Here is a 113816-nt window from a genome sequence, read left to right on the forward strand (position 1 = left end):
GCTGGCGCTGGGCCAGAAGCTGCGCGTCAACGGTACGCCCGCCATCTTCTTCGCCGACGGCAGCCGCATTCCAGGCGCCATCGACCTGAAGGGCCTGGAAGCGAAGTTTGCAACCATCAAGCAGTAAGCCAATGACCAAGGCGGGCGCTCAGACCCGCCGTGCAAGGGCGCGCCTGCCGGTGCGCCGCATCTCCCTTCACGCAGCAATCGCCAAAACTGAGGAGTTCTCATGGTAATCCTGAACATCAACGGCCGCGACACGCAAGTCGATGCCGATCCAAGCACGCCTATCCTGTGGGCGCTGCGCGATAACCTGAATATGACCGGCACCAAATTCGGCTGCGGCGCTGCCCTGTGCGGCGCCTGCACCGTGCATCTCGGCGGGCAGCCGATCCGTTCCTGCGTGACCCCCATCTCCGCCGCCGTGGGCCAGAAGATCACCACCATCGAAGCCATGGAGTCGGACAAGGTGGGCAAGGCCGTGCAGGACGCCTGGGTCAAGCACGATGTGCCGCAGTGCGGCTACTGCCAGAGCGGGCAGGTGATGAGCGCCACCGCGCTCCTCAAGTCGAACAAGGCGCCGAGCGACGCAGATATCGACAGCGCCATGGCGGGCAATATCTGCCGCTGCGGCACCTACCAACGCATCCGCGCCGCCATCAAGGACGCGGCCAAGACCCTGGCCTGAGGAGAGCACCATGCGTAAAGAATGGTTGAACGAAGGCGCAGTGCTGAGCGCCGAAGCCCTGACGGCCGCACCGCTTGAGCGTGAAGGCCGCGTCTCGCGCCGCGATTTCATGAAGGTGGCGGGCGGCGGCCTGGTGCTGAGCTTCTTCGTGGCAGGCGGCGGCCGCTTTGCCAAGGCACAGGGTCCGCAGAAGCCGGACTACAAGCCGAACGCCTTCCTGCAGATCGCGCCGGACAATACGGTGACCGTGCAGGTGAACCGCCTCGAATTCGGCCAGGGCGTGCAGACCGCGCTGCCCATGCTGATCGCCGAGGAGCTGGACGCGGACTGGTCGCAGATGCGCGGCTCCCTGGCGCCTGCGGGCGATCAGTACAAGGACCCCATGTTCGGCATGCAGATGACGGGCGGCTCCGGCACCGTGGCCCATTCCTGGGGCCAGTACCGCGAGATCGGCGCCAAGGCGCGCGCCATGCTGATCGCCGCGGCGGCCGAGAAATGGAATGTGCCCGCGAACCAGGTCAAGACCTCGAAGGGCACGCTGATCGGCCCGAACGGCCAGAAGGCCACATACGGCGAGTTCGCGGAAGCGGCGGCGAAGCAGCCGGCGCCCGCGAACGTGGTGCTGAAGAATACCGAAGACTTCCGCATCATCGGCAAGCCCACGCCGCGCCTGGACGCGCGCGACAAGTCGAGCGGCAAGCAGCAGTTCGGCATGGACTTCAAGCCCGCCGGGACCAAGGTGGCCGTGATCGCCCATCCTCCCGTGTTCGGCGCCAAGGTGAAGAAGTTCGACGCCGCCAAGGCGAAGAAGATGCGCGGCGTGGTTGCCGTGCTGCCCGTGGCCACTGACCGTGGCGGCAGCGGCGTTGCCGTGGTCGCGGACGGCTATTGGCAGGCGAAGCAGGCGCGCGACGCGCTGAAGATCGACTGGGATACCAGCGGCGTCGAGAAGGTATCGACGGCAAAGCAGTTCGACGAATACCGCAAGCTGGCCGCAACGCCGGGCCTCCCTGCGAAGAAGTCGGACACGTCGAAGATTGCCGGCGCGGCGAAGAAGATCTCCGCCGTCTACGAGTTCCCCTATCTGGCGCACGCGCCGATGGAGCCGCTGAACTGCGTGGTGGACCTGAAGGCCGACTCCTGCACCATCTGGGCGGGCAGCCAGTTCCAGACCATGGACCAGGCGGCGGCCGCGCGCACCGCAGGCCTGAAACCCGAGCAGGTCACCCTGAACACGATGATGGCGGGCGGCGGTTTCGGCCGCCGCGCCGTGCCCACTTCGGACTACATCGTTGAAGCAGTGGAAGTGGCGAAGGCTTACAAGGCAGCAGGCAAGAGCGGTCCGGTGAAAGTGATCTGGAGCCGCGAGGACGACATCAAGGGCGGCTACTACCGTCCGGCCCATGTGCACCGCGCCGAGATCGGCCTGGACGACAAGGGCAATATCGTCGGCTGGGACCATGCCATCGTCGGGCAGTCCATCCTGGCGGGTACGCCTTTCGAACCCTTCATGGTGAAGAACGGCGTGGACGGCACCATGGTGGAAGGCATGGGCGAACCGTACAAGGTGCCGCTCAACCTCACCGTGCACAACACGAAGCAGAATGTGCCCGTGCTGTGGTGGCGCTCCGTGGGCTCGACCCACACGGCCTTCGTGATGGAGACCCTGATCGATGAAGCTGCCGCGCTGGCAGGCGTCGATCCTGTCGAATACCGCCGCAAGCTGATCCCGGCCGATCACAAGCGCCATCACGCCGCGCTGGACCTCGCAGTGGGCAAGTCCGGCTACGGCGTGAAGCAGCTGCCGGAAGGCCATGCCTGGGGCGTCGCGCTGCACGAGTCCTTCAACACGGTGGTGGCCTATGTGGTGACGGCCTCCGTGGAGAACGGCACGCCCAAGCTGCATACCGTTACCGCCGGCATCCACTGCAATCAGGCCGTGAACCCCATGACCATCGAAGCCCAGGCGCAGGGGGCGATCCTCATGGCGGTGGGCACCACGCTGCCGGGCGCCGCCATCACGCTCAAGGATGGTAAGGTGGAACAGTCGCAGCTGAGCGATTACGTCGTCGCCCGCATGCCGGACATGCCGGTGGTGGACGTGCACCTCGTGGCCTCGACCGAGCCGCCGACCGGCATGGGCGAGCCGGGCTTCCCGCCGCTGGCGCCGGCCTACGCGAATGCGGTGGCCAAGCTGACGGGCAAACGGCTGCGCAAGCTGCCGTTCGACCTCGCCAGCGCCTGACGTGGCATCGCTGCGCATCGCAGGCATTCTGCTGGCCGCTGGCCGGGGAAGCAGGTTCTCTCCGGACGGCGGCTGCAACAAGCTGCTGCAGCCGCTGGCAACCGGCGCTTCGGTGCTGGCCGCGAGCGCCCGGCATATGCTGGCGGCGCTGCCCGAAGTGGTGGCCGTGGTGCGCAGCGGAGACGAAGCCACGGCGGCCGAGCTCTCGGCCCTGGGGTGCATGGTGACCGAGTGTCCCGATGCCCACCAGGGCATGGCCTGTTCGCTGGTGCATGGCCTGCGCCAGGCTGGCTATGCGGACGGCTGGGTGCTGGCGCTGGGCGACATGCCCCATGTGCAGCCAGCCACCATCGCCGCGCTGGCGCGGGCATTGGAAGAGGGCGCGGATATCGCCGCGCCGGTACATGATGGAAAGCGGGGCAATCCGGTGGCGTTCAGCCGCCTGCATCTGCCCGCGCTGCTGGCGCTGCAAGGAGACGAAGGCGCCCGCGGCATCGTGAGGAACAGCGCCGTGCAGGAAGTCCCTGTCGACGACCCGGGCATTTTCCGCGATATCGATACACCAGCCGATCTACGATGAAAAAGACAAATAAGACCATCGCCTACACCATTGCCGCCAGGGACCTGGCGGCCCACCTGTTCGAGGTGAGCGTCACCGTCGCCGCGCCTGCCGCGGAAGGGCAGGTGTTTGCCTTGCCTGCCTGGATTCCGGGCAGCTACATGATCCGTGAATTCTCGCGCAACATCGTCCGCATACGCGCCGAAGCGGGCGGGCAGGCGGTAGAGCTCACGAAGCTGGACAAGCACTCGTGGCAGGCGGCGCCCGTCAAAGGCCCGCTCACTGTGCACTACGAAGTCTATGCATGGGACCTTTCCGTGCGCGCCGCCCATCTGGACCAGACGCACGGCTTCTTCAACGGCACCAGCGTTTTCCTGCGAGTGGCCGGGCAGGAGGACGTGCAGCACGTGGTCGACATCCAGCGTCCGGCCGACGAGCTTGCGCGCAACTGGCGCGTGGCAACGGCGCTGCCCGAACTGAAGGCGAAGCGCTACGGCTTCGGCACCTACGCCGCCGCCAGCTACGATGAGCTGATCGACAGTCCCGTCGAGATGGGCGACTTCGCGCTGGCCACTTTCAAGGCGCACGGCGTGCCGCACGATATCGTGATCACCGGCCGCGTGCCTAATCTGGACATGGCGCGCCTGGCCGCCGACCTGAAAACCATCTGCGAAACGCAGATCGCCTTCTTCGAGCCCAAGACCAGGAAGGCGCCGATGGACCGCTACGTCTTCATGACGCTGGCGGTAGGCGATGGCTACGGCGGCCTGGAGCACCGCGCTTCCACGGCACTGATCTGCGCCCGCGCCGACCTGCCGAGCCTTGCGGCGCCTGCCAAGGAACGCAGCGAAGGCTATATCCGCTTCCTCGGCCTGTGCAGCCACGAGTACTTCCACACCTGGAATGTGAAGCGCATCAAGCCTTCCGCGTTCGCGCCGTACGACCTGCAGGTGGAGAACTACACGCCGCTGCTGTGGCTCTTCGAAGGCTTCACCAGCTACTACGACGACCTGTTCCTCGTCCGCTCGGGCATGATCGACGAAGCCACTTACTACAAGATGGTGGCGAAAGGTATTGGCGGGGTGCTGCGCAATGCAGGCCGCACCAAGCAGAGCGTGGCCGACTCCAGCTTCGACGCCTGGGGCAAGTACTACCGCCAGGACGAGAACGCGCCGAACGCCATCGTGAGCTACTACGCCAAGGGTTCGCTGATCGGCATGGGGCTCGACCTGAGCATCCGCGCCAAGTCGGCGGGCAGGCGCTCGCTGGACGACATCATGCTCGCCCTGTGGCAGCGCTACGGCCGCGATTTCCATACGAACGGGCGGGGCATTACGCCAGCCGAAGTGGAAAGCCTGTTCGACGAAGTAAGCGGCATGAAGCTGAGGCCCTTCTTCGAAAAATATATCCGCGGCACGGAGGACGTGCCGCTGGCGAAGCTGCTGGCGCCCTTCGGCGTCAAATACAGCGACGAGCGCAAGCCGGGCAAGCCGAGCCTGGACGTGAACCTGGGCCGCGACGGCGCGGACTGCAAGCTGTCCAGCGTTCATGAAGGCGGCGCGGCGCACCGCGCGGGCCTGTCCGCGGGCGACCTGCTGGTCGCCATCGACGGCCTGCGCGTCACCGGTAACCCGGCGAATGTGGATACCCTGCTGGCGCGTTACAGCGTTGGGGACACGGTCGAAGTGCACGCCTTCCGGCGCGATGAACTCATGTGCTTCAAGGCGACGTTGCAGGGCGACCGCGTCCCCGGCATCAAGCTCACTCTCGATCCCGCGCGCAAATCGGGCGCGCTGCCGCGCCCGACCACGATCCGCTAGGCGGCTTAGGCGAAAAGGCGCCGCAGCTCGGCGCCGGGATCGGCGGCGCGCATGAAGGCTTCGCCGATAAGGAAGGCGTGGACATCCGCATCGCGCATGCGCTTGACGTCGTCCGTGGAGAGGATGCCGGATTCGGTGATCACCATGCGCTCGGCCGGAATGCGCGGCAGCAGGCCGAGCGTGGTCTCCAGCGAGGTCTCGAAGGTGCGCAGGTTGCGGTTGTTGATGCCGATCAGGCGGCTCTTCAGCTTCAGCGCCGCATCCAGCTCCGCGCCGTCGTGCGATTCGATCAGCACGTCCATGCCCAGCTCCATCGCGCAGGCTTCCATTTCGGCCATCAGGCCGTGATCCAGCGCGGCCACGATCAGCAGGATGCAGTCGGCGCCCATCGCGCGCGCTTCATAGATCTGGTACATATCGACCATGAAGTCCTTGCGCAGCACGGGGATCGCGCAGGCGGCGCGCGCCTGCTGCAGGTACTCGGTGGAGCCCTGGAAGAACTGCTTGTCCGTTAGCACGGAGAGGCAGGATGCGCCGTTGGCCGCATAGCTCTGCGCAATCTCGGCAGGACGGAAGTCTTCGCGCAGCACGCCTTTCGACGGCGATGCTTTCTTCACTTCGGCGATGATGCCGGCCGCGCCAGCCGCCATGTGCTTGCGCAGGCTGGCTTCGAAACCGCGCAGGTCTGCGCGCAGCGCCTTGTCGCCTTCGACCTCGCCGCGCAGGCTGGCCAGGCTGCGGTATTTTTTTGCCGCGGCCACTTCGTCGGCCTTGACGGCCAGGATCTTGTTCAGGATGTCGGACATATCGATGCTCAGTGCTGCTCGGAGAGCGCAAGCCGCGCGCCCAGGGCCAGGAAGAGGGAGCCGGTAATGCGGTTCAGCCACAGCGCCACCAGCGGCTTGACCTTCAGCTTCGCGCTGGCGAGAGCGGTGAACAGGGCCAGCCCGTTACACCACAGCATGCCGTTGAAATTGAAGATGCAGCCCAGGACGATAAAGGCGAGCGGCTTGTTCGGCGCATCGGCGTCGATGAATTGCGGCACAAAGGCGAGGAAGAAGAGCGCCACCTTCGGGTTCAGCACATTGGTGAGGAAGCCTTGCGCGAAGATGCGGCGGAAGGGCAGGGGCGCCGGTGCGGCAGGCTTTGCGTCCGCCTCGGGTTCCTGCTTCAGGCGTGCGCGCAGCATGCCGATGCCGCAGTAGACGATGTAGGCCGCGCCCACCCACTTCACCACATTGAACGCAGTGGCGGAGGTGGCCAGCAGGGCGGAGAGCCCGAGGGCCGCCGCCAGCACGTGCACCATCGTGCCGGTGCCGATGCCCAGGGCCGCGGCGCAGCCCGCGCGCCAGCCCTGGGTCGCGCTGCGCGCCATGATCAGCAGCGAGTCCGGCCCCGGCATGATGTTGAGCAGGAGGCCGGAAATGATGAACAGGGTGAGGTCGTGGATTCCGTGCATCGCCGTCCCCTCAGTTGCTGGCGCCGAGCGCCTGGGTCACCTGCACGAACTGGTTCAGCTTCGCCAGCGCCGCGCCGGAAGAGATAGCCTTGCGCGCCCGCGCCAGGCCGTCGCCGATGGATTCCGCAACGCCAGCCGCATACAGGGCCGTGCCTGCGTTCAGCGCCACGATGTCGGTCGCCGGTCCCGGCACGCCGTGCAGCGCGTCCAGCACCTTGCGTTTGGACTCGGCGGAATCAGCCACCTTGAGGTTGCGGCTTGCCGTCATCTGCAGGCCGAAGTCTTCCGGGTGGATTTCGTACTCGCGGATTTCGCCGTTGACGAGTTCACCGACCATGGTGCCCGCACCCAGCGACACTTCGTCCATATTGTCGCGGCCATAGACCACCATGGCATGCTGCGCGCCCAGGCGCTGCAGCACGCGCACCTGGATGCCGACCAGGTCCGGGTGGAACACGCCCATCAGGATGTTCGGCGCGCCCGCCGGATTGGTGAGCGGGCCCAGAATATTGAAGATGGAGCGCACACCCAGCTCCTTGCGCACCGGCGCCACGTGCTTCATGGCGGAGTGGTGGTTGGGAGCGAACATGAAGCCGATGCCGCTCTGGGCGATGGACTGCGCGATCTGCTCCGGCTTGAGATTGATATTGGCGCCCAGCGATTCGATCAGGTCCGCGCTGCCGGAGGAGGAGGACACGCTGCGGCCTCCATGCTTGGCCACGCGCGCGCCCGCCGCCGCCGCCACGAACATGGAGGCGGTGGAGATATTGAAGCTGTGCGCGCCGTCGCCGCCTGTGCCCACGATGTCGAGCAGGTTGGTGGTATCGGCCATCGGCACCTTGGTCGAGAACTCGCGCATCACTTGCGCGGCGGCCGTGATCTCGCCGATGGTTTCCTTCTTGACGCGCAGGCCCATGGTCAGCGCCGCGACCATCACGGGCGACATCTCTCCGCTCATGATCTGGCGGAACAGGTGCAGCATCTCGTCGTGGAAAATTTCGCGGTGTTCGATACAGCGCAGCAGGGCTTCCTGGTGGGTGATTGGCATGATGCGTTCCTTCTCTTAGCGTTCGAGGAAATTCTTCAGCAGGGCGTGGCCGTGCTCGGACAGGATGGACTCGGGGTGGAACTGCACGCCCTCGATGTCGAAGTCCTTGTGCCGCACGCCCATGATTTCGCCGTCGTCGGTCCACGCGGTGACTTCCAGGCAGGAAGGCAGCGAGGAACGCTCGATCGCCAGAGAGTGGTAACGGATTACGGTAAATGGGCTGGGCAGCCCTTTGAAAACGCCCACACCGGTGTGCGCGATCAGCGAGGTCTTGCCGTGCATGACCTGCTTGGCGCGGATCACCTTGCCGCCGAAGGCTTCGCCGATGGCCTGGTGGCCAAGGCACACGCCGAGAATCGGCTTCTTGCCCGCGAAATGCTTCAGCACCTCGACCGAAATGCCTGCCTGCGCAGGCGCTTTCGGGCCGGGGGAGATGCAGATGCGGTCCGGATTCAGCGCCTCGATCTCCGCGATGGTGATTTCGTCGTTGCGGAAGGTGCGCACGTCCTCGCCCAGCTCACCGAAGTACTGCACGATGTTGTAGGTGAAGGAGTCGTAGTTGTCGATCATCAGCAGCATTTCAGAACTCCCCGTCCAGGCCATCTTGCACTTGCTCGGCCGCGCGCAGCACGGCGCGCGCCTTGTTCTCGGTTTCCTGCCATTCCATCTCGGCGATGGAGTCGGCCACGATGCCGGCGGCAGCCTGCACGTACAGCATGCCGTCCTTGATCACGCCGGTGCGGATCGCAATCGCCACGTCCATCTCGCCGCCGAAGGAGAGGTAGCCGCAGGCGCCGCCGTAGATGCCGCGCTTGGAGATCTCCAGTTCGTCGATCACTTCCATGGCGCGCACTTTCGGCGCTCCCGTCAGCGTACCGGCCGGGAAGGTCGCGCGCAGCACGTCCAGGTTGGACATGCCGGACTTCAGCCTGCCTTCCACGTTCGAAACGATATGCTGCACATGCGAATACTTTTCGATCACCATCTTGTCGGTGACCTTCACGCTGCCGGTTTCGGAAATGCGGCCCAGGTCATTGCGCGCCAGGTCGATCAGCATCACGTGTTCGGCGATTTCCTTCGGATCGTTCAGCAGCTCCTTCGCCAGCTCCGCGTCGCGCTCGGGCGTATTGCCGCGCGGGCGGGTGCCTGCGATGGGGCGCAGCGTGACCTTTTTCTCGCCGTCCGGCAGGGTCTCGTTGCGCACCAGGATCTCGGGCGAAGCGCCCACGATCTGCATGTCGCCGAAGTTATAGAAGTACATGTACGGCGAGGGGTTCAGGGAACGCAGCGCGCGGTAGAGGGTCAAAGGCGAATCGACATACGGCTTGCGGATGCGCTGGCCGATCTGCACCTGCATCAGGTCGCCGGCCATCACGTATTCGTGCGCCTTGGCCACTGCGGCCAGATAGTCTTCCTTCTTGAAGTCGCGAATGATGTCGGTGCGCACCGAGGCGCTGGTCACCGGCGCATCCACGCCGCGGCGCAGCAGGGCGCGCAGGTCCTTCAGGCGCTGGCGCGCCTTCGAGAAGGACTCTGGCTGCGCGGTGTCCGCGTACACGATCAGATAGAGCTTGCCGGAGAGGTTGTCGATCACCGCCAGCTCTTCCGTCACCATGAGCTGGATGTCGGGCAGGCCCAGGTCGTCCTTCGGCTGCGTGTTGGCCAGCTTCTTCTCGATATGGCGCACCGTGTCGTAGCCGAAGTAGCCCGCCAGGCCGCCGCAGAAGCGCGGCATGCCGGGGCGCAGCGCCACCTTGAAGCGCGCCTGGTACTGCTCGATGAATTCGAGGGGATTGCCTTCGTGGGTCTCGATCACTTCGCCGTGCTTCACGATCTCCGTGCGGCTGCCGAAGGTGCGCAGCACGGTGCTGGCGGGCAGGCCGATGAAGGAGTAGCGCCCGAAACGTTCGCCGCCCACCACGGACTCCAGCAGGAAGGTGTTCTTGCCGGTGTTCTGGGTCTGGGCCAGCTTGAGGTAGAGCGTGAGCGGGGTTTCGAGATCGGCGAAAGCTTCCGCGATCAGGGGAATACGGTTGTAGCCTTGCGTGGCCAGCGATTTGAATTCGAGTTCGGTCATGCTTCTCTCCAATCCGCCAGCTTCGATGTGGTGGTGGCGGTGAGGTTCAAAAAACCTGCCGGGGAGGCGTACAGACGAACTCCGGCGGCAGCAATCAATAGGGGTTAGTTAGCCCAGGATTGCCAGCGTCGCCATAGCCAGGCCTCAATCGAGCCCCGGTGGGTGACATTGTGTCTTTTGTTGAGAAACATCGTTAAGAAGGCGGTCAGTTTGCTGTGTTGTTGTGCAAGCCAATCAGGTTCGCCGCATGGAGCAGCGTGTCAACTATACCATCGGAATCGGTGTCGTGTATAGACTCCCCGTGATTGTACCCATAGGGCACCGTCAGCACCGGGCAGCCTGCCGCGCGCGCCGCCGCCGCGTCGTTGGAGGAGTCGCCGATGGCCACCACCTGGGCAGGCGGCAGGCCGAAGTCCTCGCAGACCGTCAGCAGGGGCAGGGGATCGGGCTTCTTCTTCGGCAGCGAGTCGCCGCCGTAGATCACCTCGAAGAAGCCGTCCAGGCCCTTCGCCTTCAGCAGCGGCAGGGCAAAGGCGATAGGCTTATTGGTCACGCAGGCCAGGCGCAGGCCTGCGTCCTTCAGCGCCTGCAGGCCTTCCGCCACGTCGGGATAGTGCACGCTGTGCAGGCCGTTGATGCTCAGGTAGTGGCGCTGGTATGCGTCCATCGCCTTGGGGAGGTGCAGCTCGATCTGATCGGCCGGGTGGTCCAGCGCGAGCACGCTGCGGATCAGGTTCTCCGAACCCTTGCCCACCATGAGGCGGATCTGGTCGGAGCTGATGGGCGCGAGCGCCAGTTCTTCGCGCATGCGGTTGATCGCCACATGGAAGTCCGGTATCGTGTCCAGCATCGTCCCGTCGAGGTCAACGATGGCGGCCCGTACGCCGCGCAGGGGATGGGCCGCCGCCATGCTTACACCGCCGCCAGCTGGCCGCGCATGGCGTCGATCACGGCCTTGTAGTCGGGCTGGCCGAAGATGGCGGAACCGGCGACGAAGGTGTCCGCGCCCGCTTTCGCGGCAGCGGCGATGTTCTCCACCTTGATGCCGCCGTCCACTTCCAGCAGGATGTCGCGGCCCGATTCGTCGATCAGGCGGCGCGCCTCGGCGATTTTCTTCAGCGCCTGGGGAATGAAGGACTGGCCGCCGAAGCCGGGGTTCACGGACATGATGAGGATCATGTCGACCTTGTCCATCACGTGTTCCAGATAGCTGAGCGGCGTGGCCGGGTTGAACACCAGCCCGGCCTTGCAGCCGTTATCGCGGATCAGCTGCAGCGAGCGGTCGATATGGTCCGAGGCTTCCGGGTGGAAGGTAATGATGTTGGCGCCAGCCTTGGCGAAGTCGGGAATGATGCGGTCCACCGGTTTCACCATGAGATGCACGTCGATCGGCACCTGCACATGCGGACGGATGGCCTGGCACACGAGGGGGCCGATGGTCAGGTTCGGCACATAGTGGTTGTCCATTACGTCGAAGTGGATGATGTCGGCGCCGGCGGCGACGACATTGCGCACCTCTTCGCCCAGTTTGGCGAAGTCGGCGGACAGGATGCTGGGAGCGATGCGGTAAGTAGTCATGGTAGGGCTTGCATAAAAAAGATGCGCTATTTTACGCGCACCTTGCGCGCGCGGCGGAATTGGAGTGCAATGCTAAACTGCCAATGCTTACTGAATACTAAGGAAAGTCGATGTCGCGATACGAATTCACTGTGTCCGTGAGGACGCAGTACCTGCCCGAACAGTCCGATCCCGAACGCACCAATTTCGTGTTCACCTATTCGATCACGATCAAGAACACGGGCACGGTGGCGGCGCAGCTGATCTCGCGGCACTGGGTCATCGTGGACGCCAACAACCACAAGGAAGAGGTGCGCGGACTTGGCGTGGTGGGACATCAGCCCCTGCTGCAGCCGGGCGAAGCCTTCGAATACACCAGCGGCACTGCCCTGCAGACGCCTCAGGGCTCCATGGTCGGCGAATACTTCTGCGTGGCCGAGGATGGCCATCAGTTCGAAGCGAAGATTCCGGAGTTTGTGCTGTCCCTGCCGCGCACGCTACACTGAGGCGAACGCTTACTCGGCACTGTCCTTCTGTTTGGGCGGGGATTTTTTCTTGCCCGGCATTGTCCACCAGACGATGAATACCAGCAGGAACAGCGCGACCAGCGCCTCGATCATCAGATACCACATAGTCCAGCCCTCATGTCATTCGAACGCCGTAGTTTACCGCTTTCGCCCGGCGCCGTCGCCGCCGCCTGCCTCGCCCTGCTGCTGAGCGCCTGCGGCACCCAGCCGCCCGCGCCCCAGCCCCTTCCCGTGCCGCCCCCCAAGCCTGCTCCCGCCCCGGCGCCCGTTCCCGCCCCGGCTCCCGCGCCGGCGCCGGTCCCCGCGCCGCCAGCGAAAACGGAATTCGTGCCCGTACCGTTCAGCGCCTTGCCCGGCTGGGACCGCGACGACCTGCGCGCCGCCTGGCCCGCGTTCACCGCCTCCTGCCGCGCGCTGGGCAAGCGGCCGGACTGGCAGGAAGCCTGCAGCGTGGCGCGCACCGTCGACGCCAGCGACGAGCAGGCCATCCGCCAGTATTTCGAAACCTTCTTCGAGCCGCAGCGGGTGATCGCGCCCGACGGTTCGGACAGCGGCCTGGTCACCGGCTACTACGAGCCGCTCCTGCACGGCGCCCGCAAGAAGGGCGGCCCTTACCAGACGCCCCTCTACAAGGTGCCGGACGACCTGCTGATCGTGGACCTGGGCAGCGTCTATCCCGAGCTGAAGGGCAAGCGCCTGCGCGGCCGCCTCCAGGGCCGCAAGGTCATTCCCTACCAGAGCCGGGCCGACATCGCACAGGCGGACTTCAAAGGCAAGGAACTGCTGTGGGTGGACGATCCCGTGGAAGCCTTCTTCCTCGAAGTGCAGGGCTCCGGCCGTGTGCAGCTGGCGGATACGAAGGAGACCGTGCGCGTGGCCTACGCGGACCAGAACGGCCATCCCTACAAGGCCATCGGCAAGTGGCTGATCGAGCAGGGCGAACTCACGCCGGAGCAGGCCACGGCGCAAGGCATCAAGGGCTGGATCGCGGGCCATCCCACGCGCATGCAGGAGTTGTTCAACGCCAATCCGAGCTATGTCTTCTTCCGCGAAGAGAAACTGCCCGATCCTTCCGTGGGGCCGAAGGGCACGCTGGGCGTGCCGCTCACGCCGCAGCGTTCCGTCGCCATCGATCCCGCCCAGCTTCCGCTGGGCGCGCCGCTTTACCTGTCCACCACGCAGGCGGCCAGCGATGTGCCGATGCAGCGCCTGGTCATGGCGCAGGACACGGGCGGCGCCATCAAGGGCGCCATCCGGGTCGACTTCTTCTTTGGATTCGCCACGGAGGCCGCGGAGAACGCCGGCCGCATGAAGCAGCGCGGCCAGGTATGGGTGCTCCTGCCGAAGGCGGCGCGCTAGCGCAGCACCAGCACAGGCAGGTGGGTGTGGGCCAGCACCTTCTGCGTTTCGCTGCCGAGGAACAGCTTGTTCAGGCCCTTGCGGCCGTGCGAAGCCATCACGATCAGGTCGCAGTTGTGCCGTTCGGCGGCGGTCACGATTTCATCGTAGGGATTGTGCGAAGTCGCGACGATGCCCTCGAAAGGCACGCCTGCACTGCCCGCGGCGGCCGCCACCTTGTCCAGGCTGGACTTCGCCGCCTGGTGGATCTGGGTTTCATACACCTCCGCATCCGGCACTACCGCGCCATCGGAAAGAGGCACAAAAGGGAAGGGCTGGGCGACCGAGATCGACACGATCCGCGCACCATGCAGCTGGGCCAGCTGCACGACCGTGGCGGTCACTTTTTCCGAAAGCGGCGAGCCGTCGGTGGGAAACAAAATGTTCTTGAACATGACGCATCCCCTTGCATTGTTGGCAATGCCCCAGTGTAGAACGCTGTCTTCTTCAAGGGCGCACGCTTCGGATGGGGCGCGAGGCCAGCATATATAGGAGGAGGGCCAGCCCGCCCACGGCCACACAGGCCATGCTGGTGCGGATGCTGAAATGGTCTGCCACGTAGCCCGCACAGAGGGCGCCCAGGGGCGCAATGGCCACCGTGAGGAAGCGCATCGTCGAGATCATGCGGCCCATCATGTGATCCGGCGTGACCTTCTGTCGCAGCGCCTGGTAGGGAATAAAGAAGAGCATCACGCCGCAGTCGTGAGTAAAGATCAGGCAGGCGAATGCGATCTTGGAGGCGTCCGTGCTGCCGAACAGGGAGGCCGGGATCAGCGGCATCAGCACGAAGCCGAAGACGGTAGCCGCCGTACCCACCAGGATGGGAATGCCTTCGCCATAGCGCCGGTTCAGCGGGCGCAGGACCATCGAGCTCACAAAGACGCCCAGCCCGCCCACCATGTGCGCCGTGCCGATCTGGCCGGCGGACATGCCCAGTTCGCGCGTGGCGAAGAGCACCAGCAGGGCAGTGTACCCATAGTAGAGCAGGTGCCAGCTCCCGGCGCCAAAAGCCAGCGCCCGCAGCAACGGATGCTTCCAGATGAAGGCGAAGCCCTGGGCGATATCGTGCAGCGGGTGCTTGTCCGAAGGCCTGGGTTCGGGTTCGTCCACGTGCACGCGGCGCAGCTTCCACACCGAGGCCACGAAGCCCATGGAATTGACCATGATCGCCACCGGGGCGGTCAGCCACTGGATCAGCAGGCCCGCAATGCCGGGCGTGAACAGGCGCAGGATGGAGTCGGTGGCCGCAAAGCGCGACTGCGCTTCCACCATGCGATCGCGCCCCACCAGCATGTTCAGGAAAATCTGCTCGGCGCCGCCGCCCACCACCGAACAGGTGCCCAGGGTCGCGGCCACGGCGTAAAGCCAGGGCATCGAGAGTACGCCGCACCAGTAGGCCACCGGGATCACTGCCAGCGCGATCGCCTGCGCCACCTTGCTGCCCAACAGGATAGGCACCTTTCGCCGCCGGTCGAGCCATACGCCCGCGGGCAGGGCGAAGAAGGCGAAGGGAATGGCCTGGCAGGCCGTGAGAATGCCCATCTGGGCGGGCGTCGCGTGGAGCACGAGCGCGCCGCACAGCGGCAGGGCCAATCCGCCCACCAGCGAGCCGAAATTCGACAGCATGGCGCTCAGCCAGTAGCGCCGGAAGTCCACGCTGGACAACAGCTCGTCGCCGGAGAGTTTCTTCGACAGGTAGGATCGGAACACGGTATACATCTGTGAACAGATGATAGCAGCCGCCCGCCCGGAGGCGCTACAATCGCCGGATACTTTTCCCATAAGGAGACACTGATGGAGTACCAGGAACTGATCGTCGAAGTTCACGGCAAAGTGGCGCTGATCCGCCTGAACCGCCCGAAATCGCTCAACTCCCTGAACGACAGCATGATGAATGAGCTGGGCGAAGCCTTCGCCCGCTTCGACAAGGACCCGCAGATCGGCTGCATCGTCCTCACCGGCAGCGAAAAGGCCTTCGCCGCAGGCGCCGACATTGCCGCCATGGCCGACTACACTTATCAGGACACCTATCGCGACAACTACATCACCCGCAACTGGGAACATATCCTTAAGGTCCGCAAGCCCGTGATCGGCGCCGTGGCAGGCTACGCCCTGGGCGGCGGCTGCGAGCTGGCCATGATGTGCGACTTCCTGATCGCGGCCGACAGCGCCAAGTTCGGCCAGCCCGAAATCAAGGTCGGCGTCACGCCTGGCGCGGGCGGCACCCAGCGCCTGCCGCGCGCCATCGGCAAATCGAAGGCCATGGACCTGCTGCTGACGGCCCGCACCATCGACGCGGCGGAAGCGGAACGCATCGGCCTCGTGTCGCGCGTGATCCCGGCGGACAAGCTGATGGAAGAAGCACTGGCCATCGCCACGCAGATCGCCTCCATGCCGCTGTCGGTGGCCATGCAGATCAAGGATGCCGTGAACCGCTCCTTCGAAACCACGCTGACGGAAGGCGTGAACTACGAGCGCCGCCTGTTCCACGCGGCCTTTGGCACGCCGGCCCAGCGCGAAGGCATGCACGCCTTCCTCGAAAAAAGACCCGCGAACTTCGAGGGTCTTTGAAGAGAGGGCCTTGACGGCTTAGCGGTGCTCCCGCATAATCTCGTTTCTCTGCTTCACGAACACAACGCTTCGTGAGACACAGCAGGATCTTTAAAAATTAACAGTCGATAAGTGTGGGCGTTTGAAGAAGTGCGCGGAGCTTAGGCTTCGATGCTCAAATAATAGATTCAAACGTTCACAAGAAATATGTCAGTATTTTGAGTGAATGGCCCGGCAGAAATGCCGAAAACAGAGATTGAACTGAAGAGTTTGATCCTGGCTCAGATTGAACGCTGGCGGCATGCTTTACACATGCAAGTCGAACGGCAGCGCGGGCTTCGGCCTGGCGGCGAGTGGCGAACGGGTGAGTAATGTATCGGAACGTACCCAAGAGTGGGGGATAACGTAGCGAAAGTTACGCTAATACCGCATACGATCCAAGGATGAAAGCGGGGGACCTTCGGGCCTCGTGCTCCTGGAGCGGCCGATATCTGATTAGCTAGTTGGTGAGGTAAAGGCTCACCAAGGCGACGATCAGTAGCTGGTCTGAGAGGACGACCAGCCACACTGGGACTGAGACACGGCCCAGACTCCTACGGGAGGCAGCAGTGGGGAATTTTGGACAATGGGGGCAACCCTGATCCAGCAATGCCGCGTGAGTGAAGAAGGCCTTCGGGTTGTAAAGCTCTTTTGTCAGGGAAGAAACGGCTGTGGCTAATATCCACGGCTAATGACGGTACCTGAAGAATAAGCACCGGCTAACTACGTGCCAGCAGCCGCGGTAATACGTAGGGTGCGAGCGTTAATCGGAATTACTGGGCGTAAAGCGTGCGCAGGCGGTTTTGTAAGTCTGTTGTGAAATCCCCGGGCTTAACCTGGGAATGGCAATGGAGACTGCAAGGCTGGAATCTGGCAGAGGGGGGTAGAATTCCACGTGTAGCAGTGAAATGCGTAGAGATGTGGAGGAACACCGATGGCGAAGGCAGCCCCCTGGGCTAAGATTGACGCTCATGCACGAAAGCGTGGGGAGCAAACAGGATTAGATACCCTGGTAGTCCACGCCCTAAACGATGTCTACTAGTTGTCGGGTCTTAATTGACTTGGTAACGCAGCTAACGCGTGAAGTAGACCGCCTGGGGAGTACGGTCGCAAGATTAAAACTCAAAGGAATTGACGGGGACCCGCACAAGCGGTGGATGATGTGGATTAATTCGATGCAACGCGAAAAACCTTACCTACCCTTGACATGGCAGGAACCCTGGAGAGATCCGGGGGTGCTCGAAAGAGAACCTGCACACAGGTGCTGCATGGCTGTCGTCAGCTCGTGTCGTGAGATGTTGGGTTAAGTCCCGCAACGAGCGCAACCCTTGTCATTAGTTGCTACGAAAGGGCACTCTAATGAGACTGCCGGTGACAAACCGGAGGAAGGTGGGGATGACGTCAAGTCCTCATGGCCCTTATGGGTAGGGCTTCACACGTCATACAATGGTACATACAGAGGGCCGCCAACCCGCGAGGGGGAGCAAATCCCAGAAAGTGTATCGTAGTCCGGATTGTAGTCTGCAACTCGACTGCATGAAGTTGGAATCGCTAGTAATCGCGGATCAGCATGTCGCGGTGAATACGTTCCCGGGTCTTGTACACACCGCCCGTCACACCATGGGAGCGGGTTTTACCAGAAGTAGGTAGCTTAACCGTAAGGGGGGCGCTTACCACGGTAGGATTCGTGACTGGGGTGAAGTCGTAACAAGGTAGCCGTATCGGAAGGTGCGGCTGGATCACCTCCTTTCTAGAGTCGCACGGACTCAAACGTTCACACTTATCGGCTGTTAGTAGAAGAAGAAACGAGCGCGGGTCTGTAGCTCAGCTGGTTAGAGCACCGTGTTGATAACGCGGGGGTCGTTGGTTCGAGCCCAACCAGACCCACCAAGTACATACGGGGGATTAGCTCAGCTGGGAGAGCACCTGCTTTGCAAGCAGGGGGTCGTCGGTTCGATCCCGTCATCCTCCACCACTGCTTTTATGTAAGGTCCGAACCTTAGATAAAAGTAGTACTCGTTCTTTAAAAATCTGGAAGCAAAGTAGTAAATTAGGGTAATTGATTGCAAATTAGAATACTGCAACAAACGTAGTAACTCTCTTAGACTTATAGCCGTCAAGGTTATAGGGACAAGTGAATAAGTGCACATGGCGGATGCCTTGGCGATTACAGGCGATGAAGGACGTAGAAGTCTGCGATAAGCTTCGGGGAGCTGACAAACAAGCATTGATCCGAAGATTTCCGAATGGGGAAACCCGGCCTTTTAGGTCATCTCACACTGAATACATAGGTGTGTGAAGCGAACGCGGCGAACTGAAACATCTAAGTAGCTGCAGGAAAAGAAATCAACCGAGATTCCCAAAGTAGTGGCGAGCGAAATGGGAAGAGCCTGTACGTGATAATCGAGCTGATAGTGGAACCACCTGGAAATGTGGGCCATAGCGGGTGATAGCCCCGTACACGAAATCAGAACGGTGGTACTAAGCGTACGACAAGTAGGGCGGGACACGAGAAATCCTGTCTGAAGATGGGGGGACCATCCTCCAAGGCTAAATACTCGTAATCGACCGATAGTGAACCAGTACCGTGAGGGAAAGGCGAAAAGAACCCCGGGAGGGGAGTGAAATAGATCCTGAAACCGTGTGCATACAAACAGTCGGAGCCTCTTCGTGGGGTGACGGCGTACCTTTTGTATAATGGGTCAGCGACTTACATTCAGTGGCGAGGTTAACCAGATAGGGGAGCCGTAGAGAAATCGAGTCCGAACAGGGCGCCAGTCGCTGGGTGTAGACCCGAAACCAAGTGATCTACCCATGGCCAGGTTGAAGGTGCGGTAACACGCACTGGAGGACCGAACCCACTAATGTTGAAAAATTAGGGGATGAGCTGTGGGTAGGGGTGAAAGGCTAAACAAACTTGGAAATAGCTGGTTCTCTCCGAAAACTATTTAGGTAGTGCCTCAAGTATCACCACCGGGGGTAGAGCACTGTTATGGCTAGGGGGTCATCGCGACTTACCAAACCATTGCAAACTCCGAATACCGGTGAGTGCGAGCTTGGGAGACAGACGTCGGGTGCTAACGTCCGGCGTCAAGAGGGAAACAACCCAGACCGCCAGCTAAGGTCCCAAAGATTGGCTAAGTGGAAAACGAAGTGGGAAGGCTAAAACAGTCAGGATGTTGGCTTAGAAGCAGCCATCATTTAAAGAAAGCGTAATAGCTCACTGATCGAGTCGTCCTGCGCGGAAGATGTAACGGGGCTAAGCCAGTCACCGAAGCTGCGGATATGCGTAAGCATATGGTAGGAGAGCGTTCTGTAAGCCTGCGAAGGTGTCTTGTAAAGGATGCTGGAGGTATCAGAAGTGCGAATGCTGACATGAGTAGCGATAATGCGGGTGAAAAGCCCGCACGCCGTAAGCCCAAGGTTTCCTGTTCAACGTTCATCGGAGCAGGGTGAGTCGGCCCCTAAGGCGAGGCAGAGATGCGTAGCTGATGGGAAGCAGGTTAATATTCCTGCACCGTCGTATGATGCGATGGGGGGACGGATCGCGGAAGGTTGTCTGCCTGTTGGAATAGGCAGTTTCTGGTTCATAGAAGGCGCTTAGGCAAATCCGGGCGCGGAATTCAAGGGACTGGGACGAGCGAGCTTGTCTCGCGAAGCAATCGGAAGTGGTTCCAAGAAAAGCCTCTAAGCTTCAGTCATACGAGACCGTACCGCAAACCGACACAGGTGGGCGAGATGAGTATTCTAAGGCGCTTGAGAGAACTCGGGAGAAGGAACTCGGCAAATTGGTACCGTAACTTCGGGAAAAGGTACGCCTCGGTAGCTTGACCACTTTACTGTGGAAGGGCGAAAAGGTTGCAATAAACTGGTGGCTGCGACTGTTTAATAAAAACACAGCACTCTGCAAACACGAAAGTGGACGTATAGGGTGTGACGCCTGCCCGGTGCTGGAAGATTAAATGATGGGGTGCAAGCTCTTGATTGAAGTCCCAGTAAACGGCGGCCGTAACTATAACGGTCCTAAGGTAGCGAAATTCCTTGTCGGGTAAGTTCCGACCTGCACGAATGGCGTAACGATGGCCACACTGTCTCCTCCCGAGACTCAGCGAAGTTGAAGTGTTTGTGATGATGCAATCTACCCGCGGCTAGACGGAAAGACCCCATGAACCTTTACTGTAGCTTTGCATTGGACTTTGAACCAATCTGTGTAGGATAGGTGGGAGGCTTTGAAGCGGGGACGCCAGTTCTCGTGGAGCCAACCTTGAAATACCACCCTGGTTTGTTTGAGGTTCTAACCTTGGCCCGTGATCCGGGTCGGGGACAGTGCATGGTAGGCAGTTTGACTGGGGCGGTCTCCTCCTAAAGTGTAACGGAGGAGTTCGAAGGTACGCTAGGTACGGTCGGACATCGTGCTAATAGTGCAATGGCATAAGCGTGCTTAACTGCGAGACCGACAAGTCGAGCAGGTACGAAAGTAGGACATAGTGATCCGGTGGTTCTGTATGGAAGGGCCATCGCTCAACGGATAAAAGGTACTCTGGGGATAACAGGCTGATTCCTCCCAAGAGTTCATATCGACGGGGGAGTTTGGCACCTCGATGTCGGCTCATCACATCCTGGGGCTGTAGCCGGTCCCAAGGGTATGGCTGTTCGCCATTTAAAGTGGTACGTGAGCTGGGTTTAAAACGTCGTGAGACAGTTTGGTCCCTATCTGCCGTGGGCGTTGGAAATTTGAAGGGGGCTGCTCCTAGTACGAGAGGACCGGAGTGGACGAACCTCTGGTGTACCGGTTGTCACGCCAGTGGCATTGCCGGGTAGCTAAGTTCGGAAGAGATAACCGCTGAAAGCATCTAAGCGGGAAACTTGCCTTAAGATGAGATTTCCCGGAGCCTTGAGCTCCTTGAAGGGTCGTTCGAGACCAGGACGTTGATAGGTCAGGTGTGGAAGTGCAGTAATGCATTAAGCTAACTGATACTAATTGCCCGTACGGCTTGTCCCTATAACCTTGACGGTTATGCGAGAGACGCGTTTGTTGATCTAGACAATCAATACCCAACTACATATAATCCTGCTTCCAGATTTCAGAGTGGCGTTCGCAACGGCGGACGATGCTCGTACAAGTTAAGCCTGATGACCATAGCAAGTCGGTCCCACCCCTTCCCATCCCGAACAGGACCGTGAAACGACTTTGCGCCGATGATAGTGCTGCAACCAGTGTGAAAGTAGGTTATCGTCAGGCTAGTTATAGAGAAGAAGCCCGCTAGTTGAACTAGCGGGCTTTTTTGTTTTCAGCCTTCCCATAAAAAAAGCCCCGGATGAACCGGGGCTTTGCACGGCCTGGCGCAATCAGTACTTCATGCGCAGGTTCAGGAAATACTGGCGGCCGTTCTGGTGCCAGTAGCCGGGCGCGTTCTCCGTGATGTAGTAGGTGTGGCGGACCGGGTCGTTCAGGTTGTTGGCGTCGAAGTGGATGCTGATCGACGGCGTGAACTTGTAACCCAGGGACAGCGACAGGCTGCCTTCGCCCGCATAGCGGTGCTGGCCGTTGTACTGCGTGATATTGCCCGCAGCGTCGCGCAGCACGTTGTTGGTGCCGTCGCCGATGAAGCCGATCGCGTAGTCGCTGCGATAGTTCCAGGCCAGGCTCGCGCTGATCTTGTCATCCTCGTAGAAGCCGCGCAGGTTGTAGGTCCGCTTCGACGTGCCCAGCAGCTCCACGCCATCCACATCCTTGGACTTCACATAGGTGCCGTTCGCGCCGAAGCCGAAACCGGCTGCAATCGGAAGTTCCAGCGCCGCTTCGAAGCCGCGCAGCGTCGCCTTCACGCCCTTGCGCGAGGTCACGGTGTAAGGCGTGATCTTGCCCTGGCTGATGTTGAAGTAGTCCACCACCGAGGTGCCGGTCTTCACATAGTCGTGCAGGTGCTGGCTGAACACGCCGCCGCTCACCATGGCGCGCGGAGCGAAGTACCACGCCAGCGTTGCATCGGCATTGTTCGAGGTGATCGGCTTCAGGCCCGGATTGCCGCTCGAACCGGTGGCGCGCAGGTCGTCCAGGATCACGGCGCCGGCCAGCTCGTTGTAGTTCGGACGGCCCAGCGTGCGGGTCAGCGCGGCGCGTGCGATCAGGTCGTTGTTCAGATCCCAGCGCACGTTCAGGCTTGGCAGCAGGTCCTTGGTCGTGGTTTCCACGGTCTGGGCGACATAGCTGCCCAGGCGCGAACCGACGATGGCGCCCGGCACCGCGCAATTGCGCATCGGTGCGCAGGTTGCGGCAGGAATCTGCTGGTAGGAGGTGGACTGCAGCTTGGTCTCGACCCAGCGCACGCCGAAGTTGCCGCTGAACTGAGGGTTGAGTTCGAACTCGGCCATGCCGTACAGGGCGCGGATGTCTTCCTCGATGCTGTAGCCGCTCGTGTAGTTGTGGTTGAGCGTGCGATCCCAGTTCACGTTCTTGTCCGCGAACTCGCGCATCTGGTTCATGTCGAAGCGGAAGTAGTCGCGCGGGAAGTTGCCGTCGACGCCGTTGGCCCAGTTGCCGGGATAGCGCGTGGCGGGCGAGGGGGGCGCCACCTGGGTCACCAGCAGGCCGCCCGAAACCGGCGTGAATGGCGACGGGGTGATCGGGCCGCTGGCATTGTCCTGCACGTTGTAGCGGCCTTCCCAGCGGTCGAACTGGCGCTCATGCTTGGTGCCGCGTCCACCGAACTTGATGGTCTTGATCAGGTCGCTGTCCAGCGAGTACTGGCCGTCCAGGTGGAAGTAGCGCTCCTTGTCGATGGACTCCACGGCCGGGGCGAGGTTGCTCATCAGCGCGTAGTTCGAAGCGTTGGCCAGGTCGATCTGCTGGCCCGAAGCGTTCAGCACGGAGTACTGGGCAGGCTGGTTGGCTGCCTGCGAATACTTGACGGAAGAGGGGCTGATCAGGCCGTACACCAGGCTCGGTTCCGACGGCGTCAGGCCCTTGCCTTCGGTGGAGCCCGCGCGCGCGTGGAGGGTGAAGTCCTGGTTCACGCGCCACTTGCCGTCCAGGTCGAGGAAGTCGCTGGTGGACTTGGCGCCCATACGGTAGAAGTGGTCGAACTGCAGGCCAACCACCTGGGCCGTGCTGCCCGCCGGGCGCACCAGCGTTGCGCTGGTGATGACGGCGCCATCGACGACCGGATTCTGGATCTGGTAGCCGTTGCGCACCAGCTGCGAGGGCAGGGCGTAGGCCGAGCTGTTGTAGTTGTCCGCCTTCAGCTCGGCGTGGAAGCCGCTGGCGTTCACTTCGATATCGCGGTCCTTGTACTGCAGGCCGACGTAGCCGCCCTGGCGCTGGCGTTTGCCTTCGAACATTGCCGCGTTCAGGCTGCTCGCCATGCGCTTGCCCGCCAGGCTGGGCTGGCCTGCAGCCGTGGCCTGCGCCTGGGTCAGCACGTCATAGGCGAAGATCTCTTGGCCGTCGCGGCGCAGGTGGCGGTCTTCCTTGAAGAGCTGCAGCAGCACGCCGAAATTCTTCGCTTCGTTCTTCCAGGCCAGCAGGCCGCTCGCCTGCGGGTCGGTTTTCTTCGCCAGGGTGGCATGCGCCACGCCCAGGGCCACTTCGCCGTTCAGCGAATTCTTGAAGTCCAGCGGCTTGCGGGTGATGATGTCCACGCTGCCGGACACACCGCCTTCGGTCACGTCGGCGCGGCCGGTCTTGTAGACGATGCTCTGGCCGATCAGCTGTGAAGGCATGAGGCCGAAGCCTACGCTGCGGCCGCTGCTGGCCTGGTCGCCCAGGTGCCAGTCGCCCGCGCTCAGCGAGTGGCCGTTGACGGTGACCAGGTTCAGGTTGGGGCTGGTGCCGCGCACGGCCACGCGCTCGGCTTCGTCCATCGCCAGGGCGCCGCCGTACTGCACGTTCACGCCCGGCAGGCGGGAAAGGGCGTCGGCGATGTTCTTGTCGGGCATCTTGCCCACGTCTTCGGCGGACACAACTTCGACGTTGGTATCCGCATTGCGCTTGACGGCCATGGACTTGGCGATCGAGGCGCGGATGCCGGTAATGGTCACGGTCTGGTCGGCAGTGGCGGAGGCGTCGTCAGCCTTGCTCTGGGCGGCCGCGGTGGCCGGCGCAAGGGTGTACATCATCGACATGGCGGCCGCCGCGGCGGCCAAGGGCTTCAGCTTTAACTTCATCTTATGTTTCCCTATGTTTAGTGAGTCAAATACCACTTGCAGTTGACCACTGGTATGGTAAGACCGTAATGCCGGTATGCGTGTGGTATTTACCATTTATAAGGGAGCTGCACGGTTGAGGCAATGGAAATATTGGCGGAAACTCATTCAGATACAACAGTTTGTGGTCAAAATTTCGTATTTTTGGCCTTGTGCCCGAGTGGTAAAACCATTTTTCCTCCACGGTGGCTGGGCGGTTGGCTTCGGCACTTGTCTGCAACCACTGGTTCTATCTGCATACCAGTTGGGCGAAAAAGGGCCCCGCACGGGGCTTTCTGCATCCTGACGCGGATTTCCAACCGTCTGTCGCCGAAATTTGCCATTTCGTCGCAATAGCTTGTTGATAACAAACCGGCTGACGTAAGATTCCCTGGCACACTTCTGCAATAACAAAAAAGGGATAACGTCATGGAAGCACACCTGCCGCAGGCCGCAGCGCCTGCACTGAGCCCCACCGCTGGAGGCGAGCGTATCGAGGCGCTCGATGTCGTACGGGGCTTTGCCCTGATCGGCATCCTGATCATGAATGTGGAGTTCTTCAACCGCCCCATCTCCGAGCTGGGCTCGGGCATCGCGGCAAGCCGCACCGGCCTCGACCTGATCGTCGCCTACATCGCGCAGTTCTTCGTCACCGGCAAGTTCTGGACCATCTTCTCCCTGCTGTTCGGCATGGGCTTTGCCGTGATGCTGACCCGCGCCGAACGCGCGGGCCGCAGCTTCCTCGTTCCGTACATGCGCCGCATTGCGGCCCTGGCAGTGTTCGGGGCCCTGCATCACATCTTCCTGTGGTCGGGCGATATCCTCTTCAGCTACGCCGTTGCCGCAACGGCGCTGCTGATCGTGCTGTATGGCCGCGCGAAATGGATCGTTACGGCCATCGTGCTGTGCGTGCTGACGGGCCTTGCGCCGAATTTCGCTGGCATGGCCGGCGTGCCGAAGGAGTCCCTGCCTGACCTGGGCGCCTTCTTCGGCTTCGCAGGCGGCCTGGCATTCTTCGGCTTCGCCGCCTGGTGGCTGCGCGGTGAGCAGCGCGTGAAGCGCTTCAATATGCCGGCCGTGGCGCTGGTACTGCTTGTGGCGGGCGCCATCGCCCTGATCGCAGGCATCGTCCTGAATGTGCTGCCGAACATCCCCCGCGAACCGCGCTTCGTGCTGCCCGTGCTGGGTACCGCGCTTCTCACGCTCGGCCTGCTGACCCGCAAATATCATGAGCCGGTCAGCTCGCGCCCCTGGCGCCTGGGTATTGGCGTCTACTGCTTCTCCTTCTTCATGATGACCGCCGTCGGCGCCGCGGTCTACATGTTCCCCAACAAGCCGGTTACGCCTGCTGCTACAGCTGCTGCAACGGCTCCCGTAAAGGCAGGTGACGCCAAGAAGGCCGAACCGGCCAAGGACAGCCCGGAAGCGAAAGCGGCCGAACGCGCCAAGCGCCTGAAGGAACGCCAGGACAAGATCGACAATGAAGTCCGTGTCCTGACCAAGGGCAGCTATGCCGACGGCGTGGCGATGCGCCTCGCGAATTTCAAGGAGCACGCGCCGGGCGAAGTCGGTTTCGCGACGATCCTGATCGGCATGTTCCTGCTGGGTTCCTGGTTCGTCCGTTCCGGCATCATGGAGAACACCAGGGCCCACCTGCCGCTGTTCCGCAAGCTGGCCATGTATGCACTGCCGCTCGGCATCGGCATGGGCCTGCTCGGTTCCCTGATCGCCATCCGCGCCGTGCCGGGCTCCGGCGGCGCCGACGGCTACCAGTTCGCGAGCGGCCTGCTCATGCTGGGCAACCTGCCTGCCTCCCTCGGCTACGTGGGCCTGGTGATCGTGATGCTGCACAGCCAGGCGTTCTCGAAGATCCGCGTGCTGGCGCCTTTCGGCCGCATGGCCCTCACCAACTACCTGATGCAGTCGCTGATCGCGTCCATCGTCTTCTTCAACTGGGGGTTCGGCAACTTCGGCATCAGCCGTCCGGCGCAGATGGGCTATGTCGTGTGCGTGGTGGTGGCGCAGGTCGCATTCAGCCACTTCTGGCTCTCGCAGTTCCGCTTCGGCCCGATGGAATGGCTGTGGCGCGCGGTGACCTACTGGACCATTCCGCCGATGCGCCGCGAAACTCCGGCGGCAGTGCCGGCGGCGGCGGGCGTACATTAATTGCGGTTCGCTGTCCTGAGCGCGGCTTCGGCCGCGCTTTTCGCGTCCTCAACCTGGGCGGCATCCGTGCCGCCCATCGCGCTTGCCGGACTGGCGCAGCCGGCGCGCATCCAGGTGGACAAGTGGGGCGTGGCCCATCTCTACGCCGCCGATAGGAAAGACCTCTTCTTCGTCCAGGGCTTCAACGCCGCGCGCGACCGGCTGGCGCAGATCGACCTTTGGCGCCGCCGTGGCCTGGGGCGCCTGTCCTCCGTCTTCGGTTCCGCCTACGTGGAGCAGGACCGGGCAGCACGCCTTTTCCTGTACCGCGGCGACATGGCCGCCGAATGGCGCGCGTACGGCGAAGGGGCGCAGTCCATCGCCGAGCGCTTCGCCGCAGGCATCAATGCCTATATCGATCTCGTCGAACGCAAGCCGGAGCTCCTGCCCTTCGAATTCCGCCAGCTGGGCTACAAGCCCGAGAAGTGGGCGGCGGAAGATGTGGTGCGCATTCGCAGCCACGGCCTCACGCGCAACCTGCTGCAGGAATTCGAGCGCGCCTACGTGGTCTGCCATGCGGACCTGAAGGCGGACGAGATACGCTACCAGCTCTCGCCAGCCTGGGTAACGAAAGTGCCCGAGGGGCTCGACCCCTGTTTCCCCGAGAACGCGCTGGACGTATTCACGCTGGCCACGGAGCCTGTCCGCTTCGACCGCAAGACGCTGAAGCCTTCGCAGGCCTCGCTGGATGCGCAGCGCATGGAGGGCAGCAACAACTGGGTCGTTGCGCCCTCGCGCACGGCGAGCGGGCGGCCAATCCTGGCGAACGATCCGCACCGCGCTTACGGCGCGCCTTCGCTGCGCTACATCGTTCACCTCAATGCGCCGGGGCTCGATGCCATCGGCGCAGGGGAACCGGCGCTGCCGGGCATCTCCATCGGCCATAACGGCAAGATCGCATTCGGCCTCACCATTTTCGGTATCGACCAGGAAGATCTCTACGTCTACGAGATCAATCCGGCCAACCGGTTGCAGTACAAGTACAAGGGCAAGTGGGAGAACTTCCGTGTCGTGAAGGAGAGCATTCCGGTACAGGGCGGACGCACCGCGTCCGTGGAGCTGCGCTTCACGCGGCATGGCCCGGTCATCTTCGAGGAGCGCGGCAAGAACCGCGCGCTCGCCGTGCGCACGGCGTGGTCCGAGCCGGGCACCGCACCGTACTTCGGCAGCATCGACTACATGACGGCGCAGAACTTCGACCAGTTCCGCGCCGCGATGGCGCGCTGGGGCGCGCCCGCCGAGAACCAGGTGTACGCGGACACGGCGGGCAATATCGGCTGGGTAGCGGGCGGCATCGTACCCCAGCGCCCGAACCATGACGGGCTGCTGCCCGTCCCTGGCGACGGCCGCTACGAATGGAGCGGCTTCCTCGATGGCCGCAAGCTGCCATCGCTCCTGAATCCGAAGCAGGGCTGGTTCGCCAGCGCGAACGAAATGAACCTGCCCGCGGATTTCCCCTACAAGGAATACAAGCTCGGTTTCGAGTGGCCGCACAACGCGCGCGTCCAGCGCATCGGCGATGTCCTGTCCCGCAACGGGCGGGCGACGATCGAGGATATGCAGCGGCTGCAGAACGATGTGGTGTCCCTGCCTGCGCGCAGGCTGCTCGCGGTGCTGAAGCAGGTAAAACCGAACAACCAGCGCACGCAGGCGGCGCTTCGCCTGCTGGGAGGCTGGGATGGCGAGGTGACGACAGGATCGAACGCCGCCGCTCTCTTCGAGGTATGGTGGACGCGCCATCTGGGCAATGCCTTCAAGGCGGCTCTCCTGCCGCCAACGGCCGCACGCGCCATGGGCGTGCCGAGTACAAGCCTGCTGCTCGATACCCTCGAGAGACCGGAGGCGCGGCTGGGTTCCCCAGGCAAGCGCGATGAGCTGATACTCTCCAGCCTTGCCGCGGCCTGGGGCGATATGGAACGCATGCTGGGCCCCGACTCCGCGAAGTGGAAGTGGGGCGACCTGCAGTTCAGCTATTTCATGCACCCCCTGTCGCAGGCGGTGGACGAGGCGACCCGGGCGAAGATCGATGTCGGGCCGTTTGCGCGTGGAGGCAGCTCCTTCACCGTCAACCAGTCCAGCTATCACCCCGTGAACTTCTGGCAGATCAACGGTCCGTCCTTCCGCGTCATTATCGACGTTGGCGCCTGGGACAACTCGGTGGCCATGAATGCGCCGGGCCAGTCCGGCGATCCGGCGAGCGCGCACTACCGCGACCTGGCGTCCAGCTGGGCGGCCGGGCAGTACTTCCCGCTGGCCTATTCGCGCAAGGCTGTCGATGCCGTGACCGAAACGACAATCGAACTGGTGCCCGCGAAACGCAAATAAGTGCAGGGCAGGGGTTGACGAAGCTCAGCCGAGCCTGCATAATCTCGTTTCTCTGCTGCTGACAAACACAACGCTTTGTCGAACAACGCAGCGATCTTTAAAAATTAACAGTCGATAAGTGTGGGCGTTTGAAGAAGTGCACGGAGCTTAGGCTCCGATGCTCAAATAATAGATTCAAACGTTCACAAGAAATATGTCAGTATTTTGAGTGAATGACCCCAATGGAAACATTGGAAAACAGAGATTGAACTGAAGAGTTTGATCCTGGCTCAGATTGAACGCTGGCGGCATGCTTTACACATGCAAGTCGAACGGCAGCGCGGGCTTCGGCCTGGCGGCGAGTGGCGAACGGGTGAGTAATGTATCGGAACGTACCCAAGAGTGGGGGATAACGTAGCGAAAGTTACGCTAATACCGCATACGATCCAAGGATGAAAGCGGGGGACCTTCGGGCCTCGTGCTCCTGGAGCGGCCGATATCTGATTAGCTAGTTGGTGAGGTAAAGGCTCACCAAGGCGACGATCAGTAGCTGGTCTGAGAGGACGACCAGCCACACTGGGACTGAGACACGGCCCAGACTCCTACGGGAGGCAGCAGTGGGGAATTTTGGACAATGGGGGCAACCCTGATCCAGCAATGCCGCGTGAGTGAAGAAGGCCTTCGGGTTGTAAAGCTCTTTTGTCAGGGAAGAAACGGCTGTGGCTAATATCCACGGCTAATGACGGTACCTGAAGAATAAGCACCGGCTAACTACGTGCCAGCAGCCGCGGTAATACGTAGGGTGCAAGCGTTAATCGGAATTACTGGGCGTAAAGCGTGCGCAGGCGGTTTTGTAAGTCTGTTGTGAAATCCCCGGGCTTAACCTGGGAATGGCAATGGAGACTGCAAGGCTGGAATCTGGCAGAGGGGGGTAGAATTCCACGTGTAGCAGTGAAATGCGTAGAGATGTGGAGGAACACCGATGGCGAAGGCAGCCCCCTGGGCTAAGATTGACGCTCATGCACGAAAGCGTGGGGAGCAAACAGGATTAGATACCCTGGTAGTCCACGCCCTAAACGATGTCTACTAGTTGTCGGGTCTTAATTGACTTGGTAACGCAGCTAACGCGTGAAGTAGACCGCCTGGGGAGTACGGTCGCAAGATTAAAACTCAAAGGAATTGACGGGGACCCGCACAAGCGGTGGATGATGTGGATTAATTCGATGCAACGCGAAAAACCTTACCTACCCTTGACATGGCAGGAATCCTGGAGAGATCCGGGAGTGCTCGAAAGAGAACCTGCACACAGGTGCTGCATGGCTGTCGTCAGCTCGTGTCGTGAGATGTTGGGTTAAGTCCCGCAACGAGCGCAACCCTTGTCATTAGTTGCTACGAAAGGGCACTCTAATGAGACTGCCGGTGACAAACCGGAGGAAGGTGGGGATGACGTCAAGTCCTCATGGCCCTTATGGGTAGGGCTTCACACGTCATACAATGGTACATACAGAGGGCCGCCAACCCGCGAGGGGGAGCAAATCCCAGAAAGTGTATCGTAGTCCGGATTGTAGTCTGCAACTCGACTGCATGAAGTTGGAATCGCTAGTAATCGCGGATCAGCATGTCGCGGTGAATACGTTCCCGGGTCTTGTACACACCGCCCGTCACACCATGGGAGCGGGTTTTACCAGAAGTAGGTAGCTTAACCGCAAGGGGGGCGCTTACCACGGTAGGATTCGTGACTGGGGTGAAGTCGTAACAAGGTAGCCGTATCGGAAGGTGCGGCTGGATCACCTCCTTTCTAGAGTCGCACGGACTCAAACGTTCACACTTATCGGCTGTTAGTAGAAGAAGAAACGAGCGCGGGTCTGTAGCTCAGCTGGTTAGAGCACCGTGTTGATAACGCGGGGGTCGTTGGTTCGAGCCCAACCAGACCCACCAAGTACACGCGGGGGATTAGCTCAGCTGGGAGAGCACCTGCTTTGCAAGCAGGGGGTCGTCGGTTCGATCCCGTCATCCTCCACCACTATCCTTAGCTAAGAAGATATTTTTAGCTAAGTGTAGTTCTCGTTCTTTAACAATCTGGAAGAAGTAAAGTTTTATTAAGCGCACACAGCAATGTGTGTACTTAGGGTAGTAGTAAAACTCATCAAACACAGTAGTAAATGCTTAGAACTATAGCCGTCAAGGTTATAGGGACAAGTGAATAAGTGCACATGGCGGATGCCTTGGCGATTACAGGCGATGAAGGACGTAGAAGTCTGCGATAAGCTTCGGGGAGCTGACAAACAAGCATTGATCCGAAGATTTCCGAATGGGGAAACCCGGCCTTTTAGGTCATCGTTAGCTGAATACATAGGCTAACGAAGCGAACGCGGCGAACTGAAACATCTAAGTAGCTGCAGGAAAAGAAATCAACCGAGATTCCCAAAGTAGTGGCGAGCGAAATGGGAAGAGCCTGTACGTGATAGTCGTTTGGATAGTGGAACGCCCTGGAAATGGCGGCCATAGCGGGTGATAGCCCCGTACACGAAATTCAAGCGGTGGTACTAAGCGTACGACAAGTAGGGCGGGACACGAGAAATCCTGTCTGAAGATGGGGGGACCATCCTCCAAGGCTAAATACTCGTAATCGACCGATAGTGAACCAGTACCGTGAGGGAAAGGCGAAAAGAACCCCGGGAGGGGAGTGAAATAGATCCTGAAACCGTGTGCATACAAACAGTCGGAGCCTCTTCGTGGGGTGACGGCGTACCTTTTGTATAATGGGTCAGCGACTTACATTCAGTGGCGAGGTTAACCAGATAGGGGAGCCGTAGAGAAATCGAGTCCGAACAGGGCGCCAGTCGCTGGGTGTAGACCCGAAACCAAGTGATCTACCCATGGCCAGGTTGAAGGTGCGGTAACACGCACTGGAGGACCGAACCCACTAATGTTGAAAAATTAGGGGATGAGCTGTGGGTAGGGGTGAAAGGCTAAACAAACTTGGAAATAGCTGGTTCTCTCCGAAAACTATTTAGGTAGTGCCTCAAGTATCACCACCGGGGGTAGAGCACTGTTATGGCTAGGGGGTCATCGCGACTTACCAAACCATTGCAAACTCCGAATACCGGTGAGTGCGAGCTTGGGAGACAGACGTCGGGTGCTAACGTCCGGCGTCAAGAGGGAAACAACCCAGACCGCCAGCTAAGGTCCCAAAGATTGGCTAAGTGGAAAACGAAGTGGGAAGGCTAAAACAGTCAGGATGTTGGCTTAGAAGCAGCCATCATTTAAAGAAAGCGTAATAGCTCACTGATCGAGTCGTCCTGCGCGGAAGATGTAACGGGGCTAAGCCAGTCACCGAAGCTGCGGATATGCGCAAGCATATGGTAGGAGAGCGTTCTGTAAGCCTGCGAAGGTGTCTTGTAAAGGATGCTGGAGGTATCAGAAGTGCGAATGCTGACATGAGTAGCGATAATGCGGGTGAAAAGCCCGCACGCCGTAAGCCCAAGGTTTCCTGTTCAACGTTCATCGGAGCAGGGTGAGTCGGCCCCTAAGGCGAGGCAGAGATGCGTAGCTGATGGGAAGCAGGTTAATATTCCTGCACCGTCGTATGATGCGATGGGGGGACGGATCGCGGAAGGTTGTCTGCCTGTTGGAATAGGCAGTTTCTGGTTCATAGAAGGCGCTTAGGCAAATCCGGGCGCGGAATTCAAGGGACTGGGACGAGCGAGCTTGTCTCGCGAAGCAATCGGAAGTGGTTCCAAGAAAAGCCTCTAAGCTTCAGTCATACGAGACCGTACCGCAAACCGACACAGGTGGGCGAGATGAGTATTCTAAGGCGCTTGAGAGAACTCGGGAGAAGGAACTCGGCAAATTGGTACCGTAACTTCGGGAAAAGGTACGCCTCGGTAGCTTGACCACTTTACTGTGGAAGGGCGAAAAGGTTGCAATAAACTGGTGGCTGCGACTGTTTAATAAAAACACAGCACTCTGCAAACACGAAAGTGGACGTATAGGGTGTGACGCCTGCCCGGTGCTGGAAGATTAAATGATGGGGTGCAAGCTCTTGATTGAAGTCCCAGTAAACGGCGGCCGTAACTATAACGGTCCTAAGGTAGCGAAATTCCTTGTCGGGTAAGTTCCGACCTGCACGAATGGCGTAACGATGGCCACACTGTCTCCTCCCGAGACTCAGCGAAGTTGAAGTGTTTGTGATGATGCAATCTACCCGCGGCTAGACGGAAAGACCCCATGAACCTTTACTGTAGCTTTGCATTGGACTTTGAACCAATCTGTGTAGGATAGGTGGGAGGCTTTGAAGCGGGGACGCCAGTTCTCGTGGAGCCAACCTTGAAATACCACCCTGGTTTGTTTGAGGTTCTAACCTTGGCCCGTAATCCGGGTCGGGGACAGTGCATGGTAGGCAGTTTGACTGGGGCGGTCTCCTCCTAAAGTGTAACGGAGGAGTTCGAAGGTACGCTAGGTACGGTCGGACATCGTGCTAATAGTGCAATGGCATAAGCGTGCTTAACTGCGAGACCGACAAGTCGAGCAGGTACGAAAGTAGGACATAGTGATCCGGTGGTTCTGTATGGAAGGGCCATCGCTCAACGGATAAAAGGTACTCTGGGGATAACAGGCTGATTCCTCCCAAGAGTTCATATCGACGGGGGAGTTTGGCACCTCGATGTCGGCTCATCACATCCTGGGGCTGTAGCCGGTCCCAAGGGTATGGCTGTTCGCCATTTAAAGTGGTACGTGAGCTGGGTTTAAAACGTCGTGAGACAGTTTGGTCCCTATCTGCCGTGGGCGTTGGAAATTTGAAGGGGGCTGCTCCTAGTACGAGAGGACCGGAGTGGACGAACCTCTGGTGTACCGGTTGTCACGCCAGTGGCATTGCCGGGTAGCTAAGTTCGGAAGAGATAACCGCTGAAAGCATCTAAGCGGGAAACTTGCCTTAAGATGAGATTTCCCGGAGCCTTGAGCTCCTTGAAGGGTCGTTCGAGACCAGGACGTTGATAGGTCAGGTGTGGAAGTGCAGTAATGCATTAAGCTAACTGATACTAATTGCCCGTACGGCTTGTCCCTATAACCTTGACGGTTATGCGCATTTACCAGTGTTTGAGAACACTACCCTCTACTTCTTCCAGATTCAGGCTGCAGCGACGCCGCTGCGGCCGTACAAGTCATGCCTGATGACCATAGCAAGTCGGTCCCACCCCTTCCCATCCCGAACAGGACCGTGAAACGACTCTGCGCCGATGATAGTGCTGCAACCAGTGTGAAAGTAGGTTATCGTCAGGCTGTTATTCCGAAGAGCCCGCTAGTTGATCTAGCGGGCTTTTTCTTTTATTACACGCCCCACATGATATGTTCGCCGCCGTCCCGCGCGGCGCGCAGCATCTCCAGCAGCGGATAGGCGCGCTGGGCAAATCCAACATGCAGTTTCTCCGCCAGCTCGACCACCTCCGGATCGTCCGGCAGCTGGTGGCTGTGTCCCTGGTTCGCGTGCTCGGCGTCCACTTCCGGGTGCAGCTTGCTGAGAGCAACTTCCTGCTCCAGCACCGTGAGTGCTTCGCCGGCTTCTTCGGCGGTGATGACGCCGCGCGTCGGACTCTTGTGCAGCAGGTCCAGGATACGCTGGGCGTGCTCCTGGTACATCATGACGGCGGGGGAGGATTTGGATTTGAACGTGATTAGCATGGCGCGCTTCCTGACGTTTTTGTTGTCCTGTCCTAACAATAGCACGTCTACCAAAAGGAGTTCGTGCGCGCGCTATCGTTCAGTTCAACTTGAACGAACTCATGAAGGTATCGACATTTTCCTGTCGGAAATCCCGCTCCGGTCCGAGCACCACCACCTGGTAAACGCGCTTGCCGCGCGCCAGGAAACGGCCGTGCATCAGCATGGGCACGCCCCGGTTCTGGCCGCGTGCCTCGATGTTGAAGCCGCCGTCCTTGGTGCTTTCCTTGCCGCCCGCCGCGCCGATATTGCGCAGCATGGCCGTCTTCATGGCCTGCACCGCCAGCTGGGCCTTGGCCGGATCCGCCACCTCGGCGCTGCCCACCGCGAACAGCGTGCCGTCGATGTCGGCGGCCGACATGGTCATGTTGACCTGCTGGCCGTCCAGATCCACGCTGCGGCTGAAGGTGGCGGGCTTGCCGGGGAAGAGCACGGCGTACGGCGCGTCGCTGCTGCGGTAGTCGCGCCAGTCGAACTTGGGGCTGCAGGCGCTGAGTGCTGCAGCAGCGAGAAGAGGAATCACAAAGCGGGTTTTCATCCTGCGATGGTATCAGCTCACCCCCTTGCTAGAAAGCCCTGAGCGCCCGCCGCAGCTGGATCGCTTCCGAAACGTGAAGCTGGCCGACGGTGTCGGCGCCGCTCAGGTCGGCGATGGTGCGGGCGACACGCAGCACGCGGTGATAGGCGCGCGCCGACCAGTGGAACTGCAGCATGGCGTGGCGCAGGGTGGATTGTCCATGCCGGTCCGGCTTGCAGAAGCGGTCGATCTCGCGCGTGCTCAGATGGCGGTTGCTCTTGCGCTGGCGTGCCATCTGCCGCTCGAAGGCCTTGCGTACCCGGGCTGCGATGAGGGAGGAGGCTTCGCCTTCCACTGCCGACTGCAGGGTATCGGGCGGCACCGGGCCGACTTCGACCTGGATATCGATGCGGTCCAGCAGCGGCCCGGAGATCCGGCCCTGGTAGCGCATGATGGCGTCCGCTGAACAACTGCATTTTCCGGAGGGGTGGCCGAGGTAGCCGCAGGGGCAGGGATTCATGGCTGCGATCAGCTGGAAGCGCGCAGGGAATTCGGACTGGCGTGCGGCGCGCGAAATGGTGACGCGGCCGGATTCCAGCGGCTCGCGCAGCACTTCGAGCACGCGGCGGTCGAACTCGGGCAGCTCGTCGAGGAACAGCACGCCGCAGTGCGCGAGCGAGATCTCGCCGGGACGCGGCAGGCTGCCTCCTCCCACGAGGGCCGCGCCGGAGGAGGTGTGATGCGGCGCGCGGAAGGGCCGCAGCTTCCAGTCCTCGATGGCGAAGCCGCCCGTCAGCGATTGCACGGCTGCGGCCTCCAGCGCCTCGTCCTCCGTCATCTCCGGCAGCAGTCCCGCGAAGCGCGCCGCCAGCATGGTCTTGCCCGTGCCGGGTGGGCCGACCAGCAGGACCGAATGCGATCCCGCTGCCGCCACTTCGAGCGCACGCTTTACGCTCTGCTGTCCCTTCACATCGGCAAAATCGGCTGTCTGCAGGCTGGCGGCGGCAGGGGCCGGATGATGGCGCCGCAGCCGCGCACTGTCGTCCGAGGCGCAAAGGTGGCGGCAGACTTCCAGCAGCGTATGCGCCGGGTAGATGGTCGCGTCGCGCACCAGGGCCGCTTCATCGGCGTTCCCGGCAGGCAGGATGAAGGCGCGCCCGCCCGCGCCGCGCATGGCGAAGGTCATCGCCAGCGCCCCCCGGATCGGCCGCAGTTCGCCCGTCAGCGAGAGCTCGCCAGCAAACTCGTAGCGTTCCAGTGCGCGCGCCGGAATCTGCTGCGAAGCTGCGAGTATGCCGAGCGCAATGGGCAGGTCGAAGCGTCCGGACTCCTTCGGCAGGTCGGCGGGCGCAAGGCTGACGGTGATGCGGTGCTGCGGTACGTCGTAACCGGCGTTGACGATGGCCGCGCGCACCCGGTCGCGCGATTCCTTCACTTCGGTTTCCGCCAGGCCGACGATATGGAAGGCGGGGAGGCCGTTGGCCAGATGGACCTCGACGCTCACTTCCGGAGCCTCCATGCCGGCCAGGGCACGGCTTTTGACGACAGCAAGGCTCATGCGCTCCTCCATTGGCGACTGCTCAACCTTGGCATGCTAGCCCTTGCGCGAACGTCCTCCTTGAGCGGCCACAAAGTGCCGAATGCATGTCTTGCAAGATGGAAGTATATCAAGGATAATAATGAGAATCATTATCAATAACTAGCCAGCCAATCCGTTTCCTGGAAGCGGTCGCCAGCCAAACCACCCAGGATAGAAGAAGATGGCTTTGACCAAATCCCCCCTCGCGCTGGCGATTGCCCTGGCGCTCCCGCACTTCCCCGCATTTGCCGCCGACGAAACCGACACGACGCTGCCGACGGTGACCGTTAACGCCGCCCGCGAAGCCGCGTATAACCCAACGAGCGCCACCAGCGCCACGAAGATCGACGCGCCGCTGCGCGATATTCCGCAAACCGTGAACGTTGTGCCGCAAGCCGTGCTGCGCGACCAGGGCGCGCATTCGATGCAGGACGTGATGAAGAATGTGCCGGGCGTGGGCCTGTCGCACGGCGACGGCCAGCGCGACCAGGTGACCATTCGCGGCTTCACCGCCATCGCCGACCAGTTCATCGACGGCATGCGCGACGACGCGCTGTATTTCCGCGACCTCTCGAACGTGGAACAGATCGAAGTGATCAAGGGCCCCGCGTCGGTGCTGTATGGCCGCGGCTCCTCCGGCGGCCTGATCAACCGCATCAGCAAGAAGCCGGGCATCGATCTCAATGAAGTAAGCCTCACGCTGGGCAGCTGGAGCCAGAAGCGCGGCGAGTTCGATTTCGCGCGCAAGCTCGATGGCGGCGCCGCTTTCCGCGTCACCGGCGCGGTGGAGGATTCGGACAGCTATCGTTCGCAGCAGTTCCTGAAGCGCGAAGCCTTCGCGCCTTCCGTGTCCTTGCGCCTTGGCGCGGATACCACGCTGCTGCTGCAGGCAGAATACCTGCACGACCGGCGCCTGACGGACTTCGGCGTTCCCGCCTGGCACGGCCGTCCTGTCGACGTGGATGCTTCGGTCTACTACGGTGCGGCGAACGCGCGCGATGCCGATGTCAGCGAGGCGCGCGTGAAGGCAGGCGGTTTCCAGCTGGAGCACCGCTTCAATGGCGCTTTCACGCTGCGTAACAACTTCCGCTATTACGACTACACCCTGGCGCGCAACAACACCCTGGTCGGCTCGGTCAACGAAACCACGCTGAAGGTGTCCCTCAACCGCAGCAATGTGAAGCGCGCGGAAGACGGCTACTTCAACCAGCTCGAGCTGGTGCAGAAGGCTGGCATGCACCAGCTTCTGTACGGTATTGAAATCGGCAGGCAGGACAAGGACCAGCTGTTCCGCACCCAGAACAATATCGCCACGGTGGACCTGTTCAAGCCCGTCCTGCCGGTGATGCCGATGAATGTGACGGCTGCGCCGTCCACCGACAACCTGGGCATCCTGACCGTGGCCTCGGCCTATGTGCAGGACCTGGCTACGCTGTCGCAGGAATGGAAGCTGCTCGCAGGTGTGCGCTACGACGACTTCAAGCAGGAAACGCGAGAGCGCCGCGCAGGCCAGGCGAACCTGGACCGTACCGACCGCGCATGGAGCCCGCGCGTGGGCCTCGTGTACCAGCCGTCGGCCGTGCAGTCCTACTACGCCTCTTTCAGCAAATCCTTCCAGCCATCGGGCGAGAGCTTCCCGCTGGCGGCCAACAACGCCTCCATCGAGCCTGAGAAGACCACCAACAAGGAGGTGGGCGCGAAGCTGGATCTCCTCGGCGGCATGGCCTCGCTGACCGCCTCGCTGTTCCGCCTTGAGCGCACGAACATCAAGAGCACCGATCCCGTGACCAACCGCCTGCTGCCCATCGGCACCCAGCGCACGGACGGCGTGGAAGTGAGCTTCACCGGTGAACTGGGGCAGGGCTGGCAGATCGTGACCGGCTATGCGTGGCTGGATGCCGCGATCACGGAGTCCATCGCGCGTGACGACGGCCAGCTGGTGAAGGGCAAGCGCCCCACGCTGACGCCGCGTAACAGCGCAAGCCTATGGCTGAGCAAGGCGCTCGGCGGCGGCTTTGGCGCCGGCGCCGGGGTGAGTTCCGTCGCTTCGCGCTTCGCCAATCCGGGCAACACGGTGACGCTGCCGGGCTATACGACGGTGGACGCGATGGCCTACTACCGCGAAGGCCCTTACGACATCCAGCTGAACCTCACCAATCTGTTCGACCGCAGCTACATCGTCGCGGGCCATGGTTCGAGCAAGTTCCTCAACCTTCCGGGGGCACCGCGCGCCGTCCAGCTGACGGCACGCTACCGCTTCTGACCCGCCGTTCCCGCGCCGCGCAGGCAGCCCTGCGCGGCGTGGTAGGATTGCTCATCGGTTAGAGGAGTGCCAACATGCTCACCATCCACCAGCAGCTGGAGGCGATGCGCCCGGCCTTGCTGCGTTTCGCCTTGCTTCAGCTGCGCAACGACGCCCTGGCGGAGGACGCCGTGCAGGACGCCCTGCTGGCCGTGCTGGAGAAGCCGGACCGTTTCGCGGGCCAGTCCTCTCTGCGCACCTATGTCACCGGCGTGATGAAGCACAAGATCATCGACCTTTTGCGCAGCAGCACGCGCGAGCGCCAGTTCGAGGTGTCGGAGGAGGACGGCGAGGAGATGATCGACGCCCTGTTCAAGCCGGACGGGCATACCTGGGACATGCCCCGCAACTGGGGCGATCCGGACGCCACGCTGGAGCGCCAGGAATTTTTCTCCATCATGGAGCTGTGCCTCGAAAAACTGCCCCGCAACACGGCCCGCATCTTCCTGATGCGCGAGTGGCTGGAATTCGATACCAGCGAGATTTGTAAGGAACTGGGCTGTTCCACGTCTAATGCCTGGGTGATGCTGTATCGCGCGCGCCTGCGCCTGCGGGAGTGTCTCGATCTGAACTGGTTCGGTAATCAGCCGGACCCGGCGAACCATGAAAGGACGTGAGGCGATGTCATTGAAACCGACCTGCAAGGAGGTGCACCGCCTTGTCTCCGAGGGGCTGGACCGCAATCTCAGCCTGACGGAACGTTCCCGCGTGCAGATGCATCTGCTGGTATGCCGCGCCTGCGAGCGCTTCAACGGGCAGATGGACCTGCTGCGCCGCGCCATGCGGCGCTATGAGGTCCCGGTCGACCCGCCTTCCGACGAGCCCCCCAGGAACTGAGAAGCTGCCCCGCGTGCGGGGCAGCCAACCATCACACGCCCGCCAGGCCCTGCAGGCTAAGCTTGGTCGAGGTGCCGATCGCCGTTTCGCCGACCTTGTTCAGCTTTCCGTCCGCTGCAATCGAATACACCACCACCTTGTCCGCGCCCAGGTAGGTCGAATACAGGAACTTGCTGTCCGGGCTCACCCAGGAGTCGCCCGCCACGCTGCTCACGCCGGTGAGCACCGAAGGCTCTTCCGCTGCCACGGACTGCAGCAGGGTCACCGCGCCGTTGGCCGCGATGGCATAGGAGGAGATGGATCCGCTGCCGTTGCCCACGAAGGCGAATTTGCCGTTCGGCGTAATCGACAGCCAGCATGGCGCACCCACGCCGGTCGCCGCGGCCTGGTTCAGCTGCGTCAGCATGCCGCTTTGCGACAGGGTGTAGGAGGTGAGCGACACGCCGGTGATGCCGGTGGACAGGTAGACCTGGCTGCTCAGTCCCGGCACGAAGAGGCCCGCGAAAGGCGTGGCGAACTGCGTGTTGTTGACCAGGGGCGCGCCCAGCGAGCCGTCCGCATTCATCGGGTAGGACAGCACGGCGTTCGTGCCCGTGCCAGCGCTCACCACCAGCCATTTGCCGTCCGGCGAAACCACCAACTGGGTCGGCGCGATGGACGCGGCGGCGAGGCCCGTGCCGGAGGCGATGTCGTACAGCCCGACCTGGGACAGCGCGCCATCGGCTTCAACGCGATAGGCTGCCAGCTTGGCGCCGCGCAGGAAGCTGGCGTAGAGATAGCCCTTCGAGTAGGCAAGGCTGTTCGGCGTCTGACCGGCGGTCTTGCTGTTTTTGCGCACGGTGAGCGCGCCGGTGCTCTGGTCGATGGCCATCACGGAGATGGACGAATCGCCGCCGTTGGCGACGAAGAGCTGCTTGTTGTCCGGGCTGGCGATCACGCTGAACTGGCTGCCCAGGGAATTGGGCCCCGGCGTGCCGTTCGCGCGCACGGCATTGGTGCCCACGCCTGCGGTAGCGGTGGCCTCCTTGCGCGTCAGCTTGCCGTCGGCCGCGCGCGTGAAGTGCACGACCGTGTTGGCCGTTTCGTTGGTCTGTGTGTACAGCTGCAGGGCCAGCGGCGGCGGTGGAGGCGGCGCCGGCGGCGTGCCGACCATGATTGCGGGGCTGTCGCTGCCGCCGCAGGCCGTCAGTGCGGCCGCGATGGCGATGGCGCTCAGGAACGAACGCCGACGGGGAAATGGTACTTGCATGGTTTCTCCAATATTGATCAAGGGGCCGGGCGGAAAAAAGCGCCACGTGACATGTGTCGCGCGGCGCGGCCCCGGCTTACAGCCTTTGCGGCCCGCAGTTGAAGCGGATGGCGGCCAGCAGTCCGTCCTGCAGCCAGCCGTACAGCCATGCGGTAATTTCGTGCAGTACTTCCTGGTCTGTGTAGCGCGCAGCGAGGCGCTCCGATACGGCGGCGAAGGTGTCGCCTTGCGCAAGCTCGCGCAGGGCATCGGCTTCGTGCAGGTCGAGCGAGCGGAAATGCGGCTGCAGGTCCCTGCGCCAAATGAGCCAGGTCACGGGCACGGCCGCGCGCATGGCCTCCGGCGGCGCTTCGCCACGGTCCAGGGCGAGCCAGATGGCGGGCGCGTTCCATTCGAAGGTGAGCAGCTGCGCCGAAGGATGGAGCAGGAAGCCGACGCCGTCCCAGCCTTGTTCCGAGATGCCTTGCAGGCCGTCGGCAGTGAGACTGCGTGCGTCCTCTGCATCGAAAGCAAGCGCCAGCGCCCATTCGAATTCGGCCAGTTCCGCAACGGCGGGATGGCCTGGCAGCTCGCGCGCGAGAAAGGCGGGAAAGTCCGCGCCGTACCAGCGCAGGCTCGACTCGGAGGAGGGCGTCAGCGCAATGTAGGCCATCGCCAGGTCGTGAAAGACGGCATCGCCGATGTAGGCATGCGTTCGCGCGAAGGCGGTGGACAGGGCTTCCTTCAAACGTATGCGATAGGCGTTGCGGTAGATGCCGACCCGTGAGCAGGCATCGAGGCCGGGACCCTGCACGATCTCCCGGCGCAGTTGCGATGCGCCGCATTCTTCCACCAGCAGGGCGGCCTGGAAGTTGGCGAACAGGGCTGCCAGGGCGCTCATGCAGCGGCCTCCTCGAAGCAGCCCGCCGCGATCGTTCGCGCCAGCGCGAGTTCCGCCACCATCTCGGCGAAGGGAGGAATATTGTCGTCGCGCTCGATCATGGTGGCGACAGGCCCGCAATGCTGCAGCGCCGCTTCGTACAGCCGCCATACCGGATCGGACACCGCCTCGTCGTGCGTGTCCACGATGTAGTGCCCATGGTCGCTGTGCCCTGCCAGATGGATCTGCTGCACGCGCGCTGCGGGAATGGCGCGCAGGTAGGCATAAGGGTCGAAGCCGTGATTGACGCTGCTGACGTAGATGTTGTTCACGTCCAGCAGGAGCAGGCAGTCCGCCTCCTCGGCCACGGCGGTCAGGAAGTCCCACTCGCTCAGGCTGTCCTGGGTGAAGGCGAGGTAGCTCGACACGTTTTCCAGCACGAGGGGGCGTTCAAGGATGTCCTGCACGCGGCGGATATTGGCTGCCACGAGCCGCACCATTTCGGCGGTATAGGGCAGGGGCAGCAGGTCGTGCAGGTGCACGCCATGCGCTCCGGTCCAGCACAGATGGTCCGATACCCAGAGCGGCTCGACGCGGCGCACCAGCTTCTTCAGCGCCCGCAGGTAGTCCAGGTCCGGTCCCGCAATGGAGCCGACCGACATGGATACGCCATGCATGGCCAGTGGGTAGTCCTGCCGGATGCGGTCGAGCATGTGCAGCGGCTTGCCGCCGGGGACCATGTAGTTCTCGGTAAGGATCTCGAACCAGTCCACCTGGCGCGGCTGATCGATGATGGCGGCGTAGTGGGCGGGGCGCAGGCCCAGCCCGAAGCCGGGAAAGGGAAGGCGTTTGACCATGATGCTGTCCTGAGGCGGAAGCGCCCCGTCCAGGCGGGGCGCTTCGGCTTACTTGTCCAGGTCCGCGATCTTGCCGTCCTTGGCCAGGCATTCCCTGGCCTTCATTTCGAGGAAGCCGCGGCCCTTGCAGCTGTTCTGGCCGCGGCAGGCGTTTTCCGCCGTGGCGCAGGCGCTGGTGCCCTTGCAGCTGTTGATGCCTGCGCAGTGGACCATGTCGCCCGCGCTCACGCTCGATTTCGGTGCGGCGTTGACCTGGCCCGATACGGCCATGGCTGCTGCTGCGGCGGCGATCATGGCGCCGGATTTGATGACTTGCTTCATAAGACCTCCAAAGGCAATAGGAATGTGTGGGCGCAAGGCCCGCCTGTCGGCGCGTTGGCCGATCGCTTGCATAGTCGCGGCGCGCAACGCAAACCTTACCGGCGCGGGATTCAAAAAAGTTTGTAAGGCCCTGCCGGGGCGGGCCGACAAAAGGCTCGCCAAATCCAGACGAGCGAGAAGAACTTGAGTGCCATCGACCTACCCCTGAATGTGCTGACGCCCGACTGCCTGCATCGCCAGCTCGAAGCCATGCGGCCGATGCTGCTGCGCTTCGCACAGCTTCAGCTGCGCGACGAGAACCTGGCCGAGGACGCGGTGCAGGAGGCGCTGCTGGCCGTGATCGAGAAGCCGGAGCGCTTCGCGGGCCAGTCGTCCCTGCGCACCTATGTGACCGGGATACTGAAGCACAAGATCGTGGATGCGCTGCGCAGGGTGACGCGCGAGCGCCGCTTCCATGGCCATGAGGAAGGGCTGGACGACGAGGTGATCGATGCCCTGTTCCAGGAGGATGGCCACACCCACAGCATGCCGCGCCAATGGGGCGATCCCGATGCGGCGATGGAGCAGAAGGAGTTTTTCCGCGTGATGGAGATGTGCCTGGCGCGCCTGCCGGAGAAGATAGCGCGCGTGTTCCTGATGCGGGAATGGCTGGAGATGGAGACCGAGGAGATCTGCCTTGCTGTGGGCTGCACCGCCGCCAACGCCTGGGTCATGCTGTACCGCGCCCGCATCCGGCTGCGCGAATGCCTGGACCTGAACTGGTTCGGTGCGCGGCCCGTGTAAGGAATCGAAGCGTCCGAACGACTATGCCTCAGCCGGATCTGCCGGCGAAGCTGGACCCACCAACAAACCCGATAGGAGATTCAAAATGGAAAAACGTCACGCACTGCTGGCATCGGCCCTGGCTGCCGCCTGCGCACTGGGCATGGGCAGCGCCCACGCCGCCGACGACAAGGCCGCCAAGGAGAAGTGCTTCGGCATCTCGAAGGCAGGCATGAACGACTGCGCCAGCACCACCGGCTCGCATTCCTGCGCAGGCCAGTCCAAGAAGGACATGGATCCGAACGAATGGAAGTATGTGGCCAAGGGCAGCTGCGAGAAGATGGGCGGCAAAACCGCTCCGGCCAAGTAATCCGCCTGTCCGGCCTGCGCGGTGTCGCTCGCCCCGCAGGCCGGCTGCTTTCCCCGGGAGTTTCTTATGCAATGGATTCTTGCACTGCACCGCCGCAGCGGCGTGTTCGATGCAGCCCTGGCCGACTGGGGCGGCTCCGCGCTCAGTCTCGCGCTGCGCCTCTACGTGGGCTGGCAGTTCTTCAAGGCAGGGATGGTGAAGCTGGGCGACTGGAGCGCCACCTTGGCCCTGTTCCGTACCGAATACCATGTGCCCGTGCTGCCGCCGGAGCTGGCGGCCGTGATGGGGGCGGGGGGAGAGATTGTGCTGCCCCTGCTGCTGGCCCTGGGGCTGCTGGCGCGGCCCGCTGCGCTGGGGCTGTTCTTCGTGAACGCCATGGCGGTGATTTCCTACCCACAGCTGTTCATGCTGTCCTGCCCCGCCGCGGTCAACGACCACAAATACTGGGGCATGCTGCTGCTGGTGCTGGCCGCTTTCGGCCCGGGACGCCTGTCCCTGGACCACTGGCTGAACCGCCGCCGGTAAACGGGCGAATGGGGGCGCTACGCCCCCTCCGCCATCACTGATCCGCGGCGTTCGCCGCGATCTTCGCTTCCAGTTCCGCCAGGCGGGTTTCCAGCAGCTCCAGGCGGGCGCGCGTCTTGGCCAGGACCTGGGCCTGGATGTCGAATTCCTCCCGCGTCACCAGATCCAGCTTGGCAAAGCCCTGGGTCATCATCGCTTTCACGTTCTTTTCAATGTCCTTGGCCGGCGAGTTGTCGATCGCGTGCTGGATCTTCGATTGCAGGTCCGAGAGAAAGGCGTTCATGTCCATGATGGTGCTCCGTGAGAATGGTTGTGTCATCCGCACCACATTGGTGCGCAAAGGGTGACGAATTGGTGCAAAAGCGGTCACATTCTCCTTATGGCAGCTATCGACCCAGCAACATTTGCTGGCACACATTCTGCTAACCGGATAAGAGACCGGACGATCAAGCTGAATTTTAAACCGCAACCGGAATAAAAGTTCCTCCAAAACCAAAGGAAATCGCCATGAAACAGAAAACCAAGCGCCTGCCCCTCGCCTCCGCAGTTCTTTTTGCTCTGGCAACGATGGCAGGCGGAATGGTGCAAGCCCAGGAAGCGCCTGCGGCCGCCCCGGAAGCCAAGCCGGACAACGAGATCGTCTATAACGTCGCGGTGACCAGCGACTACCGCTTCCGCGGCTATTCCCAGTCCCGCCTGAAGCCGGCGCTGCAGGGCGGCGCCGACTGGGTGAACAACCCCACCGGTTTCTACGCGGGCACCTGGGCCTCCACCATCAAGTGGGTCAAGGACGGCGGCGGCGATGCCAGCATCGAGTGGGATGTGTACGGCGGCAAGCGCGGCGACCTCGGCGGCGGCTTCGGCTACGACGTCGGCGGCCTGGGCTACATCTACCCTTCCAACGACCTGCACCCCAACGCCAATACCTTCGAGCTGTACGGCGCCGTGACCTACGGCGTGGGCTCGCTGAAGTATTCGCACTCGCTGACCAACCTGTTCGGCTTTGCCGACAGCAAGAACAGCAGCTACTGGGACCTGTCCGCCAATCCGGACATGGGCGACGGCTGGGTGGTCAACCTGCATGCGGGCCACCAGACCGTGAAGAACGTCGCCGACGCCAGCTATACCGACTGGAAGATCGGCGTGAGCAAGGACGTGGGCTTTGCCACCGTGTCCCTGGCCTACTTCGACACCAACACCAAGTTCTATGTGGCGCCGAACGGCAAAATCCTGGGGAGATCGGGCGCCGTGCTGACGATCTCGAAAACTTTCTGAACGCGAGGCTAGCATGAAACTCATTACCGCCATCATCAAGCCCTTCAAGCTCGACGAAGTCCGCGAGGCGCTGTCGGCGATCAATGTACAGGGCATCACCGTGACCGAAGTGAAGGGCTTCGGCCGCCAGAAGGGCCACACCGAGCTGTATCGCGGCGCCGAGTACGTGGTCGACTTCCTGCCCAAGACCAAGATCGAAGCGGCCGTGGACGACGACATCGTCGAACAGGCCATCGAAGCCATCGAAGGTGCGGCCCGCACGGGCAAGATCGGCGACGGCAAGATTTTCGTCTACGACCTGGAGCAGGTCATTCGTATCCGTACCGGGGAAACCGGCAACGACGCACTCTGAGGGGAAAACTGAATGAAGCAAACCATAACAAAGCTGCTTGCCGGACTGGCCGTCGCGCTGGCCGTGAGCGCAAGCGTTCCAGGCTGGGCACAGGATGCAAAACCGGCGGCGCCTGCCGCCAGCGCGGAAGCTGCGGCGGCCCCTGCCGCGTCAGCTCCGGCCGCGGCGCCCGAGACAGCGCCTGCGGCCCCGGCGGCTGCGGCAGCGGCCCCGGCCGCACCGGCCGCCGCGCCGGCGCCCACGCCGCAGAAGGGCGACACCGCCTGGATGTTCGTGGCCACCCTGCTGGTGATCCTGATGACGATTCCGGGCCTGGCCCTGTTCTACGGCGGCCTGGTGCGCGCCAAGAACATGCTGTCGGTACTGCTGCAGGTCTTCATGATCTTCGCGCTGATCATCGTGCTGTGGTGCCTGTACGGCTACTCGCTTGCCTTCACCGAGGGCAACAGCTTCTTCGGCGGCTTTGCGCGCGCCTTCCTGAACGGCATCTACGATCCGGCAGCGGGCGCCTTCGCCTACGCGGCCACCTTCAGCAAGGGCGTGGTGATTCCTGAATTTATCTTCGTCGCCTTCCAGGGCACCTTCGCCGCCATCACCTGCGGCCTGATCGTGGGCGCCTTCGCCGAGCGCGCGAAATTCAGCGCCGTGCTGGCCTTCGTGGTGCTGTGGTTCACCTTCGCCTACGTGCCCGTGGCGCACATGGTCTGGTTCTGGACCGGTCCGGACCTCATCACCAGCGCCGAAACCTCGGCCGCCGAGGCGGCCAAGGCAGGCTTCATCTGGCAGAAGGGCGCGCTGGACTTCGCGGGCGGCACCGTGGTGCACATCAATGCCGCCGTGGCGGGCATCGTGGGCGCCTTCATGATTGGCAAGCGCGTGGGCTATGGCCGCGAATCCATGGCGCCGCACTCGCTGACCATGACCATGATCGGCGCTTCCCTGCTGTGGGTGGGCTGGTTCGGCTTCAACGCCGGTTCCGCCCTGGAAGCGGGCGACGTGGCGGCCCTGGCCTTCATGAACACCCTGCTGGCCACGGCCGGTGCGACCGTGTCCTGGGTCTTCGGCGAATGGATCCTGAAGGGCAAGCCCTCCATGCTGGGCGGCGCTTCCGGCGCCGTGGCGGGCCTGGTGGCCATCACCCCGGCGGCCGGCTTCGTCGGCCCGATGGGCGGCTTGGTCATGGGCCTGCTGGCTGGTATCATCTGCCTGTGGGGCGTGAACGGCCTGAAGCGCATGATCGGCGCTGACGACTCGCTGGACGTGTTCGGCGTGCACGGCGTGGGCGGTATCCTGGGCGCCATCCTGACGGGCGTGTTCGCCGCGCCCTCGCTGGGCGGCCAGGGCATCTGGGACTATGTGGCCAACAAGGGCTCGCCGGACTATTCGATCGCGGGCCAGGTCATGACCCAGGCCACGGCGGTGGGCATCACCATCCTGTGGTCGGGCATTGTGGCGGTCATCGCCTACAAGCTGGTGGACATCGTGATCGGCCTGCGCGTGCCGGAAGAAGAGGAGCGCGAAGGCCTGGACATCACCAGCCACGGCGAATCGGCATATCATTCCTGATCCGCGAGGATTGGTAGGCCAAAGGCGCCCTGCGGGGCGCCTTTTTTGCTTTCCGGACCTTTAAATTGCCGCTTTTGCCCCAATTTGGTGATTTCGCAAGACCCACACGAAGGATATAAGCATGGTTCCCCACCTCGTCACGGCCCTGACCGGACCGCTGCTCGACCTCGAAGAAAAAATCCTGGCCGCCACGCCCGCCATCGAGCGCTGGTTCCGCCTGGAGTGGCAGGAGCACACCCCGCCGTTCTATTGCTCGGTCGATCTGCGCAACGCGGGCTACAAGCTGGCGCCGGTGGATACCAACCTCTTCCCCGGCGGCTTCAACCACCTGGCCACGGAGATGCTGCCCCTGTCCGTGCAGGCGGCCATGGCGGCCATCGACAAATACTGTCCGGACGCCCGCAACCTGCTGCTGATCCCCGAGGTGCACGAGCGCCACCCCACCTACCTGCAGAACGTGGCGCGGCTGATGCAGATCTTCCGCCAGACCGGGCTGCACGTGCGCCTGGGCACCCTGAACCCGGACATCACCCAGCCCACACCGCTGGCATTGCCTGATGGCAATATGCTGGTCCTGGAGCCGCTGGAGCGCTCGGCCAACGGGCGGCGGGTGGGGCTGAAGGATTTCGACCCCTGCACCATCCTGCTCAACAACGACCTGTCGGCGGGCATCCCGGCGATCCTGGAGAACATCCACGAGCAGAGCCTGCTGCCGCCCCTGCATGCGGGCTGGGCCCTGCGCCGCAAGAGCAACCACTTCAACGCCTACGACGAGGTGGCCAAGAAGTTCGGCAAGCTGATCGGCGTCGATCCCTGGATGGTCAATCCCTTCCACGCCAAGTGCGGCGAGGTGGACCTGCTGAGCGGGGAAGGGCAGGAATGCCTGGCCAGCAATGTGGACGCGGTGCTGGCCAAGATCCGCAAGAAGTACAAGGAATACGGGATGAAGGAGCAGAAGCCCTTCGTCATCATCAAGCCGGACGCGGGCACCTATGGCAAGGGCATCATCAGCATCCGCGATGCGAGCGAGCTGAAGGATCTGAGCGAGGCCCAGCGCAAGAAGATGTCCGTCATCAAGGACGGCAAGGTGGTGAGCGACCTCAACATCCAGGAAGGGGTGCCGACTTTCGAGCACATCAACGACGCGGTGGCCGAGCCCGTGGTCTACATGATCGACCGCTACGTGGTGGGCGGCTTCTACCGCGTGCATGCCGAGCGCGGGGTGGACCAGAACCTGAACGCGCCGGGCTCGCAGTATGTGCCCCTGGCCTTCGCCCAGCAGCACGCCGTGCCCGACCTGAAAGCCAAGCCCGGCACGGCCGCGCCGAACCGCTTCTACGTCTACGGCGTGGTCGCCCGCCTGGCGCTGCTGGCCGCCTCGCTGGAAATGGAGCGCACCGACCCCAACCCGGAAGTCTACTGACCGCCGTTCCCGCCTGCCCGGGAACGGCAAAAAGCGATCTCGGCTAAAATCGGCTATTACTTTGTAATGGATGTGCCAATGAAAATCGCTTTCCTCGCCGATCCGCTGGCAAGTTTTAAGATATATAAGGATTCCACCTTTGCCATGATGGCCGAGGCGGCCAGGCGCGGGCACCAGGTCTTCGCCTTCCAGCAGCGCCATATGGCCTTGCGCGACGGCAAGGTGACCACCTATGCCAGCCGCATCCACCTCACCGGCGACAGCAATCACTGGTACACGGCCGACGCCGCCGAGGACCTGCCGCTCACGGCCTTCGATGCCATCGTCGAGCGCAAGGATCCGCCCTTCAATATGGAATACGTCTACGGCACCTATCTGCTGGAGCAGGCGGAGCGCCAGGGCGCGCGGGTGTTCAACAAGCCTTCCGCCATCCGCGACCATAACGAGAAGCTGTCCATCGCGCAGTTCCCGCAGTTCACCTCCCCCACGCTGGTGACCTCCGACGAGACCCGCCTGCGCGATTTCCATGCGGAGCACAGCGACATCATCCTCAAGCCCCTGGACGGCATGGGCGGCACCGGCATCTTCCGCGTGAAGTCCGATGGCCTGAACCTGGGCTCCATCATCGAGACGCTCACCAATAACGGCCATACCACGATCATGGCGCAGCGCTATATTCCGGACATCGTGAAGGGCGACAAGCGCGTGCTGGTCATCGGCGGCAAGCCGGTGCCGTTCTCGCTGGCGCGCATCCCCCAGGCGGGCGAGGTGCGCGGCAACCTGGCGGCAGGCGGCACGGGCGTGGCGCAGCCGCTCACGGCGCGCGACCGCGAAATCGCCGAATCCATCGGCCCGGAACTGGCGGCCCGCGGTCTATTGCTGGTAGGATTGGATGTGATCGGCGATTACCTCACCGAGGTGAACGTCACCAGCCCGACCTGCTTCCAGGAGATCACCCAGCAGACCGGCTTCCAGGTCGCGGCGATGTTCATCGACGCGCTGGAGGCGGCAGTGCAGGCGGGCCACTAAGGAAGCATATGGTAGGCATTTTGTTAATGACGCACGCGCCGCTGGGACAGGCTTTCCTGGCCGCCGTGGCCCACGTGTTCCGCGGCCAGACCGAGAGGCTGGAGGCGATCGACGTGGTGGCGGACCAGGACCTGGGCGAGGTGCAGACCATGGCCAGCGCCGCCATCAAGCGCCTGGACGACGGCTCGGGCGTATTGGTGATTACGGACGTGAAGGGCGGCACCCCCGCCAACTGCTGCAACAAGCTGGCCGACGCCGGCCGCGTGGAGGTCATTGCGGGCATCAGCCTGCCCATGCTGCTGCGCGCGATCACCTACCGCACCGACACGCTGGACGTGGTGGTGGAAATGGCCCTGGCCGGCGCTCAGAGCGGCGCGGTGCGGGTCGATAACAGAATAAGGGTCGGTCCGACCTGAAGTGCCGCCGTGCCGACGGCGGCGATTGCTGGGCATCCTGATTGAGAAACGATAGAACGACATGATTCAACAAGAACTGGAAATCATTAACAAACTCGGTCTGCATGCGCGAGCTTCCGCCAAATTCACCCAGCTCGCCGCCAAATACAAAAGCGATGTCTGGCTCACCCGTAACGCGCGGCGCATCAATGCCAAGTCCATCATGGGCGTGATGATGCTGGCCGCAGGGAAGGGCGCCAAGGTTACGCTGGAGGCGGATGGCGAGGACGAACAGGATTGCATCACCGCGCTCGCCGCGCTGGTCAATGACAGGTTCGGCGAAGGCGAGTAAATGCCGCTGGACCATAGCCGCTCTTCTTATCTTCCAGGCCCGCCCATGGCATCGTTCACACTGCACGGTATCCCGGTCTCGCGCGGCATTGCGATAGGCCGCGCCCACCTGCTGGCGCCCGCGGCGCTGGACGTGAGCCACTACCTGGTGCCGGAAGAGCATGTGGAAGCGGAAGTGGAGCGCCTGCAGCAGGCCCTGGCCACGGTGCACCGCGAGCTGCAGACGCTGTGGAACGAGCTGCCGAAGGACGCCCCGACTGAGCTGGGCGCCTTCATCGACGTGCATGTGCTGATTCTCTCCGATCCCATGATCTCGGAAGCGCCGCTCGATATCATCCGCAGCCGCCACTACAACGCGGAGTGGGCGCTGGTGACGCAGATCGAGGAGCTCTCGGCCCAGTTCGACGAAATCGAAGATCCCTATCTGCGCGAGCGCAAGGCCGATATCCAGCAGGTGGCCGAGCGCGTGCTGAAAGTGCTGATGGGCAGCGAGCCCCTGCCGGGCCCGCGCACGGAGGAAGACGAACTGGCCGCCCAGATGGTGGTGATCGCGCATGACATCTCCCCGGCGGACATGCTGAAGTTCCGCGACGGCTCCTTCATCGGCTTTGTGACCGATGTGGGCGGCCAGAACTCTCACACCGCCATCGTGGCGCGCAGCCTGGATATTCCGGCCACGGTGGGCGTGTCCCAGGCTTCGCGCCTGATCGAGCAGGACGACTGGGTCATCATCGACGGCGACGCGGGCGTGGTCATCGTCAGCCCCAGCGCCCTGGTGCTGGAGCAGTACCGCGAACGCCAGCAGGCCGCCGTGCGCGCCCGCAAGAAGCTGAACAAGCTGAAAAAGACCCCGGCCGTGACGAAGGACGGCACGCCCATCACCCTGCTGGCCAATATCGAGCTGCCGGACGATTGCGGTCCCGCGCTGGAAGCGGGCGCCAACGGCGTGGGCCTGTTCCGCTCCGAGTTCCTGTTCATGGGCCGCGCCGCCAACATGCCGTCCGAGGACGAGCAGTTCGAGCAGTACCGCAAGGCCGTCATGGCCATGAAGGGCCGCCCCGTCACCATCCGCACCCTGGACATCGGCGCGGACAAGCCGCTCGACCCCACCGAACACACGGCGCTCAATCCGGCCCTGGGCCTGCGCGCCATCCGCTACTGCCTGTCCGAGCCCCAGCTCTTCCTGACCCAGCTGCGCGCCATCCTGCGCGCCTCGGCCTACGGCAAGCTGCGCATCCTGATCCCGATGCTGGCCCACGCCTTCGAGATCGAGCAGTCGCTGGCAATGATCGAGCAGGCCAAGGCCGAACTGCGCGAGGCGAACATCAAGTACGACCCGCAGGTGGACGTGGGCGCCATGATCGAGATTCCGGCCGCCGCGCTGGCGCTGCCCATGTTCGTGCGCCGCATGAACTTCCTGTCCATCGGCACCAATGACCTGATCCAGTACACCCTGGCGATCGACCGGGTTGATTACGAGGTGGCGCACCTTTACAATCCCCTGCATCCCGCCGTGCTGCAGCTGATCTCCATGACCATTTCGGCCGGCCACAAGGCGGGCATCGACGTGGCCGTGTGCGGGGAAATGGCGGGAGACGCCAAGCTCACCCGCCTGCTGCTCGGCATGGGACTGAAAGAGTTCTCGATGCACTGGGGCCAGCTGCTGTCGGTCAAGCAGGAGATCCTGAACAGCGACATGTCGCTGATCGTGCCGCAGACCCGCAAGATCCTGCGCTCGATGGACCCGAATGCCATTGCCGACGCCGTGCTGGCCTTGCAGACGATGTAAGAAAGCCTGCGGAACCCACCCTCGCGGTTCCGCATCCCTAACGGCCCGTGGGGCCACAGCAGTACTTAGTTTCGTTTAACCCTCATGTCCTCGATAGGAATAGTCACTCCGCAGACCATGGAATTTGCGGAGCCCCTGCAGCTGCAAAGCGGCGCCGCCCTGGGCGGCTATACGCTGATGTATGAAACCTACGGCACGCTGAATGCCGGCAAGTCCAACGCCGTGCTGGTGTGCCATGCGCTGAATGCCTCGCACCACGTGGCCGGCTACTATGCCGACGATCCCAAGAACGTCGGCTGGTGGGACAATATGGTCGGTCCCGGCAAGCCGCTGGATACGGACAAGTTCTTCGTCATCGGCATCAACAACCTCGGTTCCTGCTTCGGCTCCACGGGCCCCATGCACACCAATCCCGCCACCGGCAAGCCCTATGGCGCGGCCTTCCCCGTGGTGACGGTGGAAGACTGGGTCAATGCCCAGGCGCGCCTGGCGGACCGGCTGGGCATCGCGCAATTCGCGGCTGTCATGGGGGGCTCCCTGGGCGGCATGCAGGCCCTGGCCTGGAGCATCATGTATCCGGACCGCCTGCGCCACTGCGTGGTGATTGCCTCCACGCCCAAGCTTTCGGCCCAGAACATCGCCTTCAACGACGTGGCGCGCCAGGCCATCCTGAGCGATCCGGACTACCGCGGCGGCGACTTCTACGAACATGGCGTGGTGCCGAAGAACGGCCTGAAGGTGGCGCGCATGATCGGCCACATCACCTATCTGTCGGACGACGACATGGCCGAAAAGTTCGGCCGCAAGCTGCGCGACATCGCCGAAACGGGCAACTACAAGTTCGGCTTCGGCATCGACTTCGAGATCGAGTCCTACCTTCGCTACCAGGGCGACAAGTTCTCCGAATACTTCGACGCCAACACCTACCTGCTCATCACCAAGGCGCTGGACTACTTCGATCCCGCCCGCGTGCATGACGGCGACCTGGCCAAGACCCTGGCCGTCACCAGGGCCAAGTTCTTCCTGGCCTCCTTCACCACCGACTGGCGCTTCTCGCCGGAGCGCAGCCGCGAGATCGTGCAGGCCCTGCTCTGCAACCGGCGCGAGGTGACCTATGCCGAAATCGATGCGCCGCACGGCCACGACGCCTTCCTGCTCGACGATTCGCGCTACATGAACATGGTGCGCGCCTACTACGAGCAGGTATGGAACGAGACCGGCAGGGAGGCCGCATGACTTTCGACGATCTGCGCCTTGCGCGCCCGGACCTCGCCTTCATCGCCCACTGGGTGAAGCCCGGCGCCCATGTGCTGGATGTGGGCTGCGGCGACGGCGTGATGATGGAATACCTGCAGAGCGACAAGCGCTGCAGCGGCTATGGCCTCGAACTGGCGGACGACAAGGTGCTGGAGAGCACGCGCCGCGGCGTGCGTGTGATCCAGCAGGACATGGAGAAGGGCCTCGACATCTTCGGGGACGATTCCTTCGACACGGTGCTCTGCCTTTCCTCGCTGCAGATGATGAAGCACGTGGAAGACCTGCTGCGCGACATCGTGCGCGTGGGCCGCGAGGCCATTGTGTCCTTCCCCAACTTCGCCTACTGGCCGCACCGTGTGGCCCTGCTCAAGGGGCGCATGCCGGTGTCGGAGTCCCTGCCTTACGAGTGGTACGACACGCCGAACGTGCGCTGCGCCACCATCGAGGATTTCCGCGACCTGGCCGAAGAGGTGGGGCTGGAGGTGCTGGAATGCGTGGCCCTGCAGGAAGGCCGCATCGTGAGCTTCCTGCCCAACCTGCGCGGCGACCTGGCCGTGTTCCGGCTGCGAAAGAAGGGCGGGCGCTAAGCTGTGCTATCGTGTGACGCGCCACGGCATTCTTTGTCAGAATGTCATGGCCGTCCCCGGAACATGGTAATGAAGACCCTGAAACACACTGCCGCTTTACTGACTCTTGCTTTCTGCATGCAGGCCGCGCCGGCGCAGCAGCCGCTGCCCCGCCAGCCCACGGACGGCATTCCGGTCACCAAACTGTCCCCGCTGCGCCTGGCCGCGAATGCGCAGGAGATCGAGCGCCAGGCGGGCATGCAGTACACGCAGATGATGCAGCAGGCCAGGCAGCAGGAAGCGCTGGCGCCGCCGGACCACCCGCAGGTGCAGCGGCTGCGCGCCATCGCCAGGCGCATCATTCCGCATGTGGCGCGCTGGAATCCGCAGGCGCTGGAATGGAACTGGCAGGTCAACCTGCTCGGCTCCGACCAGGTGAACGCCTTCTGCATGCCGGGCGGACGGATCGCCTTCTTCAGCGGCATTCTCACGAAACTCAACCTCACGGACGATGAAGTGGCCATGGTGATGGGCCACGAAATCGCCCATGCGCTGCGCGAGCATGCCAGCAAGCGTGCCGGCACGTCCCAGGTGGCGTCCATCGTGGGCCGCCTCGCCAGTCTTGGCCTGTCGGCCTATTTCGGCGTCGACCCCCGCATTACCGACGCCGGCACCGGCGCGGTAGCCCAGCTGGCGCTGCTGAAATTCTCGCGCGGCGAAGAGACCGAGGCCGACCTGGTCGGCATGGACCTGGCGGCGCGCGCCGGTTACGATCCGCGCGCGGGCATCGCCCTGTGGCAGAAGATGGGCGCCTCCAATGCGCGCCGCCCCATCGAATTCATTTCCACCCACCCGAGCGGCGAATCGCGCATCGCCGAAATGAACAAGAACATGCCGCTGGTGCTGCCCGTGTATGCGCGCTCGCGCGGCATCCCGGCAAACGCCCTGCCGCCGTACCGCACCACGCCGCTGCCGAAGTCCTGAATGTCCTCCACCGTCAAGTTCCACGGCAAGGCGCCGCTGCCCATGCGCGACGGCGTTACGCCCAGCTATCTCTGGCTTCCCGAAGGCGAGTGGCCGGACATGATCAGCTTCATGGCCGCGAACTACCCCGCCGTCACGGAGGCGCAGTGGCGCGAGCGCATGGCGCGCGGCGACGTGGTGGACGCCAAAGGGGCGCCGCTGCGGCCCGACAGCCCCTACAAGCGCGGCCTGCGCATCTTCTACTACCGCGAGCTGGAACAGGAAACGCCCATTCCCTTCGCGGAGGAAGTGCTGTATCAGGACGAGCACCTCGTGGTGGCGGACAAGCCGCACTTCCTGCCCACCATTCCGACCGGCCGCTTCCTCAAGGAGACGCTGCTGGTGCGCCTGCGCGCGAAACTGGGCATCGAAGACCTGGTGCCCATCCACCGCCTGGACCGCGAAACGGCGGGCGTGGTGGTGTTCTCGTCGAATGTCGACAGCCGGGGCGCCTACCAGTCCCTGTTCCAGAAACGCCTGGTGCAGAAGGAGTACGAGGCGTTGGCGGGGCCGCTGCCGGGGCGCGAATTCCCCTTCAGCTATGCCAGCCGCATGGTCCAGGGGGACAAGTTCTTCACGATGAAGGAGGAAGAGGGCGAGCCCAATTCCGAAACCATGATCGACATGGTGGAAGAGCGCGGCGGGCATGTGCTCTACCGCCTGTGGCCGCACACGGGACGCCAGCACCAGCTGCGCGTGCATCTCGCGGCGCTGGGCATCCCCATCGTGAATGACGCTTTCTATCCCGTGGCGCTGCCCTGCAAGCAGGACGACGTGTCGTCACCCCTCAAGCTGCTGGCGCGCGCCATCGGCTTCCCCGATCCGCTGACCGGGGAGTGGCGCTACTTCGAGAGCCGCCGCAGCCTGTAGGCCTCAGGAGGTTGTTCCGGCGACGCCGACGATGTTGATCGTGGTGGCCACCATGAGCGTGACGCCGCTGGCGGAATAGGTGTGGTAGCCGCCGTTGTCGAGGCCAAGCGTCCATGCGCTTGCACCGCCGATATCGAGGGAACCGCTCGCACCTTCGATGTACAGGGTGCTCATGCCGAAGGTCTGGACCGCGGCCACATTGGAAACGTCGAACACATTGCCCGCGCCGCCGGAAAGCTGGATCTTCTCGACGTTGACCATCTTGTTTGCCAGGTTGGCCGCAACCACCGTAACGCCAGCGGTCAGGTTCAGCGTGTCGATGCCGCTGCCGCCGTCCAGGTAGGTGAAACCTGCTGTCGTCGCGCTGATGACGTCGTCGCCGGCACGCGTGAACAGCGCGGCATAGCTGTCTACAGAAATGATTTCATTCCAGTCGGACGCAATATGGATCATCGCATCCGGCTCCGCACTCATGGATGGAATTCCGCCGCCAACGTTGCCCGCCAGGTCCACGACGCGCATCGTCAGCACGCTCATGGCGCCGCCCGTGTCATAGGTCCAGTTGGCACCGGAACCTGTGCCCTGGAACCAGCTGGCGCCCCCGTTCTGGGAGAACTCCACATGGGTATCCGCCGTGTCGCCGGTAAGGTTGATGGACGCGATATGCGTGCTCGAATTGAAAGCGAAGGAAGCGGTATCCAGGTAGGCGCTGGGTGGGGTGGTATCGACGATCACAGTGAGCTGGGCGCCCGCAGTGCTGACGTTGCCCGCGACATCGCGCACGCGCACGGCAAGCTGCTCGTAGGCGCCCAGCAACACGGAAAAGTCCTGGTCCGCCACGATGCCGGCCGTGAAATCGCCCGCAACCACGGTATGCGATGCGATTGCCGCGCCGTTGCCGTTGACCAGTTCAATCACGTCGCCGACCCGGAAGCCAGTGACGGTGCCCAGGCTGGCGCGCACGGTGACGGTGTTGTCGTTGGTAACGCCGTCGCTGTCGCTGATGCCGCTGTCGTCCTCTGCAAGCAGGGCGGGTGCGGCGCCTACTACGGGCGCGGAGGTATCGATCGTCACCGACAGGGTGCCGCTGGAGGCGCCAACGTTGCCCGCGCCGTCCACAATACGCGTGTGCAGGCTGTGCGTGCCGTCGGCCAGCGTGGAGAGCACGATCTCCGGATTGCCGCTCAGCGCGCCGTAATCGAAATCGCCGCTGTCGAAGATGTGATAGCCCAGCACGTGATCGCTGGCGTCCAGCACCTCCACGCGGCTGCCTTCTTCCACGCCGCTCATGCCATCCACTTTCGCAACGATGGTCGGCGCGGGCAGATTGGTGATGCCGTCGGCCGTTCCGCTGTCGCTGCTGGAAGCCAGTTCCGGCACGCCGGGCGCCGCAGGCGCCGTCGTGTCGAGCACCAGATAGGCCTCGGTCGCGTAATTGGCGCTTTCGCCATTGCTGACGCGTACCTGCGCGTAGTGCTCGCCCGTCAGGGTGACGTTCAGGCTCCAGGTACTGCCGCTGACGGTGGCATGGGTCCAGGTTTCGCCGCCGTCGAGCGACACCTCGACGAACTCGCCCGTGTTCAATGCGCCCTCGATGTCGCCATGCAGGGTCTGGTTCGCTACGCTGGTGCGGCCGTCCGGAATGCCGGTATCGGTGCCCAGCTGGAGGTTGTAGGCCGAAGCCGTAATCGGCAGGAAGGCATGGAAGTCGATGTGGTCCAGGGCGGTGAAGTTGCCAGCATAGTCGTAGACGATGCCGCTCTCGTTCACCAGGCGGTATGCGGCACCCGCCGTCATGGCCGAGGGAAGCGTCACCACCAGCACATGCGCTTCCGTGTCCATGAAATAGTCGGCCGGCGTCAGCGTGATGTAGCTGTTGTCGCTGAGCTTCACCAGTCGGAAATTGCCGGGATCCACGTTTTCGCTGAACTGGAGATGCAGCTGGGTCAGATCGGGGCTGAGCGACATGGAGTTGTAGCGGGCCTGCGTCACGTCGAAGTTCAGTTCAAGCGTCTGGTTGCTGTGCCAGCCTTCTTCCTGCCGGTTGCCTGCGACGTCGCTCACCATCACCTTCAGCTTGATGCTGAAATCGCCCTCCGGCGGTTCCGAGTATTCCGGGAACTGGACCTGGAGCGTGCCTGCCGCAATATCGGCGGCGGTAAGGCGGTGCGACACCACCGGATAGTTGGCATTGATGAACTCGCCTTCGAAGTCCCACACCTCGGCGAGGCTGATAACGTCGCCGACTTTGAGCCCGGTGGTCGTTCCGAGGTTGATCTCGATATAGGGCCGCAGCTGCTGGGTTGTGCTGTCACCCTCCTTGCCCGTGTCGCTGCCGATAGCCAGGGCCAGCGTGGCGTCCACCGCGGAGTAGCTCGGCGCTTCCGTGTCGATGACGTAGCTGCGCTCGGTGGAGGCACGTTCGTTGCCGTACTGGTCCAGGAGGCGGGCCTTGATGGCGCCCGTGCCGCTCAGCTCGATTTCCGAAAGCCGGAAGCCGTTGAAGCCTTCCTCTTCCACCCAGTTCATCGTGTGCCAGCTGCCGTTCACCCACAGCTGCATCTGGTCGTCTTCGTTCACGCTCATGTGAGGCTCGACCAGGATGTTGTGAACCGTTTCACCAGTGATCAGATCGTCGCTGTCGATGCCGGTATCGCCGCCCCAGTCCAGCGTGATATGCAGATCGGTTGTGGCGCCGAACTTGATGGTTTCCGCGATCTTGCTGCTGTTGCCGAGCGCATCCAGCACGGAGTCCTTCTGGAAGACGATGCTGCCCGCCAAGCTCTCGGTATAGGTAGTGTTGAGGGTGGCTGTCCAGGTGTGACCGTCGGCGCTCTGTACGAGGTTGCTGAGCGTGCCGCCCGCCACGGTGAAGTCCGTCAGGCTCAGGCCGTTGACGGCTTCGTCGAAGATCAGGGTCAGCGTCGGCTTCACGCTGGCGCCGCTCTCGATCAGGGGCTTGTCCAGGCTCATGGACACGACCTGGGGACCGCCCACGTCGGCCGCGGTAAACGGCGTGGTGAAGCTCGTGCCGGCCGTGGTGCGCAGCCCGGCGAAAACGTTTCCGGCCATGTCCGTAATGGCCGCGCCTTCCATGTAGAGGTGGTAGGTGGCGCCCAGGTCCAGGTTGCTGGCCGGGTTGATGACGAGCTTGGTATTCCCCTCCTTGAAGAACAGCTCGGAAGCGTCCAGCTCGCGTGTATCGGTTGCGCCGACAATGCGCGTGGCGTAGCTGCCGTCGCGCGCCCGGTAGGTCTGGCTCACGCCGTCCGTGATGAAGATCTTGCCTCCGCCGAGGCGGACCGCTTCATTGAACAACAGCTCGATATTGCCGTTGGCTGCCATGGTGATGGCAACAGGCAGGCTGGTGCTCAGGATAGGAGGCGAAGAATCGGCCATGATGATGACTCCGGGAAGGATTTATTGCGAGCCATCATGATATCAAAAAATGCAGAGCTATTTTCTTTTTGGAAAGGACAATTTACCCAATTGTTGCTTCGGGCGGACGGCCAAACCCAGGCCAGGAGCGGGTTTCAGGCCAGTCCTCCCAGATAGGTGCCAATCAGGGCGACCGTCGCGTCGATGTGCAGGGTGGCGCCGCCCGCCTGCAGCGTCAGGTAGCCCGGGTGCAGCAGGTCGACGGTGAAATTCCAGTACCCTGTGCCCAGGTCGAGGTGATCGGTCAGGCCGCCGTCGATGTAGAGCTCGGCGCCGCCCCCGGTGATCGCCAGCACGCTGGCGGCATTCTGGATTTTCAGCGTGTTGCCGTTGTTGCCGAGGTTGATTCGTTCAAAATTGACAAGTTCGCCCATCCAGTCTGCGGCGTCCAGGGTGGCAAGGCCGCTGCCGGTAATGCGCAAGGTATCGTCGCCGCTGCCGCCGTTCAGGTAGAGGAACTGGCCGGTGGCGCTGGACACGATGTCGCCGCCGTCGTTGCCAAACAGGACCGTGTTGCTGTCGCTGACGAAGGTGGCTCCGCCTGCGCTGTCGCCGACGTAGACGGTGTGGGCCCCGGAAACGCCCGTCACGCCCGTGCTGGCGGCTACGTTGCCCGCCGTATCGGCAACGCGCAGGCCGACATAGCCGCCCGCGCTGAGGGTGGCGTTGAAGCTCCAGGTGTCGTGGCCGGCATTCGGGGTGGCCGTGGCCCAGGTGGCGCCTTCGTCCAGGGTGTACTGAACGTCCGCGCCCGTCACAGTGCCGGTCAGCAGGATATCCGTGATGGCCACCGGCGTGCCGGTGCCGAGGAAGCTGGCAATACCCGCGTAATCGATAACGGCGCTGGGCGCCGAGGTGTCGACCGTGATGGCCTGGGTGTTGCTGATGATGGCGCTGTACTGGTTGGCCGCCGTCACCTGCTGGACCTGGATCTTGCCCACGGCATAGGTACCGTCCGCCAGGTCCAGGGTGGTGCTCCCGTCCAGCACCCAGGTCCAGTTGCTGCCGCCATCCACGGAATAGCGCCATGCGGCGCCGCCGGGCAGGCCGATGCTGAACAGGTGGTCGTGGGTGATGCCGTCGCTGGCCGAAATGCCGGTGTCGGTGAAGCTCATGGTCGGGTCGCTCACGATGGCGCCGCCGCCGGTGGTGCTGAAGCCGAGCACGGCGTCGCCGCTGTTCCACAGCACGTTGCCTGCCGCGTCCGTGAGGGGAGCGGCCGCCTTCAGGGTGTAGTGGGTGGAGGCGAGCAGGGCGCTGGAGACGAAGATGTCCAGCTTGTGCGTGGTGCTGTTGTAATGGAACTCGGCGGGCAGGGACTCGCCGTCGAAGTCGCGCAGGTCGGTAAGGCCGTCGTCCACCAGGGTGAAGGCAGTGGTGGTGTCGATGTCCATGTCCTCGCCGAATTGCAGCGTGATCTTGGCCAGGTTGGTGCCCACGGTGGTGGCCCCGCTGGCAGGCGTTGCCGAGCTCAGCGCCGCGGCGCTGGTATCGATCGTCACGTTCAGCGCCGGGCCGGCCGCCGTGGCCGTGTGGCCTGCCAGATCGCCCACGCGCGCCTTGAGGGCATGCATGCCGTCGGCCAGGCTGCTGTCGTCGAGCGCGACATCGCGGTAGCCGCCGAGCAGGTGGCCGTAGGAGTCGATGTCCGCGTTCTCGATGGTGTAATAGCCCAGTACGGCATTGCCGTGGTTGCTGTCGATGATCTCGATGGTGTCGCCGCGCTTCAGCCCTTGCACACCACCGCTGACGTTAATGCGCACGGTTGGCGTTACGTCGTTGGTGAGGTTGTCGCTGCTGCTGGCGCCCAGGTCGCACTCGGCTTTCAGATCCAGCGTGATGCCGCTGACGCTGCTGACGGAAGGCGCCTGCAGGTCCAGGGTGTACAGCTGGCTGCGTTCCGTGCTGTGCGCCGTGCCGTCGGTGACGCGGGCGATCACATGCCAGTCGCCTTCTTCCAGCGTGGCGTTGTAGCTCCAGCTGCTGCCGCTGACGGTGGCCGTGTGCCAGCTGTTGCCATCGTCCACGCTCACTTCGATGGTGTTGCTGCCCAGCGTGCCGCTGAAGGTGCCGCTGACGATCTGGGTGGCATCGCTTACGTAGCCGTCGGTGCTGCTTTTGCCGTCGTCGTTGTCGAAGCTGATGCCCGCGTTCACGGTGGCCGTGGGACCGGCCGGCGGCGTGCTGCTGGTGGTGAAGGCGCGGTAGCCGGTGTTGCCGATGCCCGCGAAGATGTTTCCTGCCGGGTCGCGCACCACGCCCTGGTCCATCATGACGTGGTAGCTGGTGCTGACCGCCAGGGGCGTGCTGAGGGTGACCACGATCTTGTCGCCCGAGATGCTGACCTGCGGGTCGCTGATGCTGAGGATGCGCGTGTCGCTGTCGCCCACGATGCGCGTGTGCATGAGGCCGTCGCGTCCCCGGTAGACCTGGGAGTAGCCGTCGGTGATGGTGATATAGCCCGTGCCCGCAACGACCGCTTCGCTGAAGGTGAATTCGATCGGCGCCGATACCGAAACGCCAGTGGCATTGTTGCCCGCCGCGCTGAGCGTGGGGCGAGTCGTATCGAGGGACATGGGGAGGCTCCGGAGAATAGCAGGACGATAGTCCCATCATAGCGAGGGACCATCGGGTTTGCCTACGAGAAATGTCAGGAAACTGTCGCGATTATGTAATCGCGATAAGCAACGTTGGCTGAAGATTAACGAAGATACTCGATGATGAGGGGAGCATGGTCGCTGAAGCGCTCTTCCTTGTAGACCGAAACCGTCTTCGCGAAGCTCGCCACGCCCGGCGTGGCCACGTGGTAGTCGATGCGCCAGCCCACGTCCTTCGCATAGGCCTGGCCGCGGTTGCTCCACCAGGTGTATTGGGCCTCGTTCGGCACCAGGCCGCGGTGCACGTCCACGAAGCCGACTTCGTCGAAGATCTTCGTCATCCAGGCGCGTTCCTCCGGCAGGAAGCCGGAATTCTTCATATTGCCCTTCCAGTTCTTCAGGTCGATCTCCTTGTGGGCGATATTCCAGTCGCCGCAGATCACCAGCTCGCGGCCCTCGGCGCGCAGCTCCATGAGGTGGGGCAGGAAGAGGGCCATGAAACGGAATTTGGCTTCCTGGCGCTCCGGCGAGGAGGAGCCGGAAGGGCAGTAGACGGAGATCACCGTCAGGTCGCCGTAGTCGGCGCGCACGTAGCGGCCTTCGGCATCGAATTCGGGGCTGCCGAAACCGATCTTCACGGTGTCCGGCGCATGCTTGCTATAAATGCCAGTACCCGAGTAGCCCTTCTTCTCGGCGTAGTGGAAGTGGCCGTGGTAGCCGTGGGGATTCAGGAACTCCTCGGTCATGTCGCCCGCCTGGGCCTTCAGCTCCTGGACGCAGATAAAGTCGGCGTCCTGCTTGCCCATCCAGTTGAAAAAGCCCTTTTTGGCGGCGGAGCGGATGCCATTCAGGTTGGCGGAGATGATCTTTGGCATAGGGAAGGCTTAAAATAGAGGGAATTCGAACTTTGGACGGGGCAATATGAGCAATTTGCGGCAAGAGTTTATCGCGTTTTCCGTTTCCGCGGGAGTGTTGAAATTTGGCGAGTTTACGACCAAAGCAGGACGGCAATCGCCCTATTTCTTCAATGCGGGGCTGTTCCACGACGGCGCTACCCTGGCGCAGCTGTCGCAGTTCTATGCGCAAACCCTGCTCGACTCAGGCGTGCAGTTCGACATGCTGTTCGGTCCGGCCTACAAGGGCATCACCCTGGCCTCCGCCACGGCGATGGCGCTGGCGGGCAAGGGCCGCAACACTTCCTTCGCCTACAACCGCAAGGAAGCCAAGGATCACGGCGAGGGCGGCACCCTGGTGGGCGCCAGGCTGCAGGGCAAGGTCGTCATCATCGACGACGTGATCTCGGCGGGCACCTCGGTGCGCGAATCGGTCGAGATGATCCGCTCCGCCGGCGCCGAACCCTGCGCCGTGCTGATCGCGCTGGACCGCATGGAGCGGGGCGGCAAGGACAGCCAGCTCTCGCCGCTGTCCGCCGTGCAGGAAGTGAGCCGGAACTACGGCATCCCCGTCATTTCCATCGGCAACTTGGACGATCTGTTCACTTATCTGTCGGCCGACCCGCGCCTGGCGCAGTACAAGGAGGCCGTGGCCGCCTACCGCCAGCAGTATGGGGTTGCCTGACAGTTAGTCTGTGCTAGACTGGCATTGCTTTGCTACAACATTCTCAGAAATGGGGCAACAATGAATATCGCATCCTTGAAGGTGTACGGAGACGAAGCGGCGCTGGCGGACGTGAAGGACGGCCTGCCCAGCGAGCCGGAGCATATTTGGCAGAAGGGCGATGTGCGGCCGGACGGCCGCGTGCGCATCGACTCGGGCTTCTACGTCAGCCTGGCGACGGAGCAGGACACCACGGAGCTGCTGAAGCAGATCCGCGCCTGGTTGCACGAATGCGAGGCGCGCGGTGTGACCTTCGACGTGCCGCGCCTGGCCGCCGAACTGCGCGTGGCCTTTACCAACGATAATGAGGAAACGGGCTCCGTCAGCCTGGACTTCACCATTGCCGATCTGACCTTGCTGGTCAATATGGGCATTTCGCTCAGCATCACTAACTGATCAGCGCGCGCCGCGCCGCACCTCGGCGGTAAGGGTGGGCAGCTCCCACGCGCCGCCCAGCGCGACCATGCGGCACATGCCGGTGGTGGCCTGCAGGGTATGGACGAAACGCATGCCGTCCCAGGTCCAGTCGTCCATCGAGCGGCAGTCGCCCAGGCCGCGGCCGCGGTGCGAGGCCGAAATAACCCCATCGGCGTAGCCCGTGCCGAGATCCGTGACCAGGACCGGCGCATAGGGCGCCTTGCTGTTGATGACCCAGTAGCCGCTGCCTTCGTTATACGCGCCGCGCCAGCAGACGGCGGATACCAGCAGCCTGTCCGCACCGAGCCGCCATGCTTCGATATCGCTTTCGCCCAGCAGCTCGCATTCTCCCTCTTTCACTGTCCTGCGCAGCAGTTTGCGCAGTGTGTCTTGCTGCGCGGGCGGGAACTTCACACCGGCCGTGGCGACGGGCGCCGCCTCCACCACTGGCGCGGGCAACGCGGACAGCACCCCGGTTTCGGGCTTGCCGCCTTTTCGCACCAGCGCGCCCGGCGTGCCAAGACGGCCTTGCAGGTCGTCCATCTTCAGTAGCATCGCAGTGGCTCCCTTGCCGGACAGGGACCAGGTGCTGCCACTGCCGCGCCATTCCAGTTTGCTGTCCTTGCGCAGGGCCGCGATCAGCGCTTCCGTCTGGCCCGGCGACAGGCTGCCCGTGGCGCTTTCGGCGCTGAGCTGCACCGTGCCGAGCGCGTGACCATTGATGTACATCGCGATGCTGGCGGGCTGCGCGAAGGTTTCGTCGGTAGTGCTGAGTTGGACGGTGGCGCGCACCGGCTGCGCCGCGCCGGCGTTCCGCTCCAGGAGCACGGACATGCCCGCACCGTCCGTGCCTTCCGGGCTGTAGCCTGCCGCGCGGCAGGAGCGCGTGTTGTCGCACGCCAGTTCCCAATCGTGGTGGGAGAAGTATTTTTCCTTCGGCCCCGCGCCGGATGCGGGCAGCGCCAGGGCGGCGATGACGCCCGCCGTCAGCAAACGCAGTGGTTTCATCCGTTCTCCGCGAAAAAAAAGGACGCCGAAGCGTCCTTCATCATCAAGCCGCCAGTTTCTTCTTCAGCAGCTCGGTCAGCTGGGCCGGGTTGGCCTTGCCCTTCGAAGCCTTCATTGCCTGGCCGATCAGCGCGTTGATCGCCGCTTCCTTGCCCGCGCGGTACTGCTCCACAGACTTCTCGTTGGCCGCGATCACTTCGTTGACGATGGCTTCCAGCGCGCCGGTATCGGAAATCTGCTTCAGGCCCTTCTGCTCGATGATGGCATCGACCAGGTTCTCGTCGTCCGCATTCGCTTCCCACATGGCGCCGAAGACTTCCTTGGCGATCTTGTTGGAGATGGTGCCGTCGGCGATGCGCTTCAGCATGCCCGCCAGCTGCGCAGGCTTCACCGGCGCGTCGGCGATGTCCACGTCGTTGCGGTTCAGGGTGGAGGACACGTCGCCCATCAGCCAGTTGGCGGCGGCCTTCGCGTTCTCCTGGCCCGCCTTGGCCACCACGGCTTCGAAGTACTGGGCCATGGCCTTGGAGGAGGTGAGAACCAGCGCGTCGTACTCGGGCAGCTTGTACTGCTCGATGAAGCGGGCGCGCATCACGGCGGGCAGCTCGGGCATGTCGGCCTTCACGCGCTCGATCCACTCCTGCGAAATGGCCAGCGGCGGCAGGTCGGGGTCGGGGAAGTAGCGGTAATCCTGCGCGTCTTCCTTGCTGCGCATGGAGCGGGTTTCCTTCTTGTCCGGATCGTAGAGGCGGGTGGCCTGCACCACCTTGCCGCCGTCTTCGATCAGTTCGATCTGGCGGCGCACTTCGATGTTCACGGCTTCCTCGATGAAGCGGAAGGAGTTCAGGTTCTTGATCTCGCAGCGGGTGCCGAACTCCGCCTGGCCCTTCGGGCGCACGGACACGTTCACGTCGCAGCGGAAGGAGCCTTCCTGCATATTGCCGTCGCAGATGCCAAGCCATACCACCAGGCCGTGCAGGGCCTTGGCGTAGGCCACGGCTTCCTGCGCGCTGCGGATCTCCGGCTCGGACACGATCTCCAGCAGCGGCGTGCCCGCGCGGTTCAGGTCGATGCCGGACATGCCGTGGTAGTCCTCGTGCAGCGACTTGCCCGCATCCTCTTCCAGGTGGGCGCGGGTCAGGTTCACGGTCTTGGTGACGAACTTGCCGTCCTTCTCGTAGCCGAAGGTGAGCGAGCCGCCCTGCACGACCGGGTCCTCGAACTGGCTGATCTGGTAGCCCTTCGGCAGGTCGGGGTAGAAGTAGTTCTTGCGCGCGAACACCGACTGCGGCGCGATCTTCGCGCCCACGGCCAGGCCGAAGCGGATGGCGCGGTCGACGGCCTGCTTGTTCATCACCGGCAGCACGCCGGGCAGGGCCAGGTCCACCGGGCTGGCCTGGGTGTTCGGCTCGGCGCCGAATTTGGTCGGCGAACCGCTGAAGATTTTGGAGTCGGTCGTGAGCTGAACGTGGTTCTCAAGACCGATAACGACTTCCCATTCCATAGTTTTTCCTTTGTTCTTCTCAGATGCCCTGCGGCGCGCGCTGGTGCCAGTCGGTGGCTTGCTGGTACTGGTGGGCGATGTTCAGCAGCTTCGCTTCGTTGAAGTAGTTGCCGATGATCTGCAGGCCCACGGGGCGCTTGCCGTTCTTCTCGCCTTCGCCGAAGCCGACGGGAATCGACATGCCCGGCAGGCCCGCCAGGCTGGTGGAGAGGGTGAAGATGTCGGCCAGGTAGTTCGCCACCGGGTCGTCCGCCTTCGAGCCCAGGTCCCAGGCCACGGTGGGGGCCACGGGGCCCATGATCACGTCGCACACGGCATTCGGGCCGCTCAGCACGGCCGCGAAATCGTCGGCGATCTTGCGGCGGATGCGCTGGGCCTTCAGGTAGTAGGCGTCGTAGTAGCCGTGGCACAGCACATAGGTGCCCACCATGATGCGGCGCTGCACTTCGGGACCGAAGCCTTCGGCGCGGGTCTTGCGGTACATGTCGCCCAGGTCCTTGTACTCGCTGGCGCGGTGGCCGAAGCGCACGCCGTCGAAGCGGGACAGGTTGGACGAGGCTTCCGCCGGCGCGATCATGTAGTAGGCCGGAATCGAGAGCGCGGTGTTGGGCAGGGAGATGTCCACCAGCGTGGCGCCCAGCTTCACGAACTGCTCCAGCGCGGCGCGCACGGCCTTCTCCACGTCCGCCGCCAGGCCTTCGCCGAAGTATTCCTTCGGCACTCCGATGCGCAGGCCGGTGAGCGGCTTGTTCAGGTCGCGCGTGAAGTCCTCCGCCACATTGCCCTGTTCGGGCGTGAGGCTGGTGGCATCGCGCTCGTCGAAGCCGGTCATGGCATTCAGCAGCATGGCGCAGTCTTCGGCCGTCTGGGCCATGGGGCCTGCCTGGTCCAGGGAGGAGGCGAAGGCGATCATGCCGAAGCGCGAGGCGCGGCCGTAAGTGGGCTTGATGCCGGTGATGCCGCAGAAGGAGGCCGGCTGGCGGATGGAGCCGCCCGTGTCGGTGCCGGTGACGCCGGGCGCCAGGCGCGCGGCCACGGCCGCGGCCGAGCCGCCTGAGGAGCCGCCGGGAATCGCCGCCTTGTCCCAGGGGTTCTTCACGGGGCCGAAGGCCGAGTTCTCGTTGGAAGAGCCCATGGCGAATTCGTCGCAATTGAGCTTGCCCAGCGTGACCATGCCCGCGTCCTGCATCCTGCTCACGACGGTGGCGTCGAAGGGGCTCACGTAATTGGCCAGCATTTTGGAACCGGCGGTCGAACGCCAGCCCCTGGTGACGAAGATATCCTTGTGCGCGATGGGCACGCCGGTCAGCGGCGTGGCGCTGCCGTTGGCGAGGCGCTGGTCCGCTTCGGCGGCCTGCGCCAGCGTGAGGGCGCGGTCCACGTGCAGGAAGGCGTTCAGGTCGCTCTTCTCGATGCGGTCGAGGAAGAGGGTGGCCAGCTCGGTGGCGCTGACCTGCTTCGATTGCAGCAGCGCGGACAGCTCTTTGATGGTCTTGGTGTGCATAAGCTTCAGATTCGGTTCGGTTGGCGAAAGATCAAGGGGAGGCGGGCGCTCACTCGATCACTTTCGGCACCAGGTACAGGCCGTCCTCGGTTTTCGGCGCCACCTTCTGGTAGTCCTCGCGGCGGTTCGGTTCCGTCGGCAGGTCTTCGCGCAGGCGCAGGGCAACCTGCATGTGGGCGGCCAGGGGATGGCTCAGCGGCGCGACGCCTTCGGTATCGACGGCCTGCATCTGCTCGGCCAGGGCGAAGATGCCGTTCAGCTTCTCCAGCATGGCGGCGGAATGGGCCTCGTCCATCTCCAGCTGGGCCAGTTGGGCGATGCGTTTTACGTCGGATAAGGTAAGGGACATGGCTTGGGGGCGCGGGCTGGCCGCGCGCTATGGTTATTGTAATGACAAATGATTTGCAAATTCGGCTATCTGGCGCTTAAAAACCTGCCAATGCCCCGCAAAATAGTGGTTGCGCGCTTGCACATTTGGGGTGATATTCGGCAAATAGCCCGCAAATTATAAGGTAGAATGGCGGGTTGATGCGTTGCTGGCGCCGAAGGCCCGCGCCACCGCTTCTGTACAGGATACTTTAACCACGCGCCCGTGCGCGGGCATAGCGCTACAGGATACTCATGTTCGGTTTTCTACGCAGGTACATCTCGTCCGATCTCGCCATCGACCTTGGCACGGCAAACACCCTCATTTACGTTCGCGGCTCCGGCATCGTCCTCGATGAACCCTCGGTCGTGGCGATCCGCCAGGAAGGCGGCCCGAATGGCAAGAAAACCATCCAGGCCGTCGGCAAGGAAGCCAAGCAGATGCTGGGCAAGGTGCCAGGCAATATCGAAGCCATCCGCCCCATGAAGGATGGCGTGATCGCCGACTTCACGGTCACCGAGCAGATGCTCAAGCAGTTCATCCGCATGGTGCACGACTCCAAGTTCTTCCGTCCTTCCCCGCGCATCATCATCTGCGTGCCCTGCGGCTCGACCCAGGTGGAACGCCGCGCGATCCGCGAATCCGCGCTGGGCGCGGGCGCTTCCCAGGTCTACCTGATCGAAGAGCCGATGGCGGCGGCCATCGGCGCCGGCCTGCCGGTATCGGACGCCACCGGCTCCATGGTGGTGGACATCGGCGGCGGCACCACGGAGGTGGGCATCATCTCCCTGGGCGGCATGGTGTACAAGGGCTCCGTGCGCGTGGGCGGCGACAAGTTCGATGAAGCCATCGTCAACTACATCCGCCGCAACTACGGCATGCTGATCGGCGAGCAGACCGCCGAGGCGATCAAGAAGGCCATCGGCTCCGCCTTCCCCGGCTCCGAAGTCAAGGAAATGGAAGTGAAGGGCCGCAACCTGTCCGAGGGCATTCCGCGCTCCTTCACCATCTCGTCCAACGAGATCCTCGAAGCGCTGACCGACCCGCTGAACAACATCGTTTCCGCCGTCAAGAACGCGCTGGAACAGACCCCGCCGGAACTGGGCGCGGACATCGCCGAAAAAGGCATGATGCTGACGGGCGGCGGCGCGCTGCTGCGCGACCTGGACCGCCTGCTGATGGAGGAGACCGGCCTGCCGGTGCTGGTGGCGGAAGATCCGCTCACCTGCGTGGTGCGCGGCTCCGGGATGGCGCTGGAGCGCATGGATCAACTGGGGTCCATCTTCTCCTACGAATAAGCAGCTAGAAAGGGCGGCGCGGGCCGCCCTTCTTCATTGGGTTTATGGAATACAGTCCTCCGCCACTCTTCAAGCAAGGCGCGTCCGCCCGCGCCAAGATGATCGTCTTTGCACTGATCTCGGTGGCACTGCTGCTGCTGGACTCGCGCGTGGGCGCGCTTGCCGTGGCGCGCCAGGTGGTGGGCACGGTGCTCTATCCGGTGCAGATGGTGGCCCTGCTGCCGCGCGATGCGCTGGTGGGCATGAGCGAGTACTTTTCCTCGCTCTCCTCGCTGGAGAAGCAGGTGCAGGAACTCAAACGCCAGCAGATTGCCGTGGCGCAGACCGTGCAGCAGGCGGCCCAGCACCAGGCCGAGAACAACCAGCTGCGCAAGCTGCTCGATGCGCGCGAGCGCGTGCCGGGCAAGACCATGCTGGCCGAAATCCTCTACGACGCGCGTGACGTCTTCACCCGCAAGATCATTCTCGACCGGGGCACCCAGCAGGGCGTGACGCTCGGCCTGCCCGTGATCGACAACCAGGGCGTGGTGGGGCAGGTGACCCGCGTCTTCCCCTTCACTTCCGAAGTGACCCTGCTGACCGACAAGGAGCAGGCCATTCCCGTGCAGGTGCTGCGCAACGGCCTGCGCAGCATTGCCTACGGCCGCGGCCAGGCGGGCACGCTGGACCTGCGCTTCATGGCGCCGAATGCGGATGTGCAGGTGGGCGACATCCTCATCACCTCCGGCATCGACGGCGTCTACCCGGCCGGGCTGGCGGTGGCGCGCGTGATCCAGGTGGAGAGCAACGCCAACGGCGCCTTCGGCCGGGTTGTCTGCCAGCCGCTGGCGGGCATCGAGCGCAATACCCAGCTGCTGATCCTCATGTCCCTGCCGGAGATGCCGCCACGGCCGCCGGAAGAGGAGGCCGTGAAGCCGGTGAAGAAGAAAAAGGATGCGGCGGCCACGGGCGCCACGCCGGCCGGCCAAGGCGCCGCCACCCCGGCCGCAACGCCTGCTGGCGCGGCCACCGCGCAGCCGCCGGCCAACACGACGCCCGGCCTGCGTCCGGCACAGCAGCCGCAGGCTGCCGCTCCCGCCGCAGCGGGCCCGGGCCTGCGCCCGGCCGCCCCGGCTACCACTCCTGCGACACCGGCGCGCTAAAGGACATCTCCATGAACCGTCCACAATACATCCTGCTCCCTGTCAGCCCGCTGTTCATCGCCTGCAGCCTGGCGGGGGCATTCCTGCTGAATCTCCTGCCCTGGGGACGCTTCATCGGCGCGCCGGACTTCGTGGCGCTGGTGCTGGTGTTCTGGGGCGTGCACCAGCCGCGCAAGGTGGGCATCGGCACCGCCTTCTTCCTCGGCCTGCTGATGGACGTGCACGACGCCACGCTGTTCGGCGAGAACGCGCTGGCCTACACGCTGCTGTCCTACTTTGCCATCATGCTGCACCGGCGCGTGAAGTGGTTCCCCATCATGACCCAGGCCCTGCACGTGCTGCCCCTGCTGCTCCTGGCGCAGGCCGTGCAGCTGACCGTGCGCTTCATCGTGTCCGGCAAGTTCCCCGGCTGGTTCTACTTCATCGAAAGCGGCGTGGCGGCCCTGCTGTGGCCCGTGGTGACCCTGATCCTGCTGGCGCCGCAGCGCCGCGCCGTCGACAAAGACCACACGCGTCCGATCTGAGCGAAGCAAGGCAATGACTGAACTGAAGAACAACGAACGGGAACTGCATCTGTTCCGCCTGCGCCTGACCGTGCTCGGCGCGCTGGTGTTCATCTGCTTCGCCCTGCTGCTGGCGCGCTTTGTGTGGCTGCAGATCGTCAAGCACAGCGACTATGCCGCCCAGGCCGAGGACAACCGCATCGCCGTGGTGCCGGTGCAGCCCAACCGGGGCCTGATCCTGGACCGCAACGGCGTGGTCCTGGCCCGCAACTATTCCGCTTACACGCTGGAGATCACGCCGAGCAAGCTGCGCGTGCCGCTGGAGGAGGCCATCGACCAGTTGGCAACCCTGGTCGAAGTCACGCCCAAGGACCGCCGCCGTTTCAAGAAGCTGCTGGAAGAATCCAAGAACTTCGCCAGCGTTCCGCTGCGCACCCGCCTGAGCGACGAGGAAGTGGCGCGCTTCACGGCCAACCGCTTCCGCTTCCCCGGCGTGGAGGTGCAGGCGCGCCTGTTCCGCCAGTATCCGCTGGGCGAAACGGCCTCGCACGTGATCGGCTATATCGGCCGCATCAACCAGAGCGAAGCGAAGACCCTGGAAGCGAGCGAAGATGCAGCCAACTACAACGGCACCGACTACATCGGCAAGGAGGGCCTGGAGAAGAGCTACGAGCGCCAGCTGCACGGCATCACGGGCTACGAGGAGGTGGAAGTGTCGGCAGGCGGGCGCGCCATCCGCACCCTGTCGCGCACTCCCGCCACGCCGGGCAGCAACCTCATTCTCTCCATCGACATCGAGCTGCAGAAGATCGCCGAGGAAGCCTTCGGCGAATGGCGCGGCGCGCTGGTGGCCATCGAACCCGAGACCGGCGATGTGCTGGCCTACGTCTCCCGCCCCGGCTACGACCCCAACCTCTTTGTGGACGGCATCGACTCCCAGAGCTGGAACGAACTCAATACCTCGCTCGACAAGCCCATGGTGAACCGCCCGCTGTCCGGCACCTACGCACCGGGGTCCACCTTCAAGCCCTTCATGGCGCTGGCCGCGCTGGAACTGGGCAAGCGCACGCCGAGCCAGGCCATCGCCGATCCGGGCTATATGTACCTGGGCAGCCACAAGTTCCGCGACGACGTGGTGGGCGGCCACGGCATGGTGGACATGCGCAAATCCATCGTCGTGTCCTGCAATACCTACTACTACCAGCTGGGCCGCGACATGGGGATCGATTCGATCCACGACTTCATGAAGCCTTTCGGCTTCGGCCAGAAGACAGGCATCGACCTGGAAAACGAGAAGACCGGCGTGCTGCCTTCCCAGGAATGGAAGCGCAACCGCTACAAGAAGAATCCGCAGGCGGGCAAATGGGTGGGCGGCGACACCATCTCCGTCAGCAACGGCTCCGGCTACAACAGCTATACGCCCTTGCAGATTGCGCACGCCATGGCCAACCTGGCCAACAACGGCATTGTGATGAAGCCCCACCTGGTGAAGATCATCGAGGACGGCGGAACGCGCGCGCGCAAGCTCACGGTGCCGAAGGAGAGCTACCGCATCCCGCTGAAGCAGGAGAACATCGACTTCATCAAGAACGCCATGGTGGGCGTAACGAGCGAACCGGGAGGCACGGCCTTCCGCGCCTTCCAGAACACCGGCTACACCGTGGGCGGCAAGACGGGTACGGCGCAGGTGGTCGGCATCAAGGCCAACGAAAAATACAATGCCTCGACGCTGGCCGAACGCCTGCGCGACAATTCGCTGTTCTCGGCCTTCGCTCCAGCGGACAAGCCGCGCATCGTATTGGCGATGGTGGTGGAGAACGCCGGTTTCGGCGCCGCTGTGGCGGCCCCGATCGCCCGCAAGGTTCTCGACTACTGGATTCTCGGCAAACGCCCGACGGAAAAGGAAACCACCAAGGTGCCGAAGGAAGACGCGGACATGCTCGTGCCGCTCGAAGAGCTGAGCCCCGAAGACGTTGCCGCCGTGGAACGCGAGCGCGCCGCCGCCGAGCACGCGCAGGAGGACAGCCATGACGAATCCCCGGGCCTGATGCCTACGCTCCCGGCGCGGCAGAAGCCTGTCGCCAAGCCTGCGCCTGCGCCGCACCTGGCGCCGCCCTCCGCGCCGCCGCCGCCAACCAATGCCGTGCCGGCGGCAGCACAGAAGAGGTAGACGCCAATGCGTATCAATGAAAGGCGTTCCCTGTGGCGCCGCATGCGGCCCTACCTGACCGTGTTCGACGGCCCGCTGCTGACCATCCTCATCGTCCTGCTGAGCACCAGCCTGGTCACCCTGTACTCCGCCAGTATCGGCATTCCGGGCAAGATCGAAGACCAGCTGCGCAATATCTTCATGTGCTTCTTCGTGATGTGGCTGGTGGCCAATATCAAGCCGCAGAACATGATGCGCATTGCTGTTCCCGCCTATGTGATCACACTGGGCCTGCTGGTGGCGGTGGCGCTGGTGGGCACCATCAAGCTGGGAGCGCGCCGCTGGCTGCACATCGGCGTGATCGACATACAGCCCTCCGAATTCGCCAAGCTCGCCGTGCCGCTGATGCTGGCCTGGTTCTTCCAGCAGCGCCAGGGGCACCTGCGCTGGCATTCGTACGCGATCGGCGCCATGCTGCTGCTCCTGCCCGTAGGCCTGATCGCGCGCCAGCCCGACCTCGGCACTGCGCTGCTGGTGGTGGCCGCGGGCTTCTGCGTGATCTTCCTGGCGGGCCTGCCATGGAAGGCGCTTCTGGCCCTCGTGGCCGCGGGCGCGGCCAGCATGCCGGTGGCCTGGTCGATGATGCACGACTACCAGCGCGAACGCGTCATGACCCTGATCGACCCCACCTCCGACCCGCTGGGCAAGGGCTTCCACATCATCCAGTCCACCATTGCCGTCGGCTCCGGCGGCATCACCGGGAAAGGCTGGACGCACGGCACCCAGGCCCACCTCGAATTCATCCCCGAACGCACGACGGACTTCATCTTCGCGGTGTACTCCGAGGAGTTCGGCCTGATCGGCAACCTGTTCCTGATGCTGCTCTACCTGCTGCTGATCGGACGGGGGCTCATGATCTCCGCGAACGCGCCGAACTTCTTCACCCGCCTGCTGGCGGGGGCGACGACCATGATTTTCTTCACCTATGCCTTCGTCAATATGGGCATGGTGAGCGGCATCCTGCCGGTGGTGGGGGTGCCGCTGCCCTTCATGAGCTATGGAGGCACTGCCCTGCTCACACTGGGCCTGGCCTCCGGCATCCTGATGAGCGTGCAGCGCAACCGCAAGCTGGTGCAAACGTGAGGGGCGCGCTCCTCAACCGCATCGCGGCGGCGGGCCTGCTGGGCGCCATGCTGGCGCTCGCAGGCTGCGGCAGCGCTCCCGTCGTCAGCAAGGGACCGGCGCCCCTGCCCAAGGCCGCGCCTACGCGCGTTCAGGAACCCGGCGTGCCTGTGCTTCCGCCCGCGAATTCGGGCCGGGGCGCGTACTATCAGGACGATGGCCCCGGCGACAATCCGCCGCCCAACCTGGCGCAGGTGCCGGACGCCGAGGTGCGCAACGATCCGCTGCTGCCGCGCTCCAACCGGCCCTATGTCGTCTTCGGCAAGACCTACACCCCGATCCCGAACGACCAGCCCTTCACCCAGCGCGGCCTCGGCACCTGGTACGGCAAGAAGTTCCACGGCCAGCGCACCTCGTCCGGCGAAATCTACGACATGTACAAGATGACGGCGGCGCATCCCACGCTGCCGATTCCGTCTTACGCGCGCGTGACGAATCTGGCGAACGGCAAGTCGGTGGTGGTGCGCATCAATGACCGCGGGCCTTTCCACTCCACGCGCGTGATCGATGTTTCCTACACGGCGGCGCTGAAACTGGGCCTGCTCGCCAACGGCAGCAGCCAGCTCGAAGTCACGCGCATCATGCCTGCCGAGATCGAGCAGATCCTCGCCGCCCGCAAGCGTGGCGAAAGCCCGGAGATTGCGGCTGTGGAGAAGCCGAAGGGCGGACTCGCATCGTCCAACGGCAGCGCCCCGGCGGAGCCGCCCAAGGCGCCGACGGCGAGCGCGGCACCGCCCGAAATCGAATCGATGATGCTGGGCGCAGCGGCAGGCGCCACACCGGCGGCGGAAGCGGGCTACTACCTTCAGCTTGGCGCTTTCTCGCGTGCGGACAACGCGGAAGCCATGCGCGTGCGCTTGGTGGAAGCGGGCAGTGCCGATGTCTTCGAAGTGGTGAAAAACGGCGCGGTCTTCCGTCTTTACGGTGGCCCCTACGCCAGCCGCCAGGACGCGGCCCAGGCCGCGCTTCGTTTGCCTGCCAGTCTGAAGCTCAAGCCGATCATCATCCAACGCTAAAAAAAATCGTCTTGCACGAAAGACGATTTAACGAACCTCCCCAAGCGCTGCCTCGCGCGATCCTAGGCGGAGTCGGAGCCGCGTGAAGTTTGTGGTATCTGGTGAGGGTTTGCAGCCGATGGTTAAAGATCGAGCTTTTGTTGCGCAGAGGCGGGGTTCTCTGGCAAGTCATCCGTTGACAATGCCCTCAGTCCAAGCAGCTCAGCAAATTTTCTCAGGCCGGCATCCTCCGAGTAGATCGTAGTCGCGCCGTTGCACTTCGCAATTGCCACGATCTGATGATCGAACTTAATCTTCTGCCACGGAGCTTCCGGTTGCGAGGCTTTCTTGTCACGTGAGCGAACAGCGTCGGCAACGCTAATGGAACATTCCAACGCCGCTTTCTCATCAAACGGCGCAATGATAAACGCGGATTTGCCTTTGAAATTGACCACCACATTGGGATCTGCCCTGACATAAAATTCTGCCAACGCAGGAGTCGGAATCAGGATTTTGGTCTTCGTCTTTTGCAATGTGGCTATCAAATAATCCAACTTCTCTCGCTGGCTATCTGGGGTTCTCGCATCAAGAAGCTTGATGAGTATCCCCGCATCGAAAAGCACCATCAATCAGATCCTCGTATGTGAAGATGTTCTTTGATGGGATCATCCAATTCGGTCCATCCATTGCCTTTTGTATTGCGAGCAGCATTGACTATGTCAGCTATCGGCTTCTCGTCCAACGATTCCCACCCGGTGATCTTAAATTTTTCTAAGGTCCAAAGACCATCTTCGCCGCGTAGCCAATCTCCCTGTCCAGAGACCCTGATAGGGCTAGAAAGATACTCTTTGATAAGCTCACGAGCCATTTCGCTATTTGCCTCGCACTTATGAATGCTTCCATCTGAGTCCTTGAGCCAGACAGGCACAGTGTTGTCCTTACCGCCGATTCGTATAACCACGCCGTCAAGAACACCTACCTCTTTCACTCGATAGGTCTTTTGAACAGGAGTGTCCCTGCCAGGAAACGCCAGGATCACAGCACCCTGCGGGTGTTTGATTTGACCGACGGCCTTGTCAGACCTCAACATGCCGTTGAGGTTTTGATACGCTCTTTTCAGATCATCAGGCGCAGCATCGTCATGGACCAGACGCAAACGTGACTCCACCGCTTCCGTCGCGACCTCATCGACAACAGCTTCCAACACCGCACTTCCCGAGCGAAGCATTTTGAAATGTACAGAGGGTTCGCTGCCGTACAGCGCAGCCAGCTCGCTCATATACTCGGCGAGCCGGGACATCGGAATGGTCTCCGGCTTGAAGATGTCTATGCTGAATTCGAGTGCGTTAGGTGTTTCCATGGCGTCACCATACTACAGGTAGAAAGTTCGGGAAATCTTGAGTTGCAAATTGCGGAACAATTCTTCACGCCTGTTGTCAAATTGCAATTCTATGAAACTGTACGTATACACAGTATCTACGGTGAGCGCGAAATGTCAATCCTTGAGCCTTGCCCTTAGCGAGTTGCTGACGTTGTTCAGCAGGCGACAGTTAGCCGACGCGGAGCTTAGTGGCCGTTGACAAACTCCTAACCTCGCGTCTCAGAGGCGGACGCTTACTTGGCGCAGCTGCGGATTTCCTGCTCGGGGAATCCCGCGGCGATTTTTTCGAGGGCGCTGCGAGTCTCGGTGCTCACGTCGCGGAACTGGTAGGCCAGCAGCTTGCTGCCGCCGAAGCGCGGCGCGATGCGGGCGCTGTGCACGCCCTGCTTGTTGAGCGCGGCGAGCTGGGTCTGGGCCGCCGCCTCGGTCTTGAACACGCCGAGCGAAATGCCCCAGCGCAGGGGCGGCTCGGGCATGACGAAGAAGTTGCTGATGCCTAGCGCGCGCAGTTCGGCGGCCTTCTTGTCCGCCCCTTCCTTGCTGCCCTGCGGCGGAATATGCACCATGTAGCTGGAAGCCTCCTGGCCTGGCACGTTGCGCCGCGACTGGCGGTCGCCCATCTCCAGCGCGGCGACGCGCGTTTCGAAGCGCCGGGCATCGGCCAGCTGGAAGCTGCCGATCTCAAGGCAGGCAGTGGGCCTGTCTTCGGCCGGCGCGGACGCTTGGGGAGCTGCTGCGGCGGCAGCGGCGTTGGCCTTGGCCGCTGAAATCGGCGTCAGCTTGCCGGCATTGAGCTGGTTCTTCAGGCGCGCAGGTTCGCGCTCGGCCTCGCTGAAATGGCCGAGATAGCCCTGTCCGTAGGCGAACAGTGCAACATTGGCGGCGAGCAGCGTCCAGAAGATCGGTTTCAGCACAGTCCTTCCCATTCTCAGCCCGCGCGCGCAGCGGCGTGCAGGCCGATCAGCACAATATTGTCGATGTGGCGCAGCGGCAGCGCCAGGGCCTGCGCGACATATGGCGCGGCGCCGCCCGATATCAGCAGCTCCGCCGCCTCGTGCCGCGCGAAAGCGCGCTCGATGGCGCCTGCCTGCGCGGCCAGGATGCCGCTCAGGATCGCGTCATCCGTATTGTCGGCAAAGCCTGCGGGAAGCTTACCGTCTTGCGCGATCTGCGGCAACTGCGCGGTATTGCGCGCCAGGGAGCTCGCCATCAGCCCCAGTCCGGGCAGGATCATCCCGCCCAGGAAGACGCCATCCGCAGTCACGGCGTCGATGGTGGTGGCCGTGCCGCAGTTGGCCACGATGATGTTCTTGCCCGGCGCCAGAGCATGCGCGCCGATGGCGGCGGCGAAGCGGTCGCAGCCCAGCTGGCCGGGATTGCGGTAGCCGTTGCTGATGCCCGCGCGGCGCGGCGAGGAGGCGAACCATTCGACCACGGCCAGCGGCACGCTGGCCCGCAACTGTGCCAGTATGGCCTCGCGTGCCGGCTCGCCCGCCACGTTGGCGGCGATCACGCGCAGCGGGCTTTCCATGCCGGACCACGCCGTAGCCAGCGTGGCTGCCTCCGCGTGCGGCACTGCGCCCTGCGCGCGCCAGTCGCCAAGTGCGGCCGCATCGTCGGCCAGCGCCCATTTGATGCGGGTATTGCCCGCGTCGATCAGCAGCAGGGCGCTCATGACGCAAGCCTCAGCGACACGTCGCCCGACAGCACAGGCATGCGGCCGGAGGGAGTATCGAGCAGCAGGCGGCCCTGGTCGTCCACACCTGCCGCAAGTCCCTGCAGCAGCACCTGCCCGTTGTCGAGGATATTGACGGCCTCACCGCGCCAGGCCTGTAGCGCGTTCCAGCGTTCGGCGAAGGCGGCAAAGCCCGTATGGTCGAACTCCTCCAGCACGGCCGCGAGGCGGCTCAGCAGGGCGGCGACGAGGGTGTTGCGGTCCATCTGCGCCAGCCAGGGGGCGGAGGACACGGTGCGGCCAATGGCCGCTTCCAGCTCGTCCGGCATCAGCAGGTTCATGCCGCAGCCGATCACGGCCCACAGGCTGCCGTCCGGCGTCGCCTGGGTTTCGACGAGAATGCCTGCCAGCTTGGCGCCGTCCTTCATCACGTCGTTCGGCCATTTCAGCTGCACCGGCACGCCCAGCCCGGCCAGCGTTTCGGCAATCGCCACGCCCACTGCCAGCGGCAGGCCTGCCATGCGGTGCAGGGGCCCCTGGAAGCGCCAGGCCAGGGAAAAAGTCAGGGACTTGCCGGGCTCCGACAGCCAGCTGCGTCCCGCGCGGCCGCGGCCTGCGGTCTGGCGTTCGGCAATGCGCAGCACTGGGCTGGAGAGCTGCGGCAACCGCGCCAGCAGGTCGGCATTGGTGGAGCCGGTTTCTTCCACCACCTCCACCGCAACGTGGGATGCGCTGGCGGCGCACTGCGCGCGGATGGCTGCGGCGGCGAGCATGTTCGGAGACTCAGGATGGTTCATGGCTGTTCTTGCGCGCCTTGTGCGGCGCCCTGGCGAAGGCCAGGTCGTAAAGTGCATTGGGCAGCATGCGCAGCAGCTTGGCCACAATGCCCATCTGCCAGGGAATGACGCGGTAGCTGTCGCCGCGCGCGATGGCGCTGGCCGCCGCTTCGGCGAAGCGCTCGGGCTTCATGAGGAAGGGCATGGGGTAGGCGTTCCGCTGCGTCATGGGCGTATCGATATAGCCGGGCGCAATGGTGACGACCTTGATGCCGTAAGGCCGCATTTCGAGCCGCAGCGATTCGCAGTAGCTGATCACAGCCGCCTTCGATGCGCTGTAGGCCGAGGCGCCGGGCAGCCCGCGTATGCCCGCCACGCTGGCAATCCCGACCAGCCGCGCCGGGGAGCGCTGGTTGCGCAGGGTGGGAATGAAAGGCGCAAAAGTGGCCACGGTGGCCGTGACATTGGTGGCGAGGATGGCTTCGAACACCGCCAGGTCCTCCGGCTGGTCCGTCAGCGTGCCATGCGAGATGCCCGCGTTGGCGATCACGATGTCCACACCCCCTGCATGGGCGATAAAGCTGCCTGCCGCGGCCTGCAGGGCCGAGTGGTCGCGCACGTCGGCCGGGTAGGCGCGGTGGCGTTCGGGATTTGGGAGAGTGGCAATCAGCGCGTCGAGCGCTTCGCCGCGCCGGGCCAGGAGGCCGAGCGTGGCGCCTTGTGCCGCGTAGTGCCTGGCGAGGGCGGCGCCGATGCCGCTGGAGGCGCCGGTGATAAAGACGCGCACCGCCCCATGCATTATTTCTTTTCCGCCTTGGCCTTGGCCACCAGGTAGTCCAGCACTTCAATGGCTGCCTGCTGCTGTTCCGGCTCGGTGTTCGCGTTGCCAGCGGCTGCGCCAGCCTGGTGCGGCGAGGTCTGGTAGCGGCCATCCACAATCACCACCGGCCAGTATTCCACCTTGTAGAGGTCCATCATGGCGTTTGCGCGGCGCAGCTTGCCCGTCACGCCGAAGGAACGGTAGGTGTCGATGAACTTCTGCTTGTCGATGCCGTTCTTTGCAGCCCATTCGAATACCGCTTCGTCGCGGTTCAGGCGGTTGCGCTCGACGTGGTAGGCGTCGAAGACCTTGGACTGAAGCTTCTCCGCCAGGCCCATGGCTTCCAGCGTGAAGAAGAGCTTCTGCTGCGGCACGGTGTCTTCGCGGAAGGGCACGTGCACGCGCTTGAACACGATATTGTCACCCTGCTTCTTCACCCAGGCAGACAGCGCCGGCTCGAAGGAGTAGCAGTGCGGGCACCAGTAGGCGAAGAACTCGATCACCTCGATTTTCTTGCCGCTGTCGGTCGGCTGCGGCGAGGGCAGCACGACGTATTCCGCGCCTTCCTTCGGGGTGGCGGGAGATGCCGACACGCCGATGGCAAAGCTGAGCAGGGCCAGGGCAGACAGGAATTTCTTCAGGAATTGCATGCGTCACTCCACCTTATCGCTGGTTGCGGACCACGGCCACGTCGATGCCGTTCTCGGAAAGCTTGCTGCGCACCTTGTTCATGTCTTCCACCTGGGTGAAAGGACCCACGCGTACGCGGTGCAGGACGCCGGTGTCGGTATTGCGGTCGGAAACCGATGCTTCGAAGCCGAGCAGCGCCAGCTTGGCGCGCGCGCTTTCGGCGTCGGAGACTTCGCGGAAGGCGCCAGCCTGCAGGTAGTACACCCACTTGTCCTCGCCCGGCGCGGCAGGCGCGGGCGCTGCCGCCTGCGCTGGCGGCGCGGCGCTGTTGACGGGCGGCGGAGGGGCGGGGCGCGCGCCAGCGGAAGGCTGGGCCTGGATCTTGTCCACCACGGCCTGCAGCGCGTCCGCAGCCGGAGCCTCCTTGGCGGGCTCCTTCTCGAAGTCGCGGTTGGCGTTGCGCACCGCTTCCTTGTTGCCGTACATCGGCTTGTTCGGGTCGGCGATCTGGCCCGAAGCCTGGTCCGCAGGCTTGGCCTTGCCCGCCTTGTCGGTGAAGGGGCTCTGGCCCTTGGTGATCATCAGCGCGACCACCACGGCAATCGCCAGGCCGATGACCAGGCCGATGATGATGCCCACCAGCGTATTGCCCTGCTGGCGCGAGAGGGTGAAGCGGGAAGGGAAAGTCATGGCGTCCTTGCGATTACATTTGGTTCGGCGCCGAAACGCCGATCAGGTCCAGGCCGTTGCGCAGCACCTGGCGCACCGCCACCACCAGCGCGAGGCGGGCCAGCTTGAGCGCTTCGTCGTCCACCAGCACGCGCTCGGCGAAGTAGAAGCTGTGCAGTGCTGCCGCCAGGTCGCGCAGGTAGAAGGCCACCTGGTGCGGGCCGAGTTCGGCCTGGGCGCGCGCCAGCATTTCGGGATACTGGGCCAGGGTGGCCAGCAGCGTGGCTTCGGTGGGCGCGGTCAGCGGCGAGAGGTCCACGCCGGACAGGGTGGATGCGTCGCCGCCCCACTGTTCCAGCATGCGGCAGATACGCGCATGGGCGTACTGCACGTAGTACACCGGATTCTCGTCCGAAGTCTTGAGCGCTACGTCCACGTCGAACACGAATTCGGTGTCGGCCTTGCGCGAGATGAGGAAGAAGCGCACCGCGTCGCGGCCCTTGCCGATGTCGCCGCCGCCGGACCATTCGATCAGGTCGCGCACGGTCACGTAGGAACCGGCGCGCTTGGAGATCTTCACCTCGGCGCCGTCCTTCATCACGGTCACCATCTTGTGCAGCACGTAGTCGGGATAGCCCTGGGGGATATCCATGCCCACGGCCTGCAGGCCTGCGCGCACGCGGGCGATGGTGCCGTGGTGGTCCGAGCCCTGCACGTTGATGGCCTGGGTGAAGCCGCGCTGGAACTTCACGATGTGGTAGGCCACGTCCGGCACGAAGTAGGTGTATGTGCCGTCGGACTTGCGCATCACGCGGTCCTTGTCGTCGCCGTAGTCGGTGGTGCGCAGCCAGAGCGCGCCGCCATCCTCGAAGGTGTGGCCGTTCGCGATCAGCGCCTTCACGGCCGCATCCACCTTGCCGTCCTTGTACAGTGACGATTCGAGGTAGTAGTTGTCGAACTTGACGCCGAAGGCCTGCAGGTCGATGTCCTGCTCGTTGCGCAGGTAGGTCACGGCGAAGGCGCGGATCGATTCGAGGTCGTCCACATTGCCGCTGCCGGTGACGGGCGCGCCGTCGCTGGCGGACACGGTCTTCTTCGCCAGGAAATCGGCGGCGATGTCGGCGATGTAGTCGCCGTTGTAGGCCGATTCAGGCCATTCCGCATCGCCCGGCTTGAAGCCGCGCGCGCGCGCCTGCACCGACACGGCCAGGGTGTGGATCTGCACGCCCGCGTCGTTGTAGTAGAACTCGCGGGTGACCTTGTAGCCCTGCGCCTCGAACAGGGAGGACAGCGCGTCGCCCAGTGCCGCCTGGCGGCCATGGCCCACGTGCAGCGGGCCGGTGGGGTTGGCGGACACGAATTCGATGATCACGTTCTTGCCGGTGCCTGCATCGCTGCGGCCGAAGGCTTCGCCCTGCGCCAGCACGGTGTTCACCACGGACTGCTTGGCGGCGTCGCTCACGCGCAGGTTGATGAAGCCGGGGCCTGCGATCTCGGCACTGGCCACCAGGTTCTTGCCGTCCGGGTTCTCCAGCAGGGCGGCGACGATTTTCTGCGCCAGCTCGCGCGGGTTCATTTTCAGCTGCTTGGCCAGCTGCATGGCGATATTGCAGGCCACGTCGCCATGGGCGGCGTCGCGCGGGCGCTCCAGCACCACATTGGCGCTGATGTCGCTGCCTTGCAGGATGGGGGCGAGGGCGGCCTGGAACAGGGCGGTGATCTGTTGCTTTTGTTGGGCGAGCATGTGCTAAAAAAATAACGGCTGAAAGAGGGCACATTATACTGGTTTGCACCGTCCGGCAATATCGGGGCAGGCATGGGCGGCACTGATACAATCCCGCCTTCCCAAGAACGCACCACGGAACACCCATGAGCAAGCGCCCGACGCTGTCCCTCAAGCCCAAGGCGGCGCCTGCCGCCGGCCCCAAGCTGCGCGCCAGCCATCACCGCGACCTGAAACCGGCGGTCCAGACCCGCTTCAAGACCGGCCTGAAGCCCGACTCCCTGGCCTTTGCCCTGCTGGGAGCGGCCACGGCCGCCCTGCACGTGGAGGGCGGCATTGCCCTGCCGCAGGCGCTGGCCGCCGTGTTCGCGGACACGGAAGCCACGCCCCAGGCGCGCGGCGCCATCCAGGACGTCGCCTACCGCGCCATGCGCCAGCTGGGGCGCAGCCAGGCCCTGGTGGCCCTGATGGCGCCCAAGGCCCCGGAACCGCTCGTGGGCGCGCTGCTGGCCTGCGCCCTGCCGCTCATGGGCTCCGCCGACGACGGCCCGCCCCCTTACGAGGCCTTTACCGTGGTGGACCAGGCCGTGACGGCCGCCGCCGCCCACCCGGACACCATCCGCGCCAAGGGCATGGTGAACGCCCTGCTGCGCCGCTTCCTGCGCGAGCGGGAGGAGCTGCTGAAGACGGCCCTGCTGCAGCCCGCCGCGCGCTGGAACTATCCGCAGTGGTGGATCGACAGCATGAAGACGGCCTATCCGGCCCAGTGGCAGGACATCCTCGCCACCGGCAACAGCGCCCCGCCCCTGACCCTGCGCGTCAACACCCGCAAGGGCACGGTGGAGGACTACCTGAAGCTGCTGGAAGGCGCGGGCATGGCCGCCGCCCGCATCGGCCCCAGCGCCGTGCGCCTGGCCAAACCGGTGGGCGTGCACCTGATTCCGGGCTTCGCCGAAGGCCTCGCCTCGGTGCAGGACGCGGGCGCCCAGCTCGCCGCCCCGCTGCTGGATGTAAGAGATGGTATGCGTGTCCTGGACGCCTGCGCCGCTCCCGGCGGCAAGACCGGCCACGTGCTGGAGCTGGCAAATGTTGACATGACGGCAATGGATGCCGATGAAAAGCGCCTGCAGCGGGTGGGCGAGAACCTGGACCGGCTGGGCCTGAGGGCCGCCCTGCATGCGGGCCAGGCCCAGGAAAACGGCTGGTGGGACGGCCGGCCCTTCGACCGCATCCTGGCCGACGTGCCCTGCACGGCCTCCGGCATCGTGCGCCGCCACCCGGATATCCGCTGGCTGCGCCGCAAGGGTGACGCGCTCCAACTTGCAACACTTTCAGGCAAAATTCTCGACAATCTTTGGCACATGCTGAAGCCAAATGGTAAATTGCTGTTCGTGACATGTTCGTTGTGGCCGCAAGAATCCGAGGCGCAGGCGGCCGCTTTCGCGGTGCGCAATCGCGCCACGCGACTCGATGCGCCCGGCCAGTTGCTGCCCGCAGGCGGTAACGAACAGGATCACGATGGCTTGTACTACGCGCTGTTCCAGAAACCCGCGTGATCGTTTTGCCTGTTTATTACCGACGCACCAAAAAAGAGCAGCCCGCACGTGACTTTCAGATTTCTTCGACTCCTGGCCTGGCAGCTGTTGCTGACGCTGGCCTGCGCACTGCCGCAGGCCGCGCGCGCTTCCGAAGAAACCGTGGAGATCACGCGCGCCTATATCGAGGCCGCTGAAGAGGGCTACCGCCTTTCGGCCGCCTACACCTTCGACCTGAGCCATGCCCTGGAAGACGCCCTCCAGTCCGGCATTTCGCTCGACTTCACCACCGAAATCAGCTTCACCCGCCGCCGCTGGTACTGGTTCCCCGAAAAAGCCTGGGCGGCCAAGCGCACCCACCGCATCTGGTACGACGTGCTCACCCGCCAGTACCATGTGAAGGTGCTGGGCACGGTGCAGCAGCCCTTCGGCACCCTGGAGGACGCCCTGTTCTTCATCCGCCGCCCCACGCGCTGGGTGGTGGCGCCGCGCGGCGCCCTGAAGGTCGGCGAGACCTATGACGTCACCCTCAGCATGGGCCTGGACAACCTGCCCAAGCCCTTCCAGGTCAATGCCCTGAACAACCGGCAGTGGACCCTGTCCTCGCAGCGGAAAACTTTCCAGTACAAGGCGGAGTAAGTGACCCAGGCACTGCGGTATCTGTTTGTTGTGGCGGGCGCCGTCTGCTGCATCCTGCTGTTCCTGCTGGCCTCCGCCTCCGACAATACCGGCTTCTTCGACCGCTACTATTCCTGGCTGCTCGGCCTGAACGCCGCCGTCGCCGTGGCCCTGCTGCTGCTGGTGGGCGTTTCCCTGTTCCGCCTCTACGTGCGCTACAAGAGCGGCAAGTTCGGCTCGCGCCTGATGACGCGCCTGGTCATGCTCTTCGCCGCCATCGGCGTGCTGCCCGGCCTCGTCATCTTCCTGGTCTCGGTGCAGTTCGTGTCCCACTCCATCGAATCCTGGTTCAATGTGCGCGTGGAAGAGGCGCTGGAAGCGGGCCTGGACCTGGGCCGCTCGGCCCTGCAGGCCTCCGTCGACGAACTGCAGATCGAAGCGCGCGGCGCAGTGAAGGAGCTGGCCGAGGCGCCTTTCTATGCCGCGCCCACCATCCTGTCCCGTTTCGTGAAGGACCACACGGGCGTGCAGAGCGCCATCATCGTCGATGCGGAAGGCGGCCTGGTGGCCAGCTCCGTGGGCGAGCGGCGCATCAACCTGAGCGCGGACCTGCCCACGCCCGCCATGCTGGCCAAGGTCGGCAGCGACAACGTCTATGCCGCGCCGGAAGGCGGCAGCGAGCTGCGCGACGACCGCGTGGGCGCGCCCGCGCCCCTGCCGCCGGACCCGAACAATGTGCTGCGCCTGCGCGTGCTCATGCCCGTGCCGGACCCGGTGCAGCCGAGCGGCGCGCGCCTCGCGCCGCGCTACCTGCAGGTGATCCAGGCGGCGCCCGCGCAGCTCGCCACGGACGGCGAAATGCTGCGCACGGCCTACAGCGAATACAAGGAGCGCTACGTGGCCCGCGTGGGCCTGCGCCAGATGTATATCGAGACCCTGACACTGACCCTGCTGCTGGCCGTGTTCGGGGCCATCGCCGCCGCCTTCCTCATCGCGAACGACCTGGCCCAGCCCCTGCTGCTGCTGGCCGAGGGCACGCGCGCCGTGGCCGAGGGCGACCTCTCCCCGCGCCCCATCGTGGCCAGCTCGGACGAGCTGGGAACGCTGACGCAGTCCTTCAACACCATGACGCGCCAGCTCTCCGAGGCGCGCAGCGCCGTGGAGCGCAACCGCATCGCGCTGCAGAACGCCAAGGCCCACCTGGAGTCGGTGCTGGCGAATATGTCGGCAGGGGTGATGGTGCTCGATAACGAATTCCGCCTCGTCACCTGCAACGATTCGGCCGAGCGCATCCTGCAGAAGCCGGGCGCCGCCATGCAGGGCAAGCCGCTGGTGGATATCGAGGGCATGCAGGAGTTCGCGGCGGCCGTGACCAATGCCTTCTCGGCCCAGAGCGCGCAGTCCGCGGCGGGCCGCAATGCCCAGCGCCTGCACTGGCAGCGCCAGGTCGATATCCCGCGCCCCGCGGGCAGCGCCGAGGAACACGACCTGACCCTGCTGATGCGCGGCTCGCGCCTGCCGCAGGAAGGGGCGGGCGGCTACGTGGTGGTGTTCGACGATATCACCGACGTGATCTCGGCCCAGCGCTCCATCGCCTGGGGCGAAGTGGCGCGCCGCCTGGCGCACGAGATCAAGAATCCGCTCACGCCGATCCAGCTCTCCGCCGAGCGCCTGCAGATGAAGCTCGAAAGCAAGCTGGCCCCGCCCGACGTGGAGCTGCTGAACAAGAGCGCGGGCACCATCGTGAACCAGGTGGCGGCCATGAAGCGCATGGTGGACGACTTCCGCGACTACGCGCGCACCCCGCCCGCCATGCTGGAGCCGCTCGACCTCAATGGCCTGATCGAAGAGATCCTGCACCTCTACATGAGCGGCGACGGCAAGGACATCATCCACGCCAGCCTGGCGCCCTACCTGCCCATGATCATGGGTGACGCGACCCAGCTGCGCCAGGTCATCCACAACCTGCTGCAGAACGCGCAGGATGCGCTGGCCGACCAGCCCGAGAGCGGCCGCGTGCCGCGCATCGACGTGGTGACCGAGGCCATCCACTACCAGAGCGCCGGCGGCGGCACGCGCATTGCGGTGCGCCTCGCGATCACGGACAATGGCCCCGGCTTCGCGCCCAAGATCCTGGCGCGCGCCTTTGAACCCTATGTGACATCGAAAGCCCGGGGTACCGGCCTGGGCCTGGCAATGGTAAAGAAGATCGTGGATGAACACGGCGGCCGCATCGATCTGCAGAACCATGCGGATGGATCTGGCGCTTCGGTGCTGATTTTGCTGTTAAAGTTGGCACCGGTGCAGTTGGCATAAAATTTCAACAACTAATAAAATCACGCCAACGCCGCATACAATGCGGTGGTGAACGTTTGAAGGGCAGGGATAGATGGCAAACATTCTCGTAGTTGATGATGAAATGGGTATCCGGGAATTGCTCTCGGAAATTCTGGGCGACGAGGGCCACGCGGTCACGCTGGCGGAGAACGCTCAGCAGGCGCGCCAGGCCCGTGCGGCCGGGGCGCCCGATCTGGTCCTGCTCGACATCTGGATGCCGGACACGGATGGCGTCACCCTGCTCAAGGAATGGCAGCGCGACGGCCTGCTGACGATGCCGGTCATCATGATGTCCGGCCACGCCACCATCGATACCGCGGTGGAGGCGACGCGCATCGGCGCCCTGAACTTCCTGGAAAAGCCGATTGCAATGCAGAAGCTGCTCAAGGCCGTGCAGGCCGGGCTCACCCGCGCCCAGGAAACGGTGCGTGCGCCCGTGATGGCGCAGCGTCCCGTGGCCGCCGTGCCGGCGGCCGAGGAGAGCGCGCCGGCCGGCGCGGGCTTCAACGCGGCCGCGCCCATGCAGGCGCAGCACGGCATGGCCGTGGGCCGCGCGGGCAATGGCGAAGGCCAGCTCTTCAACCTGTCCTTCGACCTGCCCCTGCGCGAGGCGCGCGACGCCTTCGAGCGCATGTACTTCGAGCACCACCTGGGCCGCGAAGGCGGCAGCATGACGCGCGTGGCCGAGAAGACCGGCCTGGAACGCACCCACCTGTACCGCAAGCTCAAGCAGCTGGGCGTGGAGCCGGGCAAGCTGGCCAAGAAGAACCAGAACGTCTGAGCCGCGGCGCCCGTGCTTCCGGTCACCCTGGTCACGGGCCCCGGCGCCGCCCTGCGCGAACGCGCCATCGCCGCCCGCCTGGAGCAGGGCAGCGACACCGCCATCATCCTCGAAGGCCTGGCCGAAGCCGGGTCGCCCCTGGCCGATTTCGCGGACCTGCCGCCGGACGCGTGGCGGCCCGCCATCCACCGCATCGCCCCCGGCTGCCTTTGCTGCGCCGGAAACCTCGTTTTGCGTGTAACATTGAATCGCATATTGCGCCGTCCCCCGGCGCAGCTCTTTATCAGCCTGGCTGATCCCGCCCATGTGGGACAGCTCCGCGCTTCGTTGTCGGCGGCGCCCTACGACACACTGCTTTGTCTAGGAGCCGACCTGGCCGCCTGAGGCCACACTACTGCCGCAATCGTACGGCTCCCTTGAAATTGGCTGCTACAGCCTCACTTCGTTATGGACGGCGGAAACTCATCCGGTTCCCGCCCCTGGAGAAAAGGAAGCGATATGAACCTCATCTACAACAGCGAGCAGTACAGTGTTGTCGAATTCGGCGCCGACCGCGACCTCGAAGCCCTGCGTTTCGGCGGCTATGAAATCGTCGACAAGGGAGGCAAGCGGGAGATCTTCATCGCCGGCGTGCTGGCGCAGAATTTCCGGCGCGACGTCAACCAGCTTATCGCCAACGAACCCACCATGGAAGAGATCGACGAGTTCCTGGGCAGCTACGACTCACTGATGAGCCAGCCTGTCCTCCTGCATTGATCCCGTCCCAATCCCGCCACATCCCGTCCGGCTGAGCGCTCGCCGGACGGCTTTTCTGCTACATTCCTCTGAACCGCCCGCCGTCCCAGTCAGGACAATCGTCCCGGATTCATTGCCTAATGGCAAATGAATTTTGTAAAAATTTCAACAGAACACGCGCTTTAATGTCAAAATAGCAGGCAAGAGGAATTTCCCATGATCGACATTTCCCTCAACGATCCCGCTTCCAGGAGTTTGCGCGTGCGAGAGTTTTACCTGGGCAGGCAGCCTATCCTGGACCGCAACCAGGACCTGTTCGGCTACGAGCTGCTGTTCCGCAATGCCCCCGTGGGCCCGGCCCATATCGATACCGAACTGACGGCCACGGCCGCCGTCATCGCCCACGCCTCCCAGCTGGGCATGGAGAAGGTGATCGGCGACGCCCTGGGCTTCGTCAACGTGGATGCCGAAGCCATCATGAGCGACATCTTCGGTTTCCTGCCCCGCGAAAAGGTGGTGCTGGAAGTGGTGGAGACCATGAGCCCCACGCCCGCCGTACTGGCGCGCATGGCCGATCTGGCGAGCCATGGCTTCCGTTTCGCCCTGAACGATGTGCGCGGCGACAGCGGCCACGTGCAGGACATGCTGCCCATGGTCGAGTACGTGAAGATGAGCATGGGCGGCGCCCCGCTGGACAGCCTGGTCAAGCTCGCGCCCCGCTTCCGCCAGGACGGCAAGAAGCTGGTGGCCGGAAAGGTCGAAACGCGCGAGGAGTTCAAGCACGGCCTGGAGCTGGGCTTCGAATTCTTCCAGGGCTATTACTTCTCCAAGCCCCTCATCATGAGCGGCAAGAAGCTCTCGCCTTCCCAGCTGGCCGTGATGGAGCTGATGACCCTGGTCACCTCGGACGCGGACAACCTGGAGATCGAGCGCGCCATCAAGCGCGACGTGTCCCTGGCCCTGAACCTGCTGCGCCTGGTGAACACCCCGGCCGTGGGCGCGCGCCAGCGCATCGATTCCCTGAGCCAGGCCGTCACCATCCTCGGCCGCCGCCAATTGCAGCGCTGGCTGCAGATCATGCTGTATGCCGAGCCAAGCAAGCGCGGCCATTCCATGACGCCCCTGCTCATGCTGGCCGCCACCCGCGGCCGCCTGCTGGAGCTGCTGGCGCAGAAACTGCGGCCCAGCCACCGGCACGACGCGGACGTGGCCTTCACGGTCGGCATCATGTCGCTGATGGATACCCTGTTCGGCATTCCCATGACGGAGATCCTGGCCCAGATTCCCGTGAGCGCGGAAGTGGCCGACGCGCTGCTGGAGCGGGCGGGCTTCTTCGGCGACCTGCTCAGGCTGGCCGAATGCATCGAACGCCTGGAGGAGATGGAGAACCAGATCGTGCCCACCCTGCGCGGGCTGGCCATGTCCACCGAGGAACTGATCGAGCTGGAGATGGCAGCGTTTGAATGGAGCGACACCGTGGTGCGCTACGCATTGTAAAAACGCCATTTTTCCGATAATGTGATTGCGGCGCTGCAAGATTGCAGCGCCGTTTTTCATGATGGGGAGCGGTCGATGGCGCAAGCCTTGCTTGAAGTGAACGGACTGTGCAAGAACTACGGTGAGCGGCGCGCGGTCGACGGCGTCAGCTTCCAGGTCAGGCGCGGCCAGACGGTGGGCCTGCTGGGCCCGAACGGCGCGGGAAAATCCACCACGGTCAGCCTCATCTGCGGCCTGCTGCGGCGCGACGCGGGCAATGTCCTGCTCGACGGCCAGCCGGTGGGGGAGGGCGACAGCGCGGCCAAGCGCCAGATCGGCCTCGTGCCCCAGGACCTGGCTCTCTACGAAGAACTGCCCGCCATCGACAACCTCAAGCTCTTCGGCGCGCTCTACGGCCTGAAGGGCGCGAAGCTGGCCCAGCGCTGCCAGGACGTGCTGGAGCTGGTGCGGCTGGCCGACCGCGCGAAGGACAAGCCCGCCACCTTCTCGGGCGGCATGAAGCGCCGCCTCAACATCGCCGCGGCGCTCCTGCACGAGCCCGCGCTGCTGATCCTGGACGAGCCTACCGTGGGCGTCGACCCCCAGAGCCGCAACGCCATCTTCGATACGCTGGAAGCGCTCAAGGCCCAGGGCCGCTCGCTCATCTACACGAGCCACTACATGGAAGAGGTGGAGCGCCTGGCCGACCATATCGTGATCATCGACCACGGCAAGGTGCTGGCGGACGAAAGCCCGGCCGCCCTGCATGCCCGCCTGCCGGCGCAGGCCGCGCTGCACGTGGAGCTGGCGGCGCCCGCCGATGCGGCGCTGGCCGCGGCCGTGCAGCTGCTGCCCGGCGTGGCGCGGGTGGAGGCCCAGGGCGCGGGGCTCGACATCGGCCTGTCCGGCACGGACGCCGCCGCGCCCGTGCTGCGCTGGCTCGACGAACAGGGCCACAAGCTGGTCCACTTCGCCACCGCCCGCAGCAAGCTCGAAGACATTTTCCTGACCCTGACCGGCCGCAGCCTGCGCGACTGAGGACATCCAATGACAGCCCTGATTGCCCTGATCCGCAAGGATCTCAAGCTTTACCTCAACGACAAGCGCGCCCTGATGCTGAACCTGCTCATGCCCATCGTGCTGGCAGCCTTCTTCGGTTCCCTCTTCGGCGGCGCGGGCGAAAGCAAGACCAGCAAGATCGATATCGGCCTCGTGCAGGAAGACAGTTCGGCCGTTGGCAGAAAGATCGGCGACGGCCTGAAGGCCGACACGAGCTTGCGCGTGGCCGAGATGAGCCGTGAAGAGGCGCAGCAGCGCGTGAAGAGCGGCAAGCTGGGCGTGGCCGTCGTCATTCCCGCCGGTTTCGGCGAGAGGGCGGGCAGCGCCCTGTTCGGCGCGGGCGCCAAGCCCGAGCTGCCGCTGTACTACGACCCCTCGCAGTCCACGGTGCTGGCCATGGTCAAGGGCCTGCTCACCCAGCACGTGATGCAGACCGTGAGCGCGGAGATGTTCAACGGCGAAACGGGCCGCCGCTTCACGGACCAGAGCCTGCAGCAGATGGAAGGCCGCAAGGACGACGCGGAGCTGACGGAGCTGCTGGGCAGCCTGAAGAAGTTCCAGGCCAGGGAAGACAGCAAGGCCGCTGCGGCGGGCGGCGCGGGCGGCAAGGCGGGCCTCTCCATGCCCTTCGACACGAAGGACGAGGCCCTGAGCTCCGGACCCAGGTACAACGGCTACGCCCATTCCTTCGCGGGCATGGGCGTGCAGTTCATTCTCTTCATGGGCGTGGACCTGGGCATCGGCATCCTGCTCGCCCGCCGCATGGGCATCTGGAACCGGCTGCTCGCGGCGCCCGTGACGCTGAACCAGGTGCTGCTGGCGCGCGCGCTGTCCGGCGCCATCATCGCACTGGGCCTGCTGGTGGCGATCTTCCTGTGCGGCGTGCTGATCTTCAAGGTCGAGATCAGCAATCCCGCAGGCTTCCTCATGGTGGGCCTGGGCTTTGCGCTCATGACGGCGGCCTTCGGCCTGCTGATCGCCGCCTTCGGCAAGACGCCGGAAGCGGCGCGCGGCATGGCCGTCTTCGCTACCCTCATCATGGTGATGCTGGGCGGCGCATGGGTGCCATCCTTTATCTTCCCCGAATGGATGCAGACGCTCACCATCGTCATTCCGACGCGCTGGGCGGTCGACGGGCTGGACGCCATGACGTGGCGCGGCCTCGGCATGGAAGCCGCGCTGCGCTGCACGGCCGTGCAGCTGGCGTTCGCCGCAGGTTTCGGCCTGCTGGCCTTGTGGAAGTTCCGCGCCGAACGGCGCTGAACCCTCAGGTGGCCGCGCCCGCGCCCGGCCACTTGTGCAGGGCAGGGTCGACCGCGATTTCCCATCCCGCCAGGATGGCCGCCGCCAGGCCGGCGATGAGGTTATTCCACATCATGGCGATGTGGTCGAAGCCCGCGAACAGCACCCAGGGCGACAGGGCTACCCACAGGCCGAGCAGCACGGTGCCCACCACGGCCCAGAAGTAGCGCTTGTAGAGATCGAAGGCGGCCAGCACCGCCATGGCGAGGCCGCAGACGAAGGCGTTCCAGGCGTGCGGCGAAGGGATGGTGTAGGCGAAGATCCACGGCGTCAGGAAGAGCCAGATGCCGAGCAGCAGGATCAGCTCATCCTGCCAGCGTTTCAACATGCGAATTTCTACCATGATGCCCTCCTTGTGAAGTGAGTCCTGCTTGGACTGCACTTTTCTCGGAAGGTTCCGTGGCAGAGGGGACAGACCCTGCTTTCGGCGTAGCCGAAACCAGGGACTCGCCGTCCGCGTCTGTCCCCTCTGCCGCTGGCTTTACAGGTTCGGCGCGAGCCAGCGCTCCAGTTCGTCCTTGGACACGTGGCGGCGGGCGGCCATGTCGTCCAGCTGGTCCGCGTTGATCTTGCCGATGCTGAAGTACTTCGACTGAGGGTGCGCCAGGTAGAAGCCGGACACCGCCGCGCCGGGATACATGGCAAACGACTCGGTCAGCTGCATGCCGATCTCTTCCGCCTGCAGCACCTTGAACATGTCCGCCTTCACCGTATGCTCCGGGCAGGCCGGATAGCCCGGCGCCGGACGGATGCCCGCGTACTCCTCCTTGATGAGGGCCTCGTTGCTCAGCTGTTCGCCGGCCGCATAACCCCACAGGTCCTTGCGCACGCGCTCGTGCAGGTACTCTGCAAAGGCCTCGGCCAGGCGGTCGGCCAGGGCTTTGAGCATGATGGAGGAATAGTCGTCGTGCGCGTCCTCGAAGCGCTTCTCGTGCTTCTCGATGCCCAGGCCCGCCGTCACGGCGAACATGCCCACGTAATCCTGCTTGCCCGACTCCTTCGGCGCCACGAAGTCCGAGAGCGCCTGGTTCGGGCGCTGCACGCCGTCCACCACGGGACGCACGCCCTGCTGGCGCAGGCCGTACCAGGTAAAGGCTACTTGCGAGCGCGACTCGTCGGTGTAAATCTCGATATCGTCGTCGTTCACGCTGTTCGCCGGCAGCAGGGCGATCACGCCATTGGCGGTGAGCCAGCGGCCGTCGATGATCTGCTTGAGCAGGGCCTGGCCTTCTTCGAAGACCTTGCGCGCCGCTTCGCCCACCACCTCATCCTGCAGGATGGCGGGGTAGGGGCCCGCCAGGTCCCAGGTCTGGAAGAAGGGGCCCCAGTCGATGTATTGCGCAATGGTGGCCAGGTCCACGTTCTTGAACACGCGGCGGCCGATGAACTTGGGCTTCACGGGCGCGTAGTCCAGCTTTGCCTTGTTGGCGCGGGCCGCCGCCAGCGTCACGGTCGGCAGCGCCTTCTTGTTCGCATGCTGTTCGCGGATGCGGGCGTAGTCCTGTTCCACTTCCTCGATGTACTTCTCGCGCTGTTCCGGCGTAAGCAGGGACTGGGCCACGGACACGGAACGCGAAGCGTCCGGCACGTAGACCACGGGGCCCTCGTAGTTGTGGGCGATCTTCACCGCCGTGTGGGCGCGGCTGGTGGTGGCGCCGCCGATCAGCAGCGGGATCTTCATCATGCGGAAGTGGTCGTCGCGCTGCATTTCCTTGGCCACGTGGGCCATTTCTTCCAGCGAAGGCGTGATGAGGCCCGAGAGGCCGATGATGTCGGCGTTCTCCACCTTTGCGCGCGCCAGGATCTCGGAGGCGGGCACCATCACGCCCATGTTCACCACTTCGAAGTTATTGCACTGCAGGACCACGGACACGATGTTCTTGCCGATGTCGTGCACGTCGCCCTTCACGGTGGCGATCACGATCTTGCCCTTCGGCTTGGCCACGATGCCGGTGCGCTTTTCCTCGGCCAGCTTTTCCTCTTCGATGAAGGGAATGAGGTGGGCCACGGCCTGCTTCATCACGCGCGCCGACTTCACCACCTGCGGCAGGAACATCTTGCCCTGCCCGAACAGGTCGCCGACGATGTTCATGCCGTCCATCAGCGGGCCCTCGATCACATTGATCGGTCGGCCGCCGGATGCCGCCACCTGCTGGCGCATTTCCTCGGTGTCCTCGGTGATGAACTGGGTGATGCCGTGCACCAGGGCGTGCGCCAGGCGCCTCTCCACGGGCGCTTCGCGCCATTCGAGGTTGGCGGCTTCCTGCTTGCCGCCCGCTTTGAGCGTGCCGGCGAATTCGATCATGCGCTCGGTGGCGTCTTCGCGGCGGTTCAGCACCACGTCCTCCACGCGCTCGCGCAGCTCGGCGGGCAGGTCGTCGTACACGCCCACCATGCCCGCGTTGACGATACCCATCGTCATCCCGGCCTTGATGGCGTGGTAGAGGAAGACGGTGTGGATCGCCTCGCGCGCCGGATCGTTGCCGCGGAAGGAGAAGGAGACGTTGGACACGCCGCCCGAGATCTTCGCGTGCGGCAGGTTTTCCTTGATCCAGCGCGTGGCATTGATGAAGTCCACGGCGTAGTTGTTGTGTTCTTCGATGCCGGTGGCAATGGCGAAGATGTTGGGGTCGAAGATGATGTCCTCGGGCGGGAACTCCACCACCTCGGTCAGCACCTTGTAGGCGCGGGCGCAGATCTCGATCTTGCGCTCATAGGTATCGGCCTGGCCCTTCTCGTCGAAGGCCATCACGATCACGGCGGCGCCGTAGCGGCGGCACAGGCGGGCCTGGCGCACGAATTCCTCCTCGCCTTCCTTCAGCGAGATGGAGTTCACGATGGACTTGCCCTGCACGCACTTCAGGCCCGCCTCGATCACCGACCATTTGGACGAGTCGATCATGATGGGCACGCGCGAAATGTCGGGCTCGGAGGCGATCAGGTTCAGGAAGCGGGTCATGGCCGCCTGCGAGTCCAGCATCGCTTCGTCCATGTTGATGTCGATGACCTGTGCGCCGTTCTCCACCTGCTGGCGCGCGACGGACAGGGCCTCGTCGTACTGCTCGTTCAGGATCATGCGGGCGAAGGCCTTGGAGCCGGTGACGTTGGTGCGCTCGCCCACGTTCACGAAAAGGGAGCTGTCGTCGATGGTGAAGGGCTCCAGGCCGGAAAGGCGCTGCGCCACCGGAATCTCCGGCACGGCGCGCGGCTTCACGTCCTTGAGCAGGGCGGCGATGGCGGCAATATGGTCCGGCGTGGTGCCGCAGCAGCCGCCCGCCACGTTGATGAAGCCCGCCTCAGCGAACTCGCGCAGCAGGGACGAGGTATCGGCAGGCAGCTCGTCGAAGCCCGTATCGCTCATGGGGTTGGGCAGGCCGGCGTTCGGGTAGATGGAGATGAAGGTATCGGCGATCTGCGACAGCTCCTCGGCATAGGGGCGCATGAGGGCCGCGCCCAGCGCGCAGTTCAGGCCGATGGTGAGCGGCCTGGCGTGGCGCACCGAGTTCCAGAAGGCCGGCACGGTCTGGCCGGACAGGATGCGGCCCGAGGCGTCGGTCACGGTGCCCGAGATCATCAGGGGCAGGCGCTCGCGTTCCGGGTGTTCGCTGAAGTACAGGTCGATGGCGAAGAGCGCCGCCTTGCAGTTCAGCGTGTCGAAGATGGTTTCCACCAGCAGCAGGTCGGCGCCGCCGTCCACCAGGCCGCGCACCTGCTCGTGGTAGCCCGCCACCAGCTGGTCGAAGGTGATGTTGCGCGCGCCCGGGTCGTTCACGTCCGGCGAGATCGAGGCTGTCTTCGGCGTCGGGCCGAGGGCGCCTGCAACGAAGCGCGGCTTGTCCGGCGTGCTGTACTTCGCGGCGGCGGCCTTGGCCAGCTTGGCCGCCTCCACGTTCATCTCATAGGCCAGGTGGGCCATGTGATAGTCGTCCTGCGCGATGGAGGTCGCGCCGAAGGTATTCGTTTCGATCAGGTCGGCCCCGGCGGCCAGGTAGCGTTCGTGAATCTCCTGGATGACCTGCGGCTGCGTCAGCGTGAGCAGCTCATTGTTCCCCTTGACGAAGAGTTCGCGGGCGCCGCTGCCTTCCGGCGCGGTGAAGCCGATGAAGCGGCCATTGGGGCCGCCGCGGTATGCCTCCTCGTCCAGCTTGTACTGCTGGATGATGGTGCCCATCGCGCCATCGAGGAACATGATGCGGCGCGCGAGGATCTCGCGCAGTTGCGCTTCGGTCTTGGAGGCGGGACGGGTCGCAGTCTTAGTCATTTGATACTTTCTTTTGCCGGGTCTGAAATTATACCTGTGGCCCATGGCGCCTGCATCTGTGCGAAAAATGCACAAATCATGTGCCGCCGGACGGCTACCCCCGCCGCTCTGCCGGACCTACCATGCACCCATCGCAATTCACAGGGAGCATGCCATGACACAGACCATCCGCAGCATCGGCGGCGCCAAGCCCGCCGCCGCCATCGACCCGGCCAGCACCGCCCTGGTGCTGATCGACTTCCAGAACGAGTACTACGACGGCCGCCTGCCCATCCCGGACGGCATGGGGGCGCTGCGCAACGCGCTGGCGCTGGTGCGCCATGCGGACCGGCACGGCATTCCGGTCTTCCACGTGCGCCACCAGGGCGCCGTCGGCGGGCCGATCTTCGCCCGGGGCAGCCGCATGGCCGAGATCCATCCCGAGCTGGCGCCGCAACCTCACCACCATGTGGTGGACAAGACCACCGTGAGCACCTTTGCCAGCACCGATCTGGATGCCCAGTTGCGGGCGATGGGCGTGAAGACCCTGATCGTGTCCGGCCTCATGACGCATATGTGCGTGTCAACGGCAGTGCGCGACGCCCGCCAGTTCGGCGACCGCAATTACAGCGTGCTGCTGGCGGCGGATGCCTGCGCCACCCGCGATATCGAGGGCTGGGACGGCGGCGTGGTAAGCCACGCCGTGCTGCACGGAGCAACCCTCACCGCGCTGTCCGACAATTTTGCCGAAGTGCTGCCCACCGCAGCGATCATCAACCTGCCTGTCAAGGAGTAAGGCCATGCCCATCCTGAACATCACCGTCAGCGGCACCCCGGATACGGTGCCGTCCCATAAAGTCGCCGCCATCCTCAAGGAACACACGGAAGGCATCCTGCACAAGGCGCCGGCGCTGACCTCCATTGCGGTCCACTATGCCGATCCCGCGCACTGGTATGTGGGCGACTCGCTGGCTGCCCAGAAGAAGGCGACCTTCTTCCTGGACATTAAGATCAGCGACGAAACCAATACGGCCAGCGAAAAGGCGGCCTATATCGCGGCGGTCTACCGCGACATGGCCGCCTTGCTGGGCGAGCTGCATGAGGTGAGCTACGTCCACATCGACGATGCCCGTCCCGCAGCCTGGGGCTGGGGCGGGCTGACGCAGCAGTTCCGCGCCGTCAGTAAGATGCTGACCTGACGCGCAGGGGAAGGGAAGCGGCGCGGCGCGCAGGCGCCAGCTGCTGGGGCGCCGCGGCGGCGGCCAGCTTGAAGATGCTCACCGCTTCCTGCAGCATGCGGGCCTGTTCGCTCAAGCTGCTGGCGGTGGCCGCCGCTTCTTCCACCAGGGCCGCGTTTTCCTGCGTGGTCTGGTCCATGAGCGAGACGGCGCGGTTCACTTCTTCGATGCCGTGGCTCTGCTCCTGGCTGGCGCTGGCGATTTCGTTCATGATCTGCGTCACTCGTTCCACCGAGTCCACGATCTGCGCCATCGTGCTGCCCGCCTTTGCCACCTGGCTCGCGCCGTCGTTGACATGTTCGACGGAGGTGCCGATCAGGGCCTTGATTTCCTTGGCCGCGGAGGCCGAGCGCTGGGCGAGGTTGCGCACTTCCGAAGCCACCACCGCGAAGCCGCGTCCCTGCTCGCCAGCGCGCGCCGCTTCCACGGCCGCATTCAGGGCCAGGATATTGGTCTGGAAGGCGATGCTGTCGATCACGCTGATGATGTCCACCACCTTGCTGGAGCTCTGCTTGATCTGCTCCATCGTGAGCACCACCTTTTCCACCACCTCGCCGCCCTGGCGCGCCACGTCCGCCGTGCCCTCGACCAGGGTGCTGGCCTGGAAGGCGTTCTCCGCATTCTTCTTGACGGCGTTGGTCAGCTCGTCCATCGCCGCCGCCGTTTCCTCCAGCGAGCTGGCCTGGGATTCGGTGCGCGACGACAGGTCCATATTCCCCTGCGCCAGTTGCGTCGAGGCGGAAGCGATGGTGTGCGAGGCTTCGCTGACGCGCGCCATGCTCTGGTTCAGGCTTCGGTTCATTTCGCCCAGCGCCTGCATCAGCTGGCCCGCCTCGTCGTCGGCGTGATCGTCGTGCTGCTGTGCGAGATCGCCGTTGGCCACGGCCTGCGCCGCCTCCACCGCCTTGTGCAGCGGGGTGACGATGCTGCGCGCGATCAGGATGGAGACCACCACGCCGCCAGTTACCGACAGCACGAACATCGCGATCATGAGCGTGTTGGCGGTGCTGATGCGTTCGCGCGCAAGCGCTTCGTCCTCCGCCAGGCGCTTGGCAGTGATATCCACCAGCTGGTTCACCTGGGACAGATGGGCGGCATAGTGCTTCGAAACGCGGGCCATGGCCGCATGGGCCGCTTCCTGGTCGCTCTTCTGCACGGCCGGAATCAGCTCGTTGAAGACAGCCTTGTAGAAATCGAGCGCGGGGGCATGGGTCTTTTGCAGGATGCCTTCGGCGATGTCCTTGTCCAGCACCTGCTGTTCCCAGTACTTGTGCCGCTCGTCGTATTCCGCCTTGAGTTTCTGCATGCGCGCCACCAGTGCATCCTTGCGCGCCTGGTCCTGCGCTTCGAGCAGCTGGTATCCGGCGAGATAGGACTCGATCACGAATTCAGGCGGGGGCAGGATGTCCGCGATGACGTCCTTGCCGAGAACGATGCGGCCGTACAGCGGGCCGTTGACCGCCAGTTCCTGCGTGGTCTTGAAGGACCACACGCCGAACAGGCCGAAGCCGAATAGAAAAATACCAACGAGTATGCCCAGGCGGCGGGCTACCCCTACCTGTCTGATCATGTCCATTTTGTCTCTCCAAAAATTGTTTTTTTTGTAGGAGATGAGTCTCTCGTGAAAACTCACCAATTGTCACAGCGTAGCGGAGAACGTGCGGCGTTTGTCAGCTAACGTGCAACAAATGGGCAAATGTCCCGGTTTTCGGGCTTTGGAAACGTTTGTCCTTGTCAGGGTTTGTTGTAAATGGACACAGCGAAGTCCACGAAGGCCCTGACCTTCGGCGAGAGGTGGCGGTTCTGGGGGTAGAGCGCGTAGAGTTCGCGCGGTTTCATGGGGTAGGCGGGCAGCACTTCCTGGAGCTCGCCCCGGTCCAGTTCCGGCTGGACGATGAACGAGGCCGTGGTGGCGATGCCGATGCCCGCCACGGCCGCGCCGCGCAGGGCGATGCCGGTATTGGCCTGGAAGCTGCCCTTGACGGTCACCGTCTTGCGGCTGCCGTCCGGCATGGCGAAATTCCAGTCGTTGGGGCGAGCGACCTGGGTGTAGGTGAGGCAGTTGTGCCGGGCCAGGTCGTCCGGCGTGGCGGGATGGCCGTGGCGTTTCAGGTAGGCCGGGCTGGCCACCAGCATGGTGCGGCTGCTGCCCAGGCGGCGCGCCACGAGGGTGGAGTCGGGCAGCTCGCGCGTGAGGCGCAGGCCGACGTCGAAGCCTTCCTCGATCAGGTCCACGATGCGGTCGTTGCACACAAGGTCCACATGCAGTTCGGGATACTGGGCGATGAATTCAGGCAGCCAGTTCGAGAGCTCCAGCACGCCGAAGGCCATGGGAGCATTGATGCGCAAGGTGCCGGAAGGGCGGGCCTGGTGGCGGCCCACGTTGCGGTCCGCCTCGTCGAGCGCGTCGAGGATCTGGCGGCTCGCCTCGTAGTAGTCGCGGCCCGCATCGGTCAGGGCGAAGCGGCGTGTGGTCCGGTTCAGGAGCTGGGCGCCGAGATGGGATTCCAGCTGGCGGACCTGGCGCGAGACGATGGTGTGCGAGATGCCCATGGCATCGGCCGCAGCGGTAAAGCTGCCCAGCTCCACGACGCGGCGCAGTGCGCGCAGCGCTGCCAGTTGGTCCATAGATGTCAGGGAGAAGTTTGCGTGCCGCCAGCTTACTGCATGGCCAGCGTAGCGACAAGACGGAGGTCGACCACCGAACGAAGTCCGGCAACTGTGTTCGGTGGCGGACTGCGCTTTCGGGGACAGACCCCATCCGGGGTCTGTCCCCTGTGCCTCAGTTACTCGAATCGCTTGCCCTCGAGCCCGAAGCCCTTGATGAACTCCGCCGCAGGCAGGCGCTTGCCGCCCGGCTTCTGCAGCTCCGTCAGGCGCAGGGCGCCGCTGCCGCAGGCGACCACGATGCCGTGCTGCGCATCGGCCGCCAGCACCTTGCCCGCAGGCGCATCGCTGCCCGCGTCCAGCACCTCGGCGCCCCACAGCTTCACGGCCACACCGTCCACCGTGCCATGCGCGCCGGGGAAGGGGTTGAAGGCGCGGATCTTGCGCCCGATCTCGCGGGCGGACTGGCTGAAGTCCAGCTTCGCCTCTTCCTTCGCGATCTTGGTCGCATAGGTCACGCCTGCCTCGGGCTGCGGCACGGCTTCCACGATGCCCTGTTCCAGCTTGTGCAGGACCTTCACCACCATCTGCGCGCCCATGGCGGCCAGGCGGTCGTGCAGGGTGGCGGTGGTGTCCTGCGGGCCGATGGGCGTGCGCTCGATCAGCAGCATCGGGCCCGTGTCGAGGCCTTCTTCCATCTGCATGATGGTGACGCCGGTTTCCGCATCGCCCGCCTCGATGGCGCGGTGGATGGGCGCCGCGCCGCGCCAGCGCGGCAGCAGCGAGCCGTGGATATTGATGCAGGGTTTGATGTCGAGGGTGCTGCGCGGGAGGATGAGGCCATAGGCCGCCACCACCATCGCGTCATAACCGGTATTGCGCAGCAGTTCGTGCGCTTCCTTCGCCTCCTGGGCGCGCTGGGGATCCTTGCTGTCCATGCGCAGCGAAAGCGGCTGCGCAACGGGAATGCCGTGCGCCACGGCGTACTGCTTGACCGCGGAGGGCTGGAGCTGCATGCCGCGCCCGGCCGGGCGGTCGGGCTGGGTCAGCACCAGGGGAATCTCGAAACCTGCTTCATGCAGGGCCTGCAAGGCAACGGCGGCAAATTCCGGCGTGCCGGCAAAGATCACTTTCATCGACTCCCCTTCTGACGTATCAGCGGCGGCCGGCGGCGCGCAGCGACTTCTCGCGCTCCATGCCGCGTTCTTCCTTCAGCAGCTTGGTCTTGATGCGGTTGCGTTTCAGTGGCGACAGGTACTCGACGAAGACCTTGCCCATCAGGTGGTCCATCTCGTGCTGGATGCACACCGCCATGAGCTCGTCGCAATCCAGTTCGAAGAACTCGCCCTTCACGTTCTGCGCGCGCACCTTCACTTTCGAAGGACGCTCCACGTCGTCGTAGATGCCGGGCACGGAGAGGCAGCCCTCGTCGTACACCTTGCGCTCTTCGCTGGCCCACAGGATCTCGGGATTGATGAAGACCTGGAGCGCGTCCTTGGTTTCGCTCAGGTCGATCACGAGCACGCGCTCGTGCACGTCCACCTGGGTGGCGGCCAGGCCGATGCCCGGCGCGTCGTACATGGTCTCAGCCATGTCGGCCACCAGCGTGGCAAGGCGCTCGTCGAACACGGTGACGGGCTGGGCGACCTTGTGCAGGCGCGGATCGGGGTAGCGGAGAATATTCAGTTTAGCCATACAACGGTGCTTGGTGACTTGATAAGAGTGTTGCCGAACCGCTTTCGGCCCACCACAAAAATGCAACAGATGCGGCTGGCAGCGCCGCGTGGTTTCTCTTGCTAGTTATGGGTAATATGGGCAGAATTTGATTCAGTACGGCAAGGCTTTGAGCCCGCCGGGATGCCGCACGTAACGGATGATTTCATGAAAAATTTTAACACAGTCGGCCCCCGCCTGTTCGCGGCGGCCCTGTTGACCGCTGCTGCGGCCAGCCCCGCGCTGGCTGAGATGCGCTGCGAGTTCAAGCCCAATGCGCCGGACCAGCACGTGGTGGTGAAGGGCGATACCCTGTGGGACATCTCGGGCGCCTTCCTGGAAAAGCCCTGGTGCTGGCCGCAGGTGTGGGGCATGAACCGCGACGAGATCGCCAACCCGCACTGGATCTATCCCGGCCAGATTATCTACTTCGACCGCAAGGCGGGCCGCCTGCGCCTGGGCAACCGCATCGGCGCGGACGGCGGCGGAGCGGGGGACCCCTCCGGCATGCGCCTGTCGCCCCAGCTGCGCATGGAAGGCCTGGGCAAGGATGCCGTGAAGTCCATTCCCAGCGGCGCCATCGAACCTTTCCTGACTGAACCGCTGATCGTCGAAGGCGATGAGCTGAAGGACGCGCCGCGCATCATCGCCACCCAGGAAAACCATGTCTTCATCGGCAAGGGCGACAAGGCCTATGTACGGGGCAAGCTGAATGGCGGCACCTCCTTCCAGGTCTTCCGTCCCGGCAAGCCGCTGCGCGATCCCGTCACCAAGGCGGTGGTGGCGCAGGAGGCCTTCTACCTGGGCACCCTGAAGCTGCAGAAGGAAGCGGAGCCGGGCACGGACGTGCACACCTTCACCGTGGCCAGCGCCAAGGAGGAGATGGGCAAGGGCGACCTCTTGATGCAGGCGCCGCCGATGCCGATGCAGAACTATGTGCCGCATCCGCCCGAAGTGCAGGTGGACGCGCGCGTGCTCGCCATCTACAACGGCGTGACCCATGCTGGCCAGAACCAGGTTGTGAGCATCAATCGCGGAAAGCTTGACGGACTCGATGTCGGCTCCGTGCTGCAGCTGTACCATCGTGGGCAGACGGTTGCCGATCCGGGCGCCAGCAAGGGCTGGCACAACCTGGGGCAGCCCAAGGTCAAGCTGCCGGACGAGGAAGTGGGCAGCCTGTTTATTTTCCGCGTGTTCAAGCATGTTTCCTACGGCCTGATCATGCAGGTGACGGAACCGGTGGAGGTTGGCGACGTCGCTAAAACTGCGGAGTGAGCGACGCCGTGCAAGCCACGGATTCTCCCCAACATGCCAGCCAGGACGCCGAAGAACTCGCGGCCTGGCTGCGCTTCAGCAGCAGCCCTGGCGTGAGCCGCCGCACGGCGGTTGCGCTGGTGCGGCGCTTCGGTTCTCCGCGCGCCGTGCAGCAGGCGCTGGCCGAACATCAGGCCGTCGAAGACAATGCCGGCCTTCCACCACTTACCCACGAGCAGGCGCGAGGCCTTTGCGCCGAGCCTGGCAACGAGCTGCGTGCCCTGGCTGCGCGCACAGTGGAATGGGCGGCGAAGCCGGGCAACACGCTGCTCACCTTCAACGATCCCGCCTATCCGGCGCTCCTGCGCCAGACCGACGATCCGCCCTTGCTGCTTCATATAAAAGGCGACGCGCAGCTGCTGGCTGCGCGCGGCATCGCCATCGTCGGCGCGCGCAACGCATCGCTGCAAGGAAAATTGAACGCGGAGCATTTTGCGCAGAGCCTCTCGGACTTTGGGCTCACTGTCTTCTCCGGCCTGGCACGCGGCATCGACGCCGCCGCGCACCGGGGCGCCCTGCGCGGACGGGCAAGCACGGTGGCGGTGATGGCGACGGGGATTGACCGCATCTATCCCGCCGCCCACCGCGAACTGGCTCACCAGCTTGCGGAGCAGGGCTGCATCGTCAGCGAGTTCGCGCTCGGTACGCCGCCATGCGCATGGCAGTTCCCCGTCCGCAACCGCATCATCAGCGGCCTGGCGCGCGGCGTGCTCGTTGTGGAAGCCGCGGCGGCCTCGGGATCGCTGATCACGGCGCGCAGTGCCGCCGCCCAGAACCGTGAGGTGTTTGCCATTCCCGGTTCCATTCATGCCACGCTGAGCAAGGGTTGTCATCAGCTTCTGCGCGAAGGCGCGGCTTTGGTGGAAACGGTGGACGATGTGTTACATGGCCTGGGCATCAAGGACCGTCCGCGCGAAACAATGTTGACGGAAGAACTTGAACGCAAGGCCCATGTGTTGTTGGATGTCCTCAGTTACGACGCGCATACGGCCGATGCACTGGCCACCCATTTGCAGCTCGATGCGGCGGCCACGCAAGCCTCGCTGCTCGCTCTGGAACTGGCCGGTCTCGTGGAGCGCTTGCCGGGCGGCGCATTCCGCCGTTTGAAGCGTTAAGGCAAGCGTGCGGGACTTGTGCCGCGCCGAGCGATGCTGATAGAGTAGAGCCATGTTCGACATCCTTGTTTACCTCTACGAGACCTACTATCGTCCCGAGGCCTGCCCTGAACCGGCGGCACTGGCCAAGAAGCTATCGGCCGTTGGCTTTGACGATGTGGAAATCTCCGAAGCGCTGGTATGGCTCAACGACCTGACGGCGCTCGCAGGTGTCGAGCAGACGCTGACGGCCTCGTCGACGGGCACGCGTTTCTATGTGGATGAAGAGAAGGACGTGCTGGGTTCCCAGGCCATCGGCTTCATTCTGTTCCTGGAAAGCGCCAAGGTGCTCTCGCCGCTGCAGCGCGAGATCGTGATCGAACGTGCGCTGGCGCTGGAAGAAGCGCCCGTCAACCTCGGCAAGCTCAAGATCATCGTCCTGATGCTGCTGTGGAGCCAGGGCATGGAGCCGGACGCCCTCATGTTCGACGACCTCTTCGCTTCGGATGAAGACCAGGCTCCCCGCCTGCTGCATTAATCCTCCCTTATTGACAACAAGTCAACATGGCGCCCGCTACCGGCGTCCGCTTTGTGCTGTCCGCTTGCGGAATCGCGGGAAGCGCGCTTATTATTGGCCCTTTGACAATACTATACAGACGGCAAGATTGTGGAAACCTTTGGTAAGCCATGCAATCCATGTATCATGCGGCTGCCATACCACCCTAAAGCAAGCGAGAATTCATAAAAATGAGCAAAACCCTCATCATTGCCGAGAAGCCCTCTGTCGCGAACGACATCGCGAAGTCGCTTGGCGGCTTCACGAAGCACGATGAGTACTTTGAATCCGACGAATACGTTCTTTCCTCCGCCGTGGGCCACCTGCTGGAGATCGCGGTCCCGGAGGAGTATGACGTCAAGCGCGGCAAGTGGAGCTTCGCCCACCTGCCCATGATCCCGCCTTACTTCGCGCTGAACCCCATCGCGAAGACCGAGAGCCGCCTGAAGGTGCTCAACAAGCTGATCAAGCGCAAGGACGTCACCGCCCTGATCAACGCATGCGACGCGGGCCGCGAGGGTGAGCTGATCTTCCGCCTGATCGCGCAGAACGCCAAGGCCAAGCAGCCGATCAAACGCCTGTGGCTGCAGTCCATGACGCCCGCCGCCATCCGCGAGGGCTTCGCCCATCTGCGCAGCGACGACGAGATGCTGCCCCTGGCGGACGCCGCGCGCTGCCGCTCTGAAGCGGACTGGCTGATCGGCATCAACGGCACCCGCGCCATGACCGCCTTCAACTCGAAGGAGGGCGGCTTCTACCTGACCACCGTGGGCCGCGTGCAGACGCCAACCCTGTCCATCGTGGTCGAGCGCGAAGACAAGATCAAGAAGTTCGTGCCGCGCGACTACTGGGAAGTGCGCGCCGAATTCGTGTGCGCCGCGGGCGTGTACGAGGGCCGCTGGCTGGACACTAACTTCAAGAAGGACGAGACCGACCCCGAGAAGCGCGCCGAGCGCCTGTGGAGCAAGGCCGCCGCCGACTCCATCGCGCTGGCCTGCAAGGGCAAGCCCGGCACCGTCACCGAGGAGTCGAAGCCGACCACCTCCATGGCGCCGGCCCTGTTCGACCTGACGAGCCTTCAGCGCGAGGCCAACGGCCGCTTCGGCTTCTCCGCCAAGAACACCCTGGGCCTGGCGCAGGCGCTGTACGAGAAGCACAAGGTGCTGACCTATCCGCGTACCGATTCGCGCCATCTGCCGGAAGACTATCTGGGCACGGTGAAGTCCACGCTGGAGGTCCTGAAGGACAGCAACAACTACAACCAGTTCGCCAAGCAGATCCTGGACAAGGGCTGGGTGAAGCCGAACAAGCGCATCTTCGACAACACGAAGATCTCGGACCACTTCGCCATCATCCCGACCGGCGTGGTCCCCAAGGGCCTGTCCGAGCCTGAACAGAAGCTCTACGACCTGGTCACGCGCCGCTTCCTGGCCGTGTTCTTCCCTGCCGCCGAATTCCAGGTGACCACCCGCTACACCGAAGTCTCCGGCCACCAGTTCAAGACCGAAGGCAAGGTGATGACCAATCCGGGCTGGATGGCCATCTACGGCAAGGATGCCGCGGCGGACGACGAGAAGGGCGGTGGCACCCTGGTGCCGGTGGCGAAGGGCGAGAAGGTGCAGACCGAGAAGGTCACGCCGAACGGCCTGGTGACGAAGCCGCCCGCACGCTACACGGAAGCGACGCTGCTCTCCGCCATGGAAGGCGCGGGCAAGCTGGTGGACTCGGACGAGCTGCGCGACGCGATGGCAGGCAAGGGCCTGGGCACGCCGGCCACGCGCGCCGCCATCATCGAAGGCCTGCTGGGGGAGAAATACCTGATCCGCGAAGGCCGCGAGCTCATTCCGACGGCGAAGGCTTCCCAGCTCATGACGCTGCTGCGCGGCCTGGGCGTGAACGAACTGACCGCACCCGAGCTCACCGGCGAGTGGGAGTACAAGCTCTCGCAGATGGAGAAGGGCCGGATCTCGCGTGAAGAATTCATGCGCGAGATCGCGCAGATGACGCAGATTATCGTCAAGCGCGCCAAGGAATACGACAACGACACCATCCCCGGCGACTATGCGACGCTGGTGACGCCGTGCCCGAACTGCGGCGGCGTGGTGAAGGAAAACTATCGCCGCTTCGCCTGCACCAAGTGCGAATTCTCGATGAGCAAAACGCCTGGCAGCCGCCAGTTCGAGATCGCCGAGGTGGAAGAGCTGCTGAAGAACCGCACCATCGGCCCGCTGCAGGGCTTCCGTTCGAAGATGGGGCGTCCGTTCGCGGCCATCCTGCGCATTGTGCGCGACGAGGACATCAACAACTTCAAGCTCGAATTCGACTTCGGCCAGAACGACGAGGAAGGCGAAGAGGGCGAAGGCGTGGACTTCACCGGCCAGACCCCGCTCGGCCCCTGCCCGAAATGCAATGGCGGCGTGTACGAAATGGGCCTGGCCTATGTGTGCGAGCACAGCGTGGCCAAGCCGAAGACCTGCGACTTCCGCAGCGGCCGCATCATCCTGCAGCAGGAGATCCTGCCGGAGCAGATGGCCAAGCTGCTCAACGAAGGCAAGACGGACCTGCTGCCGGGCTTCATCTCGCAGCGCACGCGCCGTCCGTTCAAGGCCTTCCTGGTGAAGGGCAAGGACGGCAAGATCAGCTTCGAGTTCGAAGAGCGCAAGGCCAAGGCGCCCGCGAAGGGCAAGGCCGCGGCAGCGCCGAAGGAAGAAGCCGAAGCCAAGCCTGCGGCCAGGAAGGCCGCGGCGAAGAAAGCTCCGGCGAAGAAAGCAGCAGCGAAAAAGACGGTCGCAGCGGAATGACGGGCAGGGGACAGACCCCATGCGGGGTCTGTCCCCGGTGTCCCAGTCCGCCACCGAACACAGTCCGCAACGAGGGATAAGTCATGCAAACGATCACCCATCCCCTGTCCGCCCCCCACAGCCCCGTAAGCTTCCAGCTCACCAGCCACCACTACGGCGCCCCCGGCGGCCGCAAAGCCTACATCCAGGCCTCCCTCCACGCGGACGAAGTCCCGGCCATGCTGGTGGCTCACAAGCTGCGCAGCCGCCTGAATGAGCTGGACCGGCAGGGCAAGGTGAAGGGCGAGATCATCCTGGTTCCCGCAGCAAACCCCATCGGTCTCGGACAGGTCATCAACGAACGCCCCTTCGGGCGCTACGACCTGAGCACCGGCATCAACTTCAACCGCAGCTACCCGCATTACGCCGGCCAGCTCAAGGAGCGCCTGCAAGGCCGCCTGGGCGCCGACGCCGACGCCAACGTGGCCCTGATCCGCGAAGAGCTGCGCGCCCTCACCGCCGCATGGCAGCCGCATTCCGACACGGCGACCCTGAAGAAAGCCCTGCTGGCCATGGCCATCGACGCCGATATCGTGCTCGATCTCCATTGCGACCTCGAAGCCGCCCTGCACATCTACGCGGGAACGCCGCTGCGCCAAGCCATCGAGCCGCTGGCGGCCCTCATACAGTCGCATGCCACGCTGTACACCACGGCAGCAGGCGGCGAACCTTTCGACGAAGCCTGCAGCCGCCTGTGGTGGGATCTGGCCGAGCACTTTGGTCCATCCATCCCGATCCCGCCCGCCTGCGTCGCCGCCACCGTGGAGCTGCGCGGCGAAGTGTCGGTGAACTACGAATCCGCGCGCGCCGACGCCGAAGCGATCCTGCGCTATCTCTCCCTGCAGGGCATCGTCGAGATGGACAGCTTCACGCTGCCAGCGCCGATCTCGGCACCCACGCCGCTGGAAGGGACGGAACGCATCGACGCGCCGCATGCGGGCATGCTGGTCTACCTGCGCGAACTGGGCGAGAAGCTGTCCGTGGGCGACGCCGTGGCCGACATCATCGACCCCTTCACGGGCGAGACCACCACCCTGCGCTCCGGCGTGGACGGCGTGCTCTTCACCCGCCTGTCGCACCGCTATGTCATCCGCGGCATGAACGTGGCCAAGGTGGCCGGCGCCGTGCCATTCCGATCCGGGAACCTGTTGAGCCTATGAAAAAACTCAAGCTGCCGAACACCTATGTGCTGCTGTTCCTGATCCTGGCCATGATCGCCGTGGCGACGTGGCTGGTCCCCGGCGGCAAGTACGATACCCACCTGGTGAACGGCAAGCAGGTCGTCGATCCCTCCACCTTCCGCTACATCGCCAGCAACCCGCAGGGTCTGGCCGCGCTGATGATGGCGCCCATCAAGGGCTTTGCCGAAGCGGCCCTCATCATCGGCTTTGTGCTGATCGTCGGCGGCGCCTTCAATGTTCTGCACAAGACCGAAGCCATCGACGCCATGATCAAGTCGATCGCCAAGGCCCATACCCGCTCGCCGTTCGTGCGGGCGGCGCTGATCCCCGTCTTCATCACCCTGTTCTCGCTGGGCGGGGCCACCTTCGGCATGAACGAGGAGGCCATTCCTTTCATCCTCATCTTTGTGCCGCTTGCGCTGGCGCTGGGCTACGACTCGGTGGTGGGCGTGTCGATCCCCTTCCTCGGCTCCCAGGTCGGCTTTGCCGCCGCCTTCCTCAACCCATTCAATGTCGGCATTGCGCAGGGCATCGCCGGTGTGCCGGTGTTCTCGGGCATGGGCTACCGCGTGCTGGTGTGGTTCATTGCCACGCTGGCCACGGTACTGTTCATGATGTGGTACGCCGCCCGCGTAAAGCGCCATCCCACGCTCAGCCCAACCTACGCGCTGGACCAGGAAAAGCGCGCGGAAGGGGGCATCGACTTCAGCGGCTTTACGGGCATGACGCTGCGGCACAAGCTGGTGCTGTGGCTCTTTGCGGCAACGCTGGGCGCCATGGTGTTCGGCGTGATCGAATTCGGCTGGTTCATCGAGGAGATTGCAGCGCTCTTCCTCGTCATGGCCATTCTCGCGGGCCTGCTGGGCAAGCTGACGACCGACGAAACGGTGGGAGCGTTCGTGCAGGGCGCGCGCGACCTGGTCGGCACCGCGCTGGTGATCGCGCTGGCGCGCGGCACCATGGTGCTGGCGCGGGATGCTCACATCATCGACACCATGCTGCACGGCCTCACGCCGCTGGTGGCATCCTCATCGCCCGTGTTCGCGGCCTACAAGATGTTCGGCATCCAGTCCGTGATCAATTTCTTCGTCCACTCGGGAACGGGGCAGGCGGCGCTGACCATGCCTCTCATGGCGCCGCTGGCCGACCTGGTCGGCGTCACGCGCCAGACGGCCATCCTGGCCTACCAGTTCGGCGAATTCACCACGCCCATGATTCCCACCTCCGGCATTACGGTAGGCGTGCTGGCGCTGGCGCGCATCCCCTGGCTGACCTGGGCCAAATGGATGATTCCCCTGCAGCTGATTTATCTCGTGCTGGCCCTGGCGCTGCTGGCGCCGCCGGCGCTCATGAACTGGCAGTGAGTCAGCGCAGGTCGTCCAGATAGTAGTAGACCGTGCCGCCGATGGCATCGGGCGGCAGTTTCAGCGCGGCTGCCAGCGCGCTGGGAGGCGTCTGGTCGAGCGCCGTTTTCGGCACCGTAATGGATGCATTGCCTGTGCCGCTGGCCGCGCGGAAGGCCACGATGTGGTCGAAGTCAGGGCGGCTGTCGATCTCCTTCACGAGAAAGCGCTGCGTTCCGCTCCCCACCTGGAAGTAGCGCGACTGCGCGCTGCGGTGCGGTTCCGGCGACAGGCGGCGGAACAGCAGAACCTCTTCCACCTGCACCGTCACATTCTTGTACTGCGTCTTGCCGCCCTGTTCGAAGTGGCCGAGCACCAGGTCCGCGCGGAAGGACTTCAGGGGCCGGGCGGCGCGCGGCGCAAGGCGGTCCAGCTCGAAGTTTTCGGGAGCGATGGTCCACAGGGCCGTCTTGCCGTCAAGGCGCGCCTTCACCAGCTTGTCGATGGTGGAGTCGTCCATGCGCAGGCGCAGCAGCACCTGGTAGTCGTGCGGCGCATGGAACATGGGCAGGTGGGCGGCGTAGATGCCGTCGCGGCCCCCGAACATCGCCATGCCGTGCTGGCCGAAGGTGGGATTGGCAGCCCAGCTGCTGGCGGCCATCAGCAGGCCGAGGATGAAGGTGGTCAGGATTTTCATGTGCCAGATGGTACAGCATGCGCTGGCGGCAGGTAGAATGCGGGCATGAATACTCAAGCCAAGCCGGATTTCGATCACGGCAATTACCTGATGTCCGGCGTCGTTATCGCCGCCCTCGTTATCATCTTCGTCAGCATGCTGGCCCAGCGTCCCAACGCCACCATCTGGGCCGCCGCCTATTTCCCGCTGATTGCCCTGCATGTGTGGCTCCTGATGAAGACCACGCGCCTGCGGCTGGATGGCGACAGCCTGTCCGTCAGCGGCCTGCGCGCCGCGAACAACTGGAGCGTCCTCCTGCCCGAGATCCGCAGCGCCACGCTGGTGCCGCCGGGCCTGCGCCGCGCCGCCGCCTGGCAGCTGCGCATCGTCACCGCCGAGGGCGAAAAGCAGGCCTACCTGGCCCGCATGAGCCCCTTGTTCCTGCGTCAACTGCAGGATTTGCTGGCGCAGCGCCTGGGCGACCGCTATAAGCCGTATACGTCCTGATTACGCGACAGCTTGCCATTGTTGCAGCGCAAAATAAAAATGGCTGTGGTAAACTAATAGTTCCATACGGCAACTTTTAGGCGTTTGCCCCCTGCATCCAGCCGGGCACCCGCATCCCACACCATGAACAACTTCAGAATCGGCACCCGCCTTGCGGCGGGCTTCGGCCTTGTTTTGGCTTTGATGACGCTGATGACCGTTATCGGCATCTGGCAGATGAAATCCGTGGCGGACGCCACCCGCGAAATGATGCAGCAGCCGCTGGCCAAGGAGCGCATGGTCAGCGACTGGTATCGCCTGATCCACACCAGCGTGCGCCGCACCTCCGCCATTGCAAAAAGCAGCGATCCTTCGCTGGGCGCGTTCTTTGCCGAAGAGACGGCAGCCTCCACCCGCGAAGTGAACGGCCTGCAGAAGAATGTCGAGGCGCTGCTGGCGACGGAAGCGGAGAAGCAGGCCTTCGCCGCCATCGGCGAGGCGCGCAAGCGCTACATCGCCTCGCGTGACAGCGTGGTGGGCCTGAAGAAGGAAGGCAAGCTGGAAGAGGCGGACGAGCAGCTGAACAAGCGCTTCACGCCGGACGGCAAAGCCTATATGGCCGCCCTGAAGGCCATGCTGGATATCCAGCGCAAGACCATCGACGCGAAGGCGGAGCACGTGGAAGAGATCCACCAGGACAACCGCAGCTTCCTGATCGCCTTCGGCGTCGCCGTGCTGGCCTTCGGCGCGCTGAGCGCCTGGTATCTGACGCGCGGCATCGTGGTGCCCCTGAACCGCGCCGTGGAAATCGCCTGTTCCGTGGCCGCCAACGACC

At 63.7% G+C, this 113816-nt stretch carries 95 protein-coding genes, 4 tRNA genes, 6 rRNA genes and 1 pseudogene (2 of these 106 cut by a window edge); 65 read left to right on the forward strand and 41 right to left on the reverse strand.

Going from position 1 to position 113816, the window contains the following annotated elements:
• The 5 genes from LSQ66_RS00290 to LSQ66_RS00310 all read left to right on the forward strand — a co-directional run.
• Positions 1–127: the final stretch of a DsbC family protein gene (locus tag LSQ66_RS00290; RefSeq protein ID WP_231767839.1), read on the forward strand. 599 nt of this gene lie to the left of the window's left edge; the window shows 127 of its 726 coding nt (coding positions 600–726); its start codon lies beyond the left edge, outside the window; the stop codon is at positions 125–127.
• A 102-nt stretch (positions 128–229) separates the two neighbouring features.
• Positions 230–688: a (2Fe-2S)-binding protein gene (locus tag LSQ66_RS00295; protein WP_231767840.1), complete on the forward strand. Its 459-nt coding sequence runs from the start codon at positions 230–232 to the stop codon at positions 686–688.
• Positions 689–698: 10 nt separating this feature from the next.
• The gene (locus tag LSQ66_RS00300; RefSeq protein ID WP_231767841.1) at positions 699–2933 is read left to right on the forward strand and encodes a xanthine dehydrogenase family protein molybdopterin-binding subunit; all 2235 of its coding nucleotides are present in this window, start codon (positions 699–701) and stop codon (positions 2931–2933) included.
• A gap of 1 nt (position 2934) precedes the next feature.
• A complete protein-coding gene (locus LSQ66_RS00305) occupies positions 2935–3513 on the forward strand; it encodes a nucleotidyltransferase family protein (RefSeq protein ID WP_307730239.1) in 579 nt (192 codons plus the stop codon).
• Complete coding sequence (locus LSQ66_RS00310; RefSeq protein WP_231767842.1) at positions 3510–5312, forward strand: M61 family metallopeptidase; 1803 nt, start codon at positions 3510–3512, stop codon at positions 5310–5312. The genes LSQ66_RS00305 and LSQ66_RS00310 overlap by 4 nt, the downstream gene beginning before the upstream one ends.
• Before the next feature lie 5 nt (positions 5313–5317).
• On the opposite strand, the gene trpC is transcribed toward LSQ66_RS00310, so the two are convergent.
• From trpC to rpe, 7 genes are all read right to left on the reverse strand, one after another.
• Positions 5318–6118 carry an indole-3-glycerol phosphate synthase TrpC gene (gene trpC, locus LSQ66_RS00315; protein WP_231767843.1) on the reverse strand — a complete coding sequence of 267 codons (801 nt, stop codon included), beginning with the start codon at positions 6116–6118 and terminating at the stop codon, positions 5318–5320.
• An 8-nt stretch (positions 6119–6126) separates the two neighbouring features.
• A complete protein-coding gene (locus tag LSQ66_RS00320) occupies positions 6127–6771 on the reverse strand; it encodes a LysE family translocator (RefSeq protein ID WP_231767844.1) in 645 nt (214 codons plus the stop codon).
• A gap of 10 nt (positions 6772–6781) precedes the next feature.
• Positions 6782–7819: an anthranilate phosphoribosyltransferase gene (trpD, locus tag LSQ66_RS00325; protein ID WP_231767845.1), complete on the reverse strand. Its 1038-nt coding sequence runs from the start codon at positions 7817–7819 to the stop codon at positions 6782–6784.
• 15 nt (positions 7820–7834) lie between these two features.
• Positions 7835–8398 carry an anthranilate synthase component II gene (locus LSQ66_RS00330; protein WP_231767846.1) on the reverse strand — a complete coding sequence of 188 codons (564 nt, stop codon included), beginning with the start codon at positions 8396–8398 and terminating at the stop codon, positions 7835–7837.
• A 1-nt stretch (position 8399) separates the two neighbouring features.
• Entirely contained in the window at positions 8400–9896 is a 1497-nt protein-coding gene (trpE, locus tag LSQ66_RS00335) for an anthranilate synthase component I (protein ID WP_231767847.1), read from the reverse strand.
• 205 nt (positions 9897–10101) lie between these two features.
• The gene (locus LSQ66_RS00340; RefSeq protein ID WP_231767848.1) at positions 10102–10806 is read right to left on the reverse strand and encodes a phosphoglycolate phosphatase; all 705 of its coding nucleotides are present in this window, start codon (positions 10804–10806) and stop codon (positions 10102–10104) included.
• A 2-nt stretch (positions 10807–10808) separates the two neighbouring features.
• Positions 10809–11474 carry a ribulose-phosphate 3-epimerase gene (gene rpe, locus LSQ66_RS00345; RefSeq protein WP_231767849.1) on the reverse strand — a complete coding sequence of 222 codons (666 nt, stop codon included), beginning with the start codon at positions 11472–11474 and terminating at the stop codon, positions 10809–10811.
• Between the two features lie 110 nt (positions 11475–11584).
• Here rpe and apaG point away from each other — a divergent pair, with 110 nt between their 5' ends.
• On the forward strand, positions 11585–11959 hold the full coding sequence (gene apaG, locus LSQ66_RS00350; protein WP_231767850.1) for a Co2+/Mg2+ efflux protein ApaG: 375 nt from the start codon (positions 11585–11587) through the stop codon (positions 11957–11959).
• Between the two features lie 138 nt (positions 11960–12097).
• The gene (mltA, locus tag LSQ66_RS00355) at positions 12098–13339 is read left to right on the forward strand and encodes a murein transglycosylase A (protein WP_231767851.1); all 1242 of its coding nucleotides are present in this window, start codon (positions 12098–12100) and stop codon (positions 13337–13339) included.
• Here mltA and LSQ66_RS00360 read toward each other — a convergent pair.
• Both LSQ66_RS00360 and LSQ66_RS00365 read right to left on the reverse strand, forming a co-directional pair.
• Positions 13336–13773 carry a universal stress protein gene (locus LSQ66_RS00360; protein WP_231767852.1) on the reverse strand — a complete coding sequence of 146 codons (438 nt, stop codon included), beginning with the start codon at positions 13771–13773 and terminating at the stop codon, positions 13336–13338. The two genes, mltA and LSQ66_RS00360, sit on opposite strands and share 4 nt — an antisense overlap.
• A gap of 52 nt (positions 13774–13825) precedes the next feature.
• The gene (locus tag LSQ66_RS00365) at positions 13826–15097 is read right to left on the reverse strand and encodes an MFS transporter (protein WP_231767853.1); all 1272 of its coding nucleotides are present in this window, start codon (positions 15095–15097) and stop codon (positions 13826–13828) included.
• Between the two features lie 75 nt (positions 15098–15172).
• On the opposite strand from LSQ66_RS00365, the gene LSQ66_RS00370 reads away from it, so the two are divergent.
• The 6 genes from LSQ66_RS00370 to rrf (LSQ66_RS00395) all read left to right on the forward strand — a co-directional run bounded on the left by LSQ66_RS00370 (position 15173) and on the right by rrf (LSQ66_RS00395) (position 21209).
• Positions 15173–15949: an enoyl-CoA hydratase gene (locus LSQ66_RS00370; protein ID WP_231767854.1), complete on the forward strand. Its 777-nt coding sequence runs from the start codon at positions 15173–15175 to the stop codon at positions 15947–15949.
• 237 nt (positions 15950–16186) lie between these two features.
• Positions 16187–17717 (forward strand): 16S ribosomal RNA (locus LSQ66_RS00375).
• Positions 17718–17780: 63 nt separating this feature from the next.
• Positions 17781–17857, forward strand: a tRNA-Ile gene (locus LSQ66_RS00380).
• A 9-nt stretch (positions 17858–17866) separates the two neighbouring features.
• Positions 17867–17942 (forward strand) — tRNA-Ala (locus tag LSQ66_RS00385).
• Positions 17943–18095: 153 nt separating this feature from the next.
• Positions 18096–20969 (forward strand): 23S ribosomal RNA (locus tag LSQ66_RS00390).
• Positions 20970–21096: 127 nt separating this feature from the next.
• A 5S ribosomal RNA gene (gene rrf / locus LSQ66_RS00395) occupies positions 21097–21209 on the forward strand.
• Together the 16S, 23S and 5S rRNA genes with 2 tRNA genes alongside form the textbook arrangement of a ribosomal RNA operon.
• Positions 21210–21316: 107 nt before the next feature.
• Here rrf (LSQ66_RS00395) and LSQ66_RS00400 read toward each other — a convergent pair.
• Complete coding sequence (locus LSQ66_RS00400) at positions 21317–24133, reverse strand: TonB-dependent receptor (protein WP_231767855.1); 2817 nt, start codon at positions 24131–24133, stop codon at positions 21317–21319.
• 447 nt (positions 24134–24580) lie between these two features.
• Here LSQ66_RS00400 and LSQ66_RS00405 point away from each other — a divergent pair, with 447 nt between their 5' ends.
• The 7 genes from LSQ66_RS00405 to rrf (LSQ66_RS00435) all read left to right on the forward strand — a co-directional run bounded on the left by LSQ66_RS00405 (position 24581) and on the right by rrf (LSQ66_RS00435) (position 33943).
• Positions 24581–26317, forward strand: coding sequence for a DUF418 domain-containing protein (locus LSQ66_RS00405; RefSeq protein ID WP_231767856.1), 1737 nt, complete (start codon positions 24581–24583; stop codon positions 26315–26317).
• Entirely contained in the window at positions 26318–28681 is a 2364-nt protein-coding gene (locus tag LSQ66_RS00410; protein WP_307730240.1) for a penicillin acylase family protein, read from the forward strand.
• A gap of 246 nt (positions 28682–28927) precedes the next feature.
• Positions 28928–30458: ribosomal RNA gene (locus LSQ66_RS00415) — 16S ribosomal RNA — on the forward strand.
• Between the two features lie 63 nt (positions 30459–30521).
• Positions 30522–30598, forward strand: a tRNA-Ile gene (locus LSQ66_RS00420).
• A 9-nt stretch (positions 30599–30607) separates the two neighbouring features.
• Positions 30608–30683: transfer RNA gene (locus LSQ66_RS00425), tRNA-Ala, on the forward strand.
• Positions 30684–30853: 170 nt separating this feature from the next.
• Positions 30854–33727, forward strand: a 23S ribosomal RNA gene (locus tag LSQ66_RS00430).
• Positions 33728–33830: 103 nt separating this feature from the next.
• Positions 33831–33943: ribosomal RNA gene (gene rrf, locus LSQ66_RS00435) — 5S ribosomal RNA — on the forward strand.
• A gap of 48 nt (positions 33944–33991) precedes the next feature.
• On the opposite strand, the gene LSQ66_RS00440 is transcribed toward rrf (LSQ66_RS00435), so the two are convergent.
• From LSQ66_RS00440 to LSQ66_RS00450, 3 genes are all read right to left on the reverse strand, one after another.
• Positions 33992–34342, reverse strand: a complete 351-nt coding sequence (locus LSQ66_RS00440) for a DUF1840 domain-containing protein (protein ID WP_231767857.1) — start codon at positions 34340–34342, stop codon at positions 33992–33994.
• Positions 34343–34421: 79 nt separating this feature from the next.
• Positions 34422–34919: a hypothetical protein gene (locus LSQ66_RS00445; protein ID WP_231767858.1), complete on the reverse strand. Its 498-nt coding sequence runs from the start codon at positions 34917–34919 to the stop codon at positions 34422–34424.
• A 28-nt stretch (positions 34920–34947) separates the two neighbouring features.
• A complete protein-coding gene (locus LSQ66_RS00450) occupies positions 34948–36456 on the reverse strand; it encodes a YifB family Mg chelatase-like AAA ATPase (protein WP_231767859.1) in 1509 nt (502 codons plus the stop codon).
• Between the two features lie 202 nt (positions 36457–36658).
• Here LSQ66_RS00450 and LSQ66_RS00455 point away from each other — a divergent pair, with 202 nt between their 5' ends.
• From LSQ66_RS00455 to LSQ66_RS00465, 3 genes are all read left to right on the forward strand, one after another.
• Positions 36659–38740, forward strand: coding sequence for a TonB-dependent receptor (locus LSQ66_RS00455; RefSeq protein WP_231767860.1), 2082 nt, complete (start codon positions 36659–36661; stop codon positions 38738–38740).
• 74 nt (positions 38741–38814) lie between these two features.
• A complete protein-coding gene (locus tag LSQ66_RS00460; RefSeq protein WP_231767861.1) occupies positions 38815–39396 on the forward strand; it encodes a sigma-70 family RNA polymerase sigma factor in 582 nt (193 codons plus the stop codon).
• A gap of 4 nt (positions 39397–39400) precedes the next feature.
• A complete protein-coding gene (locus LSQ66_RS00465) occupies positions 39401–39616 on the forward strand; it encodes a zf-HC2 domain-containing protein (RefSeq protein WP_231767862.1) in 216 nt (71 codons plus the stop codon).
• Between the two features lie 31 nt (positions 39617–39647).
• Here the strand turns inward: LSQ66_RS00465 and LSQ66_RS00470 are convergent, their stop codons facing one another.
• The 4 genes from LSQ66_RS00470 to bufA2 form a co-directional block, all read right to left on the reverse strand.
• Positions 39648–40865: a lactonase family protein gene (locus tag LSQ66_RS00470; RefSeq protein ID WP_231767863.1), complete on the reverse strand. Its 1218-nt coding sequence runs from the start codon at positions 40863–40865 to the stop codon at positions 39648–39650.
• A gap of 76 nt (positions 40866–40941) precedes the next feature.
• On the reverse strand, positions 40942–41745 hold the full coding sequence (locus LSQ66_RS00475; RefSeq protein ID WP_231767864.1) for an HvfC/BufC N-terminal domain-containing protein: 804 nt from the start codon (positions 41743–41745) through the stop codon (positions 40942–40944).
• Complete coding sequence (gene bufB, locus LSQ66_RS00480) at positions 41742–42581, reverse strand: MNIO family bufferin maturase (RefSeq protein WP_231767865.1); 840 nt, start codon at positions 42579–42581, stop codon at positions 41742–41744. Before bufB ends, LSQ66_RS00475 begins: the two co-directional genes overlap by 4 nt.
• Before the next feature lie 48 nt (positions 42582–42629).
• The gene (gene bufA2, locus LSQ66_RS00485; protein WP_231767866.1) at positions 42630–42902 is read right to left on the reverse strand and encodes a BufA2 family periplasmic bufferin-type metallophore; all 273 of its coding nucleotides are present in this window, start codon (positions 42900–42902) and stop codon (positions 42630–42632) included.
• 183 nt (positions 42903–43085) lie between these two features.
• On the opposite strand from bufA2, the gene LSQ66_RS00490 reads away from it, so the two are divergent.
• From LSQ66_RS00490 to LSQ66_RS00500, 3 genes are all read left to right on the forward strand, one after another.
• Entirely contained in the window at positions 43086–43685 is a 600-nt protein-coding gene (locus tag LSQ66_RS00490) for a sigma-70 family RNA polymerase sigma factor (protein ID WP_269449122.1), read from the forward strand.
• Between the two features lie 85 nt (positions 43686–43770).
• Positions 43771–44034, forward strand: coding sequence for a BufA1 family periplasmic bufferin-type metallophore (locus tag LSQ66_RS00495; protein WP_231767867.1), 264 nt, complete (start codon positions 43771–43773; stop codon positions 44032–44034).
• A gap of 66 nt (positions 44035–44100) precedes the next feature.
• Positions 44101–44559, forward strand: a complete 459-nt coding sequence (locus tag LSQ66_RS00500) for a DoxX family protein (protein WP_231767868.1) — start codon at positions 44101–44103, stop codon at positions 44557–44559.
• 34 nt (positions 44560–44593) lie between these two features.
• On the opposite strand, the gene LSQ66_RS00505 is transcribed toward LSQ66_RS00500, so the two are convergent.
• Positions 44594–44848 carry an accessory factor UbiK family protein gene (locus LSQ66_RS00505; RefSeq protein WP_231767869.1) on the reverse strand — a complete coding sequence of 85 codons (255 nt, stop codon included), beginning with the start codon at positions 44846–44848 and terminating at the stop codon, positions 44594–44596.
• A 218-nt stretch (positions 44849–45066) separates the two neighbouring features.
• On the opposite strand from LSQ66_RS00505, the gene LSQ66_RS00510 reads away from it, so the two are divergent.
• From LSQ66_RS00510 to LSQ66_RS00565, 12 genes are all read left to right on the forward strand, one after another.
• Entirely contained in the window at positions 45067–45834 is a 768-nt protein-coding gene (locus LSQ66_RS00510; protein ID WP_231767870.1) for a TorF family putative porin, read from the forward strand.
• A gap of 13 nt (positions 45835–45847) precedes the next feature.
• A complete protein-coding gene (locus LSQ66_RS00515; protein WP_231767871.1) occupies positions 45848–46186 on the forward strand; it encodes a P-II family nitrogen regulator in 339 nt (112 codons plus the stop codon).
• A 12-nt stretch (positions 46187–46198) separates the two neighbouring features.
• Positions 46199–47752: an ammonium transporter gene (locus LSQ66_RS00520; protein WP_269449123.1), complete on the forward strand. Its 1554-nt coding sequence runs from the start codon at positions 46199–46201 to the stop codon at positions 47750–47752.
• Positions 47753–47873: 121 nt separating this feature from the next.
• Entirely contained in the window at positions 47874–49175 is a 1302-nt protein-coding gene (gene gshA / locus LSQ66_RS00525; RefSeq protein WP_231767872.1) for a glutamate--cysteine ligase, read from the forward strand.
• A 78-nt stretch (positions 49176–49253) separates the two neighbouring features.
• Entirely contained in the window at positions 49254–50204 is a 951-nt protein-coding gene (gshB, locus tag LSQ66_RS00530) for a glutathione synthase (RefSeq protein WP_231767873.1), read from the forward strand.
• 8 nt (positions 50205–50212) lie between these two features.
• Positions 50213–50620 (forward strand): PTS sugar transporter subunit IIA, encoded by a 408-nt coding sequence (locus LSQ66_RS00535; protein WP_231767874.1) that lies wholly within the window; start codon positions 50213–50215, stop codon positions 50618–50620.
• Positions 50621–50681: 61 nt separating this feature from the next.
• Complete coding sequence (locus LSQ66_RS00540) at positions 50682–50951, forward strand: HPr family phosphocarrier protein (RefSeq protein ID WP_231767875.1); 270 nt, start codon at positions 50682–50684, stop codon at positions 50949–50951.
• Positions 50952–50996: 45 nt separating this feature from the next.
• Positions 50997–52739, forward strand: coding sequence for a phosphoenolpyruvate--protein phosphotransferase (gene ptsP / locus LSQ66_RS00545; RefSeq protein ID WP_231767876.1), 1743 nt, complete (start codon positions 50997–50999; stop codon positions 52737–52739).
• 117 nt (positions 52740–52856) lie between these two features.
• Positions 52857–53975, forward strand: coding sequence for a homoserine O-succinyltransferase MetX (gene metX / locus LSQ66_RS00550; RefSeq protein ID WP_231767877.1), 1119 nt, complete (start codon positions 52857–52859; stop codon positions 53973–53975).
• The gene (gene metW / locus LSQ66_RS00555) at positions 53972–54583 is read left to right on the forward strand and encodes a methionine biosynthesis protein MetW (RefSeq protein WP_231767878.1); all 612 of its coding nucleotides are present in this window, start codon (positions 53972–53974) and stop codon (positions 54581–54583) included. The genes metX and metW overlap by 4 nt, the downstream gene beginning before the upstream one ends.
• Before the next feature lie 69 nt (positions 54584–54652).
• A complete protein-coding gene (locus LSQ66_RS00560) occupies positions 54653–55546 on the forward strand; it encodes a M48 family metallopeptidase (protein WP_231767879.1) in 894 nt (297 codons plus the stop codon).
• Positions 55547–56455, forward strand: coding sequence for a pseudouridine synthase (locus tag LSQ66_RS00565; RefSeq protein ID WP_231767880.1), 909 nt, complete (start codon positions 55547–55549; stop codon positions 56453–56455).
• Between the two features lie 3 nt (positions 56456–56458).
• On the opposite strand, the gene LSQ66_RS00570 is transcribed toward LSQ66_RS00565, so the two are convergent.
• From LSQ66_RS00570 to LSQ66_RS00580, 3 genes are all read right to left on the reverse strand, one after another.
• Positions 56459–59854, reverse strand: coding sequence for an Ig-like domain-containing protein (locus LSQ66_RS00570; protein WP_231767881.1), 3396 nt, complete (start codon positions 59852–59854; stop codon positions 56459–56461).
• A gap of 134 nt (positions 59855–59988) precedes the next feature.
• A complete protein-coding gene (locus tag LSQ66_RS00575) occupies positions 59989–62469 on the reverse strand; it encodes an Ig-like domain-containing protein (protein ID WP_231767882.1) in 2481 nt (826 codons plus the stop codon).
• Between the two features lie 125 nt (positions 62470–62594).
• On the reverse strand, positions 62595–63365 hold the full coding sequence (locus tag LSQ66_RS00580) for an exodeoxyribonuclease III (protein ID WP_231767883.1): 771 nt from the start codon (positions 63363–63365) through the stop codon (positions 62595–62597).
• Positions 63366–63411: 46 nt separating this feature from the next.
• Between LSQ66_RS00580 and pyrE the strand changes: the two genes are divergently transcribed.
• The gene (gene pyrE, locus LSQ66_RS00585; RefSeq protein WP_231767884.1) at positions 63412–64068 is read left to right on the forward strand and encodes an orotate phosphoribosyltransferase; all 657 of its coding nucleotides are present in this window, start codon (positions 63412–63414) and stop codon (positions 64066–64068) included.
• A 60-nt stretch (positions 64069–64128) separates the two neighbouring features.
• Complete coding sequence (locus tag LSQ66_RS00590) at positions 64129–64503, forward strand: hypothetical protein (RefSeq protein WP_231767885.1); 375 nt, start codon at positions 64129–64131, stop codon at positions 64501–64503.
• Here the strand turns inward: LSQ66_RS00590 and LSQ66_RS00595 are convergent, their stop codons facing one another.
• From LSQ66_RS00595 to gatC, 4 genes and pseudogenes are all read right to left on the reverse strand, one after another.
• Positions 64504–65532, reverse strand: a complete 1029-nt coding sequence (locus tag LSQ66_RS00595) for a DUF1176 domain-containing protein (RefSeq protein ID WP_231767886.1) — start codon at positions 65530–65532, stop codon at positions 64504–64506.
• Positions 65533–65575: 43 nt separating this feature from the next.
• Positions 65576–67039: pseudogene (gene gatB, locus LSQ66_RS00600) on the reverse strand (Asp-tRNA(Asn)/Glu-tRNA(Gln) amidotransferase subunit GatB); the annotation flags it as partial.
• A 16-nt stretch (positions 67040–67055) separates the two neighbouring features.
• Positions 67056–68540, reverse strand: coding sequence for an Asp-tRNA(Asn)/Glu-tRNA(Gln) amidotransferase subunit GatA (gatA, locus tag LSQ66_RS00605; protein WP_231767888.1), 1485 nt, complete (start codon positions 68538–68540; stop codon positions 67056–67058).
• Positions 68541–68589: 49 nt separating this feature from the next.
• Entirely contained in the window at positions 68590–68889 is a 300-nt protein-coding gene (gatC, locus tag LSQ66_RS00610) for an Asp-tRNA(Asn)/Glu-tRNA(Gln) amidotransferase subunit GatC (protein WP_231767889.1), read from the reverse strand.
• A gap of 272 nt (positions 68890–69161) precedes the next feature.
• Between gatC and LSQ66_RS00615 the strand changes: the two genes are divergently transcribed.
• From LSQ66_RS00615 to LSQ66_RS00640, 6 genes are read left to right on the forward strand one after another with little or no spacing between them, the layout of a single operon-like run.
• Positions 69162–70205, forward strand: coding sequence for a rod shape-determining protein (locus LSQ66_RS00615; RefSeq protein ID WP_050409489.1), 1044 nt, complete (start codon positions 69162–69164; stop codon positions 70203–70205).
• A gap of 44 nt (positions 70206–70249) precedes the next feature.
• Complete coding sequence (gene mreC, locus LSQ66_RS00620) at positions 70250–71347, forward strand: rod shape-determining protein MreC (RefSeq protein WP_231767890.1); 1098 nt, start codon at positions 70250–70252, stop codon at positions 71345–71347.
• Positions 71348–71358: 11 nt separating this feature from the next.
• On the forward strand, positions 71359–71871 hold the full coding sequence (mreD, locus tag LSQ66_RS00625; protein WP_231767891.1) for a rod shape-determining protein MreD: 513 nt from the start codon (positions 71359–71361) through the stop codon (positions 71869–71871).
• A 13-nt stretch (positions 71872–71884) separates the two neighbouring features.
• The gene (mrdA, locus tag LSQ66_RS00630; protein WP_231767892.1) at positions 71885–74020 is read left to right on the forward strand and encodes a penicillin-binding protein 2; all 2136 of its coding nucleotides are present in this window, start codon (positions 71885–71887) and stop codon (positions 74018–74020) included.
• Between the two features lie 6 nt (positions 74021–74026).
• Entirely contained in the window at positions 74027–75142 is a 1116-nt protein-coding gene (gene rodA, locus LSQ66_RS00635; RefSeq protein WP_231767893.1) for a rod shape-determining protein RodA, read from the forward strand.
• Entirely contained in the window at positions 75139–76197 is a 1059-nt protein-coding gene (locus LSQ66_RS00640; RefSeq protein ID WP_231767894.1) for a septal ring lytic transglycosylase RlpA family protein, read from the forward strand. Before rodA ends, LSQ66_RS00640 begins: the two co-directional genes overlap by 4 nt.
• Positions 76198–76319: 122 nt before the next feature.
• On the opposite strand, the gene LSQ66_RS00645 is transcribed toward LSQ66_RS00640, so the two are convergent.
• The 9 genes from LSQ66_RS00645 to argS form a co-directional block, all read right to left on the reverse strand.
• Positions 76320–76802 (reverse strand): hypothetical protein, encoded by a 483-nt coding sequence (locus tag LSQ66_RS00645; protein ID WP_231767895.1) that lies wholly within the window; start codon positions 76800–76802, stop codon positions 76320–76322.
• The gene (locus LSQ66_RS00650) at positions 76802–77536 is read right to left on the reverse strand and encodes an MFS transporter (protein ID WP_231767896.1); all 735 of its coding nucleotides are present in this window, start codon (positions 77534–77536) and stop codon (positions 76802–76804) included. The genes LSQ66_RS00645 and LSQ66_RS00650 overlap by 1 nt, the downstream gene beginning before the upstream one ends.
• Before the next feature lie 254 nt (positions 77537–77790).
• Entirely contained in the window at positions 77791–78471 is a 681-nt protein-coding gene (locus LSQ66_RS00655; RefSeq protein WP_231767897.1) for an SPOR domain-containing protein, read from the reverse strand.
• 14 nt (positions 78472–78485) lie between these two features.
• Positions 78486–79232, reverse strand: coding sequence for a type III pantothenate kinase (locus LSQ66_RS00660; RefSeq protein ID WP_231767898.1), 747 nt, complete (start codon positions 79230–79232; stop codon positions 78486–78488).
• Positions 79229–80029, reverse strand: coding sequence for a biotin--[acetyl-CoA-carboxylase] ligase (locus LSQ66_RS00665; protein WP_231767899.1), 801 nt, complete (start codon positions 80027–80029; stop codon positions 79229–79231). Before LSQ66_RS00665 ends, LSQ66_RS00660 begins: the two co-directional genes overlap by 4 nt.
• On the reverse strand, positions 80016–80807 hold the full coding sequence (locus LSQ66_RS00670) for an SDR family oxidoreductase (protein ID WP_231767900.1): 792 nt from the start codon (positions 80805–80807) through the stop codon (positions 80016–80018). The genes LSQ66_RS00665 and LSQ66_RS00670 overlap by 14 nt, the downstream gene beginning before the upstream one ends.
• Positions 80807–81478, reverse strand: a complete 672-nt coding sequence (locus LSQ66_RS00675) for a thiol:disulfide interchange protein DsbA/DsbL (protein WP_231767901.1) — start codon at positions 81476–81478, stop codon at positions 80807–80809. The genes LSQ66_RS00670 and LSQ66_RS00675 overlap by 1 nt, the downstream gene beginning before the upstream one ends.
• 13 nt (positions 81479–81491) lie before the next feature.
• A complete protein-coding gene (locus LSQ66_RS00680) occupies positions 81492–82148 on the reverse strand; it encodes an SPOR domain-containing protein (RefSeq protein WP_231767902.1) in 657 nt (218 codons plus the stop codon).
• A gap of 13 nt (positions 82149–82161) precedes the next feature.
• The gene (gene argS, locus LSQ66_RS00685) at positions 82162–83871 is read right to left on the reverse strand and encodes an arginine--tRNA ligase (protein ID WP_231767903.1); all 1710 of its coding nucleotides are present in this window, start codon (positions 83869–83871) and stop codon (positions 82162–82164) included.
• Positions 83872–83996: 125 nt separating this feature from the next.
• Between argS and rsmB the strand changes: the two genes are divergently transcribed.
• The 9 genes from rsmB to LSQ66_RS00730 all read left to right on the forward strand — a co-directional run bounded on the left by rsmB (position 83997) and on the right by LSQ66_RS00730 (position 93654).
• On the forward strand, positions 83997–85406 hold the full coding sequence (rsmB, locus tag LSQ66_RS00690; protein WP_231767904.1) for a 16S rRNA (cytosine(967)-C(5))-methyltransferase RsmB: 1410 nt from the start codon (positions 83997–83999) through the stop codon (positions 85404–85406).
• A gap of 48 nt (positions 85407–85454) precedes the next feature.
• Positions 85455–86024: a DUF4390 domain-containing protein gene (locus tag LSQ66_RS00695; protein ID WP_231767905.1), complete on the forward strand. Its 570-nt coding sequence runs from the start codon at positions 85455–85457 to the stop codon at positions 86022–86024.
• Positions 86025–88319, forward strand: coding sequence for a sensor histidine kinase (locus LSQ66_RS00700; protein WP_231767906.1), 2295 nt, complete (start codon positions 86025–86027; stop codon positions 88317–88319).
• Positions 88320–88392: 73 nt separating this feature from the next.
• Complete coding sequence (locus tag LSQ66_RS00705; RefSeq protein WP_231767907.1) at positions 88393–89121, forward strand: response regulator; 729 nt, start codon at positions 88393–88395, stop codon at positions 89119–89121.
• A gap of 12 nt (positions 89122–89133) precedes the next feature.
• Positions 89134–89505, forward strand: coding sequence for a P-loop NTPase family protein (locus LSQ66_RS00710; protein WP_231767908.1), 372 nt, complete (start codon positions 89134–89136; stop codon positions 89503–89505).
• A gap of 114 nt (positions 89506–89619) precedes the next feature.
• Positions 89620–89877, forward strand: a complete 258-nt coding sequence (locus LSQ66_RS00715) for a BTH_I0359 family protein (RefSeq protein ID WP_231767909.1) — start codon at positions 89620–89622, stop codon at positions 89875–89877.
• Between the two features lie 195 nt (positions 89878–90072).
• Positions 90073–91353, forward strand: a complete 1281-nt coding sequence (locus LSQ66_RS00720) for an EAL and HDOD domain-containing protein (RefSeq protein WP_231767910.1) — start codon at positions 90073–90075, stop codon at positions 91351–91353.
• Between the two features lie 75 nt (positions 91354–91428).
• On the forward strand, positions 91429–92370 hold the full coding sequence (locus tag LSQ66_RS00725) for an ABC transporter ATP-binding protein (RefSeq protein ID WP_231767911.1): 942 nt from the start codon (positions 91429–91431) through the stop codon (positions 92368–92370).
• Between the two features lie 9 nt (positions 92371–92379).
• The gene (locus LSQ66_RS00730; protein ID WP_231767912.1) at positions 92380–93654 is read left to right on the forward strand and encodes an ABC transporter permease; all 1275 of its coding nucleotides are present in this window, start codon (positions 92380–92382) and stop codon (positions 93652–93654) included.
• Positions 93655–93658: 4 nt separating this feature from the next.
• Here the strand turns inward: LSQ66_RS00730 and LSQ66_RS00735 are convergent, their stop codons facing one another.
• Both LSQ66_RS00735 and metH read right to left on the reverse strand, forming a co-directional pair.
• Positions 93659–94036 (reverse strand): SPW repeat protein, encoded by a 378-nt coding sequence (locus LSQ66_RS00735; protein ID WP_231767913.1) that lies wholly within the window; start codon positions 94034–94036, stop codon positions 93659–93661.
• A gap of 138 nt (positions 94037–94174) precedes the next feature.
• Positions 94175–97954, reverse strand: a complete 3780-nt coding sequence (gene metH, locus LSQ66_RS00740; RefSeq protein ID WP_231767914.1) for a methionine synthase — start codon at positions 97952–97954, stop codon at positions 94175–94177.
• 154 nt (positions 97955–98108) lie between these two features.
• On the opposite strand from metH, the gene LSQ66_RS00745 reads away from it, so the two are divergent.
• Complete coding sequence (locus LSQ66_RS00745; RefSeq protein WP_231767915.1) at positions 98109–98729, forward strand: cysteine hydrolase family protein; 621 nt, start codon at positions 98109–98111, stop codon at positions 98727–98729.
• A 4-nt stretch (positions 98730–98733) separates the two neighbouring features.
• Entirely contained in the window at positions 98734–99132 is a 399-nt protein-coding gene (locus LSQ66_RS00750; protein WP_231767916.1) for a tautomerase family protein, read from the forward strand.
• Here the strand turns inward: LSQ66_RS00750 and LSQ66_RS24650 are convergent.
• The 4 genes from LSQ66_RS24650 to def all read right to left on the reverse strand — a co-directional run bounded on the left by LSQ66_RS24650 (position 99113) and on the right by def (position 103473).
• Complete coding sequence (locus LSQ66_RS24650; RefSeq protein ID WP_269449125.1) at positions 99113–100747, reverse strand: methyl-accepting chemotaxis protein; 1635 nt, start codon at positions 100745–100747, stop codon at positions 99113–99115. The two genes, LSQ66_RS00750 and LSQ66_RS24650, sit on opposite strands and share 20 nt — an antisense overlap.
• A gap of 158 nt (positions 100748–100905) precedes the next feature.
• The gene (locus LSQ66_RS00760) at positions 100906–101799 is read right to left on the reverse strand and encodes a LysR family transcriptional regulator (RefSeq protein ID WP_231767917.1); all 894 of its coding nucleotides are present in this window, start codon (positions 101797–101799) and stop codon (positions 100906–100908) included.
• Positions 101800–101957: 158 nt separating this feature from the next.
• Positions 101958–102914 (reverse strand): methionyl-tRNA formyltransferase, encoded by a 957-nt coding sequence (gene fmt, locus LSQ66_RS00765; RefSeq protein WP_231767918.1) that lies wholly within the window; start codon positions 102912–102914, stop codon positions 101958–101960.
• Between the two features lie 19 nt (positions 102915–102933).
• Positions 102934–103473: a peptide deformylase gene (def, locus tag LSQ66_RS00770; protein ID WP_231767919.1), complete on the reverse strand. Its 540-nt coding sequence runs from the start codon at positions 103471–103473 to the stop codon at positions 102934–102936.
• A gap of 186 nt (positions 103474–103659) precedes the next feature.
• Here def and LSQ66_RS00775 point away from each other — a divergent pair, with 186 nt between their 5' ends.
• The 6 genes from LSQ66_RS00775 to LSQ66_RS00800 all read left to right on the forward strand — a co-directional run bounded on the left by LSQ66_RS00775 (position 103660) and on the right by LSQ66_RS00800 (position 111840).
• On the forward strand, positions 103660–104766 hold the full coding sequence (locus LSQ66_RS00775; RefSeq protein WP_231767920.1) for a LysM peptidoglycan-binding domain-containing protein: 1107 nt from the start codon (positions 103660–103662) through the stop codon (positions 104764–104766).
• A gap of 8 nt (positions 104767–104774) precedes the next feature.
• Entirely contained in the window at positions 104775–105920 is a 1146-nt protein-coding gene (gene dprA / locus LSQ66_RS00780; RefSeq protein ID WP_231767921.1) for a DNA-processing protein DprA, read from the forward strand.
• Between the two features lie 52 nt (positions 105921–105972).
• Positions 105973–106437, forward strand: coding sequence for a DUF494 family protein (locus LSQ66_RS00785; RefSeq protein WP_231767922.1), 465 nt, complete (start codon positions 105973–105975; stop codon positions 106435–106437).
• Positions 106438–106646: 209 nt separating this feature from the next.
• Entirely contained in the window at positions 106647–109256 is a 2610-nt protein-coding gene (locus LSQ66_RS00790) for a DNA topoisomerase III (protein WP_231767923.1), read from the forward strand.
• Between the two features lie 83 nt (positions 109257–109339).
• Entirely contained in the window at positions 109340–110455 is a 1116-nt protein-coding gene (locus LSQ66_RS00795; protein ID WP_231767924.1) for a succinylglutamate desuccinylase/aspartoacylase family protein, read from the forward strand.
• Positions 110452–111840 carry a YfcC family protein gene (locus tag LSQ66_RS00800; protein WP_231767925.1) on the forward strand — a complete coding sequence of 463 codons (1389 nt, stop codon included), beginning with the start codon at positions 110452–110454 and terminating at the stop codon, positions 111838–111840. The genes LSQ66_RS00795 and LSQ66_RS00800 overlap by 4 nt, the downstream gene beginning before the upstream one ends.
• Before the next feature lies 1 nt (position 111841).
• Here the strand turns inward: LSQ66_RS00800 and LSQ66_RS00805 are convergent, their stop codons facing one another.
• Complete coding sequence (locus LSQ66_RS00805) at positions 111842–112516, reverse strand: hypothetical protein (protein ID WP_231767926.1); 675 nt, start codon at positions 112514–112516, stop codon at positions 111842–111844.
• A 45-nt stretch (positions 112517–112561) separates the two neighbouring features.
• Here LSQ66_RS00805 and LSQ66_RS00810 point away from each other — a divergent pair, with 45 nt between their 5' ends.
• Positions 112562–113002 carry a hypothetical protein gene (locus LSQ66_RS00810; protein WP_231767927.1) on the forward strand — a complete coding sequence of 147 codons (441 nt, stop codon included), beginning with the start codon at positions 112562–112564 and terminating at the stop codon, positions 113000–113002.
• 123 nt (positions 113003–113125) lie between these two features.
• On the forward strand, positions 113126–113816 hold the start of the coding sequence (locus LSQ66_RS00815; RefSeq protein WP_231767928.1) for a methyl-accepting chemotaxis protein. 899 nt of this gene lie beyond the right edge of the window; only the first 691 of its 1590 coding nucleotides appear in the window; the start codon lies at positions 113126–113128; the stop codon falls past the right edge of the window.

It is taken from the genome of Massilia endophytica, from assembly GCF_021165955.1.
Classification (GTDB): Bacteria; Pseudomonadota; Gammaproteobacteria; order Burkholderiales; family Burkholderiaceae_D; genus Rugamonas; species Rugamonas endophytica.

Bases quoted from the DNA above. Each gene is read 5' to 3' on its own strand.
- LSQ66_RS00360 (WP_231767852.1), bottom strand. From the start codon at position 13,773: ATGTTCAAGAACATTTTGTTTCCCACCGACGGCTCGCCGCTTTCGGAA.
- LSQ66_RS00590 (WP_231767885.1), top strand. From the start codon at position 64,129: ATGAATATCGCATCCTTGAAGGTGTACGGAGACGAAGCGGCGCTGGCG.
- LSQ66_RS00465 (WP_231767862.1), top strand. From the start codon at position 39,401: ATGTCATTGAAACCGACCTGCAAGGAGGTGCACCGCCTTGTCTCCGAG.
- gatA (WP_231767888.1), bottom strand. From the start codon at position 68,540: ATGCACACCAAGACCATCAAAGAGCTGTCCGCGCTGCTGCAATCGAAG.
- argS (WP_231767903.1), bottom strand. From the start codon at position 83,871: ATGCTCGCCCAACAAAAGCAACAGATCACCGCCCTGTTCCAGGCCGCC.
- gshB (WP_231767873.1), top strand. From the start codon at position 49,254: ATGAAAATCGCTTTCCTCGCCGATCCGCTGGCAAGTTTTAAGATATAT.
- LSQ66_RS00520 (WP_269449123.1), top strand. From the start codon at position 46,199: ATGAAGCAAACCATAACAAAGCTGCTTGCCGGACTGGCCGTCGCGCTG.
- LSQ66_RS24650 (WP_269449125.1), bottom strand. From the start codon at position 100,747: ATGGACATGATCAGACAGGTAGGGGTAGCCCGCCGCCTGGGCATACTC.
- bufB (WP_231767865.1), bottom strand. From the start codon at position 42,581: ATGGTCAAACGCCTTCCCTTTCCCGGCTTCGGGCTGGGCCTGCGCCCC.
- mreC (WP_231767890.1), top strand. From the start codon at position 70,250: ATGGAATACAGTCCTCCGCCACTCTTCAAGCAAGGCGCGTCCGCCCGC.
- LSQ66_RS00445 (WP_231767858.1), bottom strand. From the start codon at position 34,919: ATGAAAACCCGCTTTGTGATTCCTCTTCTCGCTGCTGCAGCACTCAGC.
- LSQ66_RS00595 (WP_231767886.1), bottom strand. From the start codon at position 65,532: ATGAAACCACTGCGTTTGCTGACGGCGGGCGTCATCGCCGCCCTGGCG.
- metW (WP_231767878.1), top strand. From the start codon at position 53,972: ATGACTTTCGACGATCTGCGCCTTGCGCGCCCGGACCTCGCCTTCATC.
- LSQ66_RS00570 (WP_231767881.1), bottom strand. From the start codon at position 59,854: ATGGCCGATTCTTCGCCTCCTATCCTGAGCACCAGCCTGCCTGTTGCC.
- LSQ66_RS00540 (WP_231767875.1), top strand. From the start codon at position 50,682: ATGATTCAACAAGAACTGGAAATCATTAACAAACTCGGTCTGCATGCG.
- def (WP_231767919.1), bottom strand. From the start codon at position 103,473: ATGGCTAAACTGAATATTCTCCGCTACCCCGATCCGCGCCTGCACAAG.
- LSQ66_RS00795 (WP_231767924.1), top strand. From the start codon at position 109,340: ATGCAAACGATCACCCATCCCCTGTCCGCCCCCCACAGCCCCGTAAGC.
- LSQ66_RS00450 (WP_231767859.1), bottom strand. From the start codon at position 36,456: ATGAGCCTTGCTGTCGTCAAAAGCCGTGCCCTGGCCGGCATGGAGGCT.
- gatC (WP_231767889.1), bottom strand. From the start codon at position 68,889: ATGTCCCTTACCTTATCCGACGTAAAACGCATCGCCCAACTGGCCCAG.
- LSQ66_RS00680 (WP_231767902.1), bottom strand. From the start codon at position 82,148: ATGACTTTCCCTTCCCGCTTCACCCTCTCGCGCCAGCAGGGCAATACG.
- trpD (WP_231767845.1), bottom strand. From the start codon at position 7,819: ATGCCAATCACCCACCAGGAAGCCCTGCTGCGCTGTATCGAACACCGC.
- rpe (WP_231767849.1), bottom strand. From the start codon at position 11,474: ATGACTACTTACCGCATCGCTCCCAGCATCCTGTCCGCCGACTTCGCC.
- LSQ66_RS00565 (WP_231767880.1), top strand. From the start codon at position 55,547: ATGTCCTCCACCGTCAAGTTCCACGGCAAGGCGCCGCTGCCCATGCGC.
- fmt (WP_231767918.1), bottom strand. From the start codon at position 102,914: ATGAAAGTGATCTTTGCCGGCACGCCGGAATTTGCCGCCGTTGCCTTG.
- LSQ66_RS00785 (WP_231767922.1), top strand. From the start codon at position 105,973: ATGTTCGACATCCTTGTTTACCTCTACGAGACCTACTATCGTCCCGAG.
- trpC (WP_231767843.1), bottom strand. From the start codon at position 6,118: ATGTCCGACATCCTGAACAAGATCCTGGCCGTCAAGGCCGACGAAGTG.
- LSQ66_RS00300 (WP_231767841.1), top strand. From the start codon at position 699: ATGCGTAAAGAATGGTTGAACGAAGGCGCAGTGCTGAGCGCCGAAGCC.
- LSQ66_RS00580 (WP_231767883.1), bottom strand. From the start codon at position 63,365: ATGCCAAAGATCATCTCCGCCAACCTGAATGGCATCCGCTCCGCCGCC.
- LSQ66_RS00500 (WP_231767868.1), top strand. From the start codon at position 44,101: ATGCAATGGATTCTTGCACTGCACCGCCGCAGCGGCGTGTTCGATGCA.
- LSQ66_RS00330 (WP_231767846.1), bottom strand. From the start codon at position 8,398: ATGCTGCTGATGATCGACAACTACGACTCCTTCACCTACAACATCGTG.
- LSQ66_RS00615 (WP_050409489.1), top strand. From the start codon at position 69,162: ATGTTCGGTTTTCTACGCAGGTACATCTCGTCCGATCTCGCCATCGAC.
- LSQ66_RS00725 (WP_231767911.1), top strand. From the start codon at position 91,429: ATGGCGCAAGCCTTGCTTGAAGTGAACGGACTGTGCAAGAACTACGGT.
- LSQ66_RS00320 (WP_231767844.1), bottom strand. From the start codon at position 6,771: ATGCACGGAATCCACGACCTCACCCTGTTCATCATTTCCGGCCTCCTG.
- LSQ66_RS00340 (WP_231767848.1), bottom strand. From the start codon at position 10,806: ATGGCGGCGGCCCATCCCCTGCGCGGCGTACGGGCCGCCATCGTTGAC.
- LSQ66_RS00460 (WP_231767861.1), top strand. From the start codon at position 38,815: ATGCTCACCATCCACCAGCAGCTGGAGGCGATGCGCCCGGCCTTGCTG.
- mltA (WP_231767851.1), top strand. From the start codon at position 12,098: ATGTCATTCGAACGCCGTAGTTTACCGCTTTCGCCCGGCGCCGTCGCC.
- LSQ66_RS00790 (WP_231767923.1), top strand. From the start codon at position 106,647: ATGAGCAAAACCCTCATCATTGCCGAGAAGCCCTCTGTCGCGAACGAC.
- LSQ66_RS00750 (WP_231767916.1), top strand. From the start codon at position 98,734: ATGCCCATCCTGAACATCACCGTCAGCGGCACCCCGGATACGGTGCCG.
- bufA2 (WP_231767866.1), bottom strand. From the start codon at position 42,902: ATGAAGCAAGTCATCAAATCCGGCGCCATGATCGCCGCCGCAGCAGCA.
- LSQ66_RS00810 (WP_231767927.1), top strand. From the start codon at position 112,562: ATGAATACTCAAGCCAAGCCGGATTTCGATCACGGCAATTACCTGATG.
- LSQ66_RS00310 (WP_231767842.1), top strand. From the start codon at position 3,510: ATGAAAAAGACAAATAAGACCATCGCCTACACCATTGCCGCCAGGGAC.
- LSQ66_RS00370 (WP_231767854.1), top strand. From the start codon at position 15,173: ATGGAGTACCAGGAACTGATCGTCGAAGTTCACGGCAAAGTGGCGCTG.
- LSQ66_RS00800 (WP_231767925.1), top strand. From the start codon at position 110,452: ATGAAAAAACTCAAGCTGCCGAACACCTATGTGCTGCTGTTCCTGATC.
- metH (WP_231767914.1), bottom strand. From the start codon at position 97,954: ATGACTAAGACTGCGACCCGTCCCGCCTCCAAGACCGAAGCGCAACTG.
- LSQ66_RS00400 (WP_231767855.1), bottom strand. From the start codon at position 24,133: ATGAAGTTAAAGCTGAAGCCCTTGGCCGCCGCGGCGGCCGCCATGTCG.
- LSQ66_RS00495 (WP_231767867.1), top strand. From the start codon at position 43,771: ATGGAAAAACGTCACGCACTGCTGGCATCGGCCCTGGCTGCCGCCTGC.
- LSQ66_RS00705 (WP_231767907.1), top strand. From the start codon at position 88,393: ATGGCAAACATTCTCGTAGTTGATGATGAAATGGGTATCCGGGAATTG.
- trpE (WP_231767847.1), bottom strand. From the start codon at position 9,896: ATGACCGAACTCGAATTCAAATCGCTGGCCACGCAAGGCTACAACCGT.
- apaG (WP_231767850.1), top strand. From the start codon at position 11,585: ATGTCGCGATACGAATTCACTGTGTCCGTGAGGACGCAGTACCTGCCC.
- LSQ66_RS00365 (WP_231767853.1), bottom strand. From the start codon at position 15,097: ATGTATACCGTGTTCCGATCCTACCTGTCGAAGAAACTCTCCGGCGAC.
- LSQ66_RS00745 (WP_231767915.1), top strand. From the start codon at position 98,109: ATGACACAGACCATCCGCAGCATCGGCGGCGCCAAGCCCGCCGCCGCC.
- LSQ66_RS00575 (WP_231767882.1), bottom strand. From the start codon at position 62,469: ATGTCCCTCGATACGACTCGCCCCACGCTCAGCGCGGCGGGCAACAAT.
- rsmB (WP_231767904.1), top strand. From the start codon at position 83,997: ATGAGCAAGCGCCCGACGCTGTCCCTCAAGCCCAAGGCGGCGCCTGCC.
- LSQ66_RS00660 (WP_231767898.1), bottom strand. From the start codon at position 79,232: ATGAGCGCCCTGCTGCTGATCGACGCGGGCAATACCCGCATCAAATGG.
- mrdA (WP_231767892.1), top strand. From the start codon at position 71,885: ATGACTGAACTGAAGAACAACGAACGGGAACTGCATCTGTTCCGCCTG.
- LSQ66_RS00720 (WP_231767910.1), top strand. From the start codon at position 90,073: ATGATCGACATTTCCCTCAACGATCCCGCTTCCAGGAGTTTGCGCGTG.
- pyrE (WP_231767884.1), top strand. From the start codon at position 63,412: ATGAGCAATTTGCGGCAAGAGTTTATCGCGTTTTCCGTTTCCGCGGGA.
- LSQ66_RS00650 (WP_231767896.1), bottom strand. From the start codon at position 77,536: ATGGAAACACCTAACGCACTCGAATTCAGCATAGACATCTTCAAGCCG.
- mreD (WP_231767891.1), top strand. From the start codon at position 71,359: ATGAACCGTCCACAATACATCCTGCTCCCTGTCAGCCCGCTGTTCATC.
- LSQ66_RS00715 (WP_231767909.1), top strand. From the start codon at position 89,620: ATGAACCTCATCTACAACAGCGAGCAGTACAGTGTTGTCGAATTCGGC.
- LSQ66_RS00645 (WP_231767895.1), bottom strand. From the start codon at position 76,802: ATGGTGCTTTTCGATGCGGGGATACTCATCAAGCTTCTTGATGCGAGA.
- LSQ66_RS00665 (WP_231767899.1), bottom strand. From the start codon at position 80,029: ATGAACCATCCTGAGTCTCCGAACATGCTCGCCGCCGCAGCCATCCGC.
- LSQ66_RS00510 (WP_231767870.1), top strand. From the start codon at position 45,067: ATGAAACAGAAAACCAAGCGCCTGCCCCTCGCCTCCGCAGTTCTTTTT.
- LSQ66_RS00560 (WP_231767879.1), top strand. From the start codon at position 54,653: ATGAAGACCCTGAAACACACTGCCGCTTTACTGACTCTTGCTTTCTGC.
- metX (WP_231767877.1), top strand. From the start codon at position 52,857: ATGGAATTTGCGGAGCCCCTGCAGCTGCAAAGCGGCGCCGCCCTGGGC.
- LSQ66_RS00515 (WP_231767871.1), top strand. From the start codon at position 45,848: ATGAAACTCATTACCGCCATCATCAAGCCCTTCAAGCTCGACGAAGTC.
- LSQ66_RS00760 (WP_231767917.1), bottom strand. From the start codon at position 101,799: ATGGACCAACTGGCAGCGCTGCGCGCACTGCGCCGCGTCGTGGAGCTG.
- LSQ66_RS00295 (WP_231767840.1), top strand. From the start codon at position 230: ATGGTAATCCTGAACATCAACGGCCGCGACACGCAAGTCGATGCCGAT.
- LSQ66_RS00735 (WP_231767913.1), bottom strand. From the start codon at position 94,036: ATGGTAGAAATTCGCATGTTGAAACGCTGGCAGGATGAGCTGATCCTG.
- LSQ66_RS00455 (WP_231767860.1), top strand. From the start codon at position 36,659: ATGGCTTTGACCAAATCCCCCCTCGCGCTGGCGATTGCCCTGGCGCTC.
- rodA (WP_231767893.1), top strand. From the start codon at position 74,027: ATGCGTATCAATGAAAGGCGTTCCCTGTGGCGCCGCATGCGGCCCTAC.
- LSQ66_RS00805 (WP_231767926.1), bottom strand. From the start codon at position 112,516: ATGAAAATCCTGACCACCTTCATCCTCGGCCTGCTGATGGCCGCCAGC.
- LSQ66_RS00535 (WP_231767874.1), top strand. From the start codon at position 50,213: ATGGTAGGCATTTTGTTAATGACGCACGCGCCGCTGGGACAGGCTTTC.
- LSQ66_RS00775 (WP_231767920.1), top strand. From the start codon at position 103,660: ATGAAAAATTTTAACACAGTCGGCCCCCGCCTGTTCGCGGCGGCCCTG.
- gshA (WP_231767872.1), top strand. From the start codon at position 47,874: ATGGTTCCCCACCTCGTCACGGCCCTGACCGGACCGCTGCTCGACCTC.
- LSQ66_RS00470 (WP_231767863.1), bottom strand. From the start codon at position 40,865: ATGCAAGTACCATTTCCCCGTCGGCGTTCGTTCCTGAGCGCCATCGCC.
- LSQ66_RS00440 (WP_231767857.1), bottom strand. From the start codon at position 34,342: ATGCTAATCACGTTCAAATCCAAATCCTCCCCCGCCGTCATGATGTAC.
- LSQ66_RS00505 (WP_231767869.1), bottom strand. From the start codon at position 44,848: ATGGACATGAACGCCTTTCTCTCGGACCTGCAATCGAAGATCCAGCAC.
- LSQ66_RS00405 (WP_231767856.1), top strand. From the start codon at position 24,581: ATGGAAGCACACCTGCCGCAGGCCGCAGCGCCTGCACTGAGCCCCACC.
- LSQ66_RS00675 (WP_231767901.1), bottom strand. From the start codon at position 81,478: ATGCAATTCCTGAAGAAATTCCTGTCTGCCCTGGCCCTGCTCAGCTTT.
- LSQ66_RS00730 (WP_231767912.1), top strand. From the start codon at position 92,380: ATGACAGCCCTGATTGCCCTGATCCGCAAGGATCTCAAGCTTTACCTC.
- LSQ66_RS00475 (WP_231767864.1), bottom strand. From the start codon at position 41,745: ATGAGCGCCCTGGCAGCCCTGTTCGCCAACTTCCAGGCCGCCCTGCTG.
- ptsP (WP_231767876.1), top strand. From the start codon at position 50,997: ATGGCATCGTTCACACTGCACGGTATCCCGGTCTCGCGCGGCATTGCG.
- LSQ66_RS00670 (WP_231767900.1), bottom strand. From the start codon at position 80,807: ATGCATGGGGCGGTGCGCGTCTTTATCACCGGCGCCTCCAGCGGCATC.